103 protein-coding genes and 3 tRNA genes (2 of these 106 cut by a window edge) are annotated in these 115,343 nt (G+C 61.0%); 56 read left to right on the top strand and 50 right to left on the bottom strand.

From position 1 onward, the window contains the following. A protein-coding gene (gene rpsR / locus B8991_RS00785) for a 30S ribosomal protein S18 (protein ID WP_025061827.1) crosses the window boundary here: on the top strand, window positions 1–3 show its final stretch. Its footprint begins 225 nt before the window's first position; only the last 3 of its 228 coding nucleotides appear in the window; the start codon falls outside the window, past its left edge; it ends in the stop codon at window positions 1–3. Window positions 4–15: 12 nt separating this feature from the next. Next, window positions 16–639 carry a 50S ribosomal protein L9 gene (rplI, locus tag B8991_RS00780; protein ID WP_084349901.1) on the top strand — a complete coding sequence of 208 codons (624 nt, stop codon included), beginning with the start codon at window positions 16–18 and terminating at the stop codon, window positions 637–639. Between the two features lie 154 nt (window positions 640–793). Here the strand turns inward: rplI and tig are convergent, their stop codons facing one another. The 3 genes from tig to B8991_RS00765 form a co-directional block, all read right to left on the bottom strand. Further along, window positions 794–2,128, bottom strand: a complete 1,335-nt coding sequence (gene tig / locus B8991_RS00775; RefSeq protein WP_084349900.1) for a trigger factor — start codon at window positions 2,126–2,128, stop codon at window positions 794–796. Window positions 2,129–2,152: 24 nt separating this feature from the next. Beyond that, window positions 2,153–2,237: transfer RNA gene (locus B8991_RS00770), tRNA-Leu, on the bottom strand. Window positions 2,238–2,387: 150 nt separating this feature from the next. Next, window positions 2,388–4,118, bottom strand: coding sequence for an NAD(P)H-hydrate dehydratase (locus B8991_RS00765; RefSeq protein ID WP_084349899.1), 1,731 nt, complete (start codon window positions 4,116–4,118; stop codon window positions 2,388–2,390). Window positions 4,119–4,370: 252 nt separating this feature from the next. On the opposite strand from B8991_RS00765, the gene B8991_RS00760 reads away from it, so the two are divergent. From B8991_RS00760 to B8991_RS00730, 8 genes are all read left to right on the top strand, one after another. Then, window positions 4,371–4,709 (top strand): P-II family nitrogen regulator, encoded by a 339-nt coding sequence (locus B8991_RS00760; RefSeq protein ID WP_084349898.1) that lies wholly within the window; start codon window positions 4,371–4,373, stop codon window positions 4,707–4,709. A 115-nt stretch (window positions 4,710–4,824) separates the two neighbouring features. Next, window positions 4,825–6,231: a type I glutamate--ammonia ligase gene (gene glnA, locus B8991_RS00755; RefSeq protein ID WP_084349897.1), complete on the top strand. Its 1,407-nt coding sequence runs from the start codon at window positions 4,825–4,827 to the stop codon at window positions 6,229–6,231. Between the two features lie 195 nt (window positions 6,232–6,426). Then, a complete protein-coding gene (locus B8991_RS00750; RefSeq protein ID WP_084349896.1) occupies window positions 6,427–7,242 on the top strand; it encodes a lytic murein transglycosylase in 816 nt (271 codons plus the stop codon). A 301-nt stretch (window positions 7,243–7,543) separates the two neighbouring features. Then, on the top strand, window positions 7,544–8,755 hold the full coding sequence (locus tag B8991_RS00745; RefSeq protein ID WP_084349895.1) for a bifunctional alpha/beta hydrolase/OsmC family protein: 1,212 nt from the start codon (window positions 7,544–7,546) through the stop codon (window positions 8,753–8,755). A 143-nt stretch (window positions 8,756–8,898) separates the two neighbouring features. Beyond that, entirely contained in the window at window positions 8,899–10,200 is a 1,302-nt protein-coding gene (purB, locus tag B8991_RS00740; protein WP_084349894.1) for an adenylosuccinate lyase, read from the top strand. A gap of 266 nt (window positions 10,201–10,466) precedes the next feature. Next, window positions 10,467–10,625 carry an adenylosuccinate lyase gene (locus B8991_RS20995; protein WP_143514456.1) on the top strand — a complete coding sequence of 53 codons (159 nt, stop codon included), beginning with the start codon at window positions 10,467–10,469 and terminating at the stop codon, window positions 10,623–10,625. A 107-nt stretch (window positions 10,626–10,732) separates the two neighbouring features. Beyond that, window positions 10,733–11,800 carry a flagellar motor switch protein FliG gene (locus B8991_RS00735; RefSeq protein ID WP_084349893.1) on the top strand — a complete coding sequence of 356 codons (1,068 nt, stop codon included), beginning with the start codon at window positions 10,733–10,735 and terminating at the stop codon, window positions 11,798–11,800. Window positions 11,801–11,962: 162 nt separating this feature from the next. After that, complete coding sequence (locus B8991_RS00730) at window positions 11,963–12,838, top strand: lysophospholipid acyltransferase family protein (protein ID WP_235866519.1); 876 nt, start codon at window positions 11,963–11,965, stop codon at window positions 12,836–12,838. On the opposite strand, the gene B8991_RS00725 is transcribed toward B8991_RS00730, so the two are convergent. Continuing rightward, window positions 12,802–13,497 (bottom strand): DUF1223 domain-containing protein, encoded by a 696-nt coding sequence (locus B8991_RS00725; protein ID WP_084349891.1) that lies wholly within the window; start codon window positions 13,495–13,497, stop codon window positions 12,802–12,804. The genes B8991_RS00730 and B8991_RS00725 overlap by 37 nt on opposite strands. A 326-nt stretch (window positions 13,498–13,823) precedes the next feature. Here B8991_RS00725 and acnA point away from each other — a divergent pair, with 326 nt between their 5' ends. Together acnA and B8991_RS22115 are read left to right on the top strand one after the other, a co-directional pair. Continuing rightward, complete coding sequence (gene acnA, locus B8991_RS00720; protein WP_084349890.1) at window positions 13,824–16,595, top strand: aconitate hydratase AcnA; 2,772 nt, start codon at window positions 13,824–13,826, stop codon at window positions 16,593–16,595. 205 nt (window positions 16,596–16,800) lie between these two features. Next, window positions 16,801–16,935, top strand: coding sequence for a hypothetical protein (locus B8991_RS22115; protein WP_268876722.1), 135 nt, complete (start codon window positions 16,801–16,803; stop codon window positions 16,933–16,935). Window positions 16,936–17,013: 78 nt separating this feature from the next. On the opposite strand, the gene B8991_RS00715 is transcribed toward B8991_RS22115, so the two are convergent. The 9 genes from B8991_RS00715 to yajC all read right to left on the bottom strand — a co-directional run bounded on the left by B8991_RS00715 (window position 17,014) and on the right by yajC (window position 23,272). After that, window positions 17,014–17,553 (bottom strand): DsbE family thiol:disulfide interchange protein, encoded by a 540-nt coding sequence (locus B8991_RS00715; RefSeq protein WP_235866499.1) that lies wholly within the window; start codon window positions 17,551–17,553, stop codon window positions 17,014–17,016. Continuing rightward, complete coding sequence (gene ccmD / locus B8991_RS00710) at window positions 17,546–17,704, bottom strand: heme exporter protein CcmD (RefSeq protein WP_179141397.1); 159 nt, start codon at window positions 17,702–17,704, stop codon at window positions 17,546–17,548. The genes B8991_RS00715 and ccmD overlap by 8 nt, the downstream gene beginning before the upstream one ends. Then, a complete protein-coding gene (locus tag B8991_RS00705; RefSeq protein WP_084349887.1) occupies window positions 17,701–18,450 on the bottom strand; it encodes a heme ABC transporter permease in 750 nt (249 codons plus the stop codon). The genes ccmD and B8991_RS00705 overlap by 4 nt, the downstream gene beginning before the upstream one ends. Window positions 18,451–18,491: 41 nt before the next feature. After that, window positions 18,492–19,148 (bottom strand): heme exporter protein CcmB, encoded by a 657-nt coding sequence (gene ccmB / locus B8991_RS00700; protein ID WP_084349886.1) that lies wholly within the window; start codon window positions 19,146–19,148, stop codon window positions 18,492–18,494. After that, window positions 19,145–19,756 carry a heme ABC exporter ATP-binding protein CcmA gene (gene ccmA / locus B8991_RS00695; protein ID WP_084349885.1) on the bottom strand — a complete coding sequence of 204 codons (612 nt, stop codon included), beginning with the start codon at window positions 19,754–19,756 and terminating at the stop codon, window positions 19,145–19,147. The genes ccmB and ccmA overlap by 4 nt, the downstream gene beginning before the upstream one ends. 95 nt (window positions 19,757–19,851) lie before the next feature. After that, window positions 19,852–20,205: an Mth938-like domain-containing protein gene (locus B8991_RS00690; RefSeq protein WP_084349884.1), complete on the bottom strand. Its 354-nt coding sequence runs from the start codon at window positions 20,203–20,205 to the stop codon at window positions 19,852–19,854. A 109-nt stretch (window positions 20,206–20,314) separates the two neighbouring features. Beyond that, complete coding sequence (gene secF / locus B8991_RS00685) at window positions 20,315–21,283, bottom strand: protein translocase subunit SecF (RefSeq protein ID WP_084349883.1); 969 nt, start codon at window positions 21,281–21,283, stop codon at window positions 20,315–20,317. Between the two features lie 3 nt (window positions 21,284–21,286). Beyond that, entirely contained in the window at window positions 21,287–22,948 is a 1,662-nt protein-coding gene (gene secD, locus B8991_RS00680) for a protein translocase subunit SecD (RefSeq protein ID WP_084349882.1), read from the bottom strand. A gap of 36 nt (window positions 22,949–22,984) precedes the next feature. Then, entirely contained in the window at window positions 22,985–23,272 is a 288-nt protein-coding gene (gene yajC, locus B8991_RS00675; RefSeq protein WP_084349881.1) for a preprotein translocase subunit YajC, read from the bottom strand. A 260-nt stretch (window positions 23,273–23,532) separates the two neighbouring features. Here yajC and B8991_RS00670 point away from each other — a divergent pair, with 260 nt between their 5' ends. From B8991_RS00670 to B8991_RS00660, 3 genes are all read left to right on the top strand, one after another. Next, entirely contained in the window at window positions 23,533–24,339 is an 807-nt protein-coding gene (locus B8991_RS00670) for a trypsin-like serine peptidase (protein WP_084349880.1), read from the top strand. Between the two features lie 205 nt (window positions 24,340–24,544). After that, entirely contained in the window at window positions 24,545–25,837 is a 1,293-nt protein-coding gene (gene serS / locus B8991_RS00665) for a serine--tRNA ligase (RefSeq protein ID WP_084349879.1), read from the top strand. A gap of 12 nt (window positions 25,838–25,849) precedes the next feature. Continuing rightward, window positions 25,850–26,551, top strand: coding sequence for a hypothetical protein (locus B8991_RS00660; protein ID WP_084349878.1), 702 nt, complete (start codon window positions 25,850–25,852; stop codon window positions 26,549–26,551). 95 nt (window positions 26,552–26,646) lie between these two features. On the opposite strand, the gene B8991_RS00655 is transcribed toward B8991_RS00660, so the two are convergent. The 4 genes from B8991_RS00655 to B8991_RS00640 all read right to left on the bottom strand — a co-directional run bounded on the left by B8991_RS00655 (window position 26,647) and on the right by B8991_RS00640 (window position 30,920). Beyond that, window positions 26,647–26,883, bottom strand: coding sequence for a hypothetical protein (locus B8991_RS00655; protein WP_084349877.1), 237 nt, complete (start codon window positions 26,881–26,883; stop codon window positions 26,647–26,649). Between the two features lie 457 nt (window positions 26,884–27,340). Continuing rightward, entirely contained in the window at window positions 27,341–28,810 is a 1,470-nt protein-coding gene (gene der, locus B8991_RS00650; protein ID WP_084349876.1) for a ribosome biogenesis GTPase Der, read from the bottom strand. Between the two features lie 48 nt (window positions 28,811–28,858). Next, entirely contained in the window at window positions 28,859–30,199 is a 1,341-nt protein-coding gene (locus tag B8991_RS00645) for a PQQ-like beta-propeller repeat protein (RefSeq protein WP_328588437.1), read from the bottom strand. Window positions 30,200–30,254: 55 nt separating this feature from the next. Further along, on the bottom strand, window positions 30,255–30,920 hold the full coding sequence (locus B8991_RS00640) for a hypothetical protein (protein ID WP_084349874.1): 666 nt from the start codon (window positions 30,918–30,920) through the stop codon (window positions 30,255–30,257). A 252-nt stretch (window positions 30,921–31,172) separates the two neighbouring features. Here B8991_RS00640 and B8991_RS00635 point away from each other — a divergent pair, with 252 nt between their 5' ends. Together B8991_RS00635 and B8991_RS00630 are read left to right on the top strand one after the other, a co-directional pair. Beyond that, window positions 31,173–32,465 (top strand): efflux RND transporter periplasmic adaptor subunit, encoded by a 1,293-nt coding sequence (locus B8991_RS00635; RefSeq protein ID WP_084349873.1) that lies wholly within the window; start codon window positions 31,173–31,175, stop codon window positions 32,463–32,465. After that, entirely contained in the window at window positions 32,462–36,193 is a 3,732-nt protein-coding gene (locus B8991_RS00630) for an efflux RND transporter permease subunit (protein WP_084349872.1), read from the top strand. Before B8991_RS00635 ends, B8991_RS00630 begins: the two co-directional genes overlap by 4 nt. A 40-nt stretch (window positions 36,194–36,233) precedes the next feature. Here B8991_RS00630 and B8991_RS00625 read toward each other — a convergent pair whose 3' ends face one another. The 3 genes from B8991_RS00625 to B8991_RS00615 all read right to left on the bottom strand — a co-directional run bounded on the left by B8991_RS00625 (window position 36,234) and on the right by B8991_RS00615 (window position 41,111). Continuing rightward, complete coding sequence (locus B8991_RS00625) at window positions 36,234–37,418, bottom strand: multidrug effflux MFS transporter (RefSeq protein ID WP_179141396.1); 1,185 nt, start codon at window positions 37,416–37,418, stop codon at window positions 36,234–36,236. Between the two features lie 186 nt (window positions 37,419–37,604). Further along, window positions 37,605–39,461, bottom strand: coding sequence for an ABCB family ABC transporter ATP-binding protein/permease (locus B8991_RS00620; protein ID WP_084349871.1), 1,857 nt, complete (start codon window positions 39,459–39,461; stop codon window positions 37,605–37,607). Window positions 39,462–39,566: 105 nt separating this feature from the next. Continuing rightward, window positions 39,567–41,111, bottom strand: a complete 1,545-nt coding sequence (locus B8991_RS00615) for a LysM peptidoglycan-binding domain-containing protein (protein ID WP_179141395.1) — start codon at window positions 41,109–41,111, stop codon at window positions 39,567–39,569. Between the two features lie 133 nt (window positions 41,112–41,244). On the opposite strand from B8991_RS00615, the gene B8991_RS00610 reads away from it, so the two are divergent. The 3 genes from B8991_RS00610 (at window position 41,245) to B8991_RS00600 (ending at window position 44,696) form a co-directional block, all read left to right on the top strand. After that, the gene (locus tag B8991_RS00610) at window positions 41,245–41,832 is read left to right on the top strand and encodes an LOG family protein (RefSeq protein WP_084349869.1); all 588 of its coding nucleotides are present in this window, start codon (window positions 41,245–41,247) and stop codon (window positions 41,830–41,832) included. Window positions 41,833–42,149: 317 nt separating this feature from the next. Then, window positions 42,150–43,358 (top strand): multidrug effflux MFS transporter, encoded by a 1,209-nt coding sequence (locus B8991_RS00605; protein ID WP_084349868.1) that lies wholly within the window; start codon window positions 42,150–42,152, stop codon window positions 43,356–43,358. A gap of 123 nt (window positions 43,359–43,481) precedes the next feature. Then, a complete protein-coding gene (locus tag B8991_RS00600; protein WP_084350286.1) occupies window positions 43,482–44,696 on the top strand; it encodes an NADP-dependent isocitrate dehydrogenase in 1,215 nt (404 codons plus the stop codon). Between the two features lie 132 nt (window positions 44,697–44,828). On the opposite strand, the gene mfd is transcribed toward B8991_RS00600, so the two are convergent. Then, the gene (gene mfd / locus B8991_RS00595; protein WP_084349867.1) at window positions 44,829–48,320 is read right to left on the bottom strand and encodes a transcription-repair coupling factor; all 3,492 of its coding nucleotides are present in this window, start codon (window positions 48,318–48,320) and stop codon (window positions 44,829–44,831) included. Window positions 48,321–48,714: 394 nt separating this feature from the next. Here mfd and B8991_RS00590 point away from each other — a divergent pair, with 394 nt between their 5' ends. After that, window positions 48,715–49,053 (top strand): DMT family transporter, encoded by a 339-nt coding sequence (locus B8991_RS00590; RefSeq protein WP_084349866.1) that lies wholly within the window; start codon window positions 48,715–48,717, stop codon window positions 49,051–49,053. A gap of 58 nt (window positions 49,054–49,111) precedes the next feature. After that, window positions 49,112–50,932 carry a translational GTPase TypA gene (gene typA, locus B8991_RS00585; RefSeq protein ID WP_084349865.1) on the top strand — a complete coding sequence of 607 codons (1,821 nt, stop codon included), beginning with the start codon at window positions 49,112–49,114 and terminating at the stop codon, window positions 50,930–50,932. Window positions 50,933–51,063: 131 nt separating this feature from the next. Here typA and B8991_RS00580 read toward each other — a convergent pair whose 3' ends face one another. The 3 genes from B8991_RS00580 to recA all read right to left on the bottom strand — a co-directional run bounded on the left by B8991_RS00580 (window position 51,064) and on the right by recA (window position 55,223). Beyond that, the gene (locus B8991_RS00580) at window positions 51,064–51,351 is read right to left on the bottom strand and encodes a DUF1330 domain-containing protein (RefSeq protein ID WP_084349864.1); all 288 of its coding nucleotides are present in this window, start codon (window positions 51,349–51,351) and stop codon (window positions 51,064–51,066) included. Window positions 51,352–51,354: 3 nt separating this feature from the next. Then, window positions 51,355–54,015, bottom strand: coding sequence for an alanine--tRNA ligase (alaS, locus tag B8991_RS00575; protein ID WP_084349863.1), 2,661 nt, complete (start codon window positions 54,013–54,015; stop codon window positions 51,355–51,357). Window positions 54,016–54,143: 128 nt separating this feature from the next. Beyond that, entirely contained in the window at window positions 54,144–55,223 is a 1,080-nt protein-coding gene (gene recA, locus B8991_RS00570; RefSeq protein ID WP_084349862.1) for a recombinase RecA, read from the bottom strand. A 197-nt stretch (window positions 55,224–55,420) separates the two neighbouring features. Here recA and B8991_RS00565 point away from each other — a divergent pair, with 197 nt between their 5' ends. Continuing rightward, window positions 55,421–56,014 (top strand): sulfotransferase family 2 domain-containing protein, encoded by a 594-nt coding sequence (locus B8991_RS00565; RefSeq protein ID WP_084350285.1) that lies wholly within the window; start codon window positions 55,421–55,423, stop codon window positions 56,012–56,014. A 112-nt stretch (window positions 56,015–56,126) separates the two neighbouring features. Here the strand turns inward: B8991_RS00565 and B8991_RS00560 are convergent, their stop codons facing one another. The 3 genes from B8991_RS00560 to guaB all read right to left on the bottom strand — a co-directional run bounded on the left by B8991_RS00560 (window position 56,127) and on the right by guaB (window position 61,382). Continuing rightward, entirely contained in the window at window positions 56,127–58,403 is a 2,277-nt protein-coding gene (locus tag B8991_RS00560; RefSeq protein ID WP_084350284.1) for an ATP-binding protein, read from the bottom strand. Window positions 58,404–58,530: 127 nt separating this feature from the next. Further along, a complete protein-coding gene (locus B8991_RS00555; protein ID WP_084349861.1) occupies window positions 58,531–59,682 on the bottom strand; it encodes an RsmB/NOP family class I SAM-dependent RNA methyltransferase in 1,152 nt (383 codons plus the stop codon). Window positions 59,683–59,933: 251 nt separating this feature from the next. Next, complete coding sequence (guaB, locus tag B8991_RS00550) at window positions 59,934–61,382, bottom strand: IMP dehydrogenase (protein ID WP_084349860.1); 1,449 nt, start codon at window positions 61,380–61,382, stop codon at window positions 59,934–59,936. Window positions 61,383–61,900: 518 nt separating this feature from the next. Between guaB and B8991_RS00540 the strand changes: the two genes are divergently transcribed. The 4 genes from B8991_RS00540 (at window position 61,901) to B8991_RS00525 (ending at window position 66,315) form a co-directional block, all read left to right on the top strand. Beyond that, window positions 61,901–63,946 (top strand): ASKHA domain-containing protein, encoded by a 2,046-nt coding sequence (locus B8991_RS00540; protein ID WP_084350283.1) that lies wholly within the window; start codon window positions 61,901–61,903, stop codon window positions 63,944–63,946. A gap of 356 nt (window positions 63,947–64,302) precedes the next feature. Further along, window positions 64,303–65,448 carry a DNA cytosine methyltransferase gene (locus tag B8991_RS00535; RefSeq protein WP_084349858.1) on the top strand — a complete coding sequence of 382 codons (1,146 nt, stop codon included), beginning with the start codon at window positions 64,303–64,305 and terminating at the stop codon, window positions 65,446–65,448. 19 nt (window positions 65,449–65,467) lie between these two features. Then, window positions 65,468–66,184, top strand: a complete 717-nt coding sequence (locus B8991_RS00530; RefSeq protein ID WP_084349857.1) for a GIY-YIG nuclease family protein — start codon at window positions 65,468–65,470, stop codon at window positions 66,182–66,184. Between the two features lie 56 nt (window positions 66,185–66,240). Next, window positions 66,241–66,315: transfer RNA gene (locus B8991_RS00525), tRNA-Gly, on the top strand. Window positions 66,316–66,523: 208 nt separating this feature from the next. Here the strand turns inward: B8991_RS00525 and B8991_RS00520 are convergent. Then, window positions 66,524–67,642 carry an acetoin utilization protein AcuC gene (locus B8991_RS00520; protein ID WP_084349856.1) on the bottom strand — a complete coding sequence of 373 codons (1,119 nt, stop codon included), beginning with the start codon at window positions 67,640–67,642 and terminating at the stop codon, window positions 66,524–66,526. A gap of 117 nt (window positions 67,643–67,759) precedes the next feature. Here B8991_RS00520 and B8991_RS00515 point away from each other — a divergent pair, with 117 nt between their 5' ends. Further along, window positions 67,760–68,839 carry an AbrB family transcriptional regulator gene (locus B8991_RS00515; RefSeq protein ID WP_084350282.1) on the top strand — a complete coding sequence of 360 codons (1,080 nt, stop codon included), beginning with the start codon at window positions 67,760–67,762 and terminating at the stop codon, window positions 68,837–68,839. A 45-nt stretch (window positions 68,840–68,884) separates the two neighbouring features. On the opposite strand, the gene B8991_RS00510 is transcribed toward B8991_RS00515, so the two are convergent. The 3 genes from B8991_RS00510 to B8991_RS00500 all read right to left on the bottom strand — a co-directional run bounded on the left by B8991_RS00510 (window position 68,885) and on the right by B8991_RS00500 (window position 72,111). Further along, complete coding sequence (locus B8991_RS00510; RefSeq protein ID WP_084349855.1) at window positions 68,885–70,711, bottom strand: ABC-F family ATP-binding cassette domain-containing protein; 1,827 nt, start codon at window positions 70,709–70,711, stop codon at window positions 68,885–68,887. A gap of 123 nt (window positions 70,712–70,834) precedes the next feature. Further along, window positions 70,835–71,590 (bottom strand): GNAT family N-acetyltransferase, encoded by a 756-nt coding sequence (locus B8991_RS00505; protein WP_412780212.1) that lies wholly within the window; start codon window positions 71,588–71,590, stop codon window positions 70,835–70,837. 59 nt (window positions 71,591–71,649) lie between these two features. Continuing rightward, window positions 71,650–72,111 carry an outer membrane protein assembly factor BamE gene (locus B8991_RS00500; RefSeq protein WP_235866498.1) on the bottom strand — a complete coding sequence of 154 codons (462 nt, stop codon included), beginning with the start codon at window positions 72,109–72,111 and terminating at the stop codon, window positions 71,650–71,652. An 86-nt stretch (window positions 72,112–72,197) separates the two neighbouring features. Between B8991_RS00500 and B8991_RS00495 the strand changes: the two genes are divergently transcribed. From B8991_RS00495 to B8991_RS00455, 9 genes are all read left to right on the top strand, one after another. Then, complete coding sequence (locus tag B8991_RS00495; RefSeq protein WP_084349853.1) at window positions 72,198–72,755, top strand: YceD family protein; 558 nt, start codon at window positions 72,198–72,200, stop codon at window positions 72,753–72,755. Window positions 72,756–72,925: 170 nt separating this feature from the next. Then, the gene (gene rpmF, locus B8991_RS00490; protein ID WP_084349852.1) at window positions 72,926–73,132 is read left to right on the top strand and encodes a 50S ribosomal protein L32; all 207 of its coding nucleotides are present in this window, start codon (window positions 72,926–72,928) and stop codon (window positions 73,130–73,132) included. A gap of 21 nt (window positions 73,133–73,153) precedes the next feature. After that, window positions 73,154–74,260 (top strand): phosphate acyltransferase PlsX, encoded by a 1,107-nt coding sequence (plsX, locus tag B8991_RS00485; RefSeq protein ID WP_084349851.1) that lies wholly within the window; start codon window positions 73,154–73,156, stop codon window positions 74,258–74,260. Beyond that, entirely contained in the window at window positions 74,257–75,228 is a 972-nt protein-coding gene (locus B8991_RS00480; protein ID WP_084349850.1) for a beta-ketoacyl-ACP synthase III, read from the top strand. Before plsX ends, B8991_RS00480 begins: the two co-directional genes overlap by 4 nt. Window positions 75,229–75,311: 83 nt before the next feature. Next, the gene (ihfA, locus tag B8991_RS00475) at window positions 75,312–75,614 is read left to right on the top strand and encodes an integration host factor subunit alpha (RefSeq protein WP_084349849.1); all 303 of its coding nucleotides are present in this window, start codon (window positions 75,312–75,314) and stop codon (window positions 75,612–75,614) included. 10 nt (window positions 75,615–75,624) lie between these two features. Next, entirely contained in the window at window positions 75,625–76,677 is a 1,053-nt protein-coding gene (locus B8991_RS21820; protein WP_235866497.1) for a MerR family transcriptional regulator, read from the top strand. 78 nt (window positions 76,678–76,755) lie between these two features. Next, window positions 76,756–76,832 (top strand) — tRNA-Pro (locus B8991_RS00465). A 70-nt stretch (window positions 76,833–76,902) separates the two neighbouring features. Beyond that, window positions 76,903–77,976 (top strand): 2'-deoxycytidine 5'-triphosphate deaminase, encoded by a 1,074-nt coding sequence (locus B8991_RS00460; RefSeq protein WP_084349848.1) that lies wholly within the window; start codon window positions 76,903–76,905, stop codon window positions 77,974–77,976. 179 nt (window positions 77,977–78,155) lie between these two features. After that, complete coding sequence (locus B8991_RS00455) at window positions 78,156–78,818, top strand: DUF1236 domain-containing protein (RefSeq protein ID WP_084349847.1); 663 nt, start codon at window positions 78,156–78,158, stop codon at window positions 78,816–78,818. A 74-nt stretch (window positions 78,819–78,892) separates the two neighbouring features. Here B8991_RS00455 and B8991_RS00450 read toward each other — a convergent pair whose 3' ends face one another. From B8991_RS00450 to B8991_RS00415, 8 genes are all read right to left on the bottom strand, one after another. Further along, the gene (locus B8991_RS00450) at window positions 78,893–79,108 is read right to left on the bottom strand and encodes a hypothetical protein (RefSeq protein WP_084349846.1); all 216 of its coding nucleotides are present in this window, start codon (window positions 79,106–79,108) and stop codon (window positions 78,893–78,895) included. A gap of 69 nt (window positions 79,109–79,177) precedes the next feature. Then, window positions 79,178–79,849, bottom strand: coding sequence for an SMC-Scp complex subunit ScpB (scpB, locus tag B8991_RS00445; RefSeq protein WP_084349845.1), 672 nt, complete (start codon window positions 79,847–79,849; stop codon window positions 79,178–79,180). After that, window positions 79,846–80,643: a segregation and condensation protein A gene (locus B8991_RS00440; protein ID WP_084349844.1), complete on the bottom strand. Its 798-nt coding sequence runs from the start codon at window positions 80,641–80,643 to the stop codon at window positions 79,846–79,848. The genes scpB and B8991_RS00440 overlap by 4 nt, the downstream gene beginning before the upstream one ends. Continuing rightward, window positions 80,643–81,677 carry a beta-N-acetylhexosaminidase gene (gene nagZ / locus B8991_RS00435; protein WP_412780208.1) on the bottom strand — a complete coding sequence of 345 codons (1,035 nt, stop codon included), beginning with the start codon at window positions 81,675–81,677 and terminating at the stop codon, window positions 80,643–80,645. Before nagZ ends, B8991_RS00440 begins: the two co-directional genes overlap by 1 nt. Beyond that, entirely contained in the window at window positions 81,653–82,582 is a 930-nt protein-coding gene (locus B8991_RS00430; protein WP_084349842.1) for an SPOR domain-containing protein, read from the bottom strand. The genes nagZ and B8991_RS00430 overlap by 25 nt, the downstream gene beginning before the upstream one ends. Before the next feature lie 77 nt (window positions 82,583–82,659). Next, window positions 82,660–84,405, bottom strand: coding sequence for an arginine--tRNA ligase (argS, locus tag B8991_RS00425; RefSeq protein WP_084349841.1), 1,746 nt, complete (start codon window positions 84,403–84,405; stop codon window positions 82,660–82,662). A 52-nt stretch (window positions 84,406–84,457) separates the two neighbouring features. Next, complete coding sequence (locus B8991_RS00420; RefSeq protein WP_084350280.1) at window positions 84,458–86,308, bottom strand: cation:proton antiporter; 1,851 nt, start codon at window positions 86,306–86,308, stop codon at window positions 84,458–84,460. A 107-nt stretch (window positions 86,309–86,415) separates the two neighbouring features. Continuing rightward, window positions 86,416–87,579 (bottom strand): deoxyguanosinetriphosphate triphosphohydrolase, encoded by a 1,164-nt coding sequence (locus B8991_RS00415; protein WP_084349840.1) that lies wholly within the window; start codon window positions 87,577–87,579, stop codon window positions 86,416–86,418. A 77-nt stretch (window positions 87,580–87,656) separates the two neighbouring features. Here B8991_RS00415 and B8991_RS00410 point away from each other — a divergent pair, with 77 nt between their 5' ends. Next, window positions 87,657–87,980, top strand: coding sequence for a HesB/IscA family protein (locus B8991_RS00410; protein ID WP_084350279.1), 324 nt, complete (start codon window positions 87,657–87,659; stop codon window positions 87,978–87,980). Here the strand turns inward: B8991_RS00410 and B8991_RS00405 are convergent. The 3 genes from B8991_RS00405 to B8991_RS00395 are packed head-to-tail and all read right to left on the bottom strand — an operon-like array spanning window position 87,948 to window position 90,600. Continuing rightward, window positions 87,948–88,868, bottom strand: a complete 921-nt coding sequence (locus B8991_RS00405; RefSeq protein ID WP_084349839.1) for a DMT family transporter — start codon at window positions 88,866–88,868, stop codon at window positions 87,948–87,950. The genes B8991_RS00410 and B8991_RS00405 overlap by 33 nt on opposite strands. After that, complete coding sequence (locus B8991_RS00400; RefSeq protein ID WP_084349838.1) at window positions 88,865–89,947, bottom strand: DUF6902 family protein; 1,083 nt, start codon at window positions 89,945–89,947, stop codon at window positions 88,865–88,867. Before B8991_RS00400 ends, B8991_RS00405 begins: the two co-directional genes overlap by 4 nt. Before the next feature lie 56 nt (window positions 89,948–90,003). Beyond that, on the bottom strand, window positions 90,004–90,600 hold the full coding sequence (locus B8991_RS00395; protein ID WP_235866496.1) for a DUF6749 family protein: 597 nt from the start codon (window positions 90,598–90,600) through the stop codon (window positions 90,004–90,006). A 386-nt stretch (window positions 90,601–90,986) separates the two neighbouring features. Between B8991_RS00395 and xth the strand changes: the two genes are divergently transcribed. Beyond that, window positions 90,987–91,766, top strand: coding sequence for an exodeoxyribonuclease III (gene xth / locus B8991_RS00390; RefSeq protein WP_084349837.1), 780 nt, complete (start codon window positions 90,987–90,989; stop codon window positions 91,764–91,766). Window positions 91,767–91,836: 70 nt separating this feature from the next. On the opposite strand, the gene B8991_RS00385 is transcribed toward xth, so the two are convergent. Together B8991_RS00385 and dksA are read right to left on the bottom strand one after the other, a co-directional pair. Next, complete coding sequence (locus B8991_RS00385) at window positions 91,837–93,012, bottom strand: FAD-dependent monooxygenase (RefSeq protein ID WP_328588431.1); 1,176 nt, start codon at window positions 93,010–93,012, stop codon at window positions 91,837–91,839. Window positions 93,013–93,093: 81 nt separating this feature from the next. Next, window positions 93,094–93,516 carry an RNA polymerase-binding protein DksA gene (gene dksA / locus B8991_RS00380; protein WP_084349835.1) on the bottom strand — a complete coding sequence of 141 codons (423 nt, stop codon included), beginning with the start codon at window positions 93,514–93,516 and terminating at the stop codon, window positions 93,094–93,096. 181 nt (window positions 93,517–93,697) lie between these two features. Here dksA and B8991_RS00375 point away from each other — a divergent pair, with 181 nt between their 5' ends. The 8 genes from B8991_RS00375 (at window position 93,698) to B8991_RS00340 (ending at window position 100,236) form a co-directional block, all read left to right on the top strand. Continuing rightward, a complete protein-coding gene (locus tag B8991_RS00375; protein ID WP_084349834.1) occupies window positions 93,698–94,537 on the top strand; it encodes an AAA family ATPase in 840 nt (279 codons plus the stop codon). 119 nt (window positions 94,538–94,656) lie between these two features. After that, a complete protein-coding gene (locus tag B8991_RS00370; RefSeq protein WP_084349833.1) occupies window positions 94,657–95,550 on the top strand; it encodes an AEC family transporter in 894 nt (297 codons plus the stop codon). A 247-nt stretch (window positions 95,551–95,797) separates the two neighbouring features. Continuing rightward, entirely contained in the window at window positions 95,798–96,253 is a 456-nt protein-coding gene (locus B8991_RS00365) for a GNAT family N-acetyltransferase (protein ID WP_084350277.1), read from the top strand. After that, on the top strand, window positions 96,253–97,620 hold the full coding sequence (locus B8991_RS00360) for a DUF2927 domain-containing protein (protein WP_084349832.1): 1,368 nt from the start codon (window positions 96,253–96,255) through the stop codon (window positions 97,618–97,620). Before B8991_RS00365 ends, B8991_RS00360 begins: the two co-directional genes overlap by 1 nt. Next, the gene (locus B8991_RS00355; RefSeq protein WP_084349831.1) at window positions 97,617–97,784 is read left to right on the top strand and encodes an apolipoprotein acyltransferase; all 168 of its coding nucleotides are present in this window, start codon (window positions 97,617–97,619) and stop codon (window positions 97,782–97,784) included. Before B8991_RS00360 ends, B8991_RS00355 begins: the two co-directional genes overlap by 4 nt. Window positions 97,785–97,790: 6 nt before the next feature. Beyond that, the gene (locus tag B8991_RS00350) at window positions 97,791–98,975 is read left to right on the top strand and encodes a vWA domain-containing protein (RefSeq protein ID WP_084349830.1); all 1,185 of its coding nucleotides are present in this window, start codon (window positions 97,791–97,793) and stop codon (window positions 98,973–98,975) included. An 86-nt stretch (window positions 98,976–99,061) separates the two neighbouring features. After that, complete coding sequence (locus B8991_RS00345; RefSeq protein ID WP_084349829.1) at window positions 99,062–99,490, top strand: OsmC family protein; 429 nt, start codon at window positions 99,062–99,064, stop codon at window positions 99,488–99,490. A gap of 62 nt (window positions 99,491–99,552) precedes the next feature. After that, window positions 99,553–100,236, top strand: a complete 684-nt coding sequence (locus B8991_RS00340; protein ID WP_084349828.1) for a M48 family metalloprotease — start codon at window positions 99,553–99,555, stop codon at window positions 100,234–100,236. Between the two features lie 173 nt (window positions 100,237–100,409). Here B8991_RS00340 and B8991_RS00335 read toward each other — a convergent pair whose 3' ends face one another. From B8991_RS00335 to B8991_RS00325, 3 genes are all read right to left on the bottom strand, one after another. After that, on the bottom strand, window positions 100,410–100,952 hold the full coding sequence (locus B8991_RS00335) for an RSP_2648 family PIN domain-containing protein (protein WP_084349827.1): 543 nt from the start codon (window positions 100,950–100,952) through the stop codon (window positions 100,410–100,412). After that, window positions 100,949–102,145 (bottom strand): RSP_2647 family RNA methyltransferase, encoded by a 1,197-nt coding sequence (locus tag B8991_RS00330; RefSeq protein ID WP_084349826.1) that lies wholly within the window; start codon window positions 102,143–102,145, stop codon window positions 100,949–100,951. The genes B8991_RS00335 and B8991_RS00330 overlap by 4 nt, the downstream gene beginning before the upstream one ends. 167 nt (window positions 102,146–102,312) lie before the next feature. Beyond that, window positions 102,313–102,561, bottom strand: a complete 249-nt coding sequence (locus tag B8991_RS00325; RefSeq protein WP_143514454.1) for a hypothetical protein — start codon at window positions 102,559–102,561, stop codon at window positions 102,313–102,315. A gap of 536 nt (window positions 102,562–103,097) precedes the next feature. Here B8991_RS00325 and B8991_RS21355 point away from each other — a divergent pair. The 4 genes from B8991_RS21355 (at window position 103,098) to B8991_RS00305 (ending at window position 106,702) form a co-directional block, all read left to right on the top strand. Beyond that, window positions 103,098–103,361, top strand: a complete 264-nt coding sequence (locus B8991_RS21355; protein ID WP_179141394.1) for a hypothetical protein — start codon at window positions 103,098–103,100, stop codon at window positions 103,359–103,361. Window positions 103,362–103,448: 87 nt separating this feature from the next. Next, window positions 103,449–105,254: a phosphogluconate dehydratase gene (gene edd / locus B8991_RS00315; RefSeq protein ID WP_084349824.1), complete on the top strand. Its 1,806-nt coding sequence runs from the start codon at window positions 103,449–103,451 to the stop codon at window positions 105,252–105,254. Window positions 105,255–105,420: 166 nt separating this feature from the next. Then, window positions 105,421–106,062 (top strand): bifunctional 4-hydroxy-2-oxoglutarate aldolase/2-dehydro-3-deoxy-phosphogluconate aldolase, encoded by a 642-nt coding sequence (gene eda, locus B8991_RS00310; RefSeq protein WP_084350275.1) that lies wholly within the window; start codon window positions 105,421–105,423, stop codon window positions 106,060–106,062. Between the two features lie 103 nt (window positions 106,063–106,165). Further along, window positions 106,166–106,702: a hypothetical protein gene (locus B8991_RS00305; protein ID WP_084349823.1), complete on the top strand. Its 537-nt coding sequence runs from the start codon at window positions 106,166–106,168 to the stop codon at window positions 106,700–106,702. Here the strand turns inward: B8991_RS00305 and B8991_RS00300 are convergent. Further along, the gene (locus B8991_RS00300; RefSeq protein ID WP_084349822.1) at window positions 106,694–106,966 is read right to left on the bottom strand and encodes a hypothetical protein; all 273 of its coding nucleotides are present in this window, start codon (window positions 106,964–106,966) and stop codon (window positions 106,694–106,696) included. The genes B8991_RS00305 and B8991_RS00300 overlap by 9 nt on opposite strands. Next, window positions 106,956–109,763 (bottom strand): [protein-PII] uridylyltransferase family protein, encoded by a 2,808-nt coding sequence (locus B8991_RS00295; RefSeq protein WP_084350274.1) that lies wholly within the window; start codon window positions 109,761–109,763, stop codon window positions 106,956–106,958. The genes B8991_RS00300 and B8991_RS00295 overlap by 11 nt, the downstream gene beginning before the upstream one ends. 101 nt (window positions 109,764–109,864) lie before the next feature. Here B8991_RS00295 and B8991_RS00290 point away from each other — a divergent pair, with 101 nt between their 5' ends. The 4 genes from B8991_RS00290 (at window position 109,865) to B8991_RS00275 (ending at window position 112,415) form a co-directional block, all read left to right on the top strand. Then, the gene (locus B8991_RS00290; RefSeq protein ID WP_084350273.1) at window positions 109,865–110,335 is read left to right on the top strand and encodes a YbaK/EbsC family protein; all 471 of its coding nucleotides are present in this window, start codon (window positions 109,865–109,867) and stop codon (window positions 110,333–110,335) included. A gap of 193 nt (window positions 110,336–110,528) precedes the next feature. After that, entirely contained in the window at window positions 110,529–110,966 is a 438-nt protein-coding gene (locus B8991_RS00285; protein ID WP_084349821.1) for a DUF2852 domain-containing protein, read from the top strand. 97 nt (window positions 110,967–111,063) lie between these two features. Then, the gene (locus tag B8991_RS00280; protein ID WP_084350272.1) at window positions 111,064–111,510 is read left to right on the top strand and encodes an RDD family protein; all 447 of its coding nucleotides are present in this window, start codon (window positions 111,064–111,066) and stop codon (window positions 111,508–111,510) included. Window positions 111,511–111,596: 86 nt separating this feature from the next. After that, complete coding sequence (locus B8991_RS00275) at window positions 111,597–112,415, top strand: arginyltransferase (protein WP_084349820.1); 819 nt, start codon at window positions 111,597–111,599, stop codon at window positions 112,413–112,415. Window positions 112,416–112,663: 248 nt separating this feature from the next. On the opposite strand, the gene B8991_RS00270 is transcribed toward B8991_RS00275, so the two are convergent. Continuing rightward, window positions 112,664–113,644: a YihY/virulence factor BrkB family protein gene (locus B8991_RS00270; protein WP_084349819.1), complete on the bottom strand. Its 981-nt coding sequence runs from the start codon at window positions 113,642–113,644 to the stop codon at window positions 112,664–112,666. 342 nt (window positions 113,645–113,986) lie between these two features. Here B8991_RS00270 and B8991_RS00265 point away from each other — a divergent pair, with 342 nt between their 5' ends. Continuing rightward, window positions 113,987–115,343, top strand: partial view of an acetolactate synthase 3 large subunit gene (locus B8991_RS00265; RefSeq protein ID WP_084349818.1) — the 5' portion only. It continues 398 nt past the right edge of the window; the window shows 1,357 of its 1,755 coding nt (coding positions 1–1,357); its start codon is at window positions 113,987–113,989; the stop codon falls past the right edge of the window.

Below are 115,343 nucleotides of genomic sequence, written 5' to 3'. Positions count from 1 at the left end.
TAAGGAGTAAGCACCATGCAAGTCATCCTTCTCGAACGCGTTGCGAAACTCGGCCAGATGGGCGACGTCGTTGACGTCAAGCCCGGCTACGCCCGCAACTACCTGCTGTTGCAGAAGAAAGCCCTGACCGCGTCGGAAGACAACATCAAGGCATTCGAAGCACAAAAAGCGCATCTCGAAGCCCGCAACCTCGACAGCCGCAAGGAAGCCGAATCGCTGGGAGCAAAGCTTGACGGCGAACAGTTTGTCGTGATTCGCCAAGCGTCTGACGGCGGCAACCTCTACGGCTCTGTCACCACGCGTGACGCCGCGGACACCGCGACCGAGGCTGGCTTCTCGCTGGACCGCAAGCAGATCATCATCCGCGAGCCAATCAAGGTATTGGGTCTGCACGAACTTGAGGTGAACCTTCACCCCGAGGTCATGGTGACGATCACGCTGAACGTCGCCCGTTCGCCCGAAGAGGCGCAGCTTCAGGCGTCCGGCAAGTCGATCCAGGAACTGGCCGCCGAAGAAGAGGCCGCCGCAGATTTCGAGATCGCCGAGTTGTTCGACGATATCGGCTCTGCAGCCGAGGACGACGACGCGCCCCGCGATGTGGTCAACGCCGCAGCCGAGGCCGAGTCCACCGAAGACTAAGCCGACAGCAATGCCCCCAATTCGGGGCGTTCAGACCGCGCGGGCCCACCCCGCGCGGTCTTTTTTTGTGCCGCGACCTGGCCTTCCCCTAGGCCAACAAAAAAACCGCGCCTGCGAGAGGCGCGGTTTTATGAAACTCCGTAAGTAGCGGGGCTTATTCGTCTTCTTCAAGCGCCTCGACGGCCTTTTGCAGCTCATCTTTCGAGATTTCTTTCTCGGTCACATCGGCCTGTTCAACGATGTGGTCGACGACCTTGTCCTCGAAGATCGGCGCGCGCATCTGCTGTTGCATCTGCTGGTTCTGCTGGATGAACTCAAAGAACTGACGTTCCTGGCCCGGATACTGCCGCGCCTGGTTCATGATTGCTTGCGTCATCTCGGCATCGGTAACCTGAATCTCGGCCTTCTGGCCCAGTTCCGCCAGAAGAAGCCCCAGACGCACGCGGCGCTCGGCCAGCTTATTGTGCTCTTCGGTGGGCTCTACCGGATCGTGATCATGCCCTTCGACTTCGGGGTTTTCCTCGTGCCACAGCTGATGCGCGATCTGTTTGGCTTCGGCATCCACCAGCGACGGCGGCAGTTCGAAGCTGACGACATTGTCCAGCTGATCCAGCAGGCCGCGCTTCATCACCGCGCGCGCAGCGCCCGCATATTCAGCCTCAAGACGCTCGGCGATCTGGGTTTTCAGCGCGGCCAGATCATCGGCACCAAAACGCTTGGCAAGCTCGTCGTCGATTACCGCAGCCTGAGGTGCCTTCACGGACTTGACGGTGCAATCGAAGATCGCCGCCTTGCCCGCCAGATGCTCGGCCTGATAATCCTCGGGGAACGAAACTTCGACGGCCTTCTCGTCGCCAGCTTTCACGCCGACCAGTTGCTCTTCGAAACCGGGGATGAAGCTGTTCGATCCCAGCGTCAGCGGATAATCCTCGGCAGAGCCGCCCTCGAACGCTTCGCCATCCACCTTGCCGACGAAATCGATCACGATCTGGTCGCCATCCTCGGCTGCGGCACCCTCTTCACGGTCCTCGAAATTCTGCGCGGTCTCGGCCAGATTTTCCAGCGCCTCGGTCACCGATGCGTCATCCGCCTTGGCCACCAGCTTTTCCAGCTTGATGACGCTCAGGTCGACCTCGGGGATGGTCGGCAGCGCCTCATAGCTCATCTCGACATTGACATCGTCGCCTTCTTTCCAGTCCTCATTGGTCATCTTGACCTCTGGCTGGGCGGCAGGACGGTCGCCGCTGTCTTCGAAATGCTGGTTCATCGCGCCGTCGATGGTTTCCTGCATCGCCTCGCCCAGCAAACGCTGGCCGAACTGCTTTTTCAGCAGCGGCATCGGAACCTTACCTTTGCGAAAGCCCTTCATCTCGACCTCGGGCTGCGCCTCGGCCAGCTTTTCGTTGACCTTCGCGCTAAGCTCATCAGCGCTGACGGTGATCGCGTATCCGCGCTTCAACCCTTCGTTCAGAGTCTCGGTGACCTGCATTTACGTGTCCTTTTTCTCATCCTCTGGTGCGGGTGGAGGGACTTGAACCCCCACGCCTTGCGGCGCCAGAACCTAAATCTGGTGCGTCTACCAATTTCGCCACACCCGCAAAAACCCAAGAGGCAGCCCAACGGGCCGCCCAAGTCCGGCGCTGTCTAGCAAACCCGCAAGCCGGATGCGAGCGGAAAATTCGCCTGAAACAGACAGGGCTGCAGGGTTATTCCGGCACCGGCGGTACGCGGCCGAAACAGAGTGGATGTCAAGAACCCAGGACACGACTCAGAACCTGGGGCAGAACCTCCGGCAGGTCTTCAGCAATCAAGCCCGGCCCAAAGCTGCGCGCGCATTCCACATGCAGCCAGGCGGCACTTGCAGCAGCGTCCATCGGACAATAGCCGCGCGCCAGCAATCCGGCGATGAACCCCGCCAACACGTCCCCCGACCCGGCCGTCGCGAGCCAAGGTGCGGCACGATCATATTTGGCCAAGTTTATCGTGCAAGCCCCGGAAGGATCAGCGATCACCGTCTCCGCCCCCTTGAACAGCACCACGCATCCCGCCCGTTTGGCCGCCGCACGTGTGGCATCAACCTTGGAATAGGCCGGACCTTTCGTTGCGGCTGCGTTCAATTTCTCAGCGATGTCTGGAAACAGCCGCTTGAATTCGCCCGCATGTGGCGTCAGTACGCACTGATCATGCAGCAACGCAAACAGATCCGGGTCGCGCGCAAGCAGGCTCAGCGCGTCGGCATCCAGCAGCACTGCCCGCCCTGGGCTTGGCCCGGGGCCTCGCGAAACAGAAGGCCCCGGCTCGGGGGCCGGGGCGCGTAGCGCTGCGGCGACCAACCCCGTCGCGCGCTCATCCAGTCCCAGCCCCGGCCCCAGACACAGCGCATTGATGCGCCCGTCTTCCAGCGCCGAAGCCACCCCGTCGCCATCCTCAACACGCTTCAGCATCATCGCGGTGATCTGACAGGCCACCTCCATCTGCGCTGAGCCCGGCACCCCCAAAGTCACCAGCCCCGCCCCGATCCGCAACGCGCCCCGCGCTGCAAGCCGCGCCGCCCCCGTGCGCCCGGCACCACCGGACAAGATCAGGGCGTGGCCATGAGAGTATTTGTGCTGATAATCTTCTTTTGCGAGACAGATCGAATCTTTGGCAAGCGTGACCTGCTCAAGCCACACTTCCCGCTGCCTGTCCGGCCCCTCACGCAACCACCGGGAGGCAAATGCCTCAATCCCCAGAGTTTTGACGACGACTTTGCCACAATGATCTGGTCCATCGGCCAAGACGTGCCCCAATTTCATGCTATGAAAGGTCACTGTAAGATGCGCGCTGGCTGAGACCCCATGGCGAGAGTCTGAAATCGCGAAGATCCGGCCACTATCAGCGCAAATACCAGTTGGAAGGTCGATGGCGACGATGGCCGCCCGACCAATTTCATGCCCAACCTTAATGGGACGGCACCCCACCATATTTTCCATTTTTGAGAATAGGCCATCAAATTCTCGAAGCGCGCGCTTAAGCCCTGTTCCGAACAGTGCATCCACCAGCAGGTCGCAATTCCAAAACTTTTCTTCGTATTGCAAAAATGAATAGGTCGTCCCCAGCGCGCACCACCGTTCATAATTCACTTTCGCGTCAGGCGGCAGTTGCGACGGATCACCATGGAGGAAAACCTGCACCTTCCAGCCCTGTTCCTGCAGCAACCGCGCCACGACAAACCCGTCCCCCCCATTGTTCCCCGGCCCGCACAGCACCACGGCCCGCAGAATACTTGTCTCTTCTTCTTGGACCAAATACTCCCGGGGTGCGGGGGCTGGCCCCCGCTCCGGCATCGCATCTCGCGCAAACGCCGGCCATTCCTCGAAAATCGCCTCGACGACGCCCCGCCCTGCCCGCTCCATCAATTCCAGTCCGCTAACCTCGCCGCTGTCTATCGCGGCCTGTTCAATGGCGCGCATCTGCGCGGCAGTCAGAAGCTCGGTCATGCACAACTGTCCTGTCACTGGTGTAAAAGCTCGACCTCTTATCCGCCCTTCAGGACATAGCTTACAAGAGGACAACCGCGCGGATTCGCATACAGAGTTTTCTGATCGCGTATTATTAAGTCAGATCGCACAAATTATGTGCATTTAATTCTGACAACTGGCGTCGAAACAGCCATAGCACCCGAATCCGATTGAGCCATGGTGCCCCACATGATCAATCCCTAGCGACACCTGTTGCGACGGAGATTTCAGATGAAGAAGATCGAGGCGATTATCAAGCCATTCAAGCTTGATGAGGTGAAAGAAGCCCTGCAAGATGCCGGCATACAGGGATTGAGCGTCATCGAAGTCAAAGGTTTCGGACGCCAGAAGGGCCATACTGAACTCTACCGAGGCGCGGAATATGTCGTCGATTTCCTGCCCAAGGTGAAGATCGAGGTCGTGCTGGACGATGATCTGGTCGATGATGCCATCGCGGCTATCATCGACGCGGCCAAGACCGACAAGATCGGCGACGGCAAGATTTTCGTCAGCCCGGTCGAACAGGCGATCCGCATCCGAACCGGAGAGACCGGCTCAGACGCACTCTGAGCCTGCCCCGGACCTGATCCGGGGCCTCGATGCTTCAACACTCCCACCCGAATTCAATTCCAGTTGAAAGCTCACGGCCACCGGCCGGGACGCGATGAGAAGAGGACAACCAAAGATGAGCAATGACGCAATTCTGAAAACCATCAAGGACGAGGATATCGCCTATGTCGATATTCGCTTCACCGACCCGCGCGGCAAGTTGCAGCACGTCACGGTGGTCTCGGATCTGGTCGACGAAGATTTCCTGGAAGAGGGCTTCATGTTCGATGGCTCCTCGATTGGCGGCTGGAAATCGATCGAAGCCTCGGACATGAAGCTGATGCCCGACACCGAAAGCGCCTATATCGATCCGTTCTACGCGGAAAAGACGCTTTGCATCCATTGCTCTGTCGTCGAGCCGGATACCGGCGAAAGCTACGAACGTGACCCGCGCGGCACCGCGGAAAAGGCAGAGGCTTACTTGAAATCCTCGGGCATCGGCGACGTGTCCTACTGGGGTCCGGAAGCCGAATTTTTTCTGTTCGATGATGTTCGCTTTTCGAACTCTATCAACAAGGTATCCTACGAAGTTGATGCGATGGATGCGTCCTGGAACAGCGACACACAATATGAGATGGGCAACACCGGGCACCGCCCCGGCCTGAAGGGCGGCTACTTCCCGGTCAATCCGATCGATGACGGGCAGGACATCCGCGCCGAAATGCTGACCACCATGAAGCGGCTCGGCATGAAGGTCGACAAGCACCACCACGAGGTTGCGTCCTGTCAGCACGAGTTGGGCCTGATCTTCGGCACGCTGACAAAGCAGGCCGACGAGTTGCAGAAATACAAATACGTCATTCACAACGTGGCGCAGGCTTACGGCAAGACCGCGACCTTCATGCCCAAGCCGATCTACGGCGACAACGGCACCGGCATGCATGTGAACATGTCGATCTGGAAAGACGGCAAACCGTTGTTCGCGGGCGACAAATATGCCGATCTCAGCCAGGAAGCGCTGTATTTCATCGGTGGCATCCTGAAGCATGCCAAGACGCTCAACGCCTTCACCAACCCGGCGACAAACAGCTACAAGCGGCTGATCCCCGGCTTCGAGGCTCCTGTGCTGCGCGCCTATTCGGCCAGCAACCGGTCCGGCTGCGTTCGTATTCCGTGGACCGAATCGCCCAAGGCAAAACGCGTCGAGGCACGCTTTCCCGATCCCGCAGCGAACCCCTATCTGTGCTTTGCTGCCCTGCTGATGGCCGGTCTCGATGGCATCAAGAACAAGATTGATCCGGGCGAAGCCATGGACAAGAACCTGTACGATCTGCCGCCGGAAGAGCTGGAAGGCATCCCCACGGTCTGCGGCTCGCTGCGCGAAGCGTTGGAGGCGCTCAAGTCAGATCACGGCTTCCTTCTGGCAGGTGACGTGTTCACGAAAGACCAGATCGACGGCTATATCAAACTGAAGATGGAAGAGGTCGAACTTTACGAACAAACACCGCACCCGGTCGAGTTCGGAATGTATTACAGCTGCTGACTTCCAGCTTGAACAGCTATCGGAACTGGGCGTCTTCACGGACGCCCTTTTCTTTTCTGCCTTCGAAAAGAACATCGCTTTGACGCGCTCTTGCGCGCGTTACCGCACCGAAAAACCGCATTTGCCTTCCCTCTTGGCCCAGAGCATCTCTGCGGGTAGGGTCGTCTGGATCAGTTACCTATTCCGGAGACCGCAATGCGTCCGATTTTCACCGCTCTTTTCCTGTCGCTGCTGACTGCCTCTCCGGCATTGGCGGCGAATTGCATCACGAACAAGGGCAGTTTTGGTGCCTATAAGCAAGGTCTCAGCCAACAGGCCGCGTCCAATGGCGTGGGCCAGAGCGGCCTTCAGGCGCTTGGCAGCGCATCCCTGTCCAGCCTGACATGGCGGTTCGAATCCAACCCGTCCAGCCAAAGCGGCGTCTCATACGGCGATCCGGCGGCGTTTCTCGCCAAGCGTTCGGGCAGCTCTGCGCAAAGTTTCATCAACATGGCGCGCTCGAAGAAAAGCAAGAATCCCAACACGTTCTCATCGATCGAACGCACTTACGGTGTACCGGCCGACCTTCTGGTGACAATCTGGGGACTGGAAACAAGCTGGGGCGGCTATCTTGGCAAGACGCCCATCGTCGACGGGGCGGTCACGCTGGCCTCCTATTGCCGACGGCATCCGCGCTTTGAAGGCAGCGCGATCGCGGCGTTGAAATTGGTGGATCGCGGTGTGATCTCGACCAGTACGCAGGGTGGCCCGTCGGGCGAATTGGGGCATATGCAGTTTCTGGCCGAGAACTGGCTGCGCTACGGTGTTGACGCCAACGGCGATGGCAAGGCCGATCCGTATAGCGCGGTCGACGCGCTGGCCTCTGCCGCCAATATGCTGCGCCAGAACGGCTGGCAGCCCGGTCAACCTTATGGCGAAGGCACACGCAACTTTCAGGCGCTGTCTGCCTGGAATGACAGTGGTAACTATCAACGCGCGATTGTCTACGCGGCCCAACGGATCGGAGGATAAGTTAAAGATCACCTTTAACATTGACCTATCAATGGCCTAAATGGAAAATGTAAGGCTTTAGATGAAGATGCGCCCGCTCTTGATGGTTGCAACAGGCAGCGGGCGCGTTGCAACGCGACAAGACTGACCAGCATCGGGCGTGCGGACGGTTATGCGAAATTGGCCACTCCGCCCGCAAGGTCCGATTTCTGCTGAACACCAAACAACACCGGCCGTCACCTTGACGTGACAGCCATGACACATCTCTGGCGGGCAGGCGCATGTCTGCTTACCCTTTCAATCACATCAGAAAGGAGCCGCCATGGCCACCGAACGTATCACTTTTGACGGCCACGCGGGTGCCTCGCTCGCCGCGCGGCTCGACCTGCCGGAGGGGCCGCATCTGGCCACGGCGCTGTTTGCGCATTGTTTCACTTGTTCCAAGGATATCGCCGCCGCGCGTAGGATCGCGGGTCGGCTTGCGATAATGGGGATCGCCGTTCTGCGGTTCGATTTCACCGGGCTTGGACATTCAGGCGGTGAGTTTGCCAATACGTCTTTCTCGTCAAATGTGCATGATCTGCACAACGCCGCCGCCTATCTTGGCGCGCGCGGCATGGCACCGTCGCTTATGATCGGTCACTCACTGGGCGGCGCGGCTGTGCTGCGCGCGGCGGGCAGCATCGACAGCGTGCGCGCTGTCGTCACCATCGCAGCCCCCTTCGATCCCGCCCATGTGACGCATAACTTTTCCGACGCACTGGACAAGATTGCCGAGACTGGCCGTGCAGAGGTTGATCTGGGCGGGCAGACCTTCACGATCTCGCAGGATTTCGTACAGGACGTCACGTCGGAAAAGCTTGAAAACGCCATTTCCGGCCTAAAACGCGCGCTGCTGGTGATGCACGCGCCGCGCGACAGCGTTGTGGATATTTCCAATGCGACACGCATCTTTACCACCGCGAAACACCCGAAAAGCTTTGTCACGCTGGACGATGCCGACCATCTGGTCAGCCGCGCAAGCGATGCAGAATATGCAGCACAGGTGATTGCCGCCTGGGCCGGACGCTACCTTGATTTGCCAGCGCCCGCACCGCCCCCCGGCGCGCCCGAAGGCGTGGTCCGCGTGGCAGAGGCTGATCCGGACGGCTTCCTGCAAGACGTACAAAACGGCCCTGATCATCACATGTTGGCCGACGAGCCTGAGGCTTATGGCGGCAGCAATCGTGGCATGTCGCCCTACGGGTTCCTGGCTGCCGGTTTGGGTGCCTGCACCTCGATGACGATCCGCATGTATGCGCGCCGCAAGGGCTGGCCGCTGGATCACGTCTCGGTGGATGTTCGCCACGACAAGGTCCACGCGCAGGATGCGTCCTCTGGAAGTACTGACAAGATCGACACGTTCCGCCGCCGGATCACGCTTGAAGGTGAGCTGTCACAAGAGCAATGCGCCAAACTGCTGGAGATCGCGGATAAATGCCCTGTCCATCGCAGCTTGGAACGCGGCGCGAAGGTGCTGACGGAACTGGTCTGACGCGCCGCGCCGGTTGACGTCAGGAACCGTTTCGGCCCCGACCAGCTGCCATGGCACGCTGGTCGGGGCGCTACTGCCTTGTGGGCAAGGCCGCTTGGGTCTAAACCCCGCGCAATCCCGTTTGCAGCTTGGAAGGCCCGCCGATGATCCCCCGCTATTCCCGCCCCGACATGGTCGCAATCTGGTCGCCCGAGACCAAGTTCCGCATCTGGTACGAGATCGAGGCCCATGCCTGCGATGCGCAGGCCGAACTGGGCGTGATCCCCAAGGCAAATGCCGAAGCGGTCTGGAAAGCCAAGGACGTGGAATTCGACGTCGCCCGGATTGACGAGATCGAAGCCGTGACCAAACATGACGTGATCGCCTTTCTGACCCATCTGGCAGAGATCATCGGCAATGACGAAGCGCGGTTCGTGCATCAGGGCATGACCTCTTCGGATGTGCTGGACACCACCTTCAACGTGCAACTGGTCCGTGCGGCGGATATCCTGCTGGCCGATATGGACAAACTGCTGGAGGCGCTCAAACGCCGCGCGCTGGAACACAAGGACACCGTCCGCATCGGCCGCAGCCACGGCATCCACGCCGAACCCACGACCATGGGCCTGACCTTCGCGCGTTTCTACGCCGAGATGGACCGCAACCGCACCCGTCTGGCCACCGCCCGCGACGAGATTGCCACCGGTGCGATTTCCGGCGCGGTTGGCACGTTTGCCAATATCGACCCCGCGGTTGAAGAACATGTTTGCGCAAAGATGGGGCTGAAGCCCGAACCGATCAGCACGCAAGTGATCCCGCGCGACCGCCACGCCGCGTTCTTCGCAGCCCTCGGCGTCGTCGGCAGCTCTATCGAGAATGTCGCGACAGAGATTCGCCACATGCAACGGACCGAGGTGCTGGAAGCCGAAGAATTCTTCTCGGCCGGTCAGAAAGGCTCTTCCGCGATGCCGCATAAACGCAACCCGGTGCTGACCGAGAATCTAACCGGTCTGGCGCGTCTGGTGCGCATGGCCGTGGTTCCCGCGATGGAAAACGTAGCCCTCTGGCACGAGCGCGACATCAGCCACAGCTCTGTCGAGCGCAACATTGGCCCCGACACCACCATCACGCTGGATTTTGCGCTGGCCCGGCTGACGCAGGTGATCGACAAGCTGGTGATCTATCCCGACAACATGCTGGCCAACATGAATAAATTCAAAGGTCTGGTGATGTCGCAGCGCGTGTTGCTGGCGCTGACGCAGGCCGGTGTCAGCCGCGAGGATTCCTATCGCCTTGTCCAGCGCAACGCGATGAAGGTCTGGGAGAAGGGCGCCGATTTCAAGACAGAACTTCTGGCCGATGACGAGGTCACAGCCGCCCTGTCGAAAGAAGAAATCGAAGAGAAATTCGACCTCGGTTATCACACCAAACATGTCGACACGATCTTCAAACGCGTGTTTGGTTGAAGCGACTAGACCCGTAAATTACGATCCCTCACTGTCCGACAGTGGGGGATTTTCGTTTTGTCAACGTCGCGAGGGAAGTCTTTTCATGCCTGCCTGAAGCGTCGCTATTTTGCTGACAGACAGACGCCCGAACGTTCCAGCGCTTCCAGCCAGATCCCGGTGCGCGACGGCAAGCTGACGCCGATCTCATTGAACCTGTGTCTTCGCGTTTTGTCGCAGGCCAAGGCTGTGTTATCTTGTCTCCACAGACCAAATGGAGAATTGCAATGAACCTCAAGACAATTCTGGCCGCCACGGCTCTGGCAATCATTCCCGCAGTCGGCGCTTGGGCGTCCTGTTCGGGCCATAGCGAGGCGATGTCCTGCGCTCAGGGCACTGTCTATGACAGCGCATCGGGCAGCTGTGTCGAGCAAGTGACCGGCTGAGGCAAAAAGAATAAACTGCGATCAAACGTCACTCGTTCAGGGTTTGTTCACCTGACTCGGGTTAGGTCGGGACCATACGGGATGTAGCCGGACGAGGTCCTGAACGGATGACGAACCAGACACAGATCGCCACATTGGCTTCACCTGTCGCCCGCCCACCGGTCGGCATGACCCCTGTATTGACCCGCCGCCAGAAGGCGGCGATCGTGGTGCAGTTCATTCTGAATGAAGGTGCAGAGGTGGCCCTGACCACCCTGCCCGATGACTTGCAGGCCACGCTGACCCAACAGCTTGGCGACATGCACTATGTGCACACCGACACTTTGAACGAGGTGTTGACCGAATTCGCCGACGAACTCGGCGGTGTTGGGCTTAGCTTTCCCAAAGGGATCGCGGGGGCCTTGTCGGCGCTGGACGGAAAGATCAGCGCCCAGACCGCCCAACGCCTTCGCAAAGAGGCGGGCGTGCGTCAGGCGGGCGATCCGTGGGCGCGCATCGCCCGCCTATCAGCCGATGAATTGCGCCGTATGCTCGAGGCTGAAAGCACAGAGGTTGCCGCCGTTGCCCTGTCAAAAATTGATGTGACCCGCGCGGCAGAGGTGCTGGGCAAGCTGCCCGGTGCCCAGGCCAGATTGATCGCCTACGCAGTGTCGCAGACCGGCGCTGTCACCCCGGATGCCGTTGACCGGATAGGTCTGAGCCTTGCAAGCCAGCTTGATAACAAGCCCGAACGCGCCTTCAATGCGGCTCCGGAAAATCGGGTCGGGGCGATTTTGAACGTCTCGCCATCGCTGACCCGCGACGATGTGCTGAGCGGATTGGATGAGACTGACAGCGTCTTTGCGCAAGCCGTCCGCAAAGCGATCTTCACCTTCTCTGACATTCCGACGCGGATCGCAGCGCTGGATGTGCCGCGCATCCTGCGCGACGCCGATGGTGACGCGATGGTGACCGCGCTGGCCTTTGCAGCGACCACCGGGCAGGACGAGGCCCGCGACCACATGCTCGAAAATCTGGGCAAGCGCATGTCGGAACAGATTCGCGAACAGATCGAAGAGCGCGGCACGCCAAAACGCAAGGACGGCGAGGCGGCGATGAACACTGTTGTTGCCGGTATACTGTCCTTGGTCGAAGCCGGCGAGATCACATTGGTCCAGCCTGACGAAGAAGAGTGAACTCAGCCGATACTGGCAATGTAACGGTGCGATACAAATGGCCCGATGCTTGTGATCGTTCCTGCCTCGGCCTATGTCTCGGCAGTCCTTTCAAGGAAAGCCGCCACAAACGTGCCAGACAAGACATCTTCGACGCCCCCCAAGGGCAGCTTTGGCGACTGGATGACCGATCGCGCATTACGGGCGATGATCCGGCTGGCGCTGTTTTTGCCGCTGCGTGCACGGCTCTGGCTGATGGGTCGGCTGATCAGCCGCATCGTCGCGCCGCTTGCCGGATACCGGGACCGCGCCATGGCCAACCTTGCCCATGTCTGGCCGGACCTGCCCGAAGCGGAACGCAGGCGGCTCGCAGATGCCGTGGCCGACAATGCCGGGCGCACGATGATCGAGAATTACGACGTCAAAGGCTTGCTGCGCAGAATGGCCAACACGCCCGTGCATGGGCCGGGTGTTGACGCCGCAGAACAGGCCCGCGCCGAAGGCCGCCCGGTGGTTTTTGTCACCGGACATTTTGGTAATTTCGAAGCACCTCGTGCAGCACTTGTTGCGCGCGGATTCGAAATCGGCGGGTTGTACCGGCCCATGTCCAACGCCTATTTCAACGCACATTACGCCGCCAATATGCATGCCCTGTCCGGCCCCGTCTTTGAACAGGGCCGCCGCGGTACGCTGGGGTTGATGCGCCATATCCGTGAGGGTGGCATGGGGGTGTTGCTGTTCGACATATACGACAGTTCGGGCACGCCATTGCCGTTTTTGGGAAAGCCCGCCCCGACGGTCACCTCGGCTGCCGATATCGCGCTAAAAACCGGAGCCTTGTTGATCCCGTTCTTCGGTACAAGACAACCGGACGGGCAAAATTTCCACATCGAATTCGATGAGCCGGTACCACATGGCGACCCGGTAGAGATGATGCGGCAAGTGACACAAGCGCTGGAACGCCGGATCGAGGCCCATCCCGAACAGTGGTTCTGGATCCACCGCCGGTGGAAGCCAAAACGTCAGCGCAAACGTGCAGCCGCCAAGATCGGGCCGTGACCGGCGCGCTGAACCAATACGACCAGTGGACGTGGACCCGAAATCGGCAGGCGTGCCTTATAGGTGCCCTGTCCGTCCCAGCGTCCCAGAACCCGCCAGTCAGTCACGACATTGTGGTAGGTCAGCGTCCGCCCGGCATTCTCGCCGCGCTTTATCGCAACAACAGTTTCGGGCTCGTAGCGCACCAGATGAATGTCTGCCGGACCGGCAGAGCGCAGGGCGCGGGCCGAAATCACCAGTTCTGAACCGTTGCGGGCAAGTTCCACCAACACGGGCAGACGTTGCGATTCGTGTTTGCGGATCAGATCGGCCACATCCATCCTGCGGTTGCCGACGACATCCTCTGTCCCTTGCACGACCATCTGCGGCGTGTAGATGCTGCGATGACCGGCGGCCGCAGCATAGGCCTTTTGCCGCTTGGTGAATCCGGCTTGGGCGAAGACATCCTTCCAGCCGATATAGTCCCAATAATCGACATGCAGGGCCAGAGCGATCACATCGTCACGCCGGGCAAGCTCACCCAGCAGTTGGTCCGCAGGCGGGCAAGAGGAACAACCCTGCGAGGTGAAAAGCTCTACCACCACCGGATGGTCCTGCGCCGCAGCAGCGCCAGCCAGCGCTATCCAGATTGTGGCGATCCATCCAACCAGCTTTCGCATGCGTCACTCTATTCCGTTTGAAGTATCCCAACGTCATTAAAACGATCATGCTGAAATAGCCAATCAAGGATTTGCGATAACCCGAGAGCTGTCCCAAAGAACCGAGTCGCCACCATTTTGGCACCGCCAATCTCTCGCCTCAGCGACGAAAGCGGACGCATTGACACCCTGTTCCGTGTCAGGTGTCGCAATTTCTGGATCTGGCGGCCCAAATTCGGTGTGCAATGGTATACATAACGACGCACCCCCCTTGATTGGCACGTCAGGTTAGGGCAGATAACAGCCAGCAACACCCTTATCACCCGCATTTCGCAAGGGAGCCAATAATGCCCATCACAGTCGGTCAGGATACAGCCAAGACACGCAAGACGTTGTCTGTCGGCGACCAGTCTTTCGCCTATTACTCGATCCCCGCAGCCGAAGCAGCCGGGCTTGGGGATTTCTCGAAACTGCCCGCCGCGCTGAAGGTCGTGTTGGAAAACATGCTGCGGTTTGAGGACGGCAACACCGTCACCGTCGACGACATCAAGGCGTTTGCCGAATGGGCGACCAAAGGCGGCAAGAACCCGCGCGAGATCGCCTATCGTCCGGCCCGCGTACTGATGCAGGATTTCACCGGCGTCCCCGCCGTGGTTGACCTTGCCGCCATGCGTGACGGCATCAAGCATCTCGGTGGCGACCCGCAGAAGATCAACCCGCTGAACCCGGTCGATCTGGTCATCGACCACTCGGTCATGATTGACGAATTCGGCAACCCGCGCGCCTTCCAGATGAACGTGGACCGAGAGTATGAGCGCAACATGGAGCGCTATACTTTCCTCAAATGGGGCCAGACCGCGTTCAACAATTTCCGCGTTGTGCCACCGGGCACCGGCATTTGCCACCAGGTGAACCTGGAATATCTCAGCCAGACCGTCTGGAGCGACAAGGACCAGAACGGCGATGTCGTCGCTTATCCCGACACGCTGGTCGGCACCGACAGCCACACGACCATGGTCAACGGCGCGGCCGTTCTGGGCTGGGGCGTTGGCGGGATCGAGGCTGAGGCCGCGATGCTGGGTCAGCCGATCTCGATGCTGATCCCCGAAGTCGTGGGTTTCAAACTGACCGGCCGCATGGTCGAAGGCACCACCGGCACCGACCTGGTTCTGAAAGTCGTGGAAATGCTGCGTGAAAAGGGCGTGGTTTCCAAATTCGTGGAATTCTACGGTGACGGTCTGAACAATCTGCCACTGGCGGATCGTGCCACTATCGCCAACATGGCACCGGAATACGGTGCCACCTGCGGCTTCTTCCCGATCGACGAAGAAACCCTGCGTTATCTGCGCAATACCGGCCGTGAAGACGACCGCGTTGCGCTGGTCGAGGCCTATGCCAAGGAAAACGGTTTCTGGCGCGGCGCGGATTACGATCCCGTCTATACCGACACGCTGGAGCTGGACATGGGCACCATCGTGCCTGCGATCTCCGGTCCCAAGCGTCCGCAGGACTACATCGCGCTGGATTCCGCGGCCACCGCATTTGGCCACTACGTCAAGGGCATCCGCGAAGGCAAAGACACCAGCGCGAGTTCCGAAGTCCGCTGGGAAGGTGAAGGCGGCGCGCCGGAACCCACAGACATCCCCGGGGATGAAGGTCATCACAAACGGGGTTTCGTTCCGACAGAGAAAAGCCACTACCAGTTGCATGACGGCTCTATCGTGATCGCTTCGATCACGTCCTGCACCAACACGTCGAACCCTTATGTGATGATCGGCGCGGGCCTCGTGGCACGCAAGGCGGCGGCCCTTGGGCTGACCCGCAAACCATGGGTCAAGACATCCCTCGCCCCCGGATCGCAAGTCGTGTCTGCCTATCTGGAGGCCGCGGACCTGCAAAAAGACCTCGACAAGATCGGGTTCAACCTTGTCGGTTATGGCTGCACCACCTGTATCGGCAACTCCGGTCCGCTGGCCGAGGAAATCTCGAAATGCATCAACGATAATGACCTGATCGGCACGTCGATCCTTTCGGGCAACCGCAACTTCGAAGGCCGGATCAGCCCGGATGTGCGTGCCAACTATCTGGCATCGCCGCCCCTGGTCGTGGCCTATGCGCTGGTGGGTGACATGAATGTCGACATCACCAAAGACAGTCTTGGCAAGGACAAGGACGGCAACGACGTCTACCTCAAGGACATCTGGCCGACCACAAAGGAAATCGCGGATCTGGTCGAACAGACCGTGACGCGCGAGGCGTTCCAGTCGAAATATGCCGACGTCTTCAAAGGCGACGAAAAATGGCAGGGCGTCGAGGTTCCGCAACAGGAAACCTATGATTGGCCGTCCACATCGACCTATATCCAGAACCCGCCCTACTTCCAGAACATGAGCAAGGAGCCGGGCACCATCAGCAATATCGAAGGTGCACGTGTTCTGGCTCTGCTGGGCGACATGGTTACCACCGACCACATCAGCCCCGCCGGGTCGTTCAAGGACACCACACCCGCTGGCCGCTACCTGACAGAGCGTCAGGTGCCGTCGCGCGAATTCAACTCTTATGGCAGCCGTCGCGGCAACCATGAGGTGATGATGCGCGGCACATTCGCCAACATCCGCATCAAGAACGAGATGCTGGACGGGGTCGAAGGCGGCTACACCAAAGGCCCGGATGGCGAACAGGCGGCCATCTTCGACGCCGCGATGGCCTATCAGGAAAACGGCACGCCGCTGGTGATCTTCGGTGGCGAGCAATACGGTGCGGGCTCCAGCCGTGACTGGGCGGCCAAGGGCACGGCCCTGCTGGGCGTCAAGGCAGTCATCGCCGAAAGCTTTGAGCGTATCCACCGGTCCAACCTGGTGGGCATGGGCGTCGTCCCGCTGGAATTCACCAACGGCGACACCCGCAAATCGCTGAAGCTGACGGGTGACGAGACGGTCTCAATCTCGGGTCTGGACACGATCAAACCGCTTCAGGATGTGCCTTGCACCATCACCTATGCCGACGGCACCGAAAAAGAAATCACGCTGAAATGCCGGATCGATACCGCGATCGAGATTGAATATATCGAGCATGGCGGCGTCTTGCATTATGTGCTTCGCAACCTCGCGGCATCCTGATCCGTCAGGCCCCACAACCCCAAGCTGATGGGGTTCAATGCAGAAAATGGCGCGTCGCTTCGGTGGCGCGCCTTTTCGTTTTGTGCAACCCTGCTATGCGCGGGTCTTCGCCAAACACGGCTTCGTGACGCGCCAGCCCGAACATTTCCCCTTATGTCATTTGCTGTAATGCCCCATTTGAAGGGCAAGCAAAGAGGCAGAGACCATGAAGAACACGATCACATTCGCGCAGATCATCGCATTGAGCATTCTTGTCGTTTACGGTGCCCAGGCCAGCACCAAGTCGCCCCCGGCCTGCCCCTCGCTCAGCGCATCGGAACATTGCGCGATCACGCCCTGAGATAAGGGTCCCGCTATTCTTGGTATTTCATAGCAAATGCGCGTCGTCTCGGCCCGGTTCGGGCCGGGACGGCAAGCGTCAGTCAGCCAATGCTTTTTCCAGCTCGGGCGCGAAACGGTTCTCATAATCTGATCCGACCAACGGTCCGGCAAAGCGAAACAGCACTGTGCCATCGCCATCGACGATGAATGTCTCGGGTGGCGCGGTCACGCCCCAATCAATCGCGCTGCGGCCCTTGGGATCAAACGGAACGGCTATGAACGGGCTGTCCGACTCGGCCAGATATTTCTGTGCGTCCTCGGCCTGATCCTTGAAGTTCACTCCGACGATCCGCATCCCCTGTGCCTCCAGTTCCAGCAGCTTGGGGTGTTCGGCGCGGCACGGCGGACACCAGCTTGCCCAGAAATTCACCAGCGTCACCTCGCCCGTTGCTAGCGCCCCCGGTTCGAGCGCGGGATAGCCGGTCAGGGCAGTCTCGGTAATCGCCGGTGCGGGCTGTCCGATCCGGGTGGAGGGCAAACCCTGCGGATCGTCGCGGAACATGCCAACGTAGAACAATGCGGCCAGCCCGGCAAAGATCGCCGGCGGTGCAATCATCAGTGGTGAAATCTTAGCCACGGCGTGTTCCCCTTGTTTCAACCCGGTCCAGCTCTGCCTTGACCCGGCGCGCGCGCCAGAAGCTGACGCCGACCAGGGCCACGATCAGCAGGATCGACACTGCATAGGATGACAGTACGACATCCGCGTATTTCCCCAGATCCGGCATCACCCCATCCTCTCCCGCGCCATCAAGGCCCGTGTCCGGCGCGCCCTGATTTCGGTCTGTGTGCGCAGGAAAACCAGCGCGATGAACAGCAGCGCGAACCCTGCCATCGACACGAAAAGCGGCACGGCAAATACATTGCTGACACGTTCCTCGGTATCGCCCGCAAGCGCCCCCGCACGCATCACCGACGCGCCCTGATGCAGACCCTGATTCCAGAAATTCACCGCATAGCGGCTGAGGATCGCAAAGACCGACCCCACCAGACATAGGATAGAGGTCAGATCGGCGGCGGTGTCGTCATCCTCGATCGCGGCCCACAGCGCCATGTAGCCAAGGTAGAACAGGAACAAGATCAGGAACGAGGTCAGCCGCGGATCCCATTCCCACCACGTCCCCCACATCGGCTGGCCCCAAAGCGCGCCGGTGACCAGCGCGATCACCGTCATCACCGCACCCACGGGGGCGGCGGCACGGGCGCCAAGCGCGCTGACATGGTGGCGGCGCACGATCCAGATCAGTGACGCCACCAGCATCATCAGCCAGGCATTGATGGCCATCAGCGCGGCCGGTACATGCAGGTAGATGATCTTGACGGTCGATCCCTGCCGGTAATCGTCCGGCGTGAAGAAGAACCCCCAGACCAGCCCTACAAGCAGCGTCACCACCGCCGCAGCCGACAGCCAGGGCAACAGCCTGTCGGTGGTCCGGATGAATTTCACCGGGTTCGCATATTCCCAGATAGAGGCCATGCCTCCTCCTACATCAGTTCCGCGCCGTCCTAACAGATGGTTCAGCGCAGGTTAATCCGCAACACTGCCGCAGAGGCAAATGGCAATAGCGCGATCACGCCAAAAGTGATCCCTGCAAGCATGGTCAGCGGCGTCACGACCTCCAGCCCGGCAGCGCCACGTCGCGCGACCTCTGCCCCGAAGATCAGCGTCGGCACATATAGCGGCAGGACCAACAGCGACAAAAGCAGCCCGCCGCGTTTGATGCCCACCGTCAGCGCCGCCCCGAAGGTGCCGATCACCGATAATGCGGGCGTGCCCAGCAACAGCGAGGCCGTCACCCACAAATACCCCGGCCCCGGCAGGTTCAGCAGCACGCCAAGCGCAGGCGCCACCAGCACCAGCGGCAGGCCGGTGGTGATCCAATGCGCGAGCGCCTTGATGCTGACGATCCCTTCCATCGGCAAGGGCGCGGTCGCCAGCAGATCCAGACTGCCATCCTCCCAGTCCAGCGCAAGGATGCGATCCAGCGACAGAAGGCAGGCCAGCAGCGCCCCCAGCCACAGGATGCCGGGAGCGATCCGCGCCAGCAGGGCGCTTTCCGGCCCGATACTGAACGGCACCAGCACCGTCACGATCAGAAAGAACGCAAGCCCAAGACCAAAGCCGCCGCCCGCGCGCACGCCAAGCCGCAGATCGCGTGTCAGCAACGCGATCACAGGAACGCCTCGTCCGGGTCAGAGGCCCGCCAGACGGCGCGAAAGGGCGTGACATCCAGCAGTTCAGTGTCCAGTCCCAGATCAATATGGGTGGCGATCAGCGCCGATCCGCCCTGCCCCAGATGGGTGCGCACGGCTGCGGCGAACAGTTCGACAGACGCCGCGTCCAATGAGACTGTTGGTTCATCCAGCACCCAGATCGCGCGCCCCGTCACCATGAGCCGCGCCAATCCCAAACGACGTTTCTGCCCCGCCGAGAGTGTCCCGGCGAGCCGATCCGACAGGGCCTCCAGATCGAAGGCGCGAAGTGCCGCCACGATGTCACCGGTGCCAAAGACCGACGCCCAGAAAGACAGGTTTTCGGACACGCTCAGCATCGCCTTCAACCCGTCAGCATGGGCGGCATAGGCAATCTCTTCGCCACCCCCCTCGACCCGCCCGGCCAAGGGCGGCTGCAAGCCCGCGACGGTGCGCAAAAGCGTTGTCTTGCCGGACCCGTTCGGCCCGCGCAACACAAGCGCCGTGCCGGGTGAAAGGCTGAAATTCAACCCTTCCAGCACCGCAACCCCGCCACGCGAGACGCTGAGATCTATGGCATGCAATGTCATGGTGTCGGGCTTAATTCATTGCCCGCACGGACAAAAGAGATCAAATGCGCGCGGGTGATGTTGATTACTGCCCCGGCAAGGCCCCACCGGCACGCTCAAACCGGCAGCGCGGCCAGTGCCACGCGCCGACCTTCGGACAGCAGCACATTATACGTCCGGCAGGCCGAGGGCGCGTTCATCACCTCGATCCCCATGCCCGCGGCCTCCAATTCTTCGCGCAAGTCACGCGGCAAATGCAGGATCTCGGCACCTGTGCCGACGAACAGCACGTCAATGTCCTCGGCAAGCGCCAAAAGCGGCGCGCGGTCGTCATAGCCGCCCCAGCTTTGCACACCTCCCGCGCTTAGAATAACCGGGCCTTCCACGACTTTGCCGCCGATCCGAAAATAGCCCGACCCATAGCCCTCGACGGGCTGGGCATCGGTAAAGACAATCTCGTTCAGGCGCATGTCCTTCTCCTTCAGTCGCACAGCGGCTTTCCGCTTGGTACCGCCAGCGTAACGCCCGCGAAAGAGATGGCCAACGGCAGACGCGCGTTACAGCGCCCTTGCCGACAGGTCAGGCATCAATATCCGCGAATTGCGTTCCGGCCTTGCCATCCGTCTTTGTCCAATCGCGCTTGACGCCCAACCAAAGCAGGGAGGTCGAGGCCACGAAGATCGACGAATAGGTGCCCACGACAACACCCCAGATCATCGCAAAGACAAAGCCACGGATCACGTCGCCGCCCAGAACAAACAGCGCGATCAGCGCAATCAGCGTGGTGATCGAGGTCATGAAGGTCCGGCTCAGGGTCTCGTTGATCGAGACATTCAGAACTTCCTTAAGCTCCATCTTCTTGAACTTTCGAAGGTTTTCGCGAACGCGGTCGAACACCACGACCGTATCGTTCAACGAATAGCCCACAATGGTCAGAAGCGCCGCGATGATCGCAAGATCGAACTTGATGCCGACCTCGGAGAACACGCCGATGGTCAGCACCACGTCATGCACGAGCGCGACCACGGCCCCAAGCGCAAACTGCCATTCGAACCTGAGCCAGATATAGACGAGCACCGCAAAGATCGCGAGAACGACCGCAATCACGGCGGTCTGGATCAACTCGCCAGAGACTTTCGGGCCAACCGATTCCACCGACACGAACCTGATATCCGGGGTCACCTCGGACAAGGCGTTTTCAGCGGCGACAATGGTTTCGGATGAAACGCTATCCGTCTCGTCCTGGGCCTGAATGCGGATCATCGCCACATTCTGCTCTGGCCCGAAATTGGGGTCGAACACTTCGGATATGGTGATGTCGCCCAGTTCCAGCGCGGCCAGCGCGTCACGATACGCGCCCACATCCACCGTCTGTTCGCTTTGCGTGCGGATGGTCGTACCGCCGCGAAAGTCGATGCCGTAATTCAGCCCGCGCGCCCCGAACGAGATCAGGGCAAGCACGATCATGAAGGCCGAAATGCCCAGCCACAGCTTTGAGCGGCTGAAGAAATCCCAGTTCGTCGTCTCGGGTACCAGTCTCAGGCGCATGGATCAGACCTCGATCGTCTTGGGGCGGGTGCGTTCGAACCACATCACCACCAGCAGGCGGGTGACGAAGATCGCGGTGAACACGGATGTCAGAATGCCGATGCCCAGAGTGATGGCAAAGCCGCGCACCGGGCCAGAGCCCATGGCGAACAGGATCACGGCCGTGATGAAGGTGGTGATATTGGCGTCGGTGATCGCCGACAGCGCCTTTTCATAGCCCAGATCAATGGCTCGCGCCGGGCCTCTGGCGGATTTCAGCTCTTCGCGGATACGCTCGAAGATCAGCACATTGGCATCCACCGCCATGCCGATGGTCAGCACGATGCCCGCAATCCCCGGCAGCGTGAGCGTCGCGCCGATCAGGCTGAGCAGTCCGAAAAGCAGACCCACATTTATCAGCAGCGCGATATTGGCAAAGAAGCCGAACAGGCCGTAGCTGAGGAACATGAAGACAAGCACCGCAACGAAGGCGACGATACAGGCGATCTTCCCTGCGTCGATGCTGTCCTGGCCAAGCTCTGGTCCGATGGTGCGCTGTTCGAGAAAGTTGAGGCCCGCAGGCAGCGCGCCCGCGCGCAGCAACACGGCGAGTTTGGTGGATTCCTCGACGGTGAAATTGCCCGTGATAATGCCCGAACCGCCCGGAATATGGCTTTGGATCACCGGCGCGCTGATCACCTCGTTATCCAGCACGATGGCAAAGGGGCTGCCGATGTTCTGGGCGGTGTAATCGCCGAATTTCCGCGCCCCTGTCGGGTTGAAGCGAAAGTTCACGGCGGGACGCCCGTTCTGGTCAAAGGCCGGTTGCGCGTCGGTCAGCTCTTCGCCCGTGACCACAGGCGCGGTTTCCAGCGTGTAATATAGCCCTTCTTCATCAAGCGATGGCAGCACTTCCTGTCCGCCGGGCACGGAGGCATCGGCATTCGAGCCGCGTCCGATGACAGGCTGAAAGGTCAGTTGCGCGGTGGTGCCGATGATCGCGATCAACTCTTCCGCGGACCCGATGCCGGGCACCTGAATCAGGATGCGGTCGGCGCCCTGACGCTGGATCGTGGGTTCGCGTGTGCCAACCTCGTCAATCCGGCGCCTAATGATTTCAAGGGCTTGCTGCAATGTGCGGTCATCCATCGCCGTGCGTTCAGCCTCGGACAGGGTGACGATCAGCACATCGCCATCGCCCGACACGTCCAGATCGCGCGCGCCCGCCGCGGTGATCGAACTGACGGGCTGCGACAGTGCGCGCGCAACCTCGATCGCCCGCGCCATGCCTTCGGGCTGCGAGATCTTCACGCGAAGTTCATCATCGCCGGAAGGTTGCAGACGGATCGTGCCGACATCGTTGCGCGCATCGCGCAGGGCGTTTCGCAATTCCGGCCACATGGAATCCATCCGCGCCTTGTAGACATCCTCGACCTGAACTTCTGCCAGAAGATGCACTCCGCCGCGCAGATCAAGGCCCAGATTGACCAGGGACGACGGCAGGAAAGACGGCCAACCTGCTGATTTCGCGGCAAGTTCCGGTGTCTCGCCTGCAACCTCTATGGCAGCCACGGCGTCGTTATGCGTCTCGACGCGGGTGTAGAAGGCGTTGGGCAGGGCCAGCGCCAGGCCCGCGATACAGACTGCCCATATCAGCACGCGCTTCCAAAGGTCGATTTGCAGCATAAGGCCGCTCCGTCTACGAGGCAGAAATTGGGCGGATCAGGTGTCGGCGGGTTCTGTCTTGGACAGCACCTGCGCGATGGTGGATTGCACCACGCGAACCTTTACGCCTTCGGAAAGCTCAACTTCCAGCTCGTTGTTTTCCTTCACCTTTACGACCTTGCCGATCAGGCCACCCTGGGTGACAACCTGATCGCCGCGACGCAGGGCGCTTACCATCTTCTGATGTTCTTTCAGCTTTTTCTGCTGCGGACGGATCAGCAGGAAATACATGATCGCGAAGATCAGAATGAGGGGCAGAAACTGCGCGATGGCGCTGGTGTCCATGGGAAGGCTCCGTTGGTTCAGGCGGGGTGGCCCCCCGCAAATTCTGGCGGAACCTATGCGCAGAGCCGGGGCATTGCAAGGCGGCTTGATCGGGGCGTTTTGTGCTTTTTGTGCCGCCGGTGTGTACAAATGCCCCTTGCGCGGCAAATCCGTGTCGATTGCCGCCAAGACGCAGCGACGATAGGGTGCCGCCAAGCCGCCCGCTGCACTCGTCGCGAGGGGCGTCGGGACTTCTATTCGGGACATCAAGGGGACGCGCCATGCAACGGGCCAGCAGTGACAAAGACGCCGCGTCGGAAAGCGACCCGGACTTTGCCGGACAGAGACCACGGTGCCACATACCCCCGCTGACACCCGCCCCCAAAGCCCGGCACGCCGCCGCACTGACCGGGGTGATCGCAGAGCGGCGCGTCAGGTTTTGGGCGTCGGTCCTCCTTGCGCTGGGTCTTGGGGTGCAGGCACAGGCCGAATTGCCTGCCTTGCCGCTCGACGATCACGCCGCGTGGCAGGCCGTCGGGCGGGTCAATCAGGCGGGGTTCAATCAGAAGGCGCTGTGTTCCGGCACGCTGATCGGCCCTGATCTGGTGCTGACCGCCGCCCATTGCGTGCAGGGGCGCAACGGGGTCATTCCGCTGAGCCGCTTGCATTTCGTCGCGGGCTGGCTGGGCGGGGACTATGCCGGCGATTCAGCTGCCCAACGGGTCTTGGTGCACCCCGATTATGCCGACAAGCCCGGCCCATCGGACATCGCTTTGATGTGGCTGAAACACCCGCTGGAGGTGACACCGTTTGCAATCCACGCACCGCAGCCTGGGATCGTCGCGATCATGGGATATCAGGACAACCGGCCGCACCGGCTGGGCGCGCGGTTCGATTGTCAGCGGCTAAGCGATACCCAGCTGTGGCTGTCCTGTCCGGCGCGAGGCGGTACCTCTGGCGGGCCAGTCTTCCAGCAGGTTGACGGCATCTGGCATGTTGTGGGCGTGGTCAATGGCGCGAACAGCACGGCCAGTCTGGGTGCCCCTGTAGGAGACTGGGTATTGACCCGGATGACGGACGCCCCCTGACAAAACAGCGGCAGTCCGGCAAAACACATGCGGAGTCAGGCAATCGCGCAGCGTTGCGGGTTGCGTCCAATGCACCTCACGGGCAAAACATGGGCGGCGCGCCCCTGACATGCGCAGCACAACAGCGTCAAAACCGCCAGTACCGCCCGCGCGAATTCTGGTGCATAACGCCGCACAGAACGATTCATCACGAAGGACCAGACAGATGCATGACATCCGCGCCATCCGCGAAAACCCGGCTGCTTTTGACGCGGCGCTGTCCCGCAGAGGCGTTGCGCCGGTGTCGTCGGATGTTCTGGCCATCGACGAGGCGCGCCGTGCCGCGATCCACGCCGCAGAGACCGCACAGGCCGAACAGAACAAGGCGTCCAAGGAAGTGGGGGCCGCCAAGGGCCGCGGTGACGAGGCAGAGTTTGAGCGTCTGCGTGCCTTGGTGGCCGCGAAAAAGACCGAGATGGCGGACATGCAGGCGACGGCAAAAGCCGAGGATGAGCGGCTGACCGCGCTGTTGTTGACCCTGCCCAACCTGCCGCATGACGATGTGCCGGACGGGACCGACGAGGATGACAATGTCGAGACGCACCGCTGGGGCACCCCGCGCGCGTTCGATTTTGACCCAAGGGAACATTACGATCTGGCGGGCGTGAAACCGGGCATGGATTTCGAGACCGCCGCAAAACTGTCGGGCGCGCGGTTTGTCGTGCTGTCGGGCGGTGTCGCGCGCATTCACCGGGCGCTGGCGCAATTCATGCTGGACACGCATGTCGAGGAAAACGGTCTGTCCGAAACATGGACCCCCGTGCTGGTGCGCGAAGAGATGATGCTGGGCACCGGGCAATTGCCGAAATTCGGCGAGGACAGCTATCAGACGACGAATGGCTGGTGGCTGATCCCGACCTCCGAGGTGACGCTGACCAATATCGTGAACGGGTTGACGGTGGACGAAGACACCCTGCCCCGCCGTTATGTCGCGCATTCGCAATGCTTCCGGTCCGAGGCTGGTTCTGCGGGCCGTGACACGGCGGGCATGCTGCGCCAGCACCAGTTCGAGAAGGTCGAGATGGTCAGCGTGACCCATCCCAATCACAGCCGCGCGGAACTGGACCGCATGACGGAATGTGCACAGGGCATTCTGGAACGGCTGGGCCTGCCTTACCGGACGGTTGCGCTCTGCACCGGCGATATGGGCTTTGGCGCGCGCCGCACCCATGACATCGAGGTCTGGCTGCCCGGACAGGACGCTTATCGCGAGATCAGCTCTGTCTCGGTCTGCGATGCGTTTCAGGCCCGCCGGATGAATGCGCGGTTCAAACCCGCAGGCGGCGGCAAGCCGGAATATGTGCACACGCTCAACGGCTCTGGCCTTGCGGTGGGGCGTTGCCTGATCGCGGTACTGGAGAACGGCCAGCAAGAGGATGGCTCGGTCGATCTGCCAGAGGCGCTGCACCCTTGGCTGCGCGGCAAGACCCGGCTGAGCGCCGATGGCACATTGGTCTGAGGAGCACACTGCATGACACGAGTCTGGGCCCCCCTCGTGCTGCTGGCGGCGGTGGGTTTTGCCGCCTCTCCCTTGCTGTCGCAGGGGTTCAGCGGGTTCCCTCCTGACCGCTTTCCGGTCCCGCAGGTCAACCCGCCCGTGCAGCCTGCGGGGTACGCGTTCTCGATCTGGGGGCTGATCTATGCGTGGCTCATTGCCGGCAGCGGCTTTGGCCTGATCCGCCGGTGGGACGATCCAGATTGGGCACCGATGCGGCCCTGGCTCTTTGCCAGCATGGCGGTGGGAGCTGTCTGGATTCCGCTGGCCAACCTCTCGCCGGTCCTTGCCACGGTGCTGATCTTCATCATGCTTGGCACGGCATTGATGGCATTGTTCAAGTCGGGCGATACCGACCGCTGGTGGCAACAGGCGCCGATCGCGGTCTATGCGGGCTGGCTGACAGCCGCCTCGGCAGTGTCGGTCGGGCTTTTGCTGGGCGGATATGGCTGGTTGTCGGAAACCCCCGCGGCGCTACTGGCGCTGAGCCTTGGGTTGGCAGGTGCTGTGGCCACGCAATATTTCCTGCACCGTGCACCCAGCTACGGCATCACCATCATCTGGGCGCTGGTGGGGATCGTGGTTGCCAATTCCGACCCGCTGAACGTGGCGGTGACGGCGCTGGCCGTCATCGGCATTCTGGTGATCCTCGCCCTGCGCGGCACCGATACCGAATAGACCCGAAAGCCAAGAGGCACCGGGTTGCGCGCCTTCTCAGGCACGCCCCCGGTGCGCGACGGGCCCCCGCTGCAAGGCGGAGGCCCTGCCGTCAATTATTCAGCGACAACACCGGCTTCGCGCGCGGCGGCCAGCTCGTCGGCATCGACTTCACCGTCACCCGACGTGTCGATCTGGGCAAACCCATCCTCGGTCAGATCGGGATAGGCCGCCTGAAGCTCTTCCATCGAATAGGCTCCGCTGGCATCCATATCCTCGACCATGGTCTCGGCATGAACCTGTGCTGCACCAAGAGCAAGGACAGTTCCGAGTGTGAGTGCTGCGAGTTTCATAAGTCTTCTCCTAGGTTGAGTTGCACGGCCATTCATGGCCGCGAAATCGACGGCGTTTCGTCCGTCATGCCCATGACAAAGCCCTCTTTCGCGCCCCTTTCAAGCCCAACCGGAGCGCTTTGGGCACCGCCCGTGAAATCGGCAGATAGGTGCCACCGACAGGCAGAAGATTGCCGAAAAACCCGGCGGAAAAATGCATCGGCATCCGGTTTTGACCAGCTCTGCGCGGACCCCCGCCAAGCCTGCGTGCAGGTTCCCGCCGCCTCTGTCGTCAAACCCGCCAATGGCAAGATTTCGCTCGTAAATTTCCTTCACCAAGGGCTCCGTCGTGATGGCTTCTTCTTGGTAAAAATACTCGAATCGAAACAGCCTTCCGGGGTCCCTACCCGAAAGGCTGTCGCGTCACGCTGCAAATTGCTGAAAAAAGAGCGCGCGGAAGCGCTCAATCTGAAAACCGCTACTTCGAGCGCTTGCCCAGATGCTTGGTCAGCGCGCCCGCATTGGTCTTGCGGCGGCCCTTGAAGGGGTTCTTGTCGCTTTGGCCGCGCATGAACAGCCGGATCGGCGTGCCGGGCATGTCGAAATCCTCGCGCAGCCCGTTCACAAGATAGCGCGAATAGCTGGCAGGCAGCTTGTCGGGATGCGAGCACATCACCACGAAGCCCGGCGGCCGGGTCTTGGCCTGTGTCATGTAGCGCAGCTTGATGCGCTTGCCCTGTGGCGCGGGCGGCGGGTGCTGCTCCAGCATGCCGGTCAGCCAGCGGTTGAGCTGCGCGGTGGATACGCGGCGGTTCCAGACATCATGCGCCTTCATGATCGCGGCGTGCAGCCGGTCCAGCCCCCGGCCCGTCTTGGCCGACACCGTGACCAAAGGCGCGCCGCGCAATTGCGGCAGCAGACGTTCAAACGCTTCCTTGAGATCGCGCAGCTTGCCCTGCCGGTCTTCTTCGATGTCCCATTTGTTCACGGCGATCACCACGGCGCGGCCTTCGCGTTCGGCAAGGTCGGCAATCCGCAAATCTTGGCTTTCGAACGGAATTTCGGCATCCAGCAGCACGACGACCACCTCCGCGAATTTCACCGCGCGCAACCCGTCTGATACGGACAGCTTTTCCAGCTTGTCCTGCACCTTGGCCTTCTTGCGCATGCCGGCCGTGTCGAAAATCCGGACCGGCGTGCCCTCCCAACTGGTGCGGCTGGAGATTGCATCGCGGGTGATCCCGGCCTCGGGCCCGGTCAGCAGTTTCTCTTCGCCCAGAATCTGGTTGATCAGCGTCGATTTGCCGGCATTGGGCCGGCCGACGACGGCGATCTGCAATGGTTTCGCATCCGTAATGGGACGCAGCGCCGGGCCGTCTTCGCCAGCCTCGGCTTCGTCCTCGTCCAGTGTCACATCGACCTCTGGCGCATCCTCGGCGGCCCGTTCGGCAAAACCGTCAGCCAGCGGCATCAGATGCAAATAAAGGTCGTTCAACCCTTCGCCATGTTCGGCGGACAGGCGGATGGGTTCGCCCAGGCCAAGGCTGTATGCCTCGATCACGCCGGCATCGGCGGCAGCGCCTTCGCCCTTGTTGGCCGCCAGGATCACATGTTTGGCGCGTTTGCGCAGGATTTCGGCAAACACCTCGTCCGTGGTCGTCACGCCCGCACGGGCGTCGATCATGAACAGGCAGATATCGGCCATATCCACCGCGCGTTCGGTCAGCTTGCGCATCCGGCCTTGCAGGGATTCGTCCGTGGCCTCTTCAAGACCGGCGGTGTCGATCACCGTAAAGCGCAGGTCGGCAAGGCGGGCATCGCCTTCGCGCAGGTCGCGCGTCACCCCCGGCTGGTCATCGACCAGAGCAAGGCGTTTGCCGACAAGGCGGTTGAACAGCGTGGATTTTCCCACATTCGGGCGGCCCACGATGGCGAGGGTGAAGGACATTTTCAGGCTCCAAGGCGCGTCAGACAGCCCCGATAGCGCAATTCGGCGTCAACGGAAAGCGTGGAGTTGCCCATTGGACGACACGACATAGAGCACACCGCCCATGACGATGGGCCGCGACGTCGCGCCACCGGGTATCGCAGTGCTGCCGACCAGCGCGCCGCTGACCGGGTCAAAGCTGCGGATCTGCCCGTCCGAGGACGCGATGACCAGCCGGCCACCAGCAAGGATCGGACCGAAATGCGCGTGGATCGCCTTGCGTTTGCGCGGGCGATTCTCGCGGGTATAGCCGGGCAGTTGCGCCGCCCAGATCCGGCTGCCGTCAGTGGCGTCCAGACGCAAAAGCTCGTTGCGGTCGGACACGAAGAACACCGACCCGCCGGTGACCCAAAGCGCATCCAGCGCCCCGTCCCGTGCGGTCCAGATCCTGTCGCCGCTATCGGCGTTCAGCGCCATGGTGCGGCCCGAATGCGTGCCCGCGTAAAGCACATTGCCGACCTGCATCGGATCGCCTGTCACATCGCCGATGCCAGCCGCGGCATAGCCCGCCCGCTGACCGGCAAGCGAGGCGTTCCACAGCCGGATGCCGCCTTTGCGGAAGGTCGATTGCACCTCGTTGGAGCCGAAGGAGAACACCACCTGCTTGTCGCTGACCACGGGTGCGGGGCCACCTGCGACGTTGTTCACGTCCGAAAGCCCGTCAACCTGCCAGCGGATGCGGCCGGTATCGGCCTCAAGCGCCCAGGCGGTGCTGTCGCCCGCGACCAGATAGACGATGCCGTCATGATAGCTGGGCGTGCCTGTGCCGCTGGCTTGCAGTTTCTGTTGCCATTTCTCGGCACCGGTTGCCGGGTCGAGCGCCGTCAGGGTCCCGAAGCCGGACGAAACGTAAAGCGTGCCGTCCCCAAGCGCCAGACCGCCGCCGCCCGCATCGCCCGCGCCATCGCGCGCCGGGGTCAGTGAGGTCTGCCACAGCGTCGCGCCGCCGGTCGATGTCGCGGTCACGGTCGAGGCGCTGTCCATGGTAAAGATGCGTCCAGATCCGCCGACGGGATCGGTCGAGATCCGCGCCCGGCGTTTGTCGCCTTGCCCGATACTTGTGGACCAGACCGGGGTCAGGTTGCGGCCCAGCTGCGCGTGGTCAACGCGAAACAACGCGCTGCCCGCGGCTTGCGGCCAGCTGCCATTGGTGGACATGGCAGGAAGGCGGATCGGTGCCTCGCGGTTGATGCCGTCATTCAGCGCATCGGCCTGATCGACAAAGCCATCCTCGGCCTGCAAGACCTCGCGCAGGTCCAGCCGTTCGCCCGGCAGGATCACTTCACGTTCTCCACAGGCACCAAGCAACATCAGCCCGGCCAAACCGGCCATCCCGCTAAATTTCAGCACAGCATCGTCCCCTTATCGTCCTGCTTCACGGATTTGCGCCCGTCGGTCGCCTTGCCTACCCGGCGGAAACTTCGCCCGGCGTGCCACCAAGCGCAACAATCAACTGTGTTGCCCGCCGACGCAAGCCCGAGGTGATCTCGGCATCTTCGAGAAGCGCCTGCAAGCGGGTCAACGCCGCGTCACGCTCGCCGGTTTCAATATCAATCAGCGCAAGCTGTTCTTCGGCCAGAAGACGCACCGGGCTGCCGGGCGTGGCCAGCCCTTCGAACCGCAGGCGTCGGTCTTCGACAGTGATGTCCGTGCCGCCGCGTGTCAGCGCCTTGTAGGCCGCGATCTGGCGGTAGATTTCGGGAACTTCCGCATCGGCGCTGATCGCATCAAGGCTGTTGCGCGCGCCCGCATCATCCCCGGCACTCGCCTGTTCGGACGAGGTCAGCAGATGCAGCAGCGCCTTGCCGCCGGGGGTCGGCGCGTCGATCGCGGTCAGGGCCGAAACCCGTTCCTGCGCGTCGTCCTGTTCCAATGCAGCCAGAATCGCATCGCCCAGCTGTTCGGCAGAGGCCCGGGCGCTGGCCTTGCGCCATTCGTTCCAGGCCGCCCCGCCCACCAGCAGGATCACGACCAGCACCGCAATCCAGCCATAGCGCTTCATCAGCGCAAAAAGCCTGTCGCGGCGGACCTCTTCGGTCACCTCATCAATGAAACTGTCGGAATTGCTCACAAGCGGCCCCTGTCTGCGATTGGGTAGCGGTCTATACCACTGGTTTTGCCCCCTCTTAACGGTTGCGGCGCTGCGTGCCAAGGCCGCATGAGAACGCGGCTGCACAGCCGAAGCAATGTCGTTTCACTGGTGCCTTGCGCGGCGATGTAGAAAAGTTTATTTTGAACCAAACAGTTCAGCGCATGTCTTTCGACATGGTCCTTCCGGGGGGATCGGTCGGGGCGGACAGGCCATCCCATTGGAAGGATAATCATGCGGATCGTTTCGATCGTCACCGCTTTATTGGTGTCCGCACTTTTGTTTGCCATTGTTTTTCAGCGTGAGGCGTTACTGGATTTTGCGCGCCAAGCAACACCCGAAGCCCTGATGCGCGGCGACACGCCCGGCACGGGGGGCACCGACAAGCAGGCAGAACCGCAAGCGACCGCCGCAACCGAGGCCGCATCGGAAAATGCCGCCGAACTGGCCCCCGGCACGGTGTCGGTGATCGCACGGCACTCGGTCGCGCGCGAAGTTGACAGTGCGGTTGTGTTGCGCGGCGAGACCACCGCCGCCCGGCAGGTCGATGTCCGGGCCGAAACCACCGCACGCGTCGCGTCAGAGCCACTGCGCAAGGGATCGTTCGTGAACGAGGGCGAGTTGCTGTGCCAGCTTGAACCGGGCACCCGCGAATCCGCGCTGGCCGAAGCCGAGGCACGTCTGGCAGAGGCCCGCGCCCGAGTGCCAGAGGCGGGTGCCCGCGTGGCAGAGGCGCAGGCGCGGCTGGAAGAGGCGAAGATCAACGACAATGCCGCCTCGTCGCTGCAACTGGACGGGTTTGCCTCGGCGACGCGGGTGGCAACCACCAAGGCGGCGGTCAGCTCTGCCGAGGCGACGGTCGAATCGGCCAAATCCGGTCTGGAAAGCACACAGGCCGGCATCCAGGCCGCCGAAGCCGCCGTGGCCTCGGCGCGCAAGGAAATCGAACGGCTGGAGATTCACGCGCCCTTTGCCGGGCTGCTGGAAAGCGACGGTGCCGAACTGGGCAGCCTGTTGCAGGCCGGCGGCATCTGCGCCACCGTCATTCAGCTTGACCCGATCAAGATGGTGGCCTTTGTGCCGGAAACCGAGGTCACTCGGATCGAGATTGGTGCGCCTGCCGCGGCCCGCCTGACCGGGGGCGAGGAAACCAAGGGGCGTGTCACCTTTCTGTCGCGCAGCGCCGACGAGACCACCCGCACCTTCCGGGTCGAGGTTCAGGTGCCCAATGCAGCACTGGCGCTGCGGGCAGGCCAGACCGCCGAGATCCTGATCGAGGCAGAGGGTGCGATGGCGCATCTGCTGCCGCAATCGGCGCTGACGCTGAACGATGAAGGCGCGCTTGGCGTGCGCACGGTTACGGCCGATGACGCGGCGCAGTTCATACCCGTCACCCTGCTGCGTGACACGCGCGAAGGCGTGCTTGTCACTGGTCTGCCGGACAAGGTGGATGTCATCACCGTCGGGCAGGAATATGTGGTCGACGGCGTGCCGGTGGCCGCGACCTACAAAGAGGTCACGCAATGACCGGTATCGTCGACTGGGCCGCCGAACATGCCCGGATGGTCATCGCCTTCATTTTCCTGTCGCTGGCGATCGGCGTGTTTGCCTATGCCATGCTGCCCAAGGAGGGCGAACCGGATATCGAGATCCCGGCGCTGTTCGTGTCCGTCCCCTTCCCCGGAATCTCTGCCGAGGACAGCGAGACATTGCTGGTCAAGCCGATGGAGACCGAGCTGGCCGATCTGGACGGGTTGAAAACCATGTCGGCCACCGCGTCCGAGGGCTATGCCGGGGTCGCGCTGGAATTTGAATTCGGCTGGGACAAGACCAAGACCATGGCCGATGTCCGCGACGCCATGAGCAATGCCGAGGCAGGCTTTCCAGTCGGGGCAGAGCAATATTCGATCAATGAGATCAACTTTTCCGAATTTCCCATCGTCATCGTCAATCTGACCGGCGCCGTGCCCGAACGCACCATGACCCGCGTCGCCAAGGAATTGCAGGACCGGGTCGAGGGGCTGGACGCGGTGCTGGAGGCGGCCATCGCGGGCAATCGCGACGAGATGCTGGAAGTGGTGATCGACCCGCTGCGGCTGGAATCCTACAATGTCACCGCAGGCGAGCTGATTTCCGTCGTGCAGAACAACAACCAGCTGATCGCCGCCGGCGAGGTCGAGACCGATCAGGGCACGTTCAGCGTCAAGATCCCGTCCAGCTTTGACGATGCCAGCGACGTCTATAACCTGCCGGTCAAGACCAATGGCGACCGGGTGGTGACGCTGGGCGATCTGGCGCAGATCCAGCTGACATTCGAGGACCGCACCGGCACGGCGCGCTTCAACGGCCAACCGACGGTTGCGCTCCAGGTGGTCAAGCGCAAGGGCTTCAACCTGATCGACACCGCCGCCGAGGTGACGCGGGTCGTCGAGGAGGCGCAGGCCGATTGGCCGCCCGAATTGCAGGCTGCCGTCAAGGTCGGCACCTCCAACGACCAGTCGCGCACCGTGGGGTCGATGGTCAGCCAGCTGGAAGGGTCGGTGCTGACGGCGATTGCGTTGGTGATGATCGTGGTGCTTGCCTCGCTGGGCACGCGACCCGCGCTGCTGGTGGGCTTTGCGATCCCGACCTCGTTCATGCTGTGCTTTGCCTTTCTGGCGATCATGGACATCGCGATTTCCAACATCGTGATGTTCGGGTTGATCCTTGCCGTGGGGATGCTGGTCGATGGCGCCGTTGTGGTGGTGGAATATGCCGACAAGCGGATCTCGGCCGGGGTTGGCCCGATGCATGCCTATGTCGAGGCGGCCAAGCGGATGTTCTGGCCGGTCGTGTCCTCGACCGGGACGACGCTGTGTGCCTTTCTGCCGATGCTGTTCTGGCCGGGTGTGCCGGGGCAGTTCATGGGCATGTTGCCGGTGACGCTAATCTTCGTGCTGTCGGCCTCGCTGGTGGTGGCGCTGATTTTCCTGCCGGTGATGGGCGGCGTTACGGGGCGGTTCTCGCGGATGCTGGGCAATGCCAGCGCCACGCTGCGCCGCAATCTGCCGTGGCTGGCCCGCGCGGCGCTGGTGCCGGTGGCGATGCTTGCGCTGTTCGCGGCTGCCATGCAGGCGCTGAACTCCGATTACCTCTTGCCCTTTGGTCCGTTGGTGGGATGGGCTTTTTCCGATGCGGGTGGTGTGCTGGGCATCGTCGTCGGCGTGTTGGCGCTTGGCCTGCCCTTCGTCTTGGCGGCCGTCTTCGCCTCCATCGTGATGGGGGCCGCAAAGATCGAACGCCGCGCCACCCGCGTGCAGGGGCGTTATCGCCGTCGTCCGTTTGGCTGGCTGATCTGGCTGATCGCGGGCAACCCGGTGATGCCGCTGGTGACCATCGCGGCGGTCGCGATTTTCGTGGGCAGCGTGTTTACCTATTTCGGTGCCAACAATAACGGCGTGGATTTCTTTGTCGAAAGCGAGCCGGAACAGGCCATCGTTTATGTCCGGGCGCGCGGCAATCTCAGCCTTGTCGAAAAGGACGGTCTACTGGCCGAGGCCGAAGAGATCGTGCTGGCCCATCCCGGCGTGCAGACCGCCTTTGCCTTCGCGGGCGATGGCGGGCTGAATTCCAACACCGGCGGCGCGCAATCCCCCAAGGACACGATCGGCCAGATCCAGCTGGAGACCGTGCCGTGGGAGGATCGCCGCGACGTGCCCGAGCTGGATGGCGATGTGGTGCTGGCCGAACTGACCGAACAATTGGAAGCCCTGCCAGGTATCGAGATCGAGATCCTCAACCTCGCCATGGGGCCTGCCAGCGGCAAGCCCGTGCATCTGCGCCTGAAAGGCGACAATTGGGAGGATCTGCTGACCGCAACAGAGATCGCGCGCGCCCGGTTCGAGGAAACACCCGGCCTGACCTTGGTCGAGGACACGCGCCCCCTGCCCGGCATCGACTGGCAGATCGACGTGGATGTGGAAAAGGCAGGCCGTTACGGTGCGGATGTGGCCACCGTGGGCGCGATGGTGCAACTGGTGACGCGCGGCATTCTGCTGGACACGATGCGCGTTGACAGTTCCGACGAAGAGATCGAGATCCGTGTGCGCCTGCCGGAAAAGGACCGGGTGCTGACAACTCTGGATTCGCTGAAAGTGCGCACCGGCGACGGGCTGGTGCCACTGTCCAATTTCATCACGCGCAAACCCGTGGCCAAGCTGGCAGAGATCAACAGGATCGACCAGAAACGCTATTTCGACGTGAAGGCGGATGTGGTGGACGGGTTGGTATCCTTGAAGGACGTGCAGAGCGACGCGTTGGTTGGTATCGGGCGCGCACGGATGCACGACAGCACCGGCACGCCGGATATTCCGGGCGGCGATTTTGGCTATGACATCGTGTCACTGTCCGATCCGTCCGCACCTGTCGATGCCGATACGCTGAAAACGGTGCCGCTGAACGCCAATGAACGCATTGCCGTCCTGACGGGCTGGCTGGACGGTAGTCCATTCCCGTCTGACATCACATGGGAATGGACCGGCGATCAGGAGGATCAGGCCGAAAGTCAGGCCTTTCTCGGCAACGCCTTTCTGGGCGCGCTGGGGCTGATGTTCATCATCCTGCTGGCGCAGTTCAACAGCCTTTACAACTCGGTCCTGGTGCTGCTGGCGGTGGTGCTGTCCACCACCGGCGTGCTGATCGGGATGCTGGTGATGGATCAAAGCTTTTCGATCATCATGACCGGCACGGGGATCGTGGCGCTGGCCGGGATCGTGGTGAATAACAACATCGTGCTGATCGACACCTATCAGGATTACGCGCGCTACATGCCGCGGATCGAGGCGATCATCCGCACCGCAGAGGACCGCATCCGCCCGGTGCTGCTGACCACGATCACCACGATGGCGGGGCTTGCGCCGATGATGTTCGGGCTGAGCCTAGATTTCATCAATGGCGGCTATTCGATCGACAGCCCGACCTCTCTTTGGTGGAAACAGCTGGCGACTGCGGTGGTGTTCGGGCTGGGCATCGCCACGGTGCTGACGCTGGTCGTGACACCGTCGATGCTGGCGCTGCGGGTCTGGTTCGTCGCCTATATCGGCTGGTTCGCACGGTTGCTGGCCAAGCTGTCGCTGGGCCGGTCCAGTGCGGCCGCGCAGGACTGGGCGCTGCGCCGTGCCGCGCGGCGCATCAAGGCACCGACCATCCTATGGGAAGACACGCCAGAGGCCGCCCCCGCGCCGGGCAGCCATGTGGCGCTGAAGGCGGCCGAGTAACCACCAGCCGCAAGCGCCAACACGGACCTTGCGGCCGGGCCTATGCCACGGCCGCCTGTTCGCTCACCAGCAGGCGGGAGAGACCAAAGGCAATCCACGCACAGATCGCGATGGCCACCACCATCGGCAGCGCCGTGCCGTCGAAGAACGGGCCGACCAGCGCGATCATCGCGCCGCCTGCCAGCATCTGCATGGTGCCCCCCAGTGACGAGGCCAGCCCGGCGATCTCGCCATGCGGATCAAGCGCAAGCACCATGGTTGTCGGGATGACCAGCCCGAGGCAGGCATTTCCCAGAAACAGGCAGCCGATCAGGACATAAAGGCTTGCAAACCCGGACAGCGTCAGCACCAGAAGCAATGTAGTGAAGGTGGCAAACCCCATGACGGCGCGGCGGATCACCTTTTCGGGGCCAAGCTGCTCGCCCAGACGGGCCGCAAGCTGCGACGCTCCGAAAAAGCCGACGGCGTTGACGGCAAACGCAATGCTGAACCCGGTGGGTGTCAGGCCATATTGTCCGGAATAGACAAAGGGCGCGCTGGCAATGAAGACGAAAAAGCTGGCCATGCCAAAGCCACCGATGAAGGTCATGCCCAGAAATGTCCGGTCGCGCAGCAAGATGCCAGCCCCGCGCCACAGCGAGGCCAGGTTGATCGGGACGCGCTTTTCAACAGGCAGTGTTTCGGGTTGCAGCGCCGCCGTCAGGGCAAGGCTGAGGACCGCGCCGCCTGCAAGCACCCAGAAGATCACCCGCCATTCCGCAAAGGCCAGCACGATGCTGCCCGCCAGCGGTGCCAGCATCGGCGACACGGAAATCACCAGCATCACCAGCGCCATCAACCGGGTTGCGGCATTGCCGGTCAGCATGTCGCGGATGACCGCGCGGGGCACCACCATGACCACCGAAGCGCCGATCCCCTGCACAAACCGCAACGCCGTCAGCGCCACAATGCTGTCGGCCATCGCACAACCGATGCTGGCGAGCGAAAAGATTGTCAGCCCGACATAAAGCGGCAGCTTGCGGCCCACCTGATCCGACCACGGGCCGTAGATCAGCTGCGCCAGTCCGAACGAGATGAAGAAGGCCGTGATCGTCGCCTGCGTCGCGGTTTCCGATACGGCCAGATCAGCCGCAATGGCGGGCATCGCAGGCAGGAACATATCGATCGCGAAGGGACCAACGGCAGAGAGCAGGCCCAATACGAGGGCGGCGCGAAACAGTGACATGAGGGAATCCTTTCCCCATTGCCCTAGCGTGCCGCTCTGCGATGCTCAACCCCGTCTGCTGACAGTATTTGTCAGCAGACGGGTAAGCGTTTTGTGATCAGGCAAATTTGTGCTTTCGACGCATCAGGCGGTTGCTGTTACGATCTGAAAAACCGGTGTTGGCAGGATCTGTGCAGGCTGGTCACCTCAAGCCACGTCATCTTCCTCTTCAGCCTGCTGGCGCGCCCAAAGCTGGGCGTAGCGTCCGGCGCGGGCCAGCAGATCTTCATGCGTTCCCTGTTCGACCACCTCACCCGCTTCCAGCACGACGATGCGATCGGCGTCGGCGATGGTGGACAGCCGGTGCGCGATGGTGATGACCGTGCGGCCTTCGGCGGCCCGCGACAGCGCGCCTTGGATCTCGTGCTCGGTTTCGGTGTCCAGCGCCGAGGTCGCCTCGTCCAGCAGCAGGATCGGCGGGTTCTTAAGCAACGTGCGGGCAATGCCAACGCGCTGCTTTTCGCCGCCCGACAGTTTCAAGCCGCGTTCGCCCACGGCGGTGTCATAGCCTTCGGGCAGCGAGGCGATGAAGTCGTGGATCTGTGCGGCGCGGGCGGCCTCGATAATCTGCGCCTCGGTGGCGCCGTCGCGGCCATATGCAATGTTATACCGTATCGTATCGTTGAACAGCACCGTGTCCTGCGGCACCACGCCAATCGCGTCATGCACGCTTTGCTGGGTCACGTCGCGCAGATCCTGCCCGTCGATGCGAATGGCCCCGCCATCGACATCATAAAAGCGAAACAAAAGCCGCCCGATGGTGGATTTGCCCGACCCCGACGGCCCGACCAGCGCCACGCTTTCACCCGCCCCGACCGTCAGCGAGATGCCTTTCAGGATATGACGCTCGCTGTCATAACCGAATTTCACATTGTCAAAGCTGACCACCCCGCCCTTCACGGCCAGCGCGGGCGCGGCGGGTTTGTCCTGAACCTCGGCGGGCTGTTCCAGCAGATCGAACATCTGGCCCATATCCACAAGGCTTTGGCGGATTTCGCGGTAGACCGTGCCAAGGAAGTTCAGCGGCATGGTGATCTGGATCATGTAGGCGTTGACCATGACAAAATCGCCGACCGTCAGGTTGCCCGACTGCACCCCCATCGCCGCCAGCACCATGACCACCACAAGCCCGGTGGTGATCAGCAGGGATTGGCCGAAGTTCAGAAACGCCAGCGAGGTCGCGGTCTTGATCGCCGCCGTCTCGTAGCCCTCCATCGCCGCGTCATAGCGCCGGGCTTCGCGGTCCTCGGCACCGAAATACTTGACGGTTTCAAAATTCAGCAGGCTGTCGATGGCCTTTTGGTTGGCGTCGGTGTCCTGATCGTTCATCTGACGGCGCAGCTTGACCCGCCATTCGGTCACCGCAAACGTGAACCAGACATAGAGCGCGATGGTCACGACCACGGCCGCCAGATACCAGACATCGAAGACGAAGAAGAAGATCCCGGCGACGAGCAGAAGCTCCAGCAGCAATGGGCCGATGCTGAACAGCATGAAGCGCAGAAGGAAGTCCACGCCCTTGACGCCGCGCTCGATGATGCGGCTCAGCCCGCCGGTCTTGCGGGTGATATGATAGCGCAGGCTGAGACGGTGGATATGGGTGAAGGTTTCCAGCGCCAGCATCCGCAGCGCCCGCTGCCCGACCCGCGCGAAGATCGCGTCGCGCAACTGCTGAAACCCCACCGACAACAGTCGCGCCATGCCATAGGCGATGGTCAGCCCGACGGCCCCCAGCATCAGCGGCGAGACACCCTCGCCGCTCAGCGCGTCAACCGCGCCCTTGTAAATCATCGGCGTGCCGACCGCGATCAGCTTGCCCAGGATCAGCGTTGCCATGGCCCAGACAACCCGGTGGCGCACCCAGGCAGGATCTTTCGGCCAAAGATATGGCACGACCTTGCGAATGGTGCGCAGGGAAGAGCGGCGCTCCGCCCGGGCTAGATTTGCCTCGGTGGATTCGCGGCTTTCGTCAGCGGCGGCGGCGGCGGTGGTATCTGCGGGCATGGGGACGTCTTTCTGCTTCAAGACTGCCGAGATAGTCTGTGCAATGCGGAAAGACCAGTGCCACACCTGCCTGCGCAGCCCCTGTGCGCAGGCAGGTGTGGCAGGTTATTCGGGCGTTGCGGTACTGCCGGCATCGCCGGTATCGTCATCCGGCAAGGCAAAGATCTGACCGGGATAGATCAGGTCGGGATTGCGGATGCGGTCGGCATTGGCGCGGAACACGCGGACATAGAGAAAGCCGTCGCCATAACGGTCATTCGCAATCGCCCAGAGCGTATCGCCGGGCTGCACCGTCAGCGCCTGCACCTGTTGTGCGCCGGTTCCCAACCCTGCCGCCAGGGATGCAGGCGACTCGCGCTTGAACGGGCTTTCCACGCGACTGATCACGGTGCCGTCGTCATCGACCTCGTCGATGCGCAGCGTGTAGACGCCGCTATCGACATCCGGAAGCTCTGCCCGCCAGTTGCCATTCTGTGCGATCCGCGAGGTGGTGACGAAGGTGTTGTCAAGATAGACCCGGACAAACCCCTGCGCTGAGCCGCGCCCCGACAGCGCCACATCGCCGGCCTCGGAATAGGTGATCGCATCCAGTGCCACGGCCTGCATCGCGCCGTCCGATGGGGTCTGTAGCACGCGCAGGCCTTCGCGGTTGGCCAGGATCACCGTCGGGGCCTGTGGTGTCGGCGCAGGCACCGTATCAGGCTGTGGCACGCTCACGGCGGTCCGCGCCAGCGCGTCCGGTTGGGTTTCCGTCGGGCTTATCCTGCCTGACACGCCGATCGCGTCACTTGACCTGAGAGTTGTTGATGCGGGACGATTGGTCCTGCCTGTCGCGGGAGCCTCAACAGCAATACTGTCCCCTGATGCGCCGGCCATCGTCAGCCCGGTTTCTTGCTCGTCCTGCGCGATTGCTGTCGGGTCGGTTGCCGCATTCATCCCGGCGCGCGCCGTTGTCCTGGCCATGTCGTCGGGCATTTCGTGGGTATCGGGAGGGGCGGGAATGTCGGCGGCAGATTGCTCTGGCGTTTGGGTCTTCTGCTTCGGCGAGGCGACCGCGCCGTTCGGCCCGGTGCCGGGCTGCGGCACCTTTGCGCCCGACACTTCAGCCTTTCGCCGCGCCGGTTCCACCGACGCGAGATCTTCGGGGGGCGCGACAGATCTTGGCGCAATGATGACCCGGTCTTCGGAGTCGACTGTGCCATCCCTGGTCACCAGTCGAAGGCTCAGCACGCGTGGCAGATCGTTCGGTGGCAAGGACAGAAAACTGACGAAGCGTCCCGTGCCGTCAGCTTCGACATTGTCTTTTTCTTGCCCGTCGAGCAGTACAAGCACTCCCGCCCCGGCCGTTGCGGTCCCGGCAATCAGCGCCGCCCCGTCCGGGTCCACCCGGACGATATCGAAACCGGGCGGCGTTTGCGGCTCTGCCCCCGCCTGCGGCGCGACCGGATCATCTGCCGTCGGCGCATCCGCAGCTCTGGCCTTCTGCGGTGCCTTCGACGTTTCTGCCTGCGATGTTTCTGCGACGGGCATGTCAACCGGCGACGATGCAGGCCTGTCCCCAGAAAAGAACACCAAGGCGAGAATGGCAGCGGTGCCTGTCCCGCCGATTGCAGCGACGCCACCAAGCGTCATGCCGGCCACCTTGTTCATGGCGATCCTTTTCGTGCCCGGAGACCGGATAAATGACGACAGTATGCCAGAAAGACACCTGCCCGGTTGAGAGTATATATCAACAAGGCTATCAGGAATCAAAACTTTGGAAAACCTATCGGAGCACGCCCACATGGCCAAGTCGTCCACCCGGTCCGTCTGTGTCTATTGCGGTTCTCGCAGCGGCGACGACCCCGCCTTTCACGACGAGGCGGAGAATCTGGGCACCGCGCTGGCGGCCGAGGGCTGGCGGCTGGTTTACGGCGCGGGCGATGTCGGGCTGATGGGCGTCGTGGCGCGCGCGGCGCAAGCGGCAGGCGGCGACACGTTTGGTGTGATCCCCGAGCATCTGCTGCGCGCCGAGGTCGGCAAGGTTGATCTGACCCGCTTTATCGTTACCGAGACAATGCATGAACGCAAGAAGGTCATGGTGATGAACGCCGACGCAATCGTGGTCATGCCCGGCGGTGCAGGATCGCTGGATGAATTTTTCGAGGTGCTGACATGGCGCCAGTTGGGCCTGCACGCAAAACCGATCGTCCTGCTGAACGTGAACGGCTACTGGGACCCGCTGCAAGCGTTGCTGGATCATGTGATCGCGCGCGGCTTTGCCGACGCGTCCTTGGCGGCGTTCGTTACCAGCGCCACGTCTGCACGCGACGTGACACAGACGCTGCGCGACGCCCTGTGCCCTGACGCGCTGGCGCAGACGCGCGGATGAATCACCGACATATCCCCTGAACAACTGCATTTTCGGTGGAAGCCGGCCAGGTATCGGCCCGGCGGCATCGTCCGAAGATGACCCTGCCCAACCCGCAGACGCAGCCTTGTGAACAGGATCTTGAAATACGTTTGCTGTAAATATCACTGACACGCGACTCTCGCGACAACACCGCTTGTGAGAAGGCGGACAGGCCATGTGCTATTTTTGACAGGTATTGCACTGGTCAAGGCTAAAAAATGGGCATAGGCAGGCTGAATGCGCCCTCCCTGTCACGGCAGGTCCGAGGCGCATTGCACTGAAATCAGGACTGCGCCATGCCACACCGCCTTTCACAGTTTGAGTTCGTTGCGTTGATGGCAATGATGGTATCCACCATTGCGTTCTCAATCGATGCAATGCTGCCCGCCCTGCCCGAAATCGGAACAGAGCTTAGCCCCGGTTTCGAAAATCGCGCGCAGTTGATCCTGACGACATTTGTGCTGGGCATGGGGCTTGGAACGCTTGTCACGGGGATGCTGTCGGACCGGTACGGGCGCAAACCCGTGCTGATGATCGGGGCCGTTGTCTACGTTCTGGCATCCGCTGTGGCCTGGGCCGCGCATTCGCTGGAACTGATGCTGGCGGCGCGCCTGGTACAAGGCTTGGGTGCCGCCGGACCGCGCATCGTGACACTGGCAATCATCCGCGATTTATATGCCGGGCGCGGGATGGCCAAGATCATGTCCTTCATCATGATGGTGTTCACATTGGTGCCGGCCCTCGCCCCCCTGATGGGCGCGTTCCTTATCGCGCATTCCGGCTGGCGGGCGATCTTTGTGGCATTTGTGGTGTTCATGGGGCTTGCCTGCCTGTGGCTGGCCCTGCGCCTGCCGGAAACCCTGCCCGTCGAGGAGCGGCGACCGATGCGTCTTTCGGCCTTGAAACAGGCGCTGACGGAATTGGCGATGCACCCCACCGTGCGGCTGTCCATTGTCGTGCAGACCCTGTGTTTCGGGATGCTGTTTTCAATGCTGTCGTCGGTCCAGCAGATCTATGACATCACCTTTGGGCGGGGCGCGGAATTTCCGTTCTGGTTTGGGATCGTCGCGGTATTGGCAGGGACGGGCAGCCTGTTGAATGCAGCGCTGGTCGGACGTCTGGGAATGCGGTTTCTGGTGACGGTGACACTGGCGGCTCAGGTCGGGTTGTCCGGTGCCATGGTGCTGCTGAGCATGGCTGATCTGCCGGGCAATCTGGGGTTCGCTGCTTTCGTGATCTGGCAGATTTCGGTGTTCTTTCAGGCAGGCATGACCTTGGGCAACCTCAACGCCTTGGCGATGGAGCCCATGGGCCATATCGCGGGTACGGCTGCCAGTGTGATCGGCGCGGTTTCAACTGTGTTCTCTGTCGCACTGGCGATCCCGCTGGGCTTGATGTTCGACGGCACCACCCTGCCGCTCGCCCTGGGTGTTTGCGCGATGGCACTGGCTTCGCTGGTCATCATGTTGCACATGCGCCGCGTCGAACGTGGTCTGCCCGCTTAACGCGCGTTTTTCGGACGCACCCGCGCAAAAAACCGCATTGCGGAAAGCAGGTCTTTGCCGCTGCACGCGCATGCGGTAGGGATCGGGCAGGTTTACCAGTCAGCCAGCGCGAAAGAGGCCCCAATGTCAAAGATCAAGGTGCAGAACCCGATTGTCGAGCTTGACGGCGACGAGATGACCCGGATCATCTGGGATTTCATCAAGCAAAAGCTGATCCTGCCATATCTGGACATCGACCTGCTGTATTACGATCTGGGCATGGAAGAGCGGGACCGCACCGATGACCAGATCACCGTGGACGCCGCACAAAAGATCAAGGAAGTCGGCGTTGGCGTGAAATGCGCCACCATCACGCCGGACGAGGCACGGGTCGAGGAATTTGGCCTGAAAAAGATGTGGCGCAGCCCCAATGGCACGATCCGCAACATCCTGGGCGGGGTGATCTTTCGCCAACCGATTATCTGCAAGAACGTGCCGCGGCTGGTGCCGGGCTGGACCAAGCCCATCGTGGTTGGACGTCACGCTTACGGCGACCAGTACAAGGCCACGGATTTCCGCTTTCCGGGTGCGGGCAAGATCACGCTGAAATTCGAAGGTGCCGATGGCGAAGTGATCGAACGCGAGGTGTTTGACGCGCCCGACAGTGGCGTCGTCATGGGCATGTATAACCTCGACAAGTCGATCTATGACTTTGCGCGTGCGTCGCTGAATTATGGTCTGAACCTTGGCTGGCCCGTGTATCTGTCGACCAAGAACACGATCCTGAAAGCCTATGACGGACGGTTCAAGGACATCTTTGAAGAGGTCTATGAGGCCGAATTCAAAGAGGCGTTCGAGGAAAAGAAGATCTGGTACGAACACCGGTTGATTGACGATATGGTCGCCAGCTCGCTGAAATGGTCGGGCGGCTATGTCTGGGCCTGCAAGAACTATGACGGCGACGTTCAGTCAGATACGGTCGCGCAGGGTTTTGGCTCGCTGGGGCTGATGACGTCGATCCTGATGACACCGGATGGAAAGGTCGTGGAATCCGAAGCCGCGCATGGCACGGTCACGCGGCACTACCGCCAGCACCAGAAAGGCGAGCAGACCTCGACCAACTCCATCGCGTCGATATACGCGTGGACAGGCGGCTTGAAGCACCGCGCCAAACTGGACGGGAACGAAGCGCTCAAGGGCTTCGCTGAAACGCTGGAGCGTGTGATCATCGAGACTGTCGAGGCCGGGCATATGACAAAAGATCTGGCGCTGCTTGTCGGCCCGGATCAAGGCTGGTTGACCACGATGGGCTTTCTGGAAAAGATCGAAGAGAACCTGAACAAGGCGCTTGCGGGATAAAGTTGTTCCTTGACTGTGCGCCCATACGGGCGCGCAGGGTTCATTTTTGCGTACACGCAGATGGGGGCGCGCCCCCGTCTGGCTTATGCCAGCCTCCCCCGGAGTATTTTTGCCAAGAAGAAGTGATCAGGGTCAGGTGGCGGACTTGGCGCGCTTTTTCTCGGCAGCGATTTTTTCGGCAAGATCGCGGGCAATGGCAAAGGCACCCTGGATCTTGTCGCGGTTTTTCTTCCAGTCCCGCCGGACGACGATCTTGTTTTCGCGGACCTTTGCGAGGCCTTTCTGATCCTCGATGAATTCGACCAGCCCTTGCGGAGAGGCAAATTTATCATTGTGGAACTGGATCGTGGCACCTTTGGGGCCGCCGTCAAGTTTGGCAATGCCCGCGCGTTTGCACATCGCCTTGATCCGAACCACCAACAGGAGCGTGTTGACCTCTTTCGGCAACGCGCCGAAACGGTCGATGAGTTCGGCGGCAAAGCCTTCGAGTTCAACCTTCGTGGTCAGGCTGCTGAGGCGGCGGTAGAGGCCAAGGCGCACGTCGAGATCGGGGACATATTCCTCGGGGATCAGCACCGGGACGCCGAGATTGATCTGTGGCGCCCATTGATCGTCCGCCTCGGACAGGCCTTCCATCTCGCCTGCGCGGATCTTGGCGATCGCCTCTTCCAGCATGGATTGGTAAAGCTCATAGCCGACGTCGCGCATCTGGCCGGATTGTTCTTCGCCCAGCAGGTTGCCCGCGCCGCGAATATCCAGATCCTGACTGGCGAGTGTGAAGCCAGCCCCCAGCGTGTCGAGGCTGCCCAGAACACGCAGGCGTTTTTCGGCTGTCGCGGTCAATTTGGCGCGCGGCTTGGTGGTGAGATAGGCATAGGCGCGGGTTTTGGACCGCCCCACCCTGCCGCGGATTTGATAGAGTTGCGAGAGGCCGAACATATCCGCGCGGTGGATGACCATCGTGTTGGCGGTGGGAATGTCCAGGCCGGATTCCACGATTGTCGTGGCCAGAAGCACGTCGAATTTGCCGTCGTAGAAGGCGTTCATGCGGTCGTCGAGCTCGCCTGCGGCCATCTGGCCATGGGCCACCACATAGCTGAGTTCGGGCAGTTGTTCTTTCAGGAAATCCTCAATCTCCGGCAGATCGGAGATGCGCGGCACGACGTAGAAGCTTTGCCCGCCACGATAGTGTTCGCGCAGCAGCGCCTCGCGGATGGTGACAGGGTCGAATTCCGACACATAGGTACGGATCGCCAGACGGTCCACGGGGGGCGTGCCGATGATGGACAGGTCCCGCACGCCGGTCAGGGACAGTTGCAGCGTGCGCGGGATGGGAGTCGCGGTCAGTGTCAAGACATGCACGTCCGAGCGCAGCTGTTTCAGCCGCTCCTTGTGGGAGACGCCGAAATGCTGTTCCTCGTCGATGATCAGCACCCCGAGGTTCTGGAAGCGGATGGATTTGGCCAGCAAGGCATGCGTTCCGATGACGATATCGACAGTACCGCGCGCGAGGCCGTCGCGGGTTTTGGCGGCCTCCTTGGCGCTGACAAAACGCGACAGGGTGCGCACCTCAAGCGGGAAGCCCCGAAACCGGTCGGCGAAGCTTTTGTAATGTTGCCGGGCGAGCAGTGTCGTGGGCGCGATCACCGCCACCTGCACGCCGGACATGGCGGCGACGAAGGCAGCACGCATCGCCACTTCTGTCTTGCCAAAGCCGACATCGCCGCAGATCAACCGATCCATCGGCTGGCCGGAATGCATGTCGGCCATCACATCTTCGATGGCGCGCAGTTGATCGTCGGTTTCCTGATAGGGAAAGCGCGCCGCGAAAGCGTCCCACGCCCCCGGCGGCGGGTCCATGATCGGCGCCTTGCGCAAGGCCCGTTCGGCCGCGATGCGGATCAGCCGGTCGGCCATCTCGCGGATGCGTTCCTTGAGCTTGGCCTTCTTTGCCTGCCACGCCCCGCCGCCCAGACGGTCCAGCAGACCTTCGTCATGGCCGTATCTGGACAGAAGCTCGATATTCTCGACCGGCAGGTAAAGCCGCGCGCCTTCGGCATAATCCAGCAACAGGCATTCATGCGCGGCACCGGCGGCGGTGATGACCTCCATCCCCTGATAGCGGCCGATGCCGTGATCGACATGCACGACCAGATCGCCGGGGCTGAGCGATTGCGCCTCGGTCAGGAAATTCTCGGCCTTGCGGCGTTTCTTGGGCGCGCGGATCAGACGGTCGCCCAGCACATCCTGTTCGGCAATGACGGTGATGTGCCGACCGTCCCGCCACGGCCCCTCGAACCCGTGCTCCAGCGCCCAGACGGCCAGATGCAGGCCACGCTTGCCAATGCGGGTGGCGTCCGTGATGGGGATGGTTTCGGCAAGGCCTTCGTCTTCGATCAGGCCGGACAGGCGTTCGCGCGCGCCTTCTGAATAGCTGGCGACGATCACGGGGCCTTTGGCCAGCTTCGCCTTGATATGGTCGGCCAGCGCCCCGAACAGGCTGATGCTTTCCTGCTGGCGTTCGGGGGCAAAACTGCGTCCGATACGCCCGCCCGCATCCACGACCTTTGGACCAGTGGCTTGCGGCAAGGGGTGGAACTGGATCGCGCGCCGCGCGGCTGTGGCTGCCTCCCACGCGGACTCGTCCAGGTACAGCAGGCCGGGGGGCGCGGGTTTGTAGACCGTGCCCATGCGGTTCTTCTGACCCATCGCAAGGCGGCGGGTTTCATATTGGTCGGCAATCGTATCCCAGCGCGCAATCCGGCTGGGCGTGACCTGATCATCCTGCGTGATCGTGGCGCTTGGCAGGTAGTCGAACAAGGTCTCAAGCCGGTCGTGGAAGAACGGCAGCCAATGTTCGATGCCCTGATGTTTGCGGCCCGCGCTGACCGCCTCGTATAGTGGATCATCCGTACCGGCCGCGCCGAATTCGATGCGGTAATTCTGCCGAAACCGGGTGATCGCCGCCTCGTCGAGGATAACCTCGGACACCGGGGCAAGCTCGATCATGTCGAGCTTTTCTGTGGTGCGTTGCGTGGCGGGATCAAAGCGGCGCGCGCCGTCCAGCACGTCGCCGAAAAAATCGAGCCTGACCGGCCCGCCATCACCCGGCGGATAGATGTCGATGATACCGCCCCGGATGGCATAATCGCCGGGTTCCATCACGGTGGGGGCCTGCGAAAACCCCATGCGGACAAGAAAGCCGCGCAGTGCCTCTTCGTTGACGCGCTCGCCGACGCGTGCGGTGAAGGCGGCCTCTCGCAGCACGTCCCGCGCGGGGATATATTGCGACGCGGCGTTCAGCGTGGTCAGCAGGATGAAGCGATCCGGCATTGCGTGAACCAGCGCGGCCAGTGTCGCCATACGCGCTGCCGAGATGTCGGCATTGGGCGAGACCCGATCATAGGGCAGGCAATCCCATCCCGGAAAGCTGAAAACCGGCATCGCAGGCGCGAAGAAGTGCAACGCATCGCGGATTTGCGCCAGCCGCTTGTCGTCGCGAGCAATATGCAGGACAGGAGCGGAACTGCGCTCCAGCTCTTGCAGGATCAACCGGGCGTCGTAGCCTTCGGGCGCGCCACCCATGGTGATATGATCGCGCGAGGGGGTATCGGGATATGCCATAGCTGAGGCAAATGGGGCATGCCGGGGGCCGCGTCAACCTGTCTCCAGCGCGATTGGCAGCCTGCCTGGCCTGGTTGTCGCCCCTGCCCGAATGTTATTCTGGCGCATATTCGCTGAATGCCTGCAACGCGCCGCAAATTGATGGAATATGCCTGACAGCATCGGGTTGATCGCTTTTATGTCACTTAACGACCCAAACCGGGTTAGTATGCGCCGCGACGGCACGGGACGGGCTGTTCGACACTGCCCCATGCAGCAGCGCATATCGGTCGATGGCTTCAAAAAGACCCGCCTTTGCATCTGCCCCTCCCAACCAGACCCAATGTGCTTGCGTTTTCAGTCACTCTGATTGATCTGAAGACACGCGATACATGCTCTGAGGAAAGGTCCATCTATGTCTTTGTTGACTTACGCCACGCTGTTTCTGGCGGTTCTGGCGGAAACCATCGGCACGACCGCGCTTCAGGCCAGCCAGCAATTCACCAAACCCCTGCCCTCGGTGATCGTGGTGGTGGCCTATGCCGCAGCGTTTTATCTGCTGGCGCTGACCCTTCGAAGCGTGCCGGTCGGGGTGGCCTATGCGCTTTGGTCCGGTCTGGGAATTTTGTTGATCGCGCTGATCGGCTTTGTCGTTTTTGGTCAAACGCTCGACTGGCCGGCCGTTGTAGGAATGTCGCTCATCGTCGGAGGCATTGCCGTGATACAGCTGTTTTCAGCGGCTGCGACGCATTAGGGGGTGGTCATTTGCGCTCAGTAAGCGTACGGCGCGGGCGAACAGAAAAGGTTTCCAAATGGATCTGCGAAATATCGCCATCATCGCCCATGTCGACCACGGCAAGACCACACTTGTGGATGAGTTGCTGAAACAATCCGGTGCGTTCCGTGAAAATCAGGCAGTTGCCGAACGGGCGATGGATTCGAACGACCTGGAACGAGAGCGCGGCATCACGATCTTTGCCAAGCCCACCTCGGTTGAATGGAAAGGTCTGCGGATCAATATCGTCGACACCCCCGGCCACGCCGATTTCGGTGGCGAGGTAGAGCGGATCCTGTCGATGGTGGATGGCGTTGTCCTGCTGGTCGATGCCGCCGAAGGGCCGATGCCCCAGACAAAATTCGTGACCTCGAAGGCGCTGGCGCTTGGCTTGCGCCCGATTGTCGTTCTCAACAAGGTCGACAAGCCGGATGCAGAGCCTGACCGCGCGCTGGACGAATGTTTTGATCTTTTTGCCAGCCTCGACGCCAATGATGATCAGCTTGATTTTCCGCATATGTATGCGTCGGGCCGCAACGGCTGGGCCGATCACGAGCTGGACGGACCGCGCAAGGATCTGACCGCGCTGTTCGACCTGATCGTCAATCACGTACCCGCCCCCAAACAGGTCAAGCGGCAGGGCGAAGACTTCCGCATGCTGGCCACCACACTGGGTGCCGATCCGTTCGTCGGGCGCATCCTGACGGGCCGCGTGGAATCGGGCAAGCTGAAGGTCGGCTCAACCGTGCAGGCGCTTAGCCGCATCGGCCAGAAGATCGAACAGTTCCGCGTCACCAAGATCCAGGCGTTCCGCGGCCTTGCCCAGCAGGACATCGAAGAGGCGCAGGCCGGTGATATTGTCAGCCTCGCCGGCATGACCAAGGCGACAGTTGCCGATACGATCTGCGCTTTGGCCGTGGACGAAGCCCTTGATGCCCAACCCATCGACCCGCCCACCATCACGGTCACATTCGGCATCAACGACAGTCCTCTGGCCGGGCGCGACGGCAAGAAGGTACAATCCCGCGTGATCCGTGAACGGCTGATGAAAGAAGCGGAATCCAACGTCGCGATCAAGATCAGCGACACGCCCGGCGGCGAAGCCTTCGAGGTCGCAGGGCGCGGCGAATTGCAGATGGGCGTTCTGATTGAAAACATGCGCCGCGAAGGGTTCGAGCTGTCAATCTCGCGTCCTCAGGTGCTGATGCGCGACGGCGATAATGGCGAACGGCTGGAACCGATCGAAGAAGTCACCATTGATGTCGATGACGAATATTCCGGCGTGGTGATTGAAAAGATCACCGGAACGCGCAAGGGCGAATTGGCCGAAATGAAGCCCGCCGGTGCAGGCAAGACCCGCATCATCGCCCATGTTCCGTCGCGCGGCCTGATCGGCTATCACGGCGAATTCCTGACCGATACGCGCGGGACAGGCGTTCTGAACCGGGTGTTCCACACATGGGCCCCGCATAAGGGCACCATTCCCGGCCGTCGTGCGGGCGTCCTGATTTCGATGGAAGCAGGCGTCGCGGTTGCTTACGCGCTATGGAAGCTGGAAGATCGCGGCAAGTTTTTCATCGGCGCACAAGAACAGGTCTATACCGGAATGATCATCGGCGAGCACAGCCGCGAAAACGACCTTGAAGTGAACCCCCTTAAAGGCAAGCAATTGACCAACGTGCGCGCCAGCGGCACGGATGAAGCGGTGCGCCTGACCACACCGGTTCGGATGTCTCTGGAAGAGGCGATTGCCTATATCGACAATGATGAACTGGTCGAGGTCACCCCCAGCGCCATCCGTCTGCGCAAACGCTACCTTGACCCGCATGAACGCAAGCGGATGGCCAAAGCAAGCTGACCTGCGCGCGCAATCGGTGTCCATCGCGGGTACCGAAAGCTATCTGCGAGTGACAAAAGAACGGCGGCCTATGGCCGCCGTTTCTTGTTCAAACCACTTGATTTAAAGACCCAAGCGCGCCTGATCACAGTTTAATCGGTTGTCTCGACAATCAGCAGTTCGCGCTCTGATGCTCCGCGCGCATGGCTCAGCGCCTCTTGATACTCGGGCGAATGATAGCAGGCTTCCGCCTCTTCAAGAGTGGCAAATTGGGCAACCACATTGCGCGGCCGCTTCTTGCCCTCAAGCTGTACGAAACGCCCACCGCGCGCGATGAAGCGACCGCCATGCTTGGCAATCGCTGGACCGGCAAGCTCGGCATAGCGGCCATAGGCCTCGGGATCCGAAACGGTCACATGGGCAATCCAAAGTGCTGGCATAGTTTATCCTCCGATTACGGCTTCTGCCGCCTTGAAAGCGGCCTCTGCATTTGCGGCATCCGCGCCGCCGCCCTGCGCCATGTCGGGCCGACCGCCGCCGCCCTTGCCGCCCAGTTCGGCCACGGCGGCGCGCACCAGATCAACGGCCGACACACGGCCCATCAGATCCTCGGTCACACCAGCGGCCACAGCGGCCTTGCCGCCGGTATCCGCGATCAGCAGCACCACGCCGGACCCAAGCCGCGCCTTGTGCTCGTCGATCAGCGGCGGCAGATCCTTGCCGGACACGCCCGAGAGCACCTGCGCCACCATTTGCACACCGTTGACGTCGCGCGCGCCACCGTCGCCGGCCTGGCCCGATCCACCGGCCATCGCCAGTTCGCGGCGCAATTGCGCCACCTCGTTGCTCAGCGCCTTGCGCTCGTCCAGCAAGGCGCGGACACGCGCGGGAACGTCGGTGGGTTGCGTTTTCAACTCGGACGCCACATCAGCAAGCCGGTGATCCTGCCCCGACAGATAGCGGAAGGCATCGGCGCCGGTCAGCGCCTCGATCCGCCGCACGCCTGCGCTGGACGCACTGTCGCCAAGCGTCACGAACACACCGATATCGCCGGTCTGGCGGACATGCGTGCCGCCGCACAGCTCGATCGAGTAGGTCGCGCCATTACCGCCCTTGCCCGATTGCGGATCATGGCCCATCGACACGACACGAACCTCGTCGCCGTATTTCTCGCCAAACAGCGCCTGAGCGCCCAGTCCGCGGGCGTCATCCGGCGTCATGATCCGGGTTTCCACAGGCGTGTTCTGACGGATGAAGGCGTTCACCTCGGCATCGACCTGGGCCAGTTCGTCGGGCGTCAGCGGTTTTGCGTGCGAAAAGTCGAACCGAAGCCGGTCATCGGCATTCAGCGACCCGCGCTGCGCCACATGATCGCCGAGCGCCCGGCGTAATGCCTCGTGCAGCAGATGCGTTGCCGAGTGGTTGGCGCGGATCGACGTGCGCCGCGCGTGATCCACCTCCAGCACGGTGCCTTCGCCTTTGGTCAACTCACCCTCGATCACCTCGGCGAAATGAAGGAACACCCCGGCCACCTTGCGCGTGTCGGTGATCCGCGCAAGGCCAGAGTCGCTGCGGATGATGCCGCTATCGCCGACCTGCCCGCCTGACTCGGCGTAGAAGGGTGTCTGGTTCAACACGATCTGCACGGTGTCGCCCGCTTTGACCGAGGCAACCTCGGCCCTGTCGGACACCAGCGCTACGATCTGACCCTCGGCGGTTTCGGTGTCATAACCCAGAAAATCCGTGGTGCCGTGCTTGTCGGCAATGTCGAACCAGATCGCCGCATCCGCCGCTTCGCCAGAGCCGGACCACGCGGCGCGGGCCTTGGCTTTCTGTTCAGCCATCGCCGTATCGAAGCCCGCCGTATCAACGCTCCGATCTTTCTCGCGCAACGCATCCTGTGTCAGGTCGAGCGGAAAGCCGAACGTGTCATACAGCTTGAACGCCGTCTCACCCGGCAATGCGGCATCGGCGGGCAGCTTTCCCAGCTCGTCATCCAGCAATTTCAGACCGCGATCCAGCGTTTGCTTGAAGCGCGTCTCTTCCTGCTTCAGCGTTTCTTCGATCAGCGACTGCGCCTGTCCCAATTCCGGATAGGCCGCGCCCATTTCATGCACAAGCGACGGCACCAGACGGTGCATGACCGGATCCTGCGCGCCCAGCAAATGCGCATGCCGCATCGCCCGCCGCATAATTCGGCGCAACACATAGCCGCGCCCGTCATTTGCAGGCATCACACCATCCGCAATCAGGAACGAGGTCGAGCGCAGATGATCGGCTATCACCCGGTGATGCACGTTGCCCGGCCCGTCGGGTGCCCCATCGGTGACGTTGGCGCTGGCCTCGATCAGGTGGCGCATCAGGTCGGTGTCGTAATTATCGTGCTTGCCCTGCAAGAGCGCGCCGATCCGTTCCAGCCCCATCCCGGTATCAATCGACTGCATGTCGAGCGCGCGCATGGAGCCGTCCTCGAACTGCTCGTTCTGCATGAAAACGATGTTCCAGATCTCGATGTATCGGTCGCCGTCTTCCTCGGCACTGCCCGGAGGCCCGCCCCAGATATGATCGCCGTGATCATAGAAAATCTCGGTACACGGACCACAGGGACCGGTCGGGCCCATCTGCCAGAAATTGTCCGAGGTGGCGATACGGATGATGCGATCTTCGGGGATGCCGATCTTTTTCCAGATCTCGAACGCCTCGTCATCGGTATGGTACACCGTGACCAGAAGGCGAGAGGCATCTATGCCGAAGTCGCGTGTGATCAGCTCATAGGCAAACCCGATCGCTTCGGTTTTGAAATAATCGCCGAAGCTGAAATTTCCCAGCATTTCAAAGAAGGTATGGTGCCGCGCCGTATAGCCGACATTGTCGAGATCATTGTGCTTTCCGCCCGCCCGCACACATTTCTGCGAAGTCGTGGCGCGGGTGTAATCGCGATGCTCCACCCCGGTGAACAGGTTCTTGAACTGAACCATGCCCGAATTGGTGAACATCAGCGTCGGATCGTTGCGCGGCACCAGCGGACTGGAGGGCACGATACGATGGCCCTGTTTCTCGAAATAATTCAGAAAAGTAGAGCGTATGTCGTTGAGCGAAGGCATATTCTGGTCTCGTGCAAGGATTTTACGCAGGTGTACCGCCCTGCCCTGCGACTGTCCATGACGCATTGAAAAAGGCCGACACCCCTTGCGAGGGTGCCGACCTTTGAAATCTGTTCGCCGGACTGTGCTTAGCTCTCCATCACCTCGTCGGGTGCCCCTTCGCCACCGGCACCCATGTCGAAATCGAGCCCGTGACTGGCGCGGATCTTGTCTTCGATCTCCAGCGCCATCTGCTTGTTTTCACGCAAGAAGTTCTTTGCGTTTTCGCGGCCTTGTCCGATCCGCTCATCGCCGTAGCTGAACCAGCTGCCGGATTTATCGACGACTCCGGCCTTGACCCCCAGATCAAGAAGCTCGCCCATCTTGCTGATGCCTTCGCCGAACATGATGTCGAATTCGACCTGCTTGAAGGGTGGGGCCACCTTGTTCTTGACGACCTTGACGCGGGTGGAGTTTCCCACAACCTCGTCGCGGTCCTTGATAGAGCCGATACGACGAATATCGAGCCGCACGGAACTGTAGAATTTCAGCGCGTTGCCACCCGAAGTCGTTTCCGGGCTGCCAAACATCACGCCGATTTTCATCCGGATCTGGTTGATGAAGATCACCATACAGTTCGAACGGTTGATCGAGCCGGTCAGCTTGCGCATCGCCTGGCTCATCAGGCGGGCCTGCACGCCCACGCTGCTGTCGCCCATATCGCCTTCAAGTTCGGATTTCGGGGTCAGCGCAGCAACCGAATCGACAACCACCATGTTGACCGCGCCCGACCGGACAAGCGTATCGACGATCTCCAGCGCTTGTTCGCCGGTGTCGGGCTGGCTGATCAGCAATTCGTCCAGATCAACGCCCAGCTTGCGGGCATAAAGCGGATCAAGCGCATGTTCGGCATCGACAAAAGCGCAAACACCGCCCTTTTTCTGCTCTTCGGCCACGCAATGCAGGGTCAGCGTGGTTTTGCCAGAGCTTTCTGGCCCGTAAATCTCGATGATCCGCCCCTTGGGCAACCCACCGATCCCCAACGCGATGTCCAGTCCAAGCGACCCGGTCGAGGTTGCTTCAATGTCCTTGATCACATTGTCGCCGCCAAGTTTCATGATCGACCCCTTGCCGAACTGCCGTTCGATCTGGGCCAAAGCGCTGTCCAGCGCCTTTTGTTTGTCCGCGTTGCGCTTGCTGTCCATTGTCAAAAGATCTGCCGTTGCCATGAGTTTCGTGTCCTTATTCCACACCCGTTGCCGGGCGGCAATTGCTGCTTCATGTTCGCCTCTTGTTCTCATCTGTATGAGATCAAAACAGGAACAATTCAAGTTAAATCCTACTCTCGTCAGTTTTCGTCGAATTGGTTAAGGAAGGATTGAGGGGTTTGGGCCATACCTGCCAAGCGATCGAGGAGGTTTTCCGAATGCTGGTGTTCTGGAAAGAAAAACTGGTGTTTCTGGCGGTGCCAAAAACGGGTTCGTCGGCTTATGAGGCGGCCTTGAAGTCCCGCGCATCCATGGCGGTCATGGACCCACCCGAGCTGAAACACGCTCCGATCTACCGCTATAATCGGTTTTTCCGCCCGATGTTCGAAAAAGTCGGTGCCGATAACATGGAGACGTTGGCGGTGGTCCGTGACCCGCTGGATTGGCTTGGCAGTTGGTTTCGCTATCGCAAGCGGCCCTTTCTGAATGGCAAGCCGACATCGACCGCTGGGATCGATTTTGACGATTTTGTCCTGGCCTACATGAAAGGCGACAAACCGCCCTTCGCCAATGTCGGGAGCCAAGCGAAATTTCTGGAGCCGCGTCCAAACGGAGTGCGGATCAACCATCTTTTTCGCTATGAGAACCAACCCGCATTGCAGCAGTTCATCGAATCCCGTTTGAACGTCACCCTTGACCTGCCAAAGACCAATGTTTCGCCAGAGATGGACCTTACTGTCTCGACAGAAACCGAAAAGCGGTTTCGTAAAAAATGCGCCGATGAATATGAGGTGTGGGAAAGCGGGTTGTGAGGCGGAACAGCCGCGAAATCGTATGTTTGCCGATTGGATGTGAAATCCACATCCAGCAGACCTGCGCACGCTCATTCACGTTGTCAGACTGCGCCACGCAACCGGGTTCGGGCTACGACAGTTGTTTATGGACGGTCTCCGTCAAATCGCTCAGTGAAAACGGCTTTGGCAGGAAGATCGACTTCGGGATGCGGGCATCGCTGTCGCGGAAGACGTCCTCGGCATAGCCGGACACAAAGACAACGCGCACGTCGGGCCGTGATTTTAACGCTTCACGCACCCAGGTAGGCCCGTCCATGCCGGGCATCACCACATCCGTCACGAAAACGTCGACCTCGACGCTGGTGTCTTCCAACAGCTTCAGCGCATCTTCGGCAGAGGCTGCCTCCAATACCGTGTATCCCCGAAGCCGCAGCGCGCGGGATGCAAACGCACGCACCGGTGCCTCGTCCTCGACCAGAAGCACTACACCTTCGCCATGCCGGATTATCGGTTTCTCAATCGCCGGTCTGGGCAATGCTTCAAGAGGCAGTTCCAACTCGCTGGCGGGCAATAGAAGCGTGAAACACGTCCCGGACCCGGTCACGCTGTCGACAAAGATAAAACCACCGGTCTGCTTGACGATCCCGTAGACCGTGGACAGGCCCAGCCCTGTGCCCTCGCCCGTGCGTTTTGTTGTGTAGAACGGCTCGAACACCTTTTGCAGCTTGTCCGGCGGAATGCCGATACCGTCGTCAGACACTTTCACCGACACATATTCACCCGCCGCCACCTCTGCGCGGTCACGGCGCATGGGTTCACTCAGCACCTTCATGCCCGTTTCGATCACGATACAACCGCCCGTGGGCATGGCGTCGCGTGCATTCACGACGAGATTCATCATCACCTGTTCCAGCTGACGCTTGTCCGCCCGCACGGGTTTCAGCACCGGATCATGCCGCAAATCCAATCCGACCTTCTCGCCGACAAGGCGGTTCAGAAGATGGGTAAGGTCAGACAAGGTATCGCGCAGGTCCAGAACTTCCGGCCGCAAGGTCTGCTTGCGGGAAAACGCCAGCAACTGACCCACCAACGCAGCGGCTCGGTTGGCGTTCTGATTGATCTGCACCAGGTCGCTGAAATCCGGGTCCCCCTGATCGTGCCGCAGCAACAACAGGTCGCAATGTCCTGAAATCGCGGTCAGAAGGTTATTGAAGTCATGCGCGACCCCGCCCGCCAACTGACCAATCGCCTGCATTTTCTGGCTTTGGACGAATTGCGCTTCGAGCGTCTTCAATTCGGTGGCATCATTGATGACCGCAATCAACGCGGTCTGCCCGTTCTCGGAAATCCGGTTCAATGTGACCTGAACGAAAACTTCCTTGTCCGCCCGCGTGAGCCGGAGAAACTCCGAATGGCTGGTGCCACGTCCCGAAGCCATTTCCTGTATCCAGTCGGTCAGCGGTCGCCCCAGGCCTTCCATATAGTCCGACAGTTGTTTGCCATTGGTGCAGGTGTCGCCAAAAAGCGCCCGCGCCTCTTTGTTGGACCGCAGCACCACGCCGTTTGGTGAAAGCTTGAGAAGGCCCACCGGCAGCGCATCAAACGCAGCCGCGGCATCATCGGTCGCGGTTTGCCTGGGTGCGGGCAGCAAGAACAGTTCTGACTTGCCGACACCCGCCGGAACGCAAGTCGCCAAACGCGGCACAACGCCATCTTCGGTCTGAATACGATGCACGGTTCCCGACACAAGCGGCGGATCAAGAATCAGGCGATCCAGCGATGTAATCCTATGGCCAGCCATCTCACGCGCGGCTGCGTTCAGGGAAATGACAACGTTATTGCGCCCAAGTGTCAGCATCGGCACATGTTTCATTGCGGCACAGGACGACGGCTGTTCGGTCGCGGTGCTTTCCTCGACACGCCACAGCAAGCCGGACCTGCCAAGCGCGTGCACCGAAATGCGCACGCTACCCTGCCGGGTCACGATCTCTTCGCGTGCGGTCCCGCCGGCGTTGATGCGCGTTTGCAGGCGGTAAAGCACGTTGCCGGGATTCGCGAGAATATCCCGCAACTCACCGGCCAGCGACGTGCCTTCGCTTTTCCCATAACGTGCCTCGGCCGCTTGGTTGCGAAAGATGATTTCCCCCTCGGGATCCGTGAAAAATGCAAAGGCGCTGTCGTGGGCGATGACCTTGGCCAGGGCATCATGCGCCTGATCACGGCGACGTTTGTGAAGATATGTCAAAGACCTGGACAGCGCCGCCAGACAAGCTGCTGTCAGCCCGCCAACCGATAACGCCAACTGTAATTGGTACGAACTGACCAGAAAGGACAGGGCCAATAGCAACCCGGCGGCCAGCAACAACCAGCCAAGCCGTTGCGAGACGCGGTCAGAAGCGCGCGTCATCGGTCCGGGATTCAATGCCGTATAGGCCAAGGCGACCCCCTGTGATTCTCACCCCAGCCATTACGACGAGAGATTTGTTAACCGCTCCTTAAAGCTGAAAATATCGTCTCAAGGTTGTGCGTCCCGGTCAAGCATCCGCCGACATCAGTGCCAGGAAAAAGCCGTCACCGCCTTCGACAGGCAGAAACTGTCGCCGGTCTGCAACGCGCCAGTCCGGACGATCCGCCAGAAACCGGTCAATCACGGTGTCATTTTCATCGGACAGGATCGAACATGTGACGTAGGCCAAATGCCCGTCCGTGGTCAGATATGCCGACGCTTCACGAAGAATACCCAACTGAATATCCTGCAATTCCTGCAACCGGGCCTCGGTCAATGCCCACTTGCCCTCAGGCGAACGCCGCCACGCACCGGAGCCCGAACAGGGCGCATCGCAAAGGATCAGATCGTAGAGCCCGCCGGGCCTGTCAATTCGCGCGATCTGCGCCCCCGCCCGCTCTGCGCGTTTCGGCAGATCAGACATGCGGCGCGGATCTGCGTCATGGGCTTCAACCGGGCCGGACAGGCGTGCCGCCATCGCGAGCGCTTTGCCACCGCCGCCAGCGCAATAATCCAGCACACGCATTCCCGCGCGCAACGGCAGTTGATCGACGACGGCCTGGCTGGCGGCGTCCTGAAGCTCTACCAGACCCTCGGCATAGGCCCGAGACAGATGCACCCGGCGCGCGCCCTCGGTGACTTCCAGTGCAGAGGGAGACAAGGCATGCGGTTGCGTGGCGATCCCTTCGGCCAAAAGAGACTCTTGCGCCACATCAACTGTTCCGCGCAACCTATTGACACGCAAGAAAACAGGCGCCCGTTCCCGAAGAGCCAGCGCGGTCGGCTCCACCTCGGGCAGTGACGCCTTGAGCCGCGGAAGCAGCCAGTCCGGCATGTCCATGGCTTCGGCGCTGTCTGGCGTGCGCCCCGCGGAAAGTTCAGCATCAGTCAGCGGCTCTGGCCCGTAGCCTTCGCCGGTAAATACGTCAGCCGGGTCCGCGCCTTCGGCGCGCAACAACCCGAGGATCAACGCGCGCCCGGCTTCGCCTCCACCGTGTGCCGCACAGCTTCGTTGGCACCGGATCACGGTGTAAACATGATCGCGGACCGCCGCGCGGTCTTTGGACCCGGCGAAACGTGCGCCGCGTGCCCAGTTGGTCAGCGCTTGCTCGGCAGCGATACCCGTCGTGACACGGTCCAGAACTTCGATGGCAGCTTGGCAGCGGGCAGCAGGCGTCACGTCAGAACCTCATGTGTCATTTCAAAATCGTTTCCAGATAGATCGTCTTCAATGCCGAAATTGACTGAAGCCAGAGACCTCTGCGCGAGCCATACTGTCAGAAGACGTGAAGGTCTTTTTCATAAAGCCAATATGCAGTGATGACCGTCTCTGTTCGACGAGCAAAGCCTGTGCAGAGCGCGACACAAAGCGGAACCGGAGCCAGTGAGCCGCGCAAATTGACGCTGTCAGACGCTGACGTCGCGCCCCGGTTAACCGATCCGGTAGTTCGGCGACTCGCGGGTGATCTGCACATCATGCACATGGCTTTCGTGAAGCCCTGCCCCGGTGATCTTTACGAACTGACAGTTCCGGCGCATTTCATCGACCGTGGCGCAGCCGGTATAGCCCATCGCCGCGCGCAAGCCCCCGACCAGTTGATGGATCACCGCCGTCGCCGTGCCCTTGTAGGGAACCTGACCCTCGATGCCTTCCGGCACCAGCTTGTCGCTGGCGGCGTCTTTCTGAAAATACCGGTCGGCAGAGCCGCTCGCCATCGCGCCCAATGACCCCATGCCGCGATAGCTTTTGAAGGTACGACCTTGATAAAGGATGACTTCTCCGGGGCTTTCATCCGTGCCTGCAATCATGCTGCCGACCATCGCGCAGGACGCGCCTGCGGCAATCGCCTTGGCAAAATCACCGGAAAACTTGATCCCCCCATCGGCGATCACCGGAATATCCCCGGCCTCTCGGGCGCAATCCATGATCGCGGTCAGCTGCGGTACGCCGACGCCTGCAACCATGCGCGTGGTACAGATGGATCCCGGCCCGATGCCCACCTTGACCGCGTCCGCCCCCGCGCCGATCAGCGCGCGCGTTGCCTCTGCCGTGGCGACGTTACCGGCGACGACCTGAACCTCGTTGGACAGCGCCTTGGCGCGCTCGACGGCGATCGCCACGCCCTCGGAATGGCCATGCGCCGTGTCGATCACGATCATGTCGGCACCGGCATCGACCAGCGCCTGACTGCGTTCAAACCCGGCATCGCCCACGGTCGAGGCCGCGGCAACGCGCAGCCGGCCCAGATCGTCCTTGCAGGCGGTGGGATTCAGCACGGCCTTCTCTGTATCTTTCAGCGTCAGAAGGCCCGTCAGCTTGCCGTCCTTGTCAGTGACCAGCAGCTTTTCGATCCGTCGACCTTTCATCAGGTTCTTGGCCTCGTCGCGATCAGCAGGTTCTTGCAGAATCGCCAGATTGTCGGAGGTCATCATCACCCGCACGGGCGTGTCGTCATGTTCGGCAAAACGCATGTCGCGGTTGGTGACGATGCCGACCACCCGGCCCTTTTCGTCCACCACCGGAAAGCCGGTGAAGTTGTAGCGTTCGATCAGCGCCTTGGCATCCGCCAGCGTCTGATCCGGCGTCAGCGTCACCGGGCTGTAGACGATGCCGGATTCGAACCGCTTGACCCGGCGCACTTCACGGGCCTGCTGTTCGATATCAAGATTGCGGTGGATCACGCCCATCCCGCCGGCCTGAGCCATCGTTATCGCCATCCGGCTTTCAGTGACCGTATCCATGGCAGAGCTGAGCAGCGGAATGTTCAGCGCAATCGCCTTTGTCACCCGCGTGCGGGTGTCAGCGGTGCTGGGCAACACGCTGGAAGCTGCGGGAACAAGCAGAACATCGTCGAAGGTGAGCGCCTCGCGAATCTCCATGGCAGTAACCTTTCGGTGGGAGCGTCGTTTGACGCGTCCCTATCTCATGTGGTGGTCGGAAAGGAAAGAGCGAAACGTGCAGCCAGGCCCCGCCCGGCACCTGCCAATTGCCGGTTGCGCTGGCCGCGATCGATACGGCAGCCATTATAACGCATACAGATGACACCGGCGTCGGAGCCCCGGAACGAAACCCAAGGGCGGCACATTGCAACGCAATCGACGTCGGCCTTGCCAGCCTTGGCGCTCCCTCTGGTGCCGTGCAGATCGAAGATTGCGCCTCGGTCGACGAGACCAGTCTCCATGCCGCGCAAGCCTGCGTGAACGCAGCGCAGGTCTTTTTCCTCGAACGCGCGGGCCGTTCATTTGCGCAGCCGGTATGCCGATGTGGCATGCAGACAGATTGACGCAAATGCCGGTGTCGCCTGATGTTCCGGCGTTTCCGGCCTTTCACCTTTCGCCGCAATGGCTATGGTCGCCGCACACCCAGTTGCGGCAGTACAGCAGACAGGCAGGCGCAGATGAGCACCGATCCCCTCGTGATTTTCACCCCCTCAGGCAAACGCGGACGGTTTGCCGTTGGCACACCCGTGCTGACTGCGGCCCGCAAGCTGGGAGTGGACCTCGATTCCGTCTGCGGCGGTCGCGGCATCTGCTCGAAATGTCAGATCACGCCGTCTTATGGCGAATTCTCCAAGCACGGCGTGACGGTCGCGTCCGATGCCCTGTCGGAGTGGAACGCGGTCGAGGAACGCTATGACAGCAAGCGCGGGTTGAAATCCGGCCGTCGGCTGGGCTGTCAGGCAACGATACAGCGCGACGTGGTGATCGACGTGCCTGCCGAAAGTCAGGTCCACCGGCAGGTGGTGCGCAAGGCAGCCTCGGCCCGCGTGATCGAGATGGACCCCGCCACACGGCTTTATTATGTCGAGGTGGAAGAGCCCGACATGCACGAACCCACCGGCGATTTCGAGCGTCTGGAACGCGCCTTGAAGGCACAGTGGGACATTCCGGAAATCAAGGCGGATCTGGCAACGCTTGCCCGCCTGCAACCGGTTCTGCGCAAGGGCAACTGGAAGATCACCGTCGCCCTGCACAAATCGCATCTGCCGGGCGCGCATCATCTGATTGATGTCTGGCCGGGCCTGCATGAGGATGGGCTTTACGGGCTGGCGATTGATCTTGGATCCACCACCATCGCCGCGCATCTGACCGATCTTGCGACGGGCGAGGTCAAGGCATCGTCGGGCATCATGAACCCGCAGATCCGGTTCGGCGAGGACCTGATGAGCCGGGTCAGCTATGTGATGATGAATCCCGGCGGCGATGTCGAGATGACGCAAGCCGTGCGCGAGGCGCTTGATACGTTGATCCGCGAACTCGCGGCAGAGACCGGCGTGGCCGAACGCCTGATCGTCGAGGCGGTTTTTGTCTGCAATCCGGTCATGCATCATCTTCTGCTTGGCATCGACCCGTTGGAACTGGGTCAGGCACCCTTTGCGCTGGCAACCTCCGACAGCCTGTCCTTCCCCGCCCGCGATCTGGATCTGACGGCGCTCAACACCAGCGCGCAGGTCTATATCCTGCCCTGTATCGCGGGCCATGTCGGTGCGGATGCTGCCGCCGTGGCGCTGTCCGAAGAGCCGGGCAAACGCGAGGACCTGTCGCTGATTGTGGATGTCGGCACCAATGCCGAGATCTTTCTGGGCAACTCCACCCGCGTGCTGGCCTGTTCCTCCCCCACCGGCCCGGCCTTTGAAGGCGCTCAGATCAGTTCCGGCCAGCGTGCGGCCCCCGGCGCGATCGAGGCGATCCGGATTGATCCGCGGACCCGCGAGCCGCGGTTTCGCGTCATCGGATGCGAGCTTTGGTCCGATGAGGACGGCTTTGCCGCGGCAACGGCAGCGACCGGCATCACCGGCATCTGCGGTTCCGGCATCATCGAGGCTGTGGCAGAGATGCGCATGGCGGGCCTCTTGGACCCTTCCGGGTTGATCGGGTCGGCGGCGCAGACCGGCACATCGCGCAACATCCCCGAAGGTCGGACGCATTCTTATGTCATCCATGACGCCAGCGCCGATGGCGGCCCGCTGATCACCGTCACCCAAGGGGACATCCGTGCCATTCAACTTGCGAAATCGGCGCTCTATGCGGGCTCTCGATTGCTGATGGACGAGATGGGCGTGGACCACGTTGACCGCGTGGTGCTGGCGGGCGCGTTCGGCGCACATATCTCGCCCCTGCATGCGATGGTGCTGGGGATGATCCCGGACGTACCGCTTGATCAGGTGACCAGCGCCGGAAATGCCGCCGGCACAGGCGCACGGATCGCGCTATGCAACGTCGCAGCGCGCGCCGAGATCGAGGCCACCGTGCGGAATGTCGTCAAGGTGGAAACTGCGATCGAGCCGAAATTCCAGGAACATTTCGTCAATGCCAACGCCATCCCGCATGCGACCGATCCGTTCCCGAACCTGTCCGCAATCGCGCCCCTGCCAGACGTCAGCTTCAATTCCGGCGGTGAGGATGGTGGAGGCGGGCGGCGCAGACGGCGGCGCAGCAGCTGATCGGCACGTCGCAGATGTCAGCGCCAGGCGGCAACGGGCGCTGTCGCGAAACGTCTGCGCGGGCGTTATTGCACAAGTCTGGCGACGGAGGATTCACTTCGCGCCTCCATACCGCGCGTGGCGAAACTGCACCTGCCATGGGTCCAGCCACATCCGAGATCGTCCGCACGGGCATAACGTCTAAGGGCTAAGCGGCACTCTCGCCTTCAGCGGGATTTTGCGCAGCAACACCGCGCAAGTTCCACTTTTGTTCTTGCTCAACAGAACTTTTCAGGTCACCTTCCCCAGGCACCGAAGGTTAACCTTGGACAACCGATATTGGCTTGCGCTAATCAACATTTAGCGAAGGAGGGATTATGCCGCACACATTCTACGATTTCTTTGCAGGCGGCGGCATGGCCGGGTTTGGCCTCGGCTCGGATTGGCGATGTCTATTTGCGAACGACATAGACCCGAAGAAGGCAGCAAGCTATCGCGCCAACCACGATGGCGGGAAGGAATTGCTGCTTAAGGATGTCTCTCAGGTCACGGTGGATGAACTGCCCGGATCGCCAGACCTTGTGTGGGCGTCCTTCCCCTGCCAGGATCTTTCACTCGCGGGCAATGGCGCGGGCCTTGCGGGCAAGCGTAGCGGTATGTTCAAACCGTTCTGGAAACTGATGCGCTCGCTTCACGCCGGCGGTCGCGGCCCCAGGATCATCGCGCTCGAAAATGTCTATGGGGCGATCACCAGCAACGGTGGGCGCGACTTCGCAACGCTTTGTGCTGCTTTCTCAGGCCTCGGTTATAGGTTCGGGGCGGTCGTCGTCGATGCGGTTCACTTTCTGCCCCAATCGCGCCCACGTTTTTTTATGGTGGGCATTCGGGGCGACCTGACGATCCCGGAGGGGCATACAGCAGATGGGCCTTGTGCGCTGTGGCATCCGCCCGCGTTGGTCGAGGGGTGCAACCTGCTTTCACGGACAGCCGCGTCGCGTTGGCGCTGGTGGAATCTTCCGACGCCCCCGGCACGGAATACGAACCTGGCTTCGCTGATCGAAGATAAGCCAACAGGTGTGAAATGGCACACCAAAGCAGAAACGAAGTATCTGCTCGACATGATGACCGATCACAACCGCAAGAAGGTTGACGCAGCCAAACAGTGCAAAGGGCGCGTGGTTGGAACAATATACAGGCGCACGCGCGCCGATGCCAACGGTGTGAAGCGGCAGCGCGCGGAGGTGCGCTTTGACCAGATTGCTGGATGCCTACGCACGCCCGCCGGAGGATCGAGCCGTCAGACAATCATGCTGGTAGATGGAAAAAAGGTGCGCTCGCGCCTGCTCTCGACACGCGAGGCAGCTTCTCTTATGGGCCTGCCTGACACTTACGTCCTGCCAGAACGCTACAACGACGCCTACAAGCTGGCAGGGGACGGTGTTGCCGCTCCTGTCGTTCGGCATCTGGCCGAGGCAATCTTTGAACCGATCCTGAAGCGGAATCGACTCGCCTTGGTTGCCTGAAATCCGGTAAGTGTCGGTCATGGCTGACCGAAATCCCGACGACACCAATTATCCGCCGTTTGAGACCGAGGATCTTCGGTCAAATTTGACCAAGTTTCTAATTCAGGAATTCGATGATCCCATCACGGGAAAGCCGCGCGCAATTGGCGGTTTCAAGTGGGGCGTCTATGCTTTCTTCGATTATGATGGCGAACCAATTTACGTCGGACAGACAAAAGAAAAGGTGAGCACCCGAATTAGGCGGCACCTGACAAATCAGCGGACAGACGCCGTCGCAATGTCGGTCCTTGATCCGTTCGAGGTTTACGAGGTCGAAGTTTGGCCGCTACCCCAGTTTCAGAAAACCGGCGCAACCGACCCCGACGCGAAAGCGCATTTAGACGCGCTGGAAGATCTTGTGTATCAGGAGGCGATAGCAGGCAGCACGTTCAAGGCGGTTTTAAATGAAAAGGATCCACCAGCGCCGACAATGGTGATCACGAAGCCGCCTTCGCTCCGCTTTCGGCTCGTCTCGGACGACGTTCACAAGATCAGGTCACACCCCGACTTTCGCATTGCTCGGCGCGCTTTGATCATCTCGCGCCTTGCGCAGGTCATATCAGAGCGCAAAGTGCAAGGTGGGCTTCGTCGCGTCCTTGTCACGCAGGCGAAACGTCTTCAATGGTTGACCGAACGCCGCTACATCGCTCTGGGCGGTGCATCGTCGGTCGAAACCGAAGACGACGAAAACAACTAGGGGCACTCACTTGATGCCTTGCGAAGTCCCCTACGAGACAGTATCAGAACTGTGTCGCGGGTGTAGCTCAGGGGTAGAGCGTCTGCTTCCCAAGCAGAATGTCGTGAGTTCGAATCTCATCACCCGCTCCACCATCAAATTGCAGGCATGCCGGAACTGCCTTCAATTTGCCGACGAAATTCAACATTAAACCCACCTAACCCACGACAAAAAAGCGGTAATCCGGCCTGGAACACATGTTTTCCAAGCTCCGGGCGAAGGTTGGTTTTTCGTCACCCGCTTCAACGCTCCTTGCGCAAATCCTGCGTATCTGAACCCCGCCAGCGCGTTAACCGCATGTCAAACCTGCACAAGAAGCCGCGCTGTCAGAGCTTTTGCACGCGTGCGAACCTCTTCGCGGATCAGGCCATTGCGCGGCGCATCGCGCAGGGTGGTAGACCAATGCTCGGGCGGGTTGCGACCGGCGGCGCGGCTCCAGGTCAAACCGCGCAGCACCGTCTCTGCCTCGGGCGGCAGATGGTCCGGGATCGCGTGCCCGTTCAGGGTCGCCCAAACCCCCGTCCAAAGGCGTCCGACCGACCACGGATTATATCCCCCGCCCCCCAGGACAAGCAGCCGTGGTGCGAGATTACGCAGCCTCTTGACGGTCTGCCAATGCGCGTTATTGGACAGTGACAGCCGCGATAACGGATCTTCGGCCACCGCATCTGCACCGCATTGCAGCACAATCGCGCCGGGCCGGAACGCCGCAGCGGCAGGCAAGATGACCTCGTGCAGCACCAGCAAGAACTCATCGTCGTTGAATTCGCGCGGCACCGGCAGGTTCAGCGCCGCCCCCCCTGCCACATCCGTCAATGCGCCGGTGAAGGGCCAGCGCGCTTCTTCATGGACAGAGATCATCCGCACATCCTCGGCACCGTCAAAGGCACTGGCGACGCCGTCGCAATGATGCGCGTCGATGTCGATATAGACGACAGGCCCGCAGCCCAGGGCAAGCAGGCGTTGAATGGCCAGAACCGGATCGTTGAGATAGCAAAAACCGCCTGCCCGGTCCGCCATGCCGTGATGCGTGCCGCCACCGGGATTATAGACCGTGCCGCCGTGGACCAGCAGTTCGGCCGCAAGGAGCGCCCCGCCCGCAGCGGTGGCCGGCCTGCGAAACATCTCGGGAAAGACTGGATTCGACAGGGTTCCCAGCCCGTGACGCGCCTGTGTTTGTGTATCCACGGCTTGGACGGTCTCTGCCGCCTGAAGGGCGGCGATATAGGCCGGAGTGTGAAACGTCGTCAGCCCCGCAGGCCGCGCGCGCGGCGAGACCCTGTATTGCGCTTGCGGCAGCCATCCCATGGCGCGGGCGAGGTCCATCACTGTCGGCACGCGCGGAATGGACAGCGGGTGCATCGGCCCGTAGGTGGAGCCGCGATAGATATTCGAACCGATGAACAAAGGTTTTTGCATGTAAACGCAGATTAGCGCCCTGCCCGCGCTTGCCAAGGTCGCAACCCGCCAAGCCCCGATTGCAAGCCACCGGCCATGGCGATATTCGGAGAGCATGTTCAAGAACCGGCGCGGGATATGAGACCGCGATTCCTACTCATCACCTGGATCATGCTTCTGGCTGGCGCTGCCGGGGGCATTCTGGCTGCGAGCGTACATCTGCCGATGCCGTGGATGCTGGGCAGTCTCGCGGCAATTGCCGTGATCGTGGCCACGACACCTGATCGGATACTCGGCGATTATGTCTTTCCGCGCAGGTTGCGAGAGACCTTCACAGGCGTGATCGGCGTGATGATCGGCACCCAGGTGTCACCAGAGATGATCGCACATCTTGGGTTTCTACCGCTCAGTGTGATCGCCCTGGCGCTGTTCGTCGTTCTGGCACATGGTGGCAACTACCTGATTTTCCGACATATCGGCGGCATGGAGAAATCGACCGCCTTCTTCAGCGGGTCCCCCGGCGGGCTGATGGAAAGCATTGCGCTTGGCGATGCTTCTGGTGCCGATATCCGGGTGTTGTCGATTCAGCAGTTCCTGCGGATCATTCTGGTGGTGGGCCTTCTGCCTTTGGGGTTTTCGATCTGGCGAGGCGCACCGGTTGGCAGCGCCGCCGGGATGGCACCGATGGGCCACACGGCCGAGGATCTGCCGCTTTGGGCGGGACTTCTGCTGATGGTGCTTTTGGTATTTCTGGGCCAGGCCGTCGGACGCCGCATACGGCTGCCGGCCGCACAGCTGATCGGGCCGCTGGTTCTGACCGGCGCGCTTAACGTGACGGGGTTGATGCCACTGCATCTGCCGGGATGGGTCATCGGCGTGGCGCAGGTGGTGGTCGGGGTCGGTCTGGGCATGCGGTTTGTCGGCGTGACCGGACGGATGCTGACACGATCAGTGGGGCTAAGCCTGTTATCGGTATCCTACATGATGGTGATCGGCGCGGGGTTTGCATGGGCGTTACATGCCGCCACCAACATTCCGTTCGAGCATATGCTGCTGAGCTTTGCGCCAGGCGGTGTGACAGAGATGTCGCTGGTGGCTCTCAGCCTTTCGGCCAATCCGGCGCTGGTCAGCATACACCATCTGATCCGCATCCTGCTGACAGTGCTGGAACTCAGCCTTGTTGCCCGTCGGTTGAATTTAAGCCAACGCATGCCATAGCTGGATGAACACGTCAGAAGCGCCTCACAAACCACCGATCCAAAATTATTTTCCGCTTTCCGCCTTCTCGGCCAGTTCCAGCCATTCTTCCTCTGCCGAAGCAAGCGCCTGCTGACGTTCTGCCAAGGCTTCGGTTGCCTTCTTGAATTTCAGCGGCTCAGCCGTGAACAGATCTGGCGCGGAAAGGTATTCCTCCAGCTTGGCGATCTCGGCTTCCAGACGCTCTAGCAGTTTTGGCAACGCGTCCAGCCGGTGCTTTTCGTTAAAACTCAGTTGGTTGGGCGCGGATCTTGAAGCGCCGGCGGCAGGCTTGCTCGGCTTGTTCTTCTGCTTCGCACCCCCCGAAACGGACCCGCCATCAGAGCCTGCCTTCTGAGATTGATAGTCGCTCCACCCGCCTGCATAGATGGTGGCGCGTCCGTCGCCTTCCATCGCGACGGTGGTCGTGGCGACCCGGTCGATGAAATCCCGGTCGTGGCTGACCAGCAGCACGGTGCCCGGATAGTCGCCAAGGATGTCCTGCAACAGATCCAGCGTCTCGACGTCCAGATCGTTGGTCGGTTCGTCCAGCACCAGCAGGTTCGATTCGCGCGCCATGATCTTGGCCAGCAACAGCCGCGCCTTCTCGCCCCCTGACAGCGACCGGACGGGCGCACGCGCCTGCGCATCGTCAAACAGGAATTCCTTGAGGTAGCCCACCACATGTTTCGGCTGCCCGCGCACCATGATCTGATCGGCCTTGCCGCTAACGCGCATGTCGGGATCGCCGGTCAGGCTGTCCCAAAGCGTCATGTTCGGATCAAGCTTTGCCCGGCTCTGATCGAACACTGCCATGGCGAGGTTGGTGCCCAGAGACACCTTGCCTGCATCCGGCTCGATCTCTCCGGTCAGCATGCGGATCAATGTGGTTTTGCCCACCCCGTTGGGTCCGACAAAGGCCACACGGTCGCCGCGCTGCACCTTCAGATCAAAGCCCCGCAGAATCGGCACATCTCCGAACGCCTTGGCGATACCCTCGGCCTCGATGACCTTCTTGCCAGATTTCGGCCCCGCAGCCAGATCCATCGCCGCTGTGCCCTGCCGCCGGATCATACCGGCGCGCTCTGCCCGCAGATCCTGAAGCGCACGAACACGACCCATGTTGCGCTTGCGACGGGCGCTGATGCCCTCGACGGCCCAACGCGCCTCGGACTTGATCTTGCGGTTCAGCTTGTGGCGGCTCTGGTCCTCTTCGTCCCAGATCTTGTCGCGCCATGCCTCGAATCCGCCAAAGCCGGTTTCCTGCCGCCGCACCTGCCCCCGGTCGATCCACAGGGTCGCGCGGGTCAATTCGGTCAGGAAGCGCCGGTCATGCGAGATCAGGACAAAGGCCGCACGGGTGGATTTCAGTTCCGCCTCCAGCCAGCCGATTGCTTCGATATCCAGATGGTTGGTCGGCTCGTCCAGCAGCATCAGTTCGGGCGTATCTGCCATCAGCCGCGCCAGTGCGGCACGCCGCCGTTCGCCGCCAGAGGCGGAACTTACCGGGCGATCCGGGTCAAATTTCAGCCCCGCGCCCGCGCGCTCGACCATATACATCTCGCCCGGCTCCAGCCCATGTGCTGCAAAATCGCCCAGCGTTTCAAAACCTGACAGGTCCGGATCCTGCTCCATATATCCGACGCTGACGCCGGGACTGACAACACGGGTGCCTGTGTCGGCCTCGGCCAGCCCGGCCATGACCTTCATCAAGGTGGATTTTCCAGACCCGTTGCGCCCGACCAGTGCCACGCGATCACCGGGGTGAACCACCAGCGAAAGATCGTCGAAAACCGGGTCGCCGCCAAAGGTCAGCGCGATATCGGAGAGTTGTAAAAGAGGAGCTTGTGCCATGCCGCTCCGCTAGGCCCGCAAGGTGGAAAGGTCAAGGCCGCTCATGGTGTCAGCACATTCGTAAGCCAGCAAGTCGGCCGCCTGCCCGAATTTGAAAGCGGCACTCGCCACGGACAAATCAGTTTAGCCCGCCATCGCCCGCAATAACCGTTTTCGTGCGGCCGGAATGGCGCTGATCTCGACACCCGTGAACACATGCAGCGTGTTCATGTCGCGGTCGATCACGGCATGATCGCTGACCTTTCCGCCCATTTGCAGATAGCTTCGCAGCAGGGACGGCATTCGCTGCAACCCCGACTGTTCGTCGAATCCCCCCCCGTCGTCAGGCCACGACCTGACGACCTCTGCTGCCTTGCACCCCGGACGCCAGCGGTCTGGTGCCACATACCGCGCTGCCAGAACGGCCAGACTGTCGCGATGAAGCGCCGCCTCTGTCCCAGGTAAAGACGCACAACCGAACAAGAACGTGACATCGTGCTGGTCTACCAGACGCGTTATCGCGGCCCATGCCAAGCGCAAAATGTCTGGATCACACAGGCCGGGAAGGCTGCAAAACCGACCCATCTCGATCATCCGACCGTCAAGACGCGACAGCGCGGACAGATCGTAAAACTGCGCCACATAGCCCTGTTGGATTTCCGCCCCGGATTGCAGCAGTAAAAAACGGTAACAGCAAACCACCTGCCCGGTCACCTGCTCCTCGACCAGCATATGCGAAAATACCGTGTCAAAGATGTCTTCATCCCAAGCGTCTGTTGCCGCACCACCGCGAAACGCCAGATGCCGCAGCGCCTGTGCCGACCGAATGTCTTCCGGGGTTTCGGCAATCCTCACCTGATAGCGTCCGCAGCGGATCATCTTCATCAACCTATCACTCACACTCCCTCCGCACGCGAAAGGCACACGCCGATCATACGGCGAGTCGGCAGCGCAGGTCCTCAGCCGTCGCCGAGCAGATCCGCAGCCGACAGACGTCCGACATTACCGAAGAGCTTGCGAATGAAGCTGATATCGCCATCGGTGGTTCGGGTAATGCGGCGCGTCAGCGGCACGACACGGCCGTCTTCCAGACCGTAGCGTTCGATATTCGTGACAACGCCCGCCTGATCGAAGGAAATCGCCAGAACGGTGCGGTCGATCACCTCGGGCTTCTTATAGGCAAAACGCCGCACTTCGCTTTCAACGTAATAAAAGCCGCTGTCATTCTGCACGCCGGTCGTTGACGGCACGCCAGCCACATCCTCGACCGTGGCCCGGGTATCCACCCCAACCACGATTTCTGACAACACGTCCTCCGGCGGCACGTAACCATGGCTGCGATGCTGCGCCACGCAAGCCCCGAGAAACAGAAGTGCTGCGCCGCCCATTGCCGCTTTCAGCCCGATAATCCTGCCTTGCATTCTGCCCTCTTGCCTTGGTCCGTCTGCCCTTCTATCCCGATTACAGAAGGAATGCACCCCGTTCAAGAAAGGAAGCGCACGCTTTCATGGCAGATCATCCGGAAGACGCAGGGATTTTTCGTGCGGCAGCACTCTCAACCCGGCACCCGACACCATTTTCATTGACCCCCGACGCTGCGGCCCGCGCCGAATTGGCGCAGGCACTGGGCATCGAAGCGATCCGCAAGTTGACCTTTGCAGGCAGCCTTGCGCCCATCGGACGACGCGGCTGGCGGCTGGAAGGCAAGCTGGGCGCGACGGTCGTGCAATCATGCATTGTGACGCTGAAGCCTGTCACCACCCGCATCGACGAGCCGGTGTTGCGGCAATACGAACCCGCTTCCGCCGACGATCAGCCAGAATCAGGGTCCGAACTCGAAATGCCCGAAGATGACACGATCGAACCATTGCGCGATGTCATAGATGCAGGCGCGGTGATGGCCGAGGCCCTGTCTCTGGCCCTGCCCCCCTATCCCCGCGCCGCCGATGCAGAGCTGAAACGCGCGGTCTTTGCCGAGCCGGGCGTTGCACCGATGTCGGATGAGGACGTCAAACCCTTTGCAGGCCTTGCCGGCCTGCGCGACAAGCTCAAGGACAAAGAATAGTCACCGCAATGGCACGAATCCCTTGCGCGCGGGTGATTTCACTGTATTTTCGCGCCTTCACCCGATTTCAGGGCTTGTGCCAGACCCCGCTTCCACACTAAGAGGCGCGGCACAGTTGAATGACACCGGGCATGACCGCCATGCCCCCGAATATAGACCGAGGTTGAGACATGGCCGTCCAACAGAACAAAGTATCCAAATCGCGCCGCAACAATCGTCGCGCGCATGACTCGTTGGTTGCAGCAAACCCGAACGAATGCGACAACTGCGGCGAACTCAAGCGTCCGCACCACGTCTGCCCCGCATGTGGCCACTACGCCGAGCGCGAAGTGATCGCGCAGGCGGACGAGATCGACCTGGAAGACGACGCAGCTTAACGTCAGGACCCGCGGCCCTTCATGACCGGTTTGCACGACACAACCGGAGACGGATCCGGGCCGACCGTTGTTTCGATCGACGCCATGGGTGGCGACCGGGGACCGGCGGCAGTTGTCGCCGGTATTTCTCTGGCTGCGGACAAAAGCCCGAACCTGCGGTTTCTTCTGCATGGCCCCGCCGAAGAGCTTGAGCGACTGGTCGCCAAGCGTAAGGATCTGGCGGGACGTTGCGAGATTCGCGACGCGGCCGGCATTGTCACCATGGAAGACAAGCCCGCCCAGGTGATGCGCAACGGCAAGAACACCTCGATGTGGTCTGCCATTGATTCGGTGCGCGCGGGCGAAGCGACGGTTTGCGTCAGTTGCGGCAACACCGGCGCGCTGATGGCGCTGTCGATGGTGCGCCTCCGCAAGCTGCCCGGCGTCAACCGCCCTGCCATTGCCGTGCTCTGGCCCTCGCGCAGCGCGTCCGGATTCAACGTGATGCTGGATGTGGGTGCCGATATTCGCGCCGACGCGCATGACCTTCTGCAATACGCACTGATGGGCACCTCTTACGCCCGCAACGGCATGGGCATAGCTCATCCCCGCGTCGGGCTGCTGAATGTCGGGACCGAGGAACACAAGGGCCGTGCAGAGCTGAAAGAAGCCCATGACCTGATCGGCGCACAGGCCGAAGAGGCCAGTTTCACCTTCGTCGGATTCGTCGAGGGCGGCGATCTTCCCGGCGATGTCGCTGACGTGATCGTCACGGACGGATTTACCGGCAATGTTGCCCTGAAAACCGGGGAAGGCACCGCCAGCCTGATCGGTGATCTGCTGAAAGAAGCCTTTGCTTATTCCCTTCTTTCAAGGCTGGCGTCGATCCTCGCACTCAGTTCGTTGAAGCGGCTGCGCAAGCGTATTGACCCGCGGCGGGTGAATGGCGGTGTCTTTCTGGGCCTCAACGGCACGGTTGTGAAATCACACGGGGCTGCGGATGCCACCGGTGTCGCGGCCGCTGTGCGGCTGGCAGAACAACTCGCACTTTCCGGTTTTTCCGACAAACTCGCCGCACGGGTTGCATCTACCGCCCCGCAAGCCCACGATGCGCCACCAGACGACGCAGAAAACGGAAAGACACCATGACAAAGCGCGCCGTAGTGGCCGGGATCGGCCACTACCTGCCCGAACGGGTAGTGCCCAATTCGGAATTCGAGAAGTCGCTCGACACTTCCGACGAATGGATTCGCGCGCGGTCGGGGATAGAGCGGCGACATTTCGCCGCCGAAGGCCAGACGACCTCGAACCTCGCAACTCAGGCCGCGCAAGCCGCCCTGGATGATGCCGGGCTGACCCCGGACGATATTGATGCGCTGATCGTTGCGACATCCACCGCTGACCTCACCTTCCCCTCTGCCGCGACGATGGTGCAGGCCCAGCTTGGCATGCGTCAGGGGTTTGCCTTTGACGTCCAGGCGGTCTGTGCGGGCTTCGTCTTTGCGATGGCCAATGCCAACGCGCTGATCGTATCCGGTCAGGTCAAACGTGTCATGGTGATCGGTGCCGAGACGTTCAGCCGGATCATGGATTGGACCGACCGTTCGACCTGTGTGCTGTTCGGCGACGGTGCAGGCGCGATGGTTCTAGAGGCGCAGGACGGCACCGGCGACAATGCCGACCGGGGCATCCTGTCGGTCGATCTTAACTCTGACGGGAATTACCGCGATATTCTCTACGTCGATGGTGGCGTTTCGACTAATACGACCGGACATCTGCGCATGGAAGGCAAAGAAGTCTTTCGCCACGCGATCGAAAAGCTTGCCGCCACCGCCGCTACCGCGCTTGGGAAGATCGGATTGGACGGCAGCGATATTGACTGGATCGTACCGCATCAGGCGAATATCCGTATCATTCAGGGCACCGCCCGCAAGATGGGTCTGTCGATGGATAACGTGGTCGTCACCGTGCAGGACCATGGCAATACTTCGGCCGCGTCGATCCCGCTGGCACTGTCGGTCGGCAAGGCGCGTGGACAGATCAAGACCGGCGATCTTCTGGTCACCGAGGCGATTGGCGGAGGCCTTGCATGGGGGTCGGTCGTGCTGCGCTGGTAGGCGCATAAACGCACCTCTGCAACCCATTGATATTGACTCGGAAAATGCTCTGCCGCATTCTCGGCGGAAACCGGAGGGATGTGATGAGCGAAAAAACATTAACGCGGATGGATCTGAGCGAAGCGGTTTTCCGCGAAGTCGGCTTATCACGCAATGAATCTGCTGAACTTGTTGAAAGCGTGCTGGGTCATATCTCTGACTCGCTGGTCGAGGGCGAGCAGGTGAAGATCTCGTCTTTCGGGACGTTCAGCGTGCGCGGCAAGGCGGCCCGCATCGGCCGCAACCCGAAAACCGGCGAAGAAGTGCCGATTCAGCCGCGCCGCGTGCTGACCTTCCGGCCTTCGCATCTGATGAAAGATCGCGTCGCCGCAGGCAACAAGAGCTGAGGCCTGAGCGATGAGCAAATCGCCCGACGCGTTCCGCACGATCAGCGAAGTCGCCGAGTGGCTGGAGACACCCGCGCATGTGCTGCGGTTCTGGGAGAGTAAATTCACCCAAGTGAAACCGGTCAAACGGGCCGGCGGGCGCAGATATTACCGCCCCGCCGATATGGAACTGATCGGCGGTATCAAGAAGTTGCTTCACGACGATGGCATGACCATCAAGGGTGTGCAGAAAATGCTGCGCGAACAGGGTGTGCGCAAGGTGTCTCAACTTTCGCAAGCCATTGACGATGCAATGGAACCTGAATTTGAACCCGCACCATTTCACGAGATGGCGGAAGCCGAGGGTACCGTCGTGCCCTTCGGTGTCCGCGAGACGCCTTCCCATGGTGCATCGCCTCCTGACACCGCCGCGGGTCTTCCATCCCCGGTGACTGAGTCGCCAAATCCCGGGGCGCAAACGCCGTCAGCTCCTGTGGACATTCCAACGGAGATGGCTGGTTCCCAACCTGTCGCCCGGGAAGCTCCGTCACCGGAACCGCAAATGGTTGCACAAACGTCCGCGCACGCCGAACGGACCTCTGGACCACATGAGGACTCCCCGCCTTTGGTGGCCCCTGAACACCGACCGGATCTTCCGACGGATATGAAAGCCGCGCAAAGGGACGAGCCTTTGCAAGAAACCGCGATACCCGCTGACACGGCCGACTTGCCGGATTTTCTGACCAGCCCGACCTTTTCCGATCCCGGCCCAGAACACGCAGAGCCGAATTTGCCCCCCGAAACGCCAGCCCCTGTCGCGGAAGAGCCCAAGCTTGCCGATGCACCGGAAGACGCAGATCATATTGAGGATGTCATCCCTGATCCGCAGCACGACCCAGAACCAGCCCCCCGGGCTCAGATTGCCGAAGTCGCCTTTGTCCCGCAGGATGCAAAGATCGAGGCGCGGCCCGGCGCGTTGACGCTTCTGTCGCGTCTCCATCGCCTGACACTGGAAGACGCCGTGAAGATCAACGACGTCGCCGAGCGACTGCGCGAGATCAACGACCGTTCCTTCAACCACTGACACCGGGCCATGGTTTTTCACAAAGCCCGGATTTTGGGCTTGCTCACAGCGCCAGAAACAGTAAGAAGCGCCCTATGTCGGGCTATAGCGCAGCCTGGTAGCGCGTCCGTCTGGGGGACGGAAGGTCGCAGGTTCGAGTCCTGCTAGCCCGACCAAACAAAATCGCCCGTGGCTTCTTGGCCCGGGCGTTTTTTATAAGAGCTAAAGCATTTCTCGGAGAAGCACATGACCGGCGTTATTCCCAGCCAGCAGATCCAGAACATGATCGACAGCGGCGCGATTGCCGCCAACACGGAATTTCTGGATGGTCAGGTGCAGCCCGCCAGCCTTGATTTGCGGTTGGGCACTGTCGCCTACCGCGTGCGCGCCTCTTTCCTTGCTGGACATGGCCGCAAGGTCACTGACCGGATCGATGAATTCAAGATGCACGAGATCGACCTGACCAGCGGCGCTGTGTTGGAAAAGGGCTGCGTCTATGTCGTACCGCTGATGGAACGGCTTGCCCTGCCCGATGACGTTCAGGCCGTGGCAAACGCCAAAAGCTCTACCGGACGGCTGGACCTGCTGACCCGCGCGATTACCGATGGCGGCACCGAGTTTGATCGCATCCCCACAGGCTATGCCGGCCCGCTTTATGCCGAGATTTGCCCGCGCAGTTTTTCGGTTCTGGTGCGCCCCGGAATGCGACTGAACCAGATCCGCTTCCGTGAAGGTCAGGCGGTGCTGGACGATGACGCCCTGCGCGCGCTGCACGATGACAGCCCACTGGTGGATTGTCCCCCGGTGATCGACGAAGGCTTGGGCTTTTCGGTCGATCTTAAGCCAGACAGCGGCGATCTGGTCGGCTACCGCGCCAAGCCCCACACCGGTGTGATCGACCTTGATTTGATCGACCATTACGATCCCGCAGAGTTCTGGGAGGATGTGCGCAGCACCAATGGCCGCATCATTCTGGATCCCGGCGCGTTCTACATCCTTGTCAGCCGCGAAGCCGTGACAATTCCGCCCAGCCACGCCGCCGAAATGGCACCCTATCTGGCCATGGTCGGAGAGTTCCGCGTGCATTACGCAGGTTTCTTCGATCCCGGCTTTGGCTACGCGCTGGCGGGCGGTGCCGGCGCACGCGGCGTGCTCGAAGTGCGCTGCCACGAAGCGCCCTTCGTGCTGGAGCACGGACAGATCGTCGGACGTTTGGTCTATGAGAAAATGGCCGAGATACCCGCACAACTTTATGGTCAGGGCATCAAGTCAAACTACCAGGGTCAGGGGCTGAAGCTGGCCAAACACTTTCGCAGCTAAGCAGGTTCCGGACGGCCCACCCATACGGCGAAGCTTTGCCATTTGAAGGGCGTCTCAGCAAGAACCTGCTGCTGCGAAAAAGATGTCGGAATTCTTCAGGAACACCGAGCGGCTCCTCGTCATTGGGTCGTCGAGAAGGCAATGCCCTTTTCGGACGATCCAAAGTAGGAGAGACCAAAATGAAACCGATGAAACTCGCACTCGCAACCACCGCCCTGACAGGCTTGGCCACAGCCCCTGTTGCCGCAGCTCTCAGCGCGACCGCCACCACGGATCTGAACCTGCGCGCAGGGCCCGGCCCGCAATTCCAGATCGAAGAGGTCATTGCGGCCGAGGACGAAGTGACGGTCGAGGGATGCCTCGACAGTGGCGATTGGTGCGAGGTCAGCTATGATGGCACCACCGGATGGGCTTATTCGGCGTATCTGACAACGCCAGTCGAGAATGAGCCAGTGGTGATTTACGAAAACCAGGATGACATGGATGTTGCCATTGTCGAGCATGAAGAGGGCAACAAGGCCGTAGGTGCCGCCGCGGGCGGAACTTGGGGTGCCGCAGCAGGCTCGCTGCTGGTCGGTGGTCCGGCGGCAGTTGCCGCAGGTGCCGTGCTTGGCGGCCTGACGGGCGCTGCCTCCACGCTTGATGAAACGACCGTGACCTATGTGCAGAAGAATCCGGTCGATCCTATCTATCTGAACGGTGAGGTCGCCGTTGGCGCGGGTATCCCGCAGGAAGTCGAACTCTATTCTGTGCCCGAGAGCGACTACGACTACATCAACGTGAACGAGCAATATGTTCTGGTGAACCCGGAAAACCGCCGCATTGTTACGGTTGTCCGCTGAAGCTGAGCGACTTGTGACCTGTCAATACAACAGGGCGGCGTCGTGGCGTCGCCCTTATTCGCATCCCACGTCGTTCAAAACCGCCGGATTTTCCGGGTTGCGCGCATCGCCTGCTTGGCCTGTCTTGTCTGCTGACGCATTTTGCGACGCTGTTTTCGCTCTTCCGGCGTCAATTTTTCCTGTGGTTCTTTCGGCCCCACCGCCTTGTCGATCCCCGCATTGACACCACGCCCGATCAGCCGACGCGTCACCATCCGAAAGATCGTCTGCAAGATCGGGTCTGCATTCATGTCACTCTCCTGTTCGTTTGCGAATGCCGGCGTGTCGACCCTGCCAGTCTGTTAGCATAACGCAGGCGGTTAATCTTCGAACAACTCGCTTTGGCCCTCGGCGGTTTCTTCCTCGGCATCGACATCGCCCTCGCCGGTTTGCGGCATCATGCTTGGTGGCGGGCGGTTTTCCAATAGCCCGGCAGAGCGCAATTCCTTCAGCCCCGGCAGATCGCGGGCAGACTCCAAACCGAAATGGTCCAGAAAATCCTGTGTGACCACGAAGGTCACTGGGCGGCCTGGCGTCATCTTGCGTCGCCCGAACCGGATCCATTCCATCTCCAGCAGTTGATCGACAGTCCCCCGACTGACGGAGACGCCTCGGATTTCTTCGATTTCCGCACGGGTCACAGGCTGGTGGTACGAGATGATCGCCAGGGTCTCGATCGCGGCACGTGAAAGTTTGCGGGTCTCGACGGTTTCCTTCTGCATCAGAAACGCAAGGTCCGGGGCCGTGCGGACCGCCCAGGCATCGCCCACCCGCACCACCCGCACGCCGCGCCCCTCGTAGCGTTTGCGCAAATGCGCAAGTGCTTCGGCGGGGTCGCACCCATGCGGCATGCGCGCCTCAAGCTCTCGCACGGTCACGGGTTCGGACGTGGCAAAAAGGATCGCTTCGACCATTCGCTCCTGTTCGGCAATTGGCGGTGCTTCAAAAAGGCTTTTCTCTACCTCTTCAGGCGCTTCGGCCTCTTTGTTCATTCTCTCGGATCCCTTCGTCGCACCTGAACAGGCGCAAAGCTTTCGGATTGGCGGATCTCGACCTTGCCTTCCTTGGCCAGTTCCAGCGAGGCAGCGAATGTCGCCGCTGTGGCCGAGCGCCGCCGGATGGGATCGTCGCTCCAGCCATCAGGCATGTAGCTGGAAATGTCGGTCCATGTTCCGGCAAAACCGATCAGGCCGCGCATGCGTTCCAATGCCTGTTCCATCGTGAACACATGGTCACGATCCATCACAAAGGGCCGGAACTCGTCGCGCGTCCGGATCCTCGCATAGCCCTGCATCAGGTCCAGAAGCGTCGCCGTGTAATGCACCTTGCGAACGCGTTCGACGGTTTCCGGCAGGCCGCGCACGAAGATGTCACGCCCCAGACGGTCGCGTGCCATCAATCGCGCTGCGGCATCGCGCATGGCTTGCAACCGCTCCAGTTGAAAGGCCAGATGCGCGGCCAGTTCCTCGCCCGAGGGGCCTTCTTCGGTGGGATCGGGCGGCAATAGCAGCCGGGATTTCAAAAACGCAAGCCACGCCGCCATCACCAGATAATCGGCGGCCAGTTCGATCCGCAGCGCCTTGGCCTTGTCCACAAAGGACAGATATTGCCGCGCCAGATCCAGCACCGAGATCTTGCGCAGATCCACCTTTTGTGTCCGGCTAAGCGTCAGTAACAGATCAAGCGGGCCTTCAAACCCGTCCACGTCAACGATCAGCGCCTCTGACGCCAGCCGTTCCGCAACGCTCAGATGCGCGGTCGTGTTTTCGACATCCTCTTCCGCCATTATGCGACATCCTCAAGAAGCGCGTCCAGCTTGACGCTGAGCGTTTCGATGTCAACCGTCATGGCGTCAGGCCGCGCGGCAAGCGCGTCAACTGCGCGATCCCTCGCCAGCCCGGCAAGCGGCGTTAGCGCACCCATCAGCGCCCGCATTTCCGCCAGTTCACCGTTGCAATGCAGGATCACATCGCAGCCTGCTTTTTGGGCCGCCGCCCCCCGGTCTGCGACGCTGCCAGACAACGCTTGCATCGAGATGTCGTCGGTCATGATCAGCCCGCCAAAGCCGATCTCGCCACGGATCAGTGCCATCATCAACGGCGAGATCGTGGCAGGTGCCTCGTCATAGGCCTCATAGACCAGATGGGCCGTCATCCCCATCGGCAGGTCGCGCAATGCGCGAAACGCGGCAAAGTCCTGCGCCTGAAGCGTGGCGCGATCGGCGGTGATGCGCGGAAGATCAAGATGGCTGTCCAACTGCGCCAGCCCGTGGCCGGGGATGTGTTTGACCACCGGCAGGCAACCGCCCGCCAGCGTGCCCTCGGCCACGGCGCGCCCGAGGGTGACCACCGTGTTCAGGGTCTCGCCGTAGCAGCGGTTGCGTAGAAACGCATGCGTGTCCGGCCGGGCAATATCAATCATCGGTGCGCAATTGCTGTCGATGCCAAGCGCGCGCAGTTCCGCCGCGATGATCGCATAGCGCAGGCGCATCGCCTCGGCCGCGCGGGGACCGGCGACAGCGGCAAAATCAAGCGGTGGCGTCCAGTCGCGGGCCAGTGGCGCGCGCAGTCGTTGTACACGCCCGCCTTCCTGATCAATCAGGATCGGTGCGTCCCGGCCGACGACCTCTCGAAGATCGCGGCACAAACGCCGGACTTGATCCGGCGTCTCTAGGTTTCGGGAAAACAGGATAAATCCGAACGGATCGGCTTGCGCAAAAAAACGACGCTCTTCAGCCTGCAAGACTGTCCCGGCGCAGCCCAAGATGGCCGCCCCCTTGCCCGTCGGTACGGGCCTCAGCGCGTTGTTACCGGAATGCACTCGGCTCTCCCGGCCTGCAACGCAGCACATAACCTGCGCGCGTCGTTTATGTCGACGAACCCATGCGCACGCAGCCGGTAGAACGTCCGCCCGCCCGAGTTTGCTTTCTGAACAACCCGTGATTTGTCTTCCAGAAAATCGCTGAACCGGCCGCTCAGCCGGTCCCACTCGGCGCGGGCAATCTCTGCGCTGTCAAAGGCACCAAGCTGCACGACAGGTGTTCCGGTCGCGATGGTTTCGGGCGAAAGCTCTGTCACCGTCTGGCTGACAGGCACCGCCGCCAATGACACTGCCCGAAGGTCCTGAGGCCGCAGGCGTGGACGAAGCGAACGCGTCAGGGATCCCGGGAAACGCGGCGCGGCGGCAGCCTCTTCTACCTCCAACGCAGCGCCTCCGCCATCCGCACCAGCGTTGAGTTTGGCTGCGGCATCCGCCGCAATCTGATCTGCCAGCGACTGGATCGCGGAGTCGGAACCGGGCGCGGCGGTGCTGTCCTCTGCAAGCTGCAACCGGGCGTTCATGTCACGGTCGGACGCGCGGTCTGCCCTGGCAGACAGCATCGGTTGCGGGGCGTCCTCCTGCGCCAGATCAAGCGGTCGTGGCGCAAGCGTCAGTTGATCCGGCGGCGGAGCGGAGGTGCCTGTCCCGGCAATCTGATTGACGGCCAACCCCTGATGCGCCGCAGAACTGCCGCCGGGATTGTCCGGTGCCACACGCATGGGCCCTTCGGCCGCGCGCACCACAGGCACGCCGCTCACGTCGCGCATGATCAGTTTGTAGCCCCATACCCCAACGCCGACCAGAAGTGCCATCGACACTGCCGCGCCGGCCCAATTGGCCATCGTTGTAAAACCATGGGCTGACGTGGGCCCGTTGCCGTGCCCGGTCATCTGCATTTCCGCCATGTCTGCCTCTCTGCCACGGATGCTGGCGCGATCCGCGGGTTACTTGCACTGCCTCACCCGGCCATGGCGCGATTTTGTCATCGCATCTCTTCGGCCGGTGCTACGCCCAAGATACCAAGACCGGCGGAAATAACAACCGTAACGGCCCGCGCCAGCGCGATTTTCGACTGGCTGGCGGCGGCATCGTCATCTTGCAGAAAACGCAGCGACGGCTCTTCGTTGCCACGGTTCCACAGCGCATGCAGATCCGATGCCAGATCGTAAAGGTAAAAGGCCACGCGGTGCGGCTCGTGCGTGCGGGCCGCGATTTCCACCAGACGCGGCCATTCGGCCAACTTCTTTGCAACAGCCAGTTCCGACGCATGCGTCAGTCCGGACAGGTCGGCCTCCGCCAATGTGGCATCATCGACCGCAATTCCGGCCTCTACCGCTTTGCGCAGCACCGAACAGATCCGCGCATGGGCGTATTGAACGTAGAAAACCGGGTTTTCGCGACTTTGCTCCAACACCTTGGCAAAGTCGAAATCCAGCGTGGCGTCATTCTTGCGCGTCAGCATGACAAAGCGGGTCACGTCCGGGCCGACCTGCTCGACCACATCGCGCAAGGTGACAAAGGTCCCTGCCCGTTTCGACATCTTGAACGGCTTGCCGTTCTTGTACAGCTTGACCAACTGCGTCAGCTTCACATCCAGCGGCACACGACCTTCCGACAGCGCCGAAACCGCCGCCTTCATGCGCTTGACATAGCCACCATGGTCGGCACCGAACACGTCGATAAGCGCGTCGAAGCCTCTGGTCACCTTGTTATAATGATACGCGATGTCGGGCGCGAAATAGGTCCAGCCGCCATCCGATTTCTTGATCGGGCGATCAACATCGTCGCCATGCGCCGTGGACCGGAACAGCGTCTGTTCGCGCGGTTCCCAATCTTCGGGAACCTTGCCCTTGGGCGGCTCCAGCGTGCCGCGATAGATCAGCCCCTTGGCGTCCAGATCGGCAATCGCCGCCTCGATCAGCCCGGTGCCGTAGAGCGATTTCTCCGAGAAGAAACTGTCCATCTCGACGCCCAGCATTTTCAAATCGGCGCGGATCAGGTTCATCATGGATTCGGTCGAAAATTCGCGGATCTCCGACAGCCAGACCTCTTCGCCCTTGCCGATATAGGCATCGCCGACCTTCGCCTTCAGCGCCTCGCCGACGTCAACAAGATAGTCACCGGGATAGGTGCCGTCCGGAAACTCGACCTTCTGCCCATGCGCTTCGAGATACCGCAGGTAGACTGACCGTGCCAGCACATCGACCTGTGCCCCGCCATCGTTGACATAGTATTCGCGTGTCACCTCATGGCCGGAATAGGCCAGCAGGCTGGCAAGCGCATCCCCGAAGACCGCGCCCCGCGTGTGGCCGACATGCAAGGGACCGGTGGGGTTGGCGCTGACATATTCGACATTGACCTTTTGCCCCTGCCCCATCTGGGACCGGCCGAATTCGGTTCCGGCAGTCAGCACCGCCTTGGGCACGGATTGCCAGACCGATACATCCAGCCGCAGATTCAGAAAGCCCGGCCCCGCCACTTCGGCAGAGGCAATGCGCGGATCATCGGTCAGCTTTGCGGCCAGTGCTTCAGCAATATCGCGCGGCTTCAGACGCGCCGGCTTGGCAAGCACCATCGCGGCATTGGTCGCCATGTCACCATGGGCCGGATCACGGGGCGGCTCGACCGTGACATTGGCAAGATCCAGCCCCTCGGGCAACATGCCTTCGGCGGCCATCGAGGCAAGCGCTTCGTTCACAAGCGCGCGGATATCGGCAAACAGGTTCATACCGTACTTTCCTTAACGGGGCGGCGTGGGTCTAGCATCTTTGTTCCCGAGGTCAATCCTGCGCAGCGGCTTCATCCTCGGCGGGGCGCGAGGCCGTCTCTGATTTCGGGGAAAGATGGATCAGCCGCGCTTCCTTGCTGGGTTCGGGTGCCTCATCGGGATTAAACTCGAAAATCCGCAAGCCATTGCGGTCCTGCAATTCGCCGACAAGGATGCCGTCGGGGTTGCGGTCGCGGAAGTTTTCGATGGTGAATTCGTCGCTCAGCCGCGTGCTGCGCAGTTGCCAACCTTCGCGGATTTTCTGTTGCAGTTCCCCATAGGTCAGCCCGCCGACAAAGCGTTTGCCCCCCAGCGTCGAGGGTAGGCTGTGACGGCCGGTTTCAGGATTGTCGCGTCGCAGCTGGAACACGTTCTCCCGACCGTATTCCGGCGCAAGGTCGGTGGCCACCAAAGTGTTGTAGGCATCATTATCGGTCGCGGCGATAACCTTTTCATAGCCGATCAGGTCCAGACCGAATTCCGCCGTTTCCGACAGAATGTCGCCGTAGAACGTCTTGACGCCGGCGTTTCGCGCGGCGCGCAGTCGTGCGAGATTGTAATCCGAAATCAGCACCGGCACATCGAGCTTGTCCAGCACCTCTGCCATGGCCTTCGCAAAGGGCGAGCCGCCGACGATCACCACGCCCGGCTGGCCTGCCGCCGTCAGCCCCAGAAGCCGTGCAAGCGGTGCCAGCGTGAACCCGTGCAGCACCACGGTTGCCGTCACGATGACAAAGGCAAGCGGCGCAATGATGGCACCGTCCTCCATCCCCAGCGCCGTGATGCGTTCGCCGAACAGCCCCGCCACGGCCACCAACACAACACCGCGCGGCCCGGTGAACGCCACCAGCAGACGTTCCTTCCACGGCACCTTGGTGAAGGACAGCGCCAACAGGACCGAAACAGGCCGCGCCAGGACGATGATGACCACAACGAAAAGCCCCGCGCGCCAGGTCAGCACCGAAAGCGTGTCCAGGTTCATGCTCGCGGCCAGGAGGATGAACACACCCGACACGAGCAGAATGGTGGCATGCTCCTTGAACCGCCGCATCTCTGCATAGGATGGCAAATCGGCATTGGCGATCCAGATGCCCATGATCGTCACCGCCAGCAGCCCGGATTCGTGCAACATGGTGTCGGCCAGCGCGAATGTGCCCAGAAGCAGTGCAAAAAGCACCGGCACCTTCATGTATTCCGGCACTTTTCCACGTTTGAAACTTTGCGAAATGCCCCAACCGGCGGCAACACCGATTAACGTTGCAAACCCGATGCCGCGCACCAGCTCCCAGATTGCATGACCCGCCTCCAGATCGCTTTGCGTGACGACAAGAACCTCGAATGCCAGCACGGCGGCCAAGGCCCCCACGGGGTCGTTGACGATCGCCTCCCATTGCAGCAGCGCCGAGGGGCGACGTTGTAGCCGTGCCGTGCGCAAAAGCGGTGCGATGACGGTAGGTCCGGTGACAATCAGGATACCACCGAACACCGCCGCACTGCCCCAACCCAGCCCCGCAACGTAATGCAGCGCCAGAGTCGAAGTCAGCCAACCCAATGGAGCGCCCAGCACCACGAGTCGTCGCACCCCTTCGGCGGCACCGACCAGCGAATGGATATTCAGCGTCAAGCCGCCTTCGAACAGGATGATTGCCACGGCAATGGAAATCATCGGCGTCATCAGCGGGCCAATATCGCGCACCGGATCGAAAACACCCAGCACCGGCCCGATCAACAGCCCTGCCGCCAGCATAAGAACGATGGCCGGCAGCCGCAGCTTCCAGGCCAACCATTGCGAGCCCACACCAAGCGCGCCGACCAGTGCAAAAGCCGTCACCGGCGTCAAAGCGCCATCTGCGGGTGTCGCCATCATTCGTCCCTTCGTTCACCCGAAAAACGATCAAATCGACCGCAAACGGTGCTGTTTGCATTTACCTATCACCGCCGAGAAGCCCACTGAAACGCAGCAAAAGACTTTCAGGAGAACAATCGCTCATGCTCCTGAAGGGCAAATCGGTCGGTCATTCCAGCAATATAGTCCGATACCAGCCGCGCCAAGGTGGTTTCGTCTTGCGCCTCGGCCACGTCCTTGCGCCACTGTTTCGGCAGCAGGTCCGGTCGCGAGATGAATAGCGGGAAAAGGTCGCGCACGACCTGCGTGACCTGCTTGCGCATTTCCACAACTTCCGGCGCGCGGTACATGCGGTGAAACAGAAATTCGCGCGTCACCTTGAGATCCGCCCAAACAGCGGGCGTGAAGCGGATCATCATCCGTCCTGCCGCGCGAATGTCATCCACCGATTGCGGCTGCAACTCTGCCAGATTGGCGTTGGCAACGCCGATCACGTCCTCGACCAGAATTCCGAAAAATCGCCGCAGCGCCTCATGCCGACGACGATAATAGTTGAGACCGGGATATTTACAATCCACCGCCGCAAAACAGTCATGCAGGATTGGCAGCTCGGCCAACTCGTCGGTCGAGAAAAGTTCTGCACGAAGACCGTCGTGCAAGTCGTGGTTATTATAGGCGATATCGTCTGCCAACGCGGCAACCTGGGCCTCGGCGCTGGCATGGGTGTGCAGTTCCAGATCGTGCCGCTGGTTATAGGCTGCCAGCGCATATGGGATCTCTCCCACCAGCTTGCCATCCGCGCCAAGCGACGCAACCGGACCGTTATGTTTGGCAATGCCTTCAAGGGCTTCCCAGCTAAGGTTCAACCCGTCGAATTCGGCATAATGCCGTTCCAGCGCGGTCACGATGCGGATGGCCTGAGCGTTATGGTCGAACCCGCCGTACTCCTGCATCAGATCGGCAAGCGCCTCTTCCCCGGTATGGCCGAACGGCGTGTGACCAAGGTCATGCGCCAGCGCCACGGCCTCTGTCAGCTCGCTGTTCAGGCCGAGCACACCGGCAATGGTTCGTGCGACCTGTGCCACTTCGATGGAATGAGTCAATCGGGTGCGATAGAAATCACCCTCATGCTCCACAAAGACCTGTGTCTTGTGTTTCAGACGCCGAAAGGCGCTGGAATGAATGATCCTGTCGCGATCACGCTGAAAGCATGACCGGAAAGTACTTTCCTCCTCCGGGTACAGCCGTCCCTTGCTGTTTGCCGGATCGGAGGCATATGGGGCACGCATTTGCCTGTAATCCTTGTCGCCTGTCCTTGTCGCCCATATATACTGACAGACGCGGAAATGGAAACGCCGAGGATATGATGCAACTGCCCCCAAAGGTTACGGAACGCGCGTTTGAGCGCCTGTCGGAAATTGGTGCCGCCGGTCAGGGTCAGGCCCTGCGCGTTGCCGTTGAAGGCGGCGGCTGTTCGGGCTTTCAGTATGAGATCAAGCTGGACGCCCCCGCCGACGACGATCTGGTGCTCGAAGGCAATGGTGAACGGGTGGTGGTGGATTCAGTGTCGCTACCGTTCCTGTCCAACGCCGTGATAGATTTCACCGAAGAGCTGATCGGCGCCCGGTTCGTAATTGAAAATCCGAACGCCAGCAGTTCATGCGGATGCGGGACGAGCTTTTCCATGTGAGGTTGCAGGTGTCTTCGCTGCCGTCCCGATCTGGTCGTAAAGCAGCCAGACCCCCGACGCGATGACGATTCCGACCCCGAGCAACGTGCCGACGCTTGGCACCTCGCCGAAAAACAGCGCACCGATGGCGACCATCCAGACAAATTGCAGATTCATCAGCGGGGTTGCCACATAAGCCGGCAGCAGGCGAAGTGCTATCACCACGACCCAGCGCGCGGCGAACAGGAACATCGCATAGGCTACCGCCCAACCCAGATCCGCCAGTCCCATCGGTGCGATGACAAATGGCAGCGCCAGAGACATGGCCGCAAAGATCGCCAGATTTGGGTAGAAAACCTGCGCCAGCGCGTTGGTTTCAAACCGCCCGATATAGCGCGCGGCCACCATTGATCCGGTTCCCGACACGGCCGCAGTCAGCGCCCAAATGTGGCCGGTGCTTACGCCGTGAATGCCACCCGGCATCAGGCATAGCATGCCGATGACGCCTGCGACGAGCGCTGCCCAGACCTGCGGTCGCACCGGTTCGCCCAGAACCGGGCCGCTCAGCAGCCCGGCAATGATCGGCATCAGTCCGATAAACAGGAATACATCCGCGAATGGCAGATCCCGGAACGCGTTGAAAAACGCGATACAAGCAAGTACGGTCAAGCCAGAGCGGATCGCCATGGCGCGCGGCGCGGATGTCCGCAGCCCTTCGCGCAAACGGCCCCGCCCGGACGTAAGCCGGGTGAAGCCGATGGACAGCGCCATAACGATCGCCGAGGACAGGACAAAAAGTTGCGGCGCGGCATAACTGCCCGCGATCAGCTTGGTGATCCCGTCCGCAGACGAGATCATCAGCGTATAGAGCGCGACAAGCCCGGCCCCAAGTGCGACCCCGCCTTTCATAGCGCAGGTCCGGCGCTCGCGGTTCCTGCGCGGGCAAAGCCCTCGAAGAATCCCGCAAATTGATCCGACGACGTTTCGGCTGCCTCCAACACGAAACGCGCATCCTCGGACAGTGTGTCATTGACGAGATCGCGCATCACATGCCAATCGCCCGAGCGTTGATCGTCCAGTTGGTACATGCATTCCGAAAGCTCGCGCAAGGGTCCGGCGCGGTGCGTCCCACGGTCAAATCGCATACGCCCATGCTCTAGGGGTTTGTTGAAGGCGCGTCCCCCCACGATGGCCTGATGCCAGTTACAGACAAGGAATTCGTGGTAATCGTCCGCGATGGACACATCCTCGGCAGCGGTCACCCCATATAGATTGGTCTCGCGGTCGAGCCAGGCTTCCCAAACGCTGGGCGGCGTCTGACCGGCAAAGCGCATCGCCACGCAGACCTCTGCCAAAAGGTCGGCATTCTGGTCGATGAAGGCCAGCAGCCCGGCATAGTGCAGGCTGGTCAGCGTTTCGGGTGCCAGTTCAGGATCGCGGCGGCCATATTCGCTGAGGTAGAAGATGATATGTGTCAGCTCGTACGCGGCTTTCTTGTTTGGCAACGCGAAGGTCGCGGCACGTTCCGTGAAGGCGCGTGTCCGATCCTCCAGCGTGGTATCTTGCGGCAGCGGATCGACGCCGCGGCGCATCATCAACCGGCGGGCCTCCAGACGTTGCAGATCTGACAGTTCAGCCTGCGCCAGCCCTTGATCATCGGCCCATTTCACCAGTTGTGCGGCCTTGTCGCCCTTCATTCCCAACGCTTCCAGGTCGAGCGTGATTGACAGAAGAAAGCGATAATATTGCGGAAAGAACCCAAGGCGTTTTTCAACGGTTCCGTAGAAATTTTCATGCGCCTCGAACGCGCCATTTCCGACTTCCGCACCAGAAGTTTCCAAAATGTTAAGAATTTCCGCGTTCTCCTTCAGCCAGAACACGTCATCGCCAAAACGACGGTGCTCGGCGAAGCAGGCCAGGAGCGCGGCATTCCGCGCCTCCTGAGGCTGAAACTGGGACGAAGCGCGCAGATGAACAACATTGGACATGGTTTATTTCCTTTGTCTATGCGCCCGCTGGCGCTTCGTCCCGGTTTGGGCTTGGCTTACGAACCCGAGGTGAAGAGCGCGGTGGCTTCGCCGTCCGTGATGCGGGCGTCGGCCACAGGAGCGGAACCCGAGGTGAACATCTCAACCGCGTCGCCGGTCGTCGCATCGCTGGTCACCGGAGCGGAACCCGAGGTGAACATCTCAACCGCGTCGCCGGTTGTCGCGTCGCTGGTCACCGGAGCGGAACCCGAGGTGAACATCTCGACCGCGTCGCCGGTTGTCGCATCGCTGGTCACCGGAGCGGAACCCGAGGTGAACATCTCGACCGCGTCGCCGGTTGTCGCGTCGCTGGTCACCGGGGCGGAACCCGAAGTGAACATCTCGACCGCGTCGCCGATCAGGGCTGCCGAGGACGTTGCGGGTGCAGAACCGGATGTGAAAAGACCGGTCGCTTCACCGGCGAATGCTTCGGATGTGACGGGTGCGGAGCCCGAGGTGAACAAGTCAGCGGCATCACCCAAAAACGCATCGGCACCCGCTGGGGCAGAGCCGGAAGTGAACAGCGCAGTGGCATCTCCATCGTGGATACTTGCTTCGAATGTATCTTTTGTTTCAAAGGCTTCAGCGATTTTGAAGTTTGTTGAGGCAGTCATTTTGGTCTCTCCGTTTGAGCAGAATTTGCCCCTTAACGCTTGCACGGACAAATTGAACTTCATAGCCCCTTTTCTTGCTATGCTTGCATATCCACAGACTTATCCACATTAACTCTGATAGGTAGAAATCTGATACAAATCCGGAAAACTGTGGTCCTGACTGTCCCAAATTTTTTTCTGTCTGACTGAGAAATTCGTGATTTTGAGCCTTCATTTGGCCGAATCGTATCGCGAATCGGTCAGCAGCAGGAACGGATTCTCGGCACCTGACCCATTTGCGTCGCAGGCCGACTCCAACTGGCGTCAGTCCTGACGCCAGATCGCAACACGCCTTGCGTGCCATGCGGAGGTGCGGGATAGAGGGGTAATTCGCGGAAGGTCACGCCATGAGAATTGCCACATTCAACATCAACGGCGTCAAGGCGCGCATGACGGCCTTGACCGATTGGTTAAGTGACTCCCGGCCTGACGTCGCGCTGCTGCAAGAGATCAAATCCGTGGACGAGGGCTTTCCCCGCGAACCTCTGGAAGATCTCGGTTATCAGGTGGAAACGCATGGGCAGAAAGGCTTCAACGGCGTCGCCATTCTGTCGAAACTCCCGCTCGAAGATATCAGCCGCGGGCTGCCCGGCGATGACGATGACGAACAGGCCCGCTGGATCGAAGCGACGGTGATCGGCAAGACTGCGGTCAGGCTTTGCGGGCTTTACCTGCCCAACGGAAACCCCGCGCCCGGCCCCAAATATGACTATAAACTCAATTGGATGAAGCGCCTGCAAACCCGCGCACAGGCGCTTCTGGATGCAGAGATGCCGGCCCTCATGGCTGGGGATTACAACGTCATCCCACAAGCCGAGGACGCGGCCCGCCCCGCAGCCTGGGAAGAAGACGCCCTCTTCTTGCCACAGACCCAAGACGCCTTTCGCCGCATCCTGAACCTCGGCTTCACCGAGGCATTCCGCGCCACGACACAGGGACCGGGCCATTACAGTTTCTGGGATTATCAGGCCGGCGCATGGAACAAAAATAACGGCATCCGCATCGACCATTTCCTGCTGACACCTGGCTGCGCCGACCTGATGACGGGCTGCTGGATCGAGAAAGACCTGCGCGGCCGCGAAAAACCATCAGATCACGTCCCCGTCTGGATTGAACTCGACAATTAAGTCGGGGCAAACCGGCACGTCCGGGTGCCAATCACGCATTCAGTGCGCGCGGAACGCGCACTCCGCTGGATCAGACCCGACCATCTTTTGTGACATCGTGACGATAGATCCAGTCAAAACGGCGCAACATGAAATCAGGCTTCAGCCGTCCTACGGCGCGCAATCCGATATGCGCAGCAATGCGCACAGGTCCGGGTTTCAGATGGTAATTCCGCGCATTGGCACTGGCTGCGCCGACAACCCGTTTGACCCTCGGCAATCGGCGCGCCTGGTAACTGGCAAGACGATCTGCCAGCGTGCCCGGTGCGTCCAGCGCATCTGCCAGAACCCACGCATCTTCCAGCGCCATATTGGCCCCCTGTGCCAGGAAAGGTAGCGTCGGATGCGCTGCGTCCCCCAATAGTACGACACCCTCTTGTGCCCACACCGCGGCCACCGGGTGGCGGAACAGGCCCCACAGGATCGGCTTCTGGACCTGCGCCAATATCTGATGAACCTCCCCGTCGAACCCGGCAAAAGCACGTTTCAGATTGATCGGATCGTCCGGATGATTCCAGCCTTCCGCAGCCCATTCGCGCCGTTCCTGAACGGCCACGACGTTCAGCGCCCGCCCATCCCGCAGCGGATAGGTGACGACATGGCGTCCCGGCCCCATGTGGACACGCGCATGTGGCGGATGGCAGATCGTATTGTCGATCACAGCGCGCCACGCTACCTGTCCGGTGAAGAATGGTGCCGAAACTCCATTCAGCACTGGACGTAAAACGGAATTGATTCCATCCGCACCAACGGCGAGATCACATACGAAATCGCTGCCGTCGGCGAAGGCCAGACCCGTTCCAGCCGCCCCAATCACACCAGTCACACGTTGGCTTGTGCGCAATATGACCCCAGCATTTTCTGCCGCCTCGGCCAGCACCGAGATCAGATCGGCCCGATGCACGAACCAATAGCTTTCATCTTCAGGCAAAGCCTTAAGATCGATCCGGAGCACCTCGTTACTTCTACGAAAATCACGCAATGATATGGCACGCGCTTGCATGGATCTGTCTGTCAGCGCATGCGCCACACCAAGCGCTTCCAAAACGCGCATCCCATTGGGAGAGACCTGCAACCCAGCACCGACCTCACTTAGCGTCTCGGCTTGCTCAAACACGCAAACCTCGGCTCCTTTCGCACGCAAGGCGAGGGCCGCAGCAAGCCCGCCGATGCCACCCCCAACAATTGCGATTTTGCTGCCCTGCATCGTCATGCGCCCCGCTTTCGATGAAAAAACGCCGGAGCAACAGCCCCGGCGCTTTCCAAACTACAAAATCACATCCCGGCCTCAGTCGTCGCGGTGAACTTTCTCACGCCGTTCGTGACGCTCTTGTGCTTCCAGACTCATCGTCGCAATCGGACGTGCGTCCAGCCGTTTCAGGCTGATCGGCTCGCCGGTCACTTCACAATACCCGAACTCGCCCTCGTCGATGCGGCGCAACGCCGAGTCAATCTTGGCAACCAGCTTGCGCTGACGATCCCGCGTGCGAAGCTCCAACGCGCGGTCGGTTTCTTCACTGGCGCGATCGGCCACATCGGGAATGTTTCGCGTACCGTCCTGCAAACCTTCGATCGTGTCCCGGGTATCAGCGAGAAGATCATTTTTCCAGCCAAGTAATTTCACACGAAAATACTCAAGCTGGCGTTCGTTCATGAATGGTTCATCTTCGGCCGGCTGATAATTGTCGGGAAGAAAGGATTCCACTTTCATCTTCGCTCCCTCATGCAGGCCATTATCTGAGTAGTTAACATTTTCAGACATCTGGCACCCCTCTGCGCGCAGCACTTACCGCAACCCCCAATGCTTGTCACTACACAATAGCATCGCGTTGCGGTGAAATTATGACCGCGATAGGGTGCCGACCAAACGCAGGTCCAACAGGCGGGAACACATGAAATTCGAAGGCACACGCGACTATGTCGCAACCGATGATCTGACCATGGCGGTGAACGCCGCGGTTACCCTTGAGCGTCCCCTTCTGGTCAAAGGAGAACCCGGAACCGGCAAGACGGAACTGGCCCGGCAAGTGGCGGATGCGCTTGGTTTGGAGATCATCGAATGGAACATAAAATCGACCACCAAGGCACAGCAGGGGCTGTACGAATATGATGCCGTCAGCCGGTTGCGCGACAGCCAGCTGGGCGAAGAGCGCGTGCATGACGTGGCCAACTACATCCGCAAGGGCAAGCTGTGGCAGGCGTTCGAGACCGACAGAAAAGTCGTGCTGCTGATCGACGAGGTCGACAAGGCCGATATCGAGTTTCCCAACGACCTTCTGCAAGAGCTCGACCGGATGGAATTCCACGTCTACGAAACCGGAGAGACCATTCGCGCGCGCCACCGCCCGATCGTGATCATCACCTCGAACAACGAGAAAGAGCTTCCCGACGCCTTCCTGCGGCGCTGCTTTTTCCACTATATCCGCTTTCCCGACCCCGAAACGCTGCGCAAGATCGTCGAGGTTCACCATCCCGCGATCAAGGACGCGCTCCTAACCACGGCATTGACGCAATTCTACGAGCTGCGCGATCAACCGGGGCTGAAGAAGAAGCCGTCAACATCCGAGGTGCTGGACTGGCTCAAACTGCTGCTGGCCGAAGATCTTGGGCCCGAAGACCTGAAGCGTGACGGCACCAACGCCCTTCCCAGATTGCACGGGGCACTCTTGAAGAACGAACAGGATGTGCATCTGTTCGAACGTCTTGCCTTCATGGCGCGCGGTCAAAGATGAACCTGTTAATCCCGGCCACTTCGTTTTCCTTCAGCGCGCCGCGAAGAATACTCGGCGTGGCTGGAGGGCGGGCCGCTGCCGCAGGCAGCCGGGGCGTCCGGTTGCCCGCCGAGGCATAGGTGCTCCACGTCCTCACCCACAACATCTTGCCGGTCTTCTCGATGCTGGCATTGGGTTTCCTTCTCGGACGCACGGGCCGGATCAGTTTTGAAGAGGCCCGCACCGTCAACCGGGTCGCCTTTCTTGTGCTGCAACCCGCGCTGATCTTTCCGTTGATCGCGAGCGTGAATTTTCACCAATTCGATTTCGTTGCCCTAGCCGGCTACGCATTGTGTCAGGCAATCGCGTTCACGCTGGCCTATCTGGTCGCCAGACGGCTCTTCGGCCGCGAGCATCTGGAATCCTGGCTGCTGGCGATGTGTGTCGTCTTCGTGAACACGTTGCTCTATATCTGGCCGATCTCTTTTCTGATCTACGGCGAGGCCGCAGCTTTGCCGATCACCGCCATCGTCGCCTGGGATTCCGCTTTTTCCTTTGCGTTCTTCATCATCACCACGGACGTCATGGCCGGTCGGTCCGAAGGCGCACTGCGTCGCGTCGCAGGCAACCCGGTCCTCATCGCCATTCTGCTCGGGGCCATCGTCAACCTGGTTGCCCTGTCCTTGCCAGAGCCCCTTTTGACGGCCGCGCGCTTCGCAGGTGCTGGCGCGGCACCGCTCACCTTGCTGGCTTTGGGTGTAATTCTGTCCCGGCACGCGTTGATGCCTTCGCCGGTGATCCTCGGCATAAGCGGGCTGAAGCTGCTGGGGTTTCCGCTGCTGGTCTGGCTGGCGCTAACACTCGGGCAGGCTGACACCGCGTGGCAACCACTTCTTGTACTGACGGCCGCTGGTCCATCTGGGGCAATGGCCTTTTCCTTGGCCATGCTGCACGGCATCCGCACCGATATCATTGCGCCGGTCGTGATCTGGACAAGTATCCTGTCACTGATCTCCTTGTCATGGCTTGCATGAGGTTCTGGCTGGCATAAGGCCCCGGATCAGGTCCGGGGCGCGAGACGCGTCGCCGACCGCCGTCAAAGCCATTGCAAAACGTCATGTCTGTGGCAGATGACACAAGAGCGACCTTTGCCGACAAAATTCCGCTCATCCCGTTCCGTCATCATATGCAAGTTTGAAAAACTCGTTCTATACTGCCTGCAACATTGGGCAGACAAAATCACGGATGATCCAATACATCCGGACGAGCAGGCAGGCAGACATGACCCAACACAAGCAGGTATCGGTGCGCGCACTGCGCATCTCGGACGAATCTGAATGGCGGCGCCTGTGGACCGGCTATCTTGAATATTACGAGGCAGAGGTGCCCGAAGAAGTCTATGCCAGCAGTTTCGCCCGCCTTCTGGGCGATGATCCGCAAGACTTCAGCGGGATGATTGCTGTTGTTGACGGCACGCCGGTGGGGCTTGTGCACTACCTATTTCATCGCCACGGCTGGAAAGTCGAAAATGTCTGCTATCTGCAGGATCTTTACACAGATCCGTCTGTGCGGGGCACTGGAATTGGCCGCGCATTGATTGAAGCCGTCTATGCGAAAGCGGACGCCGCGGGCGCGCCCTCTGTCTATTGGCTGACGCAGGATTTCAACCACACGGCCCGAAAACTATACGACAAGGTCGGACGGCAGACTCCCTTCATCAAGTATCAGCGTCCGTAATGCGCCGTGCTCTCCTGCCGGTGCTGATCGTCCTGTCAGGCTGCGTCCCTTTGCCCGGCGACATGCCTGCAAATGCGGCGGTACAAAGTGTTGCATTTCCGTCAATGACCCATTTCATCACAAAGCCCCGGATGCTGCCCCCGCTGTCCAATGCGGATGTCGCGCGGGATTTCCTGGATCTGAGCTTTCAGCTTGAATCGGGCCGCGCGTTGCCGGTGCTGACCCGGTTCGAAGGCCCGATCCGTGTTCGTATCACCGGCGCACCGTCGGCCTCTCTGGGCGGCGATCTGGGCCGCTTGCTGCACCGTTTGCGCAGCGAGGCCGGGCTGGATATTTCAACCACCCATCGGTCCTCGGCAGAAATCACCATTCAGGCCGTGCCGCGCGACGAAATCCAGCGCGCCCTGCCGAAAGCCGCCTGCTTCGTCGCGCCGAACGTGACGTCACTGGCCCAGTACCGCCGCATGAAGCACAGCACCAGGATCAACTGGAGCCGACTGAAACGCCGTGACCGCCTTGCGATTTTCATACCCAACGATGTCAGCCCGCAGGAAATCCGCGACTGCCTGCATGAAGAACTGGCACAGGCGATCGGGCCACTGAATGACCTTTATCGCCTGCCGGATTCGGTGTTCAACGATGACAATGTCCACACCATCCTGACAGCGCATGACATGCTGATCCTGCGCACCTATTACCACAGCTCCCTTCACAGCGGTATGACCCGAGAAGAGGTCGCGGTGATGTTGCCGGGCATTCTTGCCAAGCTCAATCCCCAGGGGGAAACCCGCGCGCCCCGGCATCTGGCAGCCACTCCGCGCAACTGGATCTCGGCTATCGAGACCGCCCTTGGTCCCGGCGCTTCCCCGAACGAACGTCGGGACGCGGGCACACAGGCCGTTAAGATCGCCGGCGACCTGCACTGGACCGACCACCGCCGCGCCTTTTCGCATTTCGCAATGGGGCGCCTGTTGCTGGATGCCGATGCGGATAGCGCCCTCGAACAGTTCAAACTTGCGGATCGCTACTATGCCCGAACCCCGCAAACCGCGCTGCACCGCGCCTATATCGCCGCACAGCTTGCGGCCCACGCGATCAGCCAAGCCGATGGAAAGGGTGCTCTGACGCTGCTCTCGCCGCATTTCGACGCGGCTGCCCGCCACGAGAATGCCGCCCTTCTGTCCACCCTGATGTTGCTGCGTGTCGAAGCGCTGGACCTTGAGGGCCGCACCGCCGAGGCACAGGCGGAGCGGCTGGACAGTCTGGGCTGGGCGCGATACGGGTTCGGGGAAGATTGGGCAGTGCGCGCGAAGATGTACGAGATCGGCGCGCTCAACCCGCTGAAGAATAACACGGGCGGATCATGATCTACATCATCTTTGGCATCATCGGCGCGGTCATCGGCGGGCTGACCGCAAAGCGCCGCAAGGGCGCGGCTGCGGATATTGCGCAATATGCCGTCGTCTATTTCATCGCCTTTGCGCTTGTCGGCTTGATCCTGACCTTGCTGCTCGACCGATTCTTCGTCTAGCGCGCCATGTTCGTTCCGTTCTTCGAAAAGCTGCGGGACGCGGGTGTGCCGGTCTCCCTGCGCGAATACCTGACCTTTCTGGAGGCGATGAAGGCGGGTCTTGCGACCTATGATGTCGAAGGGTTCTACTATCTCGCGCGCAGCGCGATGGTGAAGGACGAACGCAATATCGACAAATTCGACCGCGCCTTCGCGGCCGCCTTCGAAGGGCTGGAAAACATCACCCTCGATCAGGTGCTTGAAGCCGTGGACCTGCCCGCCGACTGGCTGGAAAAGCGCGCGGAAAAACATCTGACGCCCGAGGAACGCGCCGAGATCGAGGCGCTTGGCGGGTTCGACAAGCTGATGGAAACGCTGCGCGAACGCCTGAAAGAGCAGCAGGGCCGACATCAGGGTGGCAACAAGTGGATCGGGACCGGCGGCACCTCGCCCTTCGGCGCATATGGCTACAACCCCGAAGGCGTGCGCATCGGCCAGGACAAATCCCGCCATCAGCGCGCGGTCAAGGTCTGGGACAAACGAGAGTTCCGCAACCTCGACGATTCAATCGAACTGGGCACCCGCAATATCAAGGTCGCCCTGAAACGCCTGCGCCGATGGGCCCGTGACGGTGCGGCCGACGAGCTCGACCTTGTTGGCACGATCCGGTCCACCGCCGAGCATGGCTATCTGGACGTGCAAACCCGGCCCGAGCGCCGCAACGCCGTCAAGGTGCTGCTGTTTCTTGATGTCGGCGGCAGCATGGACGCGCATATCCGCGTCGTGGAAGAACTGTTCAGCGCAGCGCGCGCCGAATTCAAGCATATGGAATATTTCTATTTCCATAACTGCCTGTATGAAGGGGTCTGGCGCGACAATCGTCGCCGCTGGAATGCCCAGACCCCAACGCAGGACGTGCTGCGCACCTACGGGTCAGACTACAAATGCATCTTTGTCGGGGATGCCTCGATGTCACCCTACGAGATCGCGTATCCCGGCGGTGCCAACGAACACTGGAACGCCGAGTCCGGCCAGACCTGGCTGACCCGCGCGCGCGAACAATGGCCCTCCAATCTTTGGCTCAATCCGGTGCCGCAAAGACAATGGGACTACACGCATTCCATCGCGATGATCCGCGAAATATTCGAGGACAACATGGTGCCGATGACACTTGAAGGGTTGGAACGCGGGATGCGCAGCCTGACGCGCTGAACAATTCCGCCGCTCGCTGGAACGGTAACGCGTCTCCGCGCGTTGGATTTGTGACTGCACGCATTCACCAAAGAAGGAGCTTACCGATGATCACCAAAAAAGGATCCGCCAAATGGTCCGGCGATTTGAAGACCGGCAAAGGGCACGTTTCCACGGAATCCGGCGCGCTTGACGATCAGCCCTACGGTTTCAACACCCGGTTCGACGGTCAGCCCGGCACCAACCCCGAAGAGCTGATCGGGGCGGCACATGCCAGTTGTTTCTCGATGGCGCTGTCACTTGTTCTCGCAGATCACGGTGCCACAGCCGATGAGATCAACACCACCGCCACCGTGTCGCTCGACAAGGACGGTGACGGTTTTGCGGTCAAGAAAGTGCATCTTGATCTGACGGCCAAGATCCCAGATCTGGACGAAGCCGCCTTCAACACGGCCGCCAATGCCGCGAAAGAAGGCTGCCCCATTTCCAAACTGTTCAAAGGCACCGAGATCACGCTGGACGCAAAACTGATCTAAAGACCGGACGCGCGCGCCATTTGACGCTTGCCGCGAGGGCGCGCGCGCCCCATATCAGGTCTATGCTGAAGTTCACCCCGATCCTTCTTGCCTTGCTCTACGCGTTCGCGATGTACCATTTCTCGGCGTGGCGCACCCGCAAAGAGCTTGACGCAAGATCGACAGAATTGGCGGACTCGCGTCTCAAGTCGATAACGGACCGATTGGCAACCGCGCTCGATCTGAAGCGCATTCGTGTCCATATCTACGAGATCGACCCGGTGAACGGATTGGCCGCCCCTGACGGACGCATCTTCATCACCCGAGGTTTCTACCGGAAATACGAGTCCGGCGAGGTCACAGCAGAGGAGCTCGCCTCGGTCATCGCGCATGAATTGGGACATGTTGCCCTTGGCCACACACGCCGCCGAATGATCGATTTTTCCGGTCAAAACGCGTTGCGCACCGCTCTTGCGTTGCTGCTCAGCCGTTTCTTGCCCGGTATCGGCGTGATGATCGCAAATGCGCTGACCAGCCTGCTTGCTGCACGCCTCAGCCGCGGCGACGAATACGAGGCAGACGCCTATGCCGCTGCCCTGTTGACCAAAACCGGCATCGGCACAGCCCCGCAAATCTCGCTTTTTGAAAAACTCGATGCCCTCACCGCTGCGCGGTCCGGCGCGGTCCCTGCCTGGCTGATGAGCCACCCGAAAACATCCGAACGCATCGCCGCCATCCAAAGCCTGTCGTCTCGCTGGCAAGGCTGAAAAGATACCCGACACTCGGTCTGCATCTTCTTCTTGGCAAAAATACTCCGGGGAGCGCGAGGGGCTGGCCCCTCGCTTCGGCCATTCATCAAGATCACCGCATCCGTCAACTTAGCAAACCGCGTCGCAAAGCCGCCGATCCCCCCGTCTCCGGAAACGAACCGTCGCTTCGGTCAAGCCGCCAACGCTTTACCCAAACGTGGTAAACGGGCTTTCTTGAACAAACGACGCGTATCCCATTCTTCCCCGGACAGTCGGCACGCCTCGGCCAGCACGGCGTCAGCCACCTTGCAAACCGGCTCTGGTTCCGCCTCGAAACAGCCAAGCAGAAATCCGTCCGGATCGGCGCGGGACAGGCCCTCTTCGGCCAACAAGCCACGGGGAAAATCCTTGGCGTTCATCGTCAGGATCACGTCGGCCGAACCTGCAATCGCGGCGGCAAGAACATGTATGTCATTTGGATCCGGCAACCATAACCGGCGCATCAGACCTTCAGACACCTTCACCTCGGCTCGCGGCCAGGCCGCTTGCAAGAGCGCGATTTCGCCACGCGCCAACGCCTCGCCTTCGGACCCCAGCTTCCGCGCGGCCAACGCCCATTCTTCCAGCAATCGCGCCGACCATCGCGGCTCGAATACGCCCTGTCCGGCAACGCCCAACACCATTTCCCGCATCACCGTCGGATACAGGACACAGGCGTCGATCAGTACCCTCACAGGCGAAAAACCAACGCCTTGAGATAACCGCTTTCGATCAGCTGCGGCAGTTGCGGATGATCCGGTCCGGCAAAGCCGGTATGCAGCAAAACCGGCCGCCGTCCGGCGCGGCCAATACCGCGCAGGCAGGCCCCGGTAAATTTCTCAAGATCAGCGGCGTGGGAGCACGAACACAGCACCAGATAGCCGCCCTCTACCACAAGCGCCGCCGACAGACGTGCGATGCGCTCATAGGCGCGCAGCCCTGCCTCCAATGTCGGCTTGCTTGGCGCAAATGCGGGTGGATCACAGATCACCACATCAAACCGTTCAGCCTCTGTCGCCAAGGCCGCGAGCGTCTCAAACGCGTCCCCACGCCGGGTTGCGAACCGGTCCGAAGCGCCCATTCGTTCCGCCGCTTCGGCAGCCAATGCCAATGCCGGGGCCGACGCGTCAACAGCCAAGGCAGAGGCCGCACCGCCTGCCAGCCCTGCCAGAGCAAAGCCACCGACATGGCTGAACACATCAAGAACCCGTGCGTCGTGGCACAGGCGCGCGGCCATGGCGTGATTTGGACGTTGGTCATAGAAAAGCCCGGTCTTCTGCCCGCTTGTGAGGTCGGCCATATAAGTGGCTCCGTTCATCTCGACCGGAACCGCGGCGTCTGGCGCGGATCCGCGCAACACGGCATTGACATCGTCCAGACCTTCCAGCTGTCTGCCGCGCCCACCAGAGCTTTTGAGAACGCAAGTGACACCGGTCACGCGCACCAAGGCTTCGGCCAGTTCGTCCAGAAGCAGGTCCGCCCATGCGGCATTGGGCTGAATCACGCAAGTATCGCCGAACCGGTCGATGATGACGCCCGGCAGGCCGTCCGCTTCTGCATGGACAAGGCGGTAGAACGGAGCATCGAACAACCGGATGCGCAAATCCAATGCGCGCTTCAGCCGTGCCACGAACCAGTCGACATCCGGCACCGGAGCATCGGCTGGCCCCAGAATCCGGGCGATGATTTTTGACGCGGGATTGACCGCGACCATCGCCAGAGGCGCGCGCTCGGCATCCTCCAGCACCGCGATGGTTCCTGGCGCAAGCGCCTTGGTCCGGCGGTCAAGCACCGTTTCATTGGCAAAAACCCAAGGCGCGCCGCGGCGGATCGCACGGGTGTTGGCGTTGGGACGAAGGCGGATTACGGGCAATGTGGGCAATGTCATGCCCACCTCTTACGCGCGCCGGCGCGCGGGGGAAAGCCCAACCGGCACACCGCGCTTTCCCGATTGCATAATGTGGATTTGCAACACAGCCTGAATGTGGCATCCGCCGATACAGGCATGCCAAATCCGATTACATGACCGCAATAACAAGCTCGTCAGCGGTGCAATCAGGAGTTTTGCTTGCGCGCAGCACCTTCGGCCTTGCAAACCTGATCTGCCAACTCGACAGACATAGTGCTGGGTCGATTGATCGAGCGATCCCAATCCAGCACCTCTTTTGTGTAAAGCTGGCATGTAACCACACCTTGCTTTGTCTGCACCTGAACCGGTTCGGTTTCGAAATATTCAGGTGAAGTGCATCCCGCCAAAGCGATCGCGCCCACAAGCATCAGTCCGGATTTTGTTACTATTGTCATGTGTCTCTCACTCATTAGTTTACTCGAAATTTTGCCTAGCTGTTGGAAGGGACGATCGCTGCGGCCGCAATCCCCGCATCAAGATTGCGTTGTGCGTACGGGTTTTTTAGCTTGGATTCGCGACAATATTGACGTGCAAGCCGCGCTGCGGTGCGTCGGTCGCCACCGGTTCTGGTCTGGATTTGCGTGACAAACGCCCGTGTGCCGCGGTCCCACCAGACCAGGTTATCAATATATCTGACGCATGGGTGCGTCGCGGCTTGAACTGCGGCCGGTGCCGTGACCGCTGGCTCGACAACCGGGTCGGACAAGGCACCAGCGAAGGCAGGTGAAGCCACCAGAGCACAGGCAAAGACCCCGGCCTTGCAGCGCAATAGGCGTTTGGACAGTTTTACCGAGCTTAGAGTCATGGCAGTTTTCTCACAGTTGATGCGTGGCCGACATCGCGAAGACGTTATTAACCGACCGTCTGTCAATTAGGATTCCATGGGATGTTCAGGATCGCATTTCGTTACCGATAAAGTTACGACAAGTGGATGAAATTTCAACCGGATCTGAAAGCACTGTATCGAAGCAGATTAGCGCAATGGTCATCGGTTATTCGCCACGGGCTGATTATTGCGAGGCAGGCTACATCGCCTGACGCCGAGCCCGCATCATTTTTACATTCCTTAACAGTCATCAAACTGGCCTCCATCACGAGACTTCTAATTACTTATCGTAAACGTATCGTTCGACGCGGCACGCATCTCTTGGCAATAGCACAAAGTGAAGACAGTTTCTTCGCGACTGCCGCATAGATGACACAGCCGATGCCCTTTTGCCTTTACTGTTAGCGCTAACTAAACTAGATCATCAGCAAAACTCCCCTGTCACTGGAGCCCGACATGAGCCTCAACGCCACCGTTTCCCGTGTCACCAAGCGGATCGAAGACCGATCCGCCGATCACCGCGCCGCCTATATGGACAAGATGCGTCGTGCTGCCGAAGAAGGCCCGCGCCGCGCGCATCTGACCTGTGGCAATCAGGCCCACGCCTTTGCTGCCGCCCTTTCCGATCAGGACACACTGGCCGCTGGCCGCGTGCCGAATATCGGCATTGTCACCGCCTACAACGACATGCTGTCCGCGCATCAACCGTTCGAGACCTATCCCGCACTCATCAAGGATGCCGCCCGCGCCGCAGGTGGCACTGCGCAAGTGGCCGGTGGTGTGCCCGCGATGTGCGATGGGGTCACGCAGGGGCAGGTCGGGATGGAACTGTCGCTGTTTTCGCGAGATGTGATCGCATTGGCGACCGGCGTGGCGCTGTCTCACAACGTGTTCGACTCGGCGGTCTATCTGGGTGTCTGCGACAAGATCGTTCCCGGACTGGTGATCGCAGCGGCAACCTTCGGTTATATTCCCGGCATTTTCCTGCCAGCGGGTCCGATGCCCTCGGGCCTGCCCAATGACGAGAAAGCCAAGGTCCGCCAGAAATTTGCCACGGGCGAGGTTGGCCGTGACGCGCTGATGAAGGCCGAAATGGAAAGCTATCATTCGCCCGGCACCTGCACGTTTTACGGCACCGCCAATTCCAACCAGATGCTGATGGAGTTCATGGGGCTTCACCTGCCCGGCGCGTCTTTCGTCAATCCGGGCACGCCGCTGCGCGATGCGCTGACCGTTGCGGGCGCCGAACGTGCGCTGGAGATCACGGCCCTTGGCAATGATTATCGGCCTGTGTGCGACGTGCTGGACGAAAAGGCCTTCGTGAACGGCATTGTCGGCCTGATGGCAACGGGCGGATCGACCAACCTTGTGCTGCACCTGCCCGCCATGGCGCGTGCCGCTGGCATCCATCTGGCATTGGAGGATTTCGACGAGTTGTCTTCCGTCACGCCGCTGATGGCCAAGGTCTATCCCAACGGTCTGGCGGACGTGAACCATTTCCACGCGGCCGGCGGGCTTGGCTACATGATCGGCGAGTTGCTGGAGGCGGGCCTGCTGCATCCCGACACAAAGACGATCGCGGGCGATGGTCTGGCGCTCTACGCTCAGGAACCAAAGCTGAAGGATGGCCGCGTCATTTGGGAACCCGGTCCGCGCGAAAGCCAGAACGACCGCATCCTGCGCCCTGTGACCGACCCGTTCCAGCCGTCAGGTGGTCTTGCGCAGATGTATGGCAACCTTGGTCACGGCATGATGAAGGTTTCGGCCGTCGCGCCGGAACGTCGGGTGATCGAGGCTCCTGCCCGCGTCTTTCACGATCAGGACAGCGTCAAGGTCGCCTTCAAGGCCGGAGAGATCACCACCGACACGATTGTCGTGGTGCGTTTTCAGGGACCGCAAGCCAATGGCATGCCTGAACTGCACGGGCTGACGCCGACGCTTGCCGTGCTTCAGGATCGCGGGTTGAAAGTGGCGCTTGTTACGGACGGTCGTATGTCCGGCGCATCCGGCAAGGTGCCGTCCGCCATCCATATCAGCCCCGAAGCCGCCGCAGGCGGCCCACTGGCAAAGGTGCGCGACGGCGACATCATTCGCGTCGATGCGACCAATGGCAAGATCGAGTGCCTTGCACCCGATTTCGACAGCCGCGAGGTTGTGACAGCCGATCTGAGCGGCAACGGCCATGGCGTCGGGCGCGAGTTGTTCGAGGTTTTCCGCCGCAACGCGGGCATCGCCGCCACCGGTGCCGGGGTTGTTGTATGAGCCTCTTGCCGTCACAGCAAATTTGACACGCCTGAAGGCAACCGCTAACGCTGCCTTCAAATTCTCAATCGCGCAAGACATGAAACTTTCGTCAGTTTCCAGCATCGCGCGCTCCTGCGGTAAACGCTATTCCAATTGCCTCCAACAGCAACAGGTTTGAATGATGATGACTCCTCAAGACGCCAGCAAACGCACTGAAGAGGTTTGCCGCCTCGCCCCTGTCATTCCGGTTTTGGTGATCGAAGATGCCAAGATCGCCCGCCCTCTGGCAGAGGCGCTGGTGGCGGGCGGTTTGCCCGCGCTGGAGGTCACGTTGCGCACCCCCGCCGCGCTGGATGCGATCCGCGAGATGGCAAAGGTCAACGGCGCGCATGTCGGTGTCGGCACGCTGCTGACGCCCGAAGATGTCACGGCTGCCATTGAGGCAGGTGCGCGTTTCGGCGTCTCGCCCGGTGCGACCGACCGAATTCTCGATGCCGTCGAAGCCGCAGATCTGCCCACCCTGCCCGGTGCTGCCACCGCGTCGGAAGCGATGCGCCTTCTGGAGCGTGGTTACACCGTCCAGAAGTTCTTTCCGGCCGAGGCCAATGGCGGTGTCCCGGCGCTGAAAGCCATTGGGTCACCAATCCCGCAAGTGAAATTCTGCCCCACCGGCGGCGTGTCACTGAAAAACGCGCCAGACTATCTTGGCTTGTCCAACACGCTTTGCGTTGGCGGAAGCTGGGTTGCGCCAAAGAACCTGATTGACGCAGGCGATTGGGCAGCGATCGAGGCACTGGCACGCGAGGCCGCGGCACTGGCGCGTTAAGGACAATTTGCCGAATACTTGACCAAAATTAGCGCTTCTTGTTAAAACCCATACAGTTATTCAGTCTGATCGCAGTCTATTTTGCGATCATCAGAGGTATTGTATGGTATTGAGTGCAAGAGATTTCCGCGCGGATTGCGCGAACTGTGTCGGGCTATGCTGTGTCGCGTTCGCCTTCGATTCATCTGACGATTTCGCAATCGACAAGCCCGCAGATGTGCCCTGCCCCAATCTGCGCGATGACTATCTATGCAGCATCCACGAGTCCCTTGAAGAGGAGGGGTTCGGAGGATGTGCGCGCTATGATTGTCTGGGCGCAGGGCAGCTTGTGACACAAGAGCTGTTCGAAGGGCGCGGCTGGCGCGAAAACCCGGCCCAGTTCGCCCCGATGATGCAGACTTTCCGCAACGCCCGCGAGGTACAGTCGCTGCGGGCCATGCTGGTCTCGGCAGGTCGGTTCCCACTTTCCAAGGCGGAGAACGAAAAGCGCCTTGGCCTTTTGGCGGAATGTGAGCCAGACGGCGATTGGAGCAGAGCCTGGATCGACGGCATCCTCGCAGGGACGGTTCCGAGACGCGTCAAAAACTTTCTGACCTCCCTCAGGCACCATATCGAGCGCGGCCGCCGCCCCTTACGATGATTGACGCCGCCCGCGCCATCCGCCCCGGCGCCGAGCCGTGGTCCTCTCTGCCAAGCCTTCGGTCAAAACCTGCGTCATGGGATGATCCGCGCGGCCCGACGCGTAGCGGTCAAGCAACAGTCCGATATTCGAAGACGTGTCCGCGTCCACCGGCAGGGCCAACGCCCAATCCATGAAGATGGACCGGCATTCTTCCAAGCTGATGCCTTCAATCCGGTAGGATTCCTGTATCAGACCCTTGGGGTCAATCGCGTCACCCTTCATCGTCACGCCTTTCCTTTTCGTCAACCATTGGCAGCGCCTCGTCTATGATCCTCGCGGCGGCCCCCGTCAACGTGTCCAGCTTGTCGCGCAGACCCGCGATGGTGTCCGCCTCTGTCAGCCGCATCAGAAATGTGCCGGCACCAGCACCAAGATCGTCCACATCCAGCGGTGCCTCCGACAACAGTCGCGAAGCCAGTTGCAGCGACCAGCACAACGCGTAGGCTTCGCGCAATGTCACGACATCCTTTGCAGTCAACCACCCGCTATTCGCAGCACCGCTCAGCCCCTCGCGGACACGGCGCTGGCCCTTGCCGGCAAGCAACGCGCCCGCTTGGGACACCAGTTCGATATCCTGAAGCCGCCCGGCCCCGATCTTGGCATCCCAATCGCTGACCTTTGATTTGGCTGACGCAATCCGGGCGCGCATCTTTGCCAGTTCGGTCAGCACCACCTGTTGCGAGGGCGGGGTTGAAAGCACCTCACGCCGCAATGCCTCGACATCCTGGCACAACTCAGCTGGCCCAGCCAGGGCACGCGCGCGGGTCAGGGCCAGATGCTCCCAGATCCAGGCATCTTCCCTCTGGTAGGCCTTGAAACTGTCCAGACTGGTCGCCACCGGTCCCTGCTTTCCAGACGGGCGCAGCCGCATATCCATCTCGTAAAGCCGCCCCTCGGCAGTCGAGGCGGTCACGGCGGTGATCAGGGCCTGTGTCAGCCGAGCATAGTAGCTGCGGGCATTCAGTGGTCGCCGTCCATCAGAGTTTTCAACCCCGTCGGCATCGTAAATCACGATGACATCCAGATCCGAGGTCGGATGCAGCCGCGCAGCTCCCATCGACCCCATGCCCAGAACCATCGCTCCACGCCCCGGCGGATCGCCGTGTTTGGCGGCGAATTGCGCCATCACGTCAGGGTAAAGTCCCGACAGCGACGCTTCGGCCAGATCGGCATATTGCAGCGCGGCCTCCTCCGCATCGCTTAGCCCGCGCAGAAGGTGAACGCCGATGCGAAAATGCCATTCCTTGCCCCAGCGACGGGTGGCATCAAGTTTACGCTCATAATCGTCTTCGCGGGCCAGATGGTCGCGCAATTCGCGAACCAAAGCCGCCTTTCCGGGCCAGACGGAAAAGAAATCGCCGCCGATCACCGCATCGAAAACGCCCGAATTGCGTGACAGGTGCCGGGCGAGCGCGGGGGCCGTCCCGACAATATCCACCAGAAGATCAATAAGCTGCGGGTTGGCATCGAACAGTGAAAATAGCTGCACCCCGGCGGGCAAGCCTTTGAGAAAGCCGTCGAACGCGGCCAGTGCCTCGTCGGGGCGACCGGACTTGGCCAGCCGGGCCATGATCTCGGGGCGCAGGCGTTTGAAGATCGACATGGCGCGCCCCGACCGCAACGCAGGATAGCGCGGCCAGGCTGCGGTGATCTCGGCTTCATTCTCGAACTGCGTCTGGTAGCTTTCGCCCCGGTCGCTGTCAGGCGCGAAGAACCCTTCCGTCAGCTCGTGGACCTCGGCCAGCCTGTCCGTCAACTCGCGGCGCATCGTCGTCTCGTCCATCCCCATGAAGGCTGCGAGCCGGGACATCCCCTCCGCCGAACTAGGCAGCAGATGGGTCTGGGCATCCTGGATCATCTGCACCCGGTGTTCGACCTCCCGGTGGCTTCGGTAATGCGCGGCCAGCTTGTCCGAGGTATCGCGCGGCAGCCACCCCTTGTCGGACAGCACCGAAAGGCCCGGCACCGTGCCCCGCACCCGCAGATCCGGATCGCGCCCGCCTGCGATGATCTGGCGCGTCTGGGTAAAAAACTCGATCTCGCGGATGCCGCCGCGACCGAGTTTCATATTGTGATCCTCCAGCCGGACCGCCCTGCCCAATCCCTTGTGTTCGCGGATGCGCAACCGCATGTCATGCGCGTCCTGAATGGCCGCGAAATCCAGATGTTTGCGCCAGACAAAGGGGGTCAGCACCTCCAGAAACCTGTTGCCCGCTTCTATGTCGCCCGCGCAGGGACGCGCCTTGATATAGGCGGCACGCTCCCACGTTCTGCCCAGGCTTTCATAGTAGCGTTCCGCGGCCTCCATCGCGATGCAGACGGGGGTGACCGACGGATCGGGACGCAGCCGCAGATCGGTGCGAAAGACATAACCGTCGCCGGTCAGATCGTTCAGCATCGCCGCCATTTTACGCGTTGCGCGGACCAGACTGGACCGGGCATCGTGGAAATCATCCGGCTCATAACGGGTTTCATCGAACAGGCAGATCAGGTCGATATCGGACGAATAGTTCAACTCGCCCGCGCCCATCTTGCCCATCGCCAGCACCGTCATGCCGCCTGCGGTGGCAATATCGTCCTCGCCCTGCCCCGGCAGTTTGCCGCGCCTGATTTCGGTGCCCACGGTCGCGCGCAAAGCTGTGGCGCAGGCGGTATCAGCCAGATCAGTCAGGGTGCCCGTGACGGTCTCCAACGGCCAGACGCCACCAAGATCGGCCAGCGCCGTCAATAGCGCGATGCGGCGCTTGGCGCGGCGCAGCTCAACCGGCAGCACATCGGGCGCAATTTCGTCCAGCCGGGAGATCTCGGCCCCGGCGGCACCTTCGGCATCATCCAGCGCGCCTTGCAACCAGTCGGTTTCCTTGCCGATCAACCCTGCCAGATAGGGCGAACAACCCGCCGTGCCTTCGATCAGCCGCCCGACATCGCCCTTTGCCCAAGGGGTCAATGCAAGGGCGTCGGTGCCGCGGTCAGGCTCGAACGGGATGGGACAACGGGTGATCCGATTGGCAAAGCTCATGGCGGGCAAGATGCGCCGCGCGTGCAAAGAGGTCAATCCGCCTTGCCGCCATGCGCGGCCTGGGTCAGATTGCATCCAATCAAGCGATAACCGGAGGGACTATGTCCAAATCATTGAAACGCGTGTGCGCCGCGCTGGAAGCCGCAGGCATCGCTCCGGACATCCGGGAGATGGGTCAGACCCGAACCGCGCAGGAAGCCGCAGATGCCGCTGGCTGCGCCGTGGACCAGATCGTCAAATCCATCATTTTCCGCGGCCAAAACAGCGGTCAGGTGCTGTTGTTCCTGACCGCTGGTGGCAATCGCGTGGACGCAGACAAGGCAAGTGTGGTCGCGGGCGAGGCGCTCGACAAGGCGGATGCGGCGCTGATCCGGACGCAAACAGGCTTTGCGATCGGTGGCGTCGCGCCGGTAGGTCATCTGAACCCGATCCGGTCCTGGATGGACCCACGCCTGCTGGCGTTCGATCAGGTTTGGGCAGCAGCCGGCACGCCGCGCCACATTTTCCAGATCGACCCAACAGAGATTATGCGCCTGACAGGGGCTGAAACTGCACAATTTACCCAGAAATAGGCAGATATTCTTACGTATTTCAGACTGAAAAAACTGCTTGTCCTTTCAGTTTTTTAACCATTTTTTATATTTATAACAATACGTTAACTTTATAATGTAAATCACCTTCACATAAACCCTTGCAAAGCCGCTCCGCAATGCCAATCTAGATAATGTGAAAACACTTCACATTGACACGCAAACGGAGAGACACATGAACACCGCCGCCGCTTATGAACCCTATGCCAGCACCGGTCGGAGCTGGTTGTCGCGCAGCGAAGCGTGGCTCGACAGCAAGGGCAAGGGTGCCTGGATTGCCGTCATGGTACTCGGCTTTATCTTTTTCTGGCCTGTCGGCCTCGCCCTTCTTGCCTATCTGATATGGAGTAAACGAATGTTCGGAAAATCCTGTCGCAATTCCCGCAGCACCGTGCTGAGCCAAGGCTTCAAGGCCTCGCGCACAACCGGTAACGCCGTCTTTGACGCCTACAAGGCCGATACGCTGCGCCGTCTGGAAGAGGAACAGGAACAGTTCGAAAGCTTCCTGGAACGCCTGCGCGAAGCCAAGGACAAGGCCGAGTTCGACCAGTTCATGGAAGACCGCTCGCGTCGCGTCGCGGAAACCCAAAAGACCGAGGACGAAAACGCCTGATCTCCCTCCAGGTGCGAAATGTCCCTCCGGCATGGCCAGCGCGGCCATGCCGATCCGCTCTGTACATTGAAACCAGAGGCTTTGAACACAGATGACGATGACCCAAACCCGATACATCCTGCCCGATCCGGCGATGCAGCCGGAATTTTATGCCGGCATCCCGACGAAACGGCTATTGGCCTGGGTTGTCGATACCGCCATCACGCTCGCGTTGATGGTGCCCGCCGTGGTATTGACCGCCTTCACCGGCTTGTTTTTTCTGCCTTTCCTCTACCTCGTGGTTGGCTTCGTCTACCGGGTCGCAACCCTGTCCGGCGGTTCTGCCACATGGGGAATGCGGATGATGGCGATGGAACTGCGCGACCAACAAGGTGCCCGGTTCGACTTTGGGCAGGCCTTTCTGCACACGCTGGGCTACAGCCTGTCCTGGGCCTTCGCCCCTGCACAACTGGTGTCGATGGTCTTGATGCTGACCACAGACCGCGCGCAGGGCCTGACCGACATCTTCATGGGCTCGGTGGCGATCAATCGTCGAGCGCTTTGACCCGGTGCCAAAGGTCCCTGCGCTAGGGGGTTGGCGACAGAAAAGACTGTTGTTAGTCTTTGTGACAAGCTTATGAAGTTTCACACATGCGCCACTCTCTTCCTCTCGCCCCGCAATTCTATGTGACGGCTCCTCAACCCTGCCCCTATCTTGAGGGGCGGATGGAAAGAAAGCTGTTCACCGCCCTTCAGGGCGAGACGGCCGAGACGCTGAACAACGCCCTGTCAAAACAGGGCTTTCGGCGCTCTCAGAATGTGCTGTACCGGCCATCCTGTGCCGATTGCGCGGCCTGTCTTTCGGCACGGATCGACGTCGCCTCTTTCCGTCCGTCGAAAAGTCAACGCCGGGCAATGAAGCGCAATGCCGACCTCAAACGTCGGGCAACCTCAACCTGGGCCACGGAACAGCAATACGACCTGTTCCGGGCCTATCTGGACGAACGCCATGCCGATGGCGGCATGGCCGATATGGACGTGTTCGAATTCGCTGCAATGATCGAGGAAACCCCGATCCGGTCGCGGGTCATCGAATATGCCGATGAAGAAGACACGTTGACCGCAGTCTGCCTGACGGACGTTCTGGATGACGGGGTCAGCATGGTGTATTCCTTCTACCGTCCCGAACAAGCTTGGCGCAGCTTTGGCACATTCATGATTCTCGATCACATCGAAATCGCGCGCGAGGCCGGTCTGCCCTATGTCTACCTTGGTTACTGGGTGCCGGGCAGCGCCAAGATGGGCTACAAGGCGCGGTTTTCCGGGCTGGAAGTGTTTCGCGAAAATCGCTGGCAACAAGTGCCCGACCCCGAACAGATAGAGGCCGACAGCCATCCCTTGTCGACCGAGCCGATTGCCGAGCAGGTTGCCAATATTGCTTTGCCCGGTGTGCGTCCCGCAAAACGCTGATCCCATGGCGGAGCCACAACAACATCGGCCCGCCACGGCTCAGGACGGCCTCTGCGCTTCCACCTATAGCAAAGCCAACGCGAATTTGGTGCCTAGACAACAAGAACTCCGCACAACCGCCCGAGCTTTGGGATGCTCTGCGCGCTGCCCCGCTCGCGATACCCGCCCCGGGCTTGACCCGGGGCCTCTGCCGCCAATGTTACACGGCCTCCGGTGCCATTAGGCGAACCCCGACGCCGACTGACGGGTCACACCTGCCCGATATGTTCCGGCGGCGGCTCATTATCAACAGCGACACCGCCCACCCGATTTGCCGCCCTTGCGCCACGACGTCCCAGCCGACGAGTCGGACCCACCGTTGTGTCCTGCGCGGTCTGCGCCTCGGTCTCGGCGTCCAGTTCGGCACCAAGAAGGATGATGAAGGCCGAAACCCACATCCACATCAACAGGACAATGACGCCCGACAATGCCCCGAAAGTTTCATTATAACCGGCAAAGTTGCGCGCGTAGTAGGAAAACGCCAAAGTGCCCGCGACCCACAACACGCAGCTGAGCAGGACCCCCGGCGTGATCCAGCGCCACCGCGCCGGGGTCCGGCTTGGCCCCCAACGGAACAGAAGCGCAATGCCAAGCCCCGCGGCGACCAGCAGCAAGGGCCAGCGCAACACCTGCGCCAGCCAGTCCGTGACCGGCCCAACCGCAAGATAGCTGAGCGCCACCGGCAACGCGACGACCGCCGCCACCGCCATCAGAAATCCGAAAATAAGGCCCAGTGTCAGCACGACACGCATGAAATATATCCGCACGATTGACCGCTTCTCAGCCTCTCCGAAAGCGACGTTCAGACCCTGCATCAGCGCCTGAACCGCGAGTGACGCGGAATAGACAGCAAGCGCGAAACCGATCCATGCAGCAAATGTCAGCCCTGACGAGCTTGCCCCCGCAACCTCGGCGGCCTGATCGATCATGATACTGGCCGCATTTTCCGGCAGACCCTCGGTAATGGCGCTTAACTGCTCGACGACAATATCCGGCTGCGACACCAGCCCGGCAATCGCCATGATCGCCGTGATCGCGGGAAATAATGCAAGCAATCCATAAAAAGCACATCCGGCGGCGATTAGCCCCAGATTGTCTTCCAGCATGCCATTGTAGACGCGCTTGAGAATGTCCCACCAGCCCCGCAATGGGATTTGCGTAGGGGTTTGCGCGTCGTGGCCTCTGTCCATGTCTTGAATCTCTCCGTTGGTAAACGAACGCGCCGCCCGCCCTTAGGTTCCAATGAGATAGGATAATCTCTGCCAATGCGGAAATAAAGTTGCGAAACCAGCGGCCGTGACGACATTTTATCCACACAGCAGGTTGACGTCCCTTTGCTGCAAATGCATAAGGTTCCGCACGTGGAAAAAAGGGCCCCAAGGATGGAATCGCTAGTCGTAATTCTAGATGAAAGGCGCATGGGCCGGTAACGGCAACCTTGTTGGTTCCCCATGCGCCCCCGGTTGACCCTCGGGGGCTTTTTTTGTGCGTAAAGAAAACGAAGTGATCTCGTTGCAAAACGGAGCAAGGCAATGACACGTGAGATGACCGGAGCGAAAATGGTGGTTCAGGCCCTGATCGACCAGGGTGTGGATACAGTATTCGGATATCCCGGTGGCGCCGTGCTACCGATTTACGACGAGGTGTTCCAACAAAATGCCATTCGTCATATCTTGGTGCGCCACGAACAAGGTGCGGTGCATGCGGCCGAAGGCTATGCCCGGTCCACCGGCAAGCCCGGTGTTGTTCTTGTGACGTCCGGCCCCGGCGCCACGAACGCGGTCACCGGGCTGACAGATGCGCTGATGGATTCGATCCCGATCATCGTTCTGACGGGCCAGGTGCCCACCTTCATGATCGGCTCAGACGCCTTTCAGGAGGCCGACACCGTTGGCATCACCCGCCCCTGCACCAAGCATAACTGGCTGGTGAAGGATACCGCCGATCTTTCGGCAAAGATCCACGAGGCGTTTCACGTCGCGACATCCGGCCGCCCCGGCCCGGTTCTGGTCGACATCCCCAAGGATGTACAATTTGCCAGCGCGGCCTATGTCTCGCCCTCCAAGACGCCCGTTGGCCACTATCAGCCGCAAGTCAAAGGCGACATGGAAACGATCACGGAACTGGTTGCGGCGCTGGAAACGGCCCAACGTCCGGTTTTCTATACCGGCGGCGGGGTCATCAATTCCGGTCCCGGTGCCAGCCAGCTTTTGCGGGAGTTGGTGGACGCGACCGGCTTTCCGATCACCTCCACCCTGATGGGGCTGGGTGCCTATCCTGCCTCCGGCAAGGGATGGTTGGGGATGCTGGGCATGCACGGGCTCTACGAGGCAAACCTCGCGATGCATGGCTGCGACCTGATGATCAATGTCGGCGCGCGGTTTGACGACCGCATCACCGGCAGGCTCGACGCGTTCAGCCCGAAATCGCGCAAGGCGCATATCGACATCGACCCATCCTCGATCAACAAGGTCATCCATGTCGACATGCCGATTGTCGGCGATATCGGCCATGTTCTTGAGGATGTGCTGAAGGTCTGGAAAGCCCGTGGCCGCAAGGTCAATTCGGAAGGCGTGGCCAAATGGTGGCGTCAGATCGAGACGTGGAAAGAGGTCAACTGCCTCAAGTTCGCCTCGGACGAAAAGACCATCAAGCCGCAATACGCCCTTTCCCGGCTGGAGGCACTGACCAAGGATCGTGACCGCTATATCTGCACCGAAGTTGGCCAGCACCAGATGTGGGCTGCGCAGTATCTCAATTTCGAGGACCCAAATCGTTGGATGACCTCCGGCGGGCTGGGCACGATGGGCTACGGCTTTCCCGCCTCCATCGGTGTGCAGATCGCGCATCCGGACGCGCTTGTGATCAATGTCGCGGGCGAGGCTTCGT

Origin of the sequence: Primorskyibacter flagellatus (genome assembly GCF_900176485.1) — a bacterium.
Lineage (GTDB): Bacteria > Pseudomonadota > Alphaproteobacteria > Rhodobacterales > Rhodobacteraceae > Primorskyibacter > Primorskyibacter flagellatus.
This window is presented reverse-complemented; position numbering and strand designations above follow the sequence as displayed.

Excerpts from the sequence above, each read along its gene's own strand:
- rplI (WP_084349901.1), top strand. The coding sequence starts at position 16 with ATGCAAGTCATCCTTCTCGAACGCGTTGCGAAACTCGGCCAGATGGGC.
- tig (WP_084349900.1), bottom strand. The coding sequence starts at position 2,128 with ATGCAGGTCACCGAGACTCTGAACGAAGGGTTGAAGCGCGGATACGCG.
- B8991_RS00765 (WP_084349899.1), bottom strand. The coding sequence starts at position 4,118 with ATGACCGAGCTTCTGACTGCCGCGCAGATGCGCGCCATTGAACAGGCC.
- B8991_RS00760 (WP_084349898.1), top strand. The coding sequence starts at position 4,371 with ATGAAGAAGATCGAGGCGATTATCAAGCCATTCAAGCTTGATGAGGTG.
- glnA (WP_084349897.1), top strand. The coding sequence starts at position 4,825 with ATGAGCAATGACGCAATTCTGAAAACCATCAAGGACGAGGATATCGCC.
- B8991_RS00750 (WP_084349896.1), top strand. The coding sequence starts at position 6,427 with ATGCGTCCGATTTTCACCGCTCTTTTCCTGTCGCTGCTGACTGCCTCT.
- B8991_RS00745 (WP_084349895.1), top strand. The coding sequence starts at position 7,544 with ATGGCCACCGAACGTATCACTTTTGACGGCCACGCGGGTGCCTCGCTC.
- purB (WP_084349894.1), top strand. The coding sequence starts at position 8,899 with ATGATCCCCCGCTATTCCCGCCCCGACATGGTCGCAATCTGGTCGCCC.
- B8991_RS20995 (WP_143514456.1), top strand. The coding sequence starts at position 10,467 with ATGAACCTCAAGACAATTCTGGCCGCCACGGCTCTGGCAATCATTCCC.
- B8991_RS00735 (WP_084349893.1), top strand. The coding sequence starts at position 10,733 with ATGACGAACCAGACACAGATCGCCACATTGGCTTCACCTGTCGCCCGC.
- B8991_RS00730 (WP_235866519.1), top strand. The coding sequence starts at position 11,963 with ATGACCGATCGCGCATTACGGGCGATGATCCGGCTGGCGCTGTTTTTG.
- B8991_RS00725 (WP_084349891.1), bottom strand. The coding sequence starts at position 13,497 with ATGCGAAAGCTGGTTGGATGGATCGCCACAATCTGGATAGCGCTGGCT.
- acnA (WP_084349890.1), top strand. The coding sequence starts at position 13,824 with ATGCCCATCACAGTCGGTCAGGATACAGCCAAGACACGCAAGACGTTG.
- B8991_RS22115 (WP_268876722.1), top strand. The coding sequence starts at position 16,801 with ATGAAGAACACGATCACATTCGCGCAGATCATCGCATTGAGCATTCTT.
- B8991_RS00705 (WP_084349887.1), bottom strand. The coding sequence starts at position 18,450 with ATGGCCTCTATCTGGGAATATGCGAACCCGGTGAAATTCATCCGGACC.
- ccmA (WP_084349885.1), bottom strand. The coding sequence starts at position 19,756 with ATGACATTGCATGCCATAGATCTCAGCGTCTCGCGTGGCGGGGTTGCG.
- B8991_RS00690 (WP_084349884.1), bottom strand. The coding sequence starts at position 20,205 with ATGCGCCTGAACGAGATTGTCTTTACCGATGCCCAGCCCGTCGAGGGC.
- secF (WP_084349883.1), bottom strand. The coding sequence starts at position 21,283 with ATGCGCCTGAGACTGGTACCCGAGACGACGAACTGGGATTTCTTCAGC.
- secD (WP_084349882.1), bottom strand. The coding sequence starts at position 22,948 with ATGCTGCAAATCGACCTTTGGAAGCGCGTGCTGATATGGGCAGTCTGT.
- yajC (WP_084349881.1), bottom strand. The coding sequence starts at position 23,272 with ATGGACACCAGCGCCATCGCGCAGTTTCTGCCCCTCATTCTGATCTTC.
- B8991_RS00670 (WP_084349880.1), top strand. The coding sequence starts at position 23,533 with ATGCAACGGGCCAGCAGTGACAAAGACGCCGCGTCGGAAAGCGACCCG.
- serS (WP_084349879.1), top strand. The coding sequence starts at position 24,545 with ATGCATGACATCCGCGCCATCCGCGAAAACCCGGCTGCTTTTGACGCG.
- B8991_RS00660 (WP_084349878.1), top strand. The coding sequence starts at position 25,850 with ATGACACGAGTCTGGGCCCCCCTCGTGCTGCTGGCGGCGGTGGGTTTT.
- B8991_RS00655 (WP_084349877.1), bottom strand. The coding sequence starts at position 26,883 with ATGAAACTCGCAGCACTCACACTCGGAACTGTCCTTGCTCTTGGTGCA.
- der (WP_084349876.1), bottom strand. The coding sequence starts at position 28,810 with ATGTCCTTCACCCTCGCCATCGTGGGCCGCCCGAATGTGGGAAAATCC.
- B8991_RS00635 (WP_084349873.1), top strand. The coding sequence starts at position 31,173 with ATGCGGATCGTTTCGATCGTCACCGCTTTATTGGTGTCCGCACTTTTG.
- B8991_RS00630 (WP_084349872.1), top strand. The coding sequence starts at position 32,462 with ATGACCGGTATCGTCGACTGGGCCGCCGAACATGCCCGGATGGTCATC.
- B8991_RS00625 (WP_179141396.1), bottom strand. The coding sequence starts at position 37,418 with ATGTCACTGTTTCGCGCCGCCCTCGTATTGGGCCTGCTCTCTGCCGTT.
- B8991_RS00620 (WP_084349871.1), bottom strand. The coding sequence starts at position 39,461 with ATGCCCGCAGATACCACCGCCGCCGCCGCCGCTGACGAAAGCCGCGAA.
- B8991_RS00615 (WP_179141395.1), bottom strand. The coding sequence starts at position 41,111 with ATGAACAAGGTGGCCGGCATGACGCTTGGTGGCGTCGCTGCAATCGGC.
- B8991_RS00610 (WP_084349869.1), top strand. The coding sequence starts at position 41,245 with ATGGCCAAGTCGTCCACCCGGTCCGTCTGTGTCTATTGCGGTTCTCGC.
- B8991_RS00605 (WP_084349868.1), top strand. The coding sequence starts at position 42,150 with ATGCCACACCGCCTTTCACAGTTTGAGTTCGTTGCGTTGATGGCAATG.
- B8991_RS00600 (WP_084350286.1), top strand. The coding sequence starts at position 43,482 with ATGTCAAAGATCAAGGTGCAGAACCCGATTGTCGAGCTTGACGGCGAC.
- mfd (WP_084349867.1), bottom strand. The coding sequence starts at position 48,320 with ATGGCATATCCCGATACCCCCTCGCGCGATCATATCACCATGGGTGGC.
- B8991_RS00590 (WP_084349866.1), top strand. The coding sequence starts at position 48,715 with ATGTCTTTGTTGACTTACGCCACGCTGTTTCTGGCGGTTCTGGCGGAA.
- typA (WP_084349865.1), top strand. The coding sequence starts at position 49,112 with ATGGATCTGCGAAATATCGCCATCATCGCCCATGTCGACCACGGCAAG.
- B8991_RS00580 (WP_084349864.1), bottom strand. The coding sequence starts at position 51,351 with ATGCCAGCACTTTGGATTGCCCATGTGACCGTTTCGGATCCCGAGGCC.
- alaS (WP_084349863.1), bottom strand. The coding sequence starts at position 54,015 with ATGCCTTCGCTCAACGACATACGCTCTACTTTTCTGAATTATTTCGAG.
- recA (WP_084349862.1), bottom strand. The coding sequence starts at position 55,223 with ATGGCAACGGCAGATCTTTTGACAATGGACAGCAAGCGCAACGCGGAC.
- B8991_RS00565 (WP_084350285.1), top strand. The coding sequence starts at position 55,421 with ATGCTGGTGTTCTGGAAAGAAAAACTGGTGTTTCTGGCGGTGCCAAAA.
- B8991_RS00560 (WP_084350284.1), bottom strand. The coding sequence starts at position 58,403 with ATGACGCGCGCTTCTGACCGCGTCTCGCAACGGCTTGGCTGGTTGTTG.
- guaB (WP_084349860.1), bottom strand. The coding sequence starts at position 61,382 with ATGGAGATTCGCGAGGCGCTCACCTTCGACGATGTTCTGCTTGTTCCC.
- B8991_RS00540 (WP_084350283.1), top strand. The coding sequence starts at position 61,901 with ATGAGCACCGATCCCCTCGTGATTTTCACCCCCTCAGGCAAACGCGGA.
- B8991_RS00535 (WP_084349858.1), top strand. The coding sequence starts at position 64,303 with ATGCCGCACACATTCTACGATTTCTTTGCAGGCGGCGGCATGGCCGGG.
- B8991_RS00530 (WP_084349857.1), top strand. The coding sequence starts at position 65,468 with ATGGCTGACCGAAATCCCGACGACACCAATTATCCGCCGTTTGAGACC.
- B8991_RS00520 (WP_084349856.1), bottom strand. The coding sequence starts at position 67,642 with ATGCAAAAACCTTTGTTCATCGGTTCGAATATCTATCGCGGCTCCACC.
- B8991_RS00515 (WP_084350282.1), top strand. The coding sequence starts at position 67,760 with ATGAGACCGCGATTCCTACTCATCACCTGGATCATGCTTCTGGCTGGC.
- B8991_RS00510 (WP_084349855.1), bottom strand. The coding sequence starts at position 70,711 with ATGGCACAAGCTCCTCTTTTACAACTCTCCGATATCGCGCTGACCTTT.
- B8991_RS00500 (WP_235866498.1), bottom strand. The coding sequence starts at position 72,111 with ATGCAAGGCAGGATTATCGGGCTGAAAGCGGCAATGGGCGGCGCAGCA.
- B8991_RS00495 (WP_084349853.1), top strand. The coding sequence starts at position 72,198 with ATGGCAGATCATCCGGAAGACGCAGGGATTTTTCGTGCGGCAGCACTC.
- rpmF (WP_084349852.1), top strand. The coding sequence starts at position 72,926 with ATGGCCGTCCAACAGAACAAAGTATCCAAATCGCGCCGCAACAATCGT.
- plsX (WP_084349851.1), top strand. The coding sequence starts at position 73,154 with ATGACCGGTTTGCACGACACAACCGGAGACGGATCCGGGCCGACCGTT.
- B8991_RS00480 (WP_084349850.1), top strand. The coding sequence starts at position 74,257 with ATGACAAAGCGCGCCGTAGTGGCCGGGATCGGCCACTACCTGCCCGAA.
- ihfA (WP_084349849.1), top strand. The coding sequence starts at position 75,312 with ATGAGCGAAAAAACATTAACGCGGATGGATCTGAGCGAAGCGGTTTTC.
- B8991_RS21820 (WP_235866497.1), top strand. The coding sequence starts at position 75,625 with ATGAGCAAATCGCCCGACGCGTTCCGCACGATCAGCGAAGTCGCCGAG.
- B8991_RS00460 (WP_084349848.1), top strand. The coding sequence starts at position 76,903 with ATGACCGGCGTTATTCCCAGCCAGCAGATCCAGAACATGATCGACAGC.
- B8991_RS00455 (WP_084349847.1), top strand. The coding sequence starts at position 78,156 with ATGAAACCGATGAAACTCGCACTCGCAACCACCGCCCTGACAGGCTTG.
- B8991_RS00450 (WP_084349846.1), bottom strand. The coding sequence starts at position 79,108 with ATGAATGCAGACCCGATCTTGCAGACGATCTTTCGGATGGTGACGCGT.
- scpB (WP_084349845.1), bottom strand. The coding sequence starts at position 79,849 with ATGAACAAAGAGGCCGAAGCGCCTGAAGAGGTAGAGAAAAGCCTTTTT.
- B8991_RS00440 (WP_084349844.1), bottom strand. The coding sequence starts at position 80,643 with ATGGCGGAAGAGGATGTCGAAAACACGACCGCGCATCTGAGCGTTGCG.
- B8991_RS00430 (WP_084349842.1), bottom strand. The coding sequence starts at position 82,582 with ATGGCGGAAATGCAGATGACCGGGCACGGCAACGGGCCCACGTCAGCC.
- argS (WP_084349841.1), bottom strand. The coding sequence starts at position 84,405 with ATGAACCTGTTTGCCGATATCCGCGCGCTTGTGAACGAAGCGCTTGCC.
- B8991_RS00420 (WP_084350280.1), bottom strand. The coding sequence starts at position 86,308 with ATGGCGACACCCGCAGATGGCGCTTTGACGCCGGTGACGGCTTTTGCA.
- B8991_RS00415 (WP_084349840.1), bottom strand. The coding sequence starts at position 87,579 with ATGCGTGCCCCATATGCCTCCGATCCGGCAAACAGCAAGGGACGGCTG.
- B8991_RS00410 (WP_084350279.1), top strand. The coding sequence starts at position 87,657 with ATGCAACTGCCCCCAAAGGTTACGGAACGCGCGTTTGAGCGCCTGTCG.
- B8991_RS00405 (WP_084349839.1), bottom strand. The coding sequence starts at position 88,868 with ATGAAAGGCGGGGTCGCACTTGGGGCCGGGCTTGTCGCGCTCTATACG.
- B8991_RS00400 (WP_084349838.1), bottom strand. The coding sequence starts at position 89,947 with ATGTCCAATGTTGTTCATCTGCGCGCTTCGTCCCAGTTTCAGCCTCAG.
- B8991_RS00395 (WP_235866496.1), bottom strand. The coding sequence starts at position 90,600 with ATGACTGCCTCAACAAACTTCAAAATCGCTGAAGCCTTTGAAACAAAA.
- xth (WP_084349837.1), top strand. The coding sequence starts at position 90,987 with ATGAGAATTGCCACATTCAACATCAACGGCGTCAAGGCGCGCATGACG.
- B8991_RS00385 (WP_328588431.1), bottom strand. The coding sequence starts at position 93,012 with ATGCAGGGCAGCAAAATCGCAATTGTTGGGGGTGGCATCGGCGGGCTT.
- dksA (WP_084349835.1), bottom strand. The coding sequence starts at position 93,516 with ATGAAAGTGGAATCCTTTCTTCCCGACAATTATCAGCCGGCCGAAGAT.
- B8991_RS00375 (WP_084349834.1), top strand. The coding sequence starts at position 93,698 with ATGAAATTCGAAGGCACACGCGACTATGTCGCAACCGATGATCTGACC.
- B8991_RS00365 (WP_084350277.1), top strand. The coding sequence starts at position 95,798 with ATGACCCAACACAAGCAGGTATCGGTGCGCGCACTGCGCATCTCGGAC.
- B8991_RS00360 (WP_084349832.1), top strand. The coding sequence starts at position 96,253 with ATGCGCCGTGCTCTCCTGCCGGTGCTGATCGTCCTGTCAGGCTGCGTC.
- B8991_RS00355 (WP_084349831.1), top strand. The coding sequence starts at position 97,617 with ATGATCTACATCATCTTTGGCATCATCGGCGCGGTCATCGGCGGGCTG.
- B8991_RS00350 (WP_084349830.1), top strand. The coding sequence starts at position 97,791 with ATGTTCGTTCCGTTCTTCGAAAAGCTGCGGGACGCGGGTGTGCCGGTC.
- B8991_RS00345 (WP_084349829.1), top strand. The coding sequence starts at position 99,062 with ATGATCACCAAAAAAGGATCCGCCAAATGGTCCGGCGATTTGAAGACC.
- B8991_RS00340 (WP_084349828.1), top strand. The coding sequence starts at position 99,553 with ATGCTGAAGTTCACCCCGATCCTTCTTGCCTTGCTCTACGCGTTCGCG.
- B8991_RS00330 (WP_084349826.1), bottom strand. The coding sequence starts at position 102,145 with ATGACATTGCCCACATTGCCCGTAATCCGCCTTCGTCCCAACGCCAAC.
- B8991_RS00325 (WP_143514454.1), bottom strand. The coding sequence starts at position 102,561 with ATGACAATAGTAACAAAATCCGGACTGATGCTTGTGGGCGCGATCGCT.
- B8991_RS21355 (WP_179141394.1), top strand. The coding sequence starts at position 103,098 with ATGAAATTTCAACCGGATCTGAAAGCACTGTATCGAAGCAGATTAGCG.
- edd (WP_084349824.1), top strand. The coding sequence starts at position 103,449 with ATGAGCCTCAACGCCACCGTTTCCCGTGTCACCAAGCGGATCGAAGAC.
- eda (WP_084350275.1), top strand. The coding sequence starts at position 105,421 with ATGACTCCTCAAGACGCCAGCAAACGCACTGAAGAGGTTTGCCGCCTC.
- B8991_RS00305 (WP_084349823.1), top strand. The coding sequence starts at position 106,166 with ATGGTATTGAGTGCAAGAGATTTCCGCGCGGATTGCGCGAACTGTGTC.
- B8991_RS00300 (WP_084349822.1), bottom strand. The coding sequence starts at position 106,966 with ATGAAGGGTGACGCGATTGACCCCAAGGGTCTGATACAGGAATCCTAC.
- B8991_RS00295 (WP_084350274.1), bottom strand. The coding sequence starts at position 109,763 with ATGAGCTTTGCCAATCGGATCACCCGTTGTCCCATCCCGTTCGAGCCT.
- B8991_RS00290 (WP_084350273.1), top strand. The coding sequence starts at position 109,865 with ATGTCCAAATCATTGAAACGCGTGTGCGCCGCGCTGGAAGCCGCAGGC.
- B8991_RS00285 (WP_084349821.1), top strand. The coding sequence starts at position 110,529 with ATGAACACCGCCGCCGCTTATGAACCCTATGCCAGCACCGGTCGGAGC.
- B8991_RS00280 (WP_084350272.1), top strand. The coding sequence starts at position 111,064 with ATGACCCAAACCCGATACATCCTGCCCGATCCGGCGATGCAGCCGGAA.
- B8991_RS00275 (WP_084349820.1), top strand. The coding sequence starts at position 111,597 with ATGCGCCACTCTCTTCCTCTCGCCCCGCAATTCTATGTGACGGCTCCT.
- B8991_RS00270 (WP_084349819.1), bottom strand. The coding sequence starts at position 113,644 with ATGGACAGAGGCCACGACGCGCAAACCCCTACGCAAATCCCATTGCGG.